The following is a 90,403-nucleotide window of genomic DNA, read 5'->3' as shown; positions in this document are numbered from 1 at the left end:
CCGATGGTACTGCACCCGGGAGGGTGTGGGAGAGTAGGACACCGCCGGACAACCATTAGGCAAGAGCCCCGACCACACGGTCGGGGCTCTTCCCCTTTAACCCACAAACAAACCGGACCCCCAGAATTCGGCGAGCTGGCCCGCGAGGGCCCTTCCCTGTTCGAAACCTGCCCGGGCCGCGGCCGGCCTTAAGGACAGGTCCATCGCGTTGACGCCGAACATATGCTCGGAGTCGCTTTCCGGGAAGACTGTTTCCACCCGGCTGCCATCGGCGCGCAGTGCCTCCACTTGCCCGGAGAGGTGCATGCCCCACTCCAGGGGAGTCCGCGTCCTTCCACCGAAAGGTGCCAGCACCAGCACCCTTCCGTATCCAGCTGCCAGGTCGGCATTCTCGGCGTTGGCCCGGTAGCCGCCGTCGATGTATTGCTCCGTACCGATGCTGTAGGCGAATCCGCTGGCGCAACTGGCGGCGACTGCGTCCACCAGTTCCACGCCGCTGTGGCGGTCGAACGTCACCGGATCACCTGTACGTGCATTGACAGCCGTCAGGAGGATCGTTCGTTCGGGCCACCCCGGTTGGGGCAAGCGGCTTGCGACCGTGGCCCGCCATCGCGTGCTGGCACCCTCCATGGAAGCAGCCATCTCGATGGCTGCTGCGCCCAACCTGCGCCGCATGTCCGCCATATCCGAGGCGGCTTTCATGATGGTGCCGGTTCGCTCCATGTGGTCGACTACCGGCCTTGCGGCATGTCGTTCCGTGCCCGTTCGACCGCCGGATGGCGCGGCCGCGGACTCGCCGGCGCCATCCGCGCCCCGGGGCCTCTGTGGGGCAGCGGCAAGGATGGCCTCGAAAAGTTCGCCCGGCGTCGCTCCCGCCAGCTGGGCAGCAGCGGTGGAGCCCGCGGACGTGCCAACGGTGAGGTGGGCGGTGGTAACGTCCAGTCCAGCATCAAACAGGCCGGCTATGACGCCGATCAACCATGCGTTGCCGGTGGAGCCGCCCCCACCAAGAACCAATGCCCGCTGGCCGTTGGCCGGTTCCTGGACGTCGGGGTCGAGCTGCGGCTGGAACTGGACGGGCCCCGCCGTGCCGGGTGCCGTCGTCGCGCTGTTGGGCAGTGGTGAAGAAGAGAATGTTTTCAAGGGAGTCGCCTTTCGCGAAGTGCGTGACGGACGCTCCCGGTGGCGGCTGGTTCAGCCGCGGGATCGTGGACTGCAGGGAGCGCCCACTGTGGATACTGCTTTCATGGGTCTCACCTCCTGCCAAAGTTCACGATCACCCGAAAGCTATCACTCCGTAGGTCCCCACGCAATTGCCCGAGCGGGCGGCGGTAGAGTCTGGGGATGAATCTCACACGAAGGGTAACGATCGGCGCGGACGATGGGCTTGGCGATCAACTGGTGCTGCGCCCCCTGGAACTGTCCGACGCTGAGGACGTCGCCGCTGCGTACCTTCGTAATCGCGGGCATTTGGCGCCGTGGGAGCCCGCCCGCAGTGATGAATTCTTTACCGTGGCGGGCCAGGAGGCTGTGATCCGTGCCAAGCTGGGCCAGTATGCAGCCGGCAGCGAAGTGCCGTGGGTTATCACCGGCAGCCGGGGTATTTACGGGATGATGACACTGACCGGCATCGTCCGGGGCCCCTTCTTGAACGCCAACCTCGGCTATTGGATCGACGTGGACTGCACTGGCAGAGGCGCAGCGTCAGGTGCGGTCGCCGCCGTCGTCGATATGGCTACGAACGAGCTCGGCCTCCATCGGATCCAAGCCGCGACGCTGCTTCACAACGCGCCGTCCCAGGCCGTCCTGGCACGGTGTGGCTTCGAACGGATCGGATTCGCGCCGACCTACCTGCAGATCGCGGGGGAGTGGCAGGACCACGTTCTGTTCCAGCGCATCCTGTTCTGACGGGCAGGCGCTGGGGGCACCACTGACGACGTAGGGTACGCCAAAGGCGTAAAGCACTCCTAAAATCCCCGAAAATCCGGTGATTTTGGTCAAAAAGGCGCGGAAACACGCGGAATTTGCTGGCCATGCGAGCCCAAGCTGGTAAGTTTTCGAACAGTGGCTTGCTCGCATTCCGCTTGAAAGCTCAAAAACGTATGAGTCCAGGAGGACGTAAATGGCTAAGAACCGTAGTGAACTCGTTGCAGAGGTAGCAGGCAAGGCTGGCACCAGCCAGGCAGCAGTCAACTCCGTGCTCGATGCACTGTTCGAAGTTTTCGAGACTTCTGTCGCCGCCGGCGAAAAGATCACCATCCCGGGCTGGCTCGCAGTTGAGCGCACCGACCGTGCAGCTCGCACCGGCCGCAACCCGCAGACCGGCGAGACCATCCAGATCGCAGCCGGCCACAGCGTCAAGCTGACCGCCGGTTCCAAGCTGAAGGCTGCTGTCGCCAAGAAGAAGTAATTCTCTTCGGCGAACGCCTGGAAGGGACGGCAACCGGATGGTTGCCGTCCCTTCTGCTTTAAGTTAATGCACATAGCGCCCTCCCGATTCGCAGCCCGGCGACAGGTAGCGGACAATGGATAAGTGCCATCAGCAAGAAGTTCCGCAACTGCCCCTTCGCCTGTTCCCAAGCCGGGAGCGCGGGGAGGCACTACAGTCGCGGGCATTTCCCTGCCATGGCAACTGGCCGGCCTGGCAGCGCTGTTCCTGACGCTCGCAGCTGCATTGATCTTCTCCGGCGCCTCCGCCGCCCGTCAGGTCTCCGACCCCGGCGAATTGGTCCGGTGGGGCCTTCCGTTCGCGAAGGCCATCCACAACGTGTCAGTAGCGACCGTCGTGGGCGGCCTGATCTTTGCCGTCGGCATCCTGCCCAAGAATCTCGGTGGATCGCGGTCCCGAGAGAAGGACGTTGACGCACCGGAACATCCTGCCTTTGCCCGGGCCCTCGCCGTTGCCGCTGCCGCCGGCGCAGCATGGACATTGTCCGCGGTGGCGGTCCTTGTCCTGACCTACGCTGACGTAGCAGGCCAGCGGCTCTCCGGTGACGCCGAGTTCACGCGGTCGCTGGTGTACTTCATGACGGACATTGAAACGGGCAAGGCCTGGCTCTCCGTCACCATCATCGCCGCCGTCGTGACCACTGCGCTGTTCGGGGTCCGCTCCTTGACCGGGCTGGCGTTCACTCTGCTGCTTGCCTTGATCGGCCTGATACCCACCGCGTTGATTGGGCACTCATCGAGCTCCAGCGACCACGAAGGTGCCATCAACTCCCTGGGACTCCACCTGGTGGGCGTTTCCACCTGGGTGGGCGGCATCATCATGCTTGCGGTCCTCTCCGGCATCCTCACGGGATCCCGGAGCAAGGGCACCCCGGACATTACCGAACAAACCCTCCGACGCTTCTCGGCCCTGGCAGGCTTCGCCTTTGTCCTGGTCTTCGCCTCGGGTGTCATCAATGCCGCCATCCGCGTGACCAACCCCGCGGACCTCTTCGGCTCTCCTTACGGGCAACTCATTGTCGCGAAGGCCCTGGCCACCCTGGTGCTGGGCGGCATCGGTTTCATGCACCGGCAGTGGGTTATCCCCCAGTTGGGCAAAAACGGTTCCATGTCTGCCCGCCGCGTGCTGTGGCAGCTGGTTCTGGTTGAGCTGCTGGTGATGGGCGCGACGTCGGGACTTGCCGTTGCGCTCGGCCGCTCGGCTCCGCCTCAGCCCACCACCTACGCGCCGGACGCGTCGCCGTCGTTCATTCTCTCCGGTTACGAGCTCCCACCGGAGCTCACCCCGGAACGCTGGCTCACCGAATGGCGTTTCGACTGGCTGTGGGTGGGAGTCGCGCTGTTTGGCGCCGTCACCTACATCATGGGTATCGTCAAAGTCCGCAAGCGCGGAGACAAGTGGTCCTGGTTCCGAACGGTGAACTGGTTGATCGGGTTGGTGGTACTGACGTACATCACCTCGGGTCCGCCCGCCGTTTACGGCCGCGTGTTGTTCTCTGCGCACATGGTGGATCACATGGCCCTGACCATGGTGGCCCCGATCTTCCTGGTTCTGGGCGCACCGGTAACCCTTGCCCTGCGTGCCTTGCCCTCCAGGGGCGAAGGAGCCCACGGCTCACGCGGCCTCCGCGAATGGCTGCTGCTGTTTGTGCACTCCAGGTTCTCGCAGATCGTCACCCACCCCTTGTTCGCCGCAGCGAATTTTGCCGGCTCGATTGTGCTCTTCTACTACTCCGACCTCTTCGGACTGGCGATGCGCGAGCATGTGGGCCACGAGCTCATGAACGTGCACTTCCTGCTGACCGGCTACATCTTTGTGCTCAGCATGATTGGCAGCGATCCGCTTCCACGCCGCGCTCCCTATCCGATGCGCCTGCTTCTCCTGCTGGCCACCATGGGCTTCCACGCGTTCTTCGGCGTGGCCATCATGGGCGGAACCGGATTGCTCGCTGCCGACTACTTTGGAAACCTGGGCCGCGCCTGGGGTCCGTCGGCCATTGGAGACCAGCAACTGGGTGGCGCAGTTGCGTGGGGAATCGGCGAAGTTCCCACGCTGCTGGTGGCGATCGGTGTTGCTGTGATGTGGTCCCGCTCGGACGAACGGGAGACCCGTCGGGTCGATCGGGCCGCCGACAGGAATAACGACGCCGACCTCAGCGCTTACAACGATATGTTTGCCCGGCTCGCGGACCGCGATGCCAAGCTGGCAAGCCGCACGGCCCCATCGTCCAGGGTGGCTTCGCCATCCAGGACGGAACCGGCCGAAAGCAGCACAGCCGAACGCCCCGCCCCGGACACTGCCGGGCAGACTGAACCAAACACCAAGCTGGAAGGACGCTGATGAGCGAAACCGTACGCACCCAACTCCGGGTCCGGGCCTCCGAACTGGAGGGCCGCGGCTGGCTCAACACGGGCGGCAAATCCTTGGATCTCGAGTCGTTGCGCGGCAAGATCGTGCTGCTCGACTTCTGGACCTTCTGCTGCATTAACTGCCTGCACGTCCTGGACGAGCTGCGTCCCCTGGAAGAAAAGTACTCGGACGTCCTGGTGACGGTTGGCGTGCATTCTCCCAAGTTCGAACACGAAGCAGATCCCGTTGCCTTGGCCTCAGCCGTTGAGCGCTACGAGATCCACCACCCGGTGCTGGATGACCCCGAGCTCGCTACCTGGAAGGCCTACACGGCACGCGCTTGGCCCACCCTGGTGGTCGTGGACCCCGAGGGCTACATCGTGGCCCACCTTTCCGGAGAAGGCCATGCCGACGGGCTCGCTGTCCTGCTGGAAGAACTCGTTGCCGAGCACGAAGCCAAGGGAACCCTCCACCGTGGTGACGGTCCCTACGTGGCTCCCGTTCCGACGTCGGGCACCCTGCGCTTCCCTGGCAAGGCCACGCAACTGGCCAACGGCAATTACCTCGTAGTGGACTCCGGCCATCACCGCCTGGTGGAGCTGCGTCCCGACCTCGCAACCGTGGACCGCGTCATTGGCTCCGGCACCAAGGGGTACTTGGATGGGCAGGCCGAGATCGCACAGTTCAATGAACCCCAGGGCGTCGCGCTGCTCCCGTCGGAGCTCGCATGGAAGCTTGGCTACGACGCCGTTGTGGCCGACACCGTCAACCACCGCCTCCGCGGTGTGACGCTGAGCTCCGGTTACGTGCAGACGGTCGCAGGCAATGGCGTCCAGCGACTGCTCGACGCCGGTCCTGCCCGCGTGACGGACACTGGCGCTGGTACATGGTCTGAACACCATGACGCCGGTCCGGCTGACTTCGCGGCCGACGCCATCGACGTCGGGGCGCTGGGTCTTGGTACGGAAGTTTCCCTCTCCTCGCCATGGGATGTGGTGTGGAGCGAGAAGCTGCAGCGCGTCGTCATCGCCATGGCCGGCACGCACCAGATCTTCGCTTTCGACCCCTTGAGCAACGAGGTGTCGATTCTGGCCGGGTCCGGGCTTGAGGGCCTGTTGGACGGCAAGGCAGAGGAAGCCTGGTTCGCCCAGTCGTCCGGGCTTGCCATCGACGCCGACGGCAACATCTGGGTTGCTGACTCGGAGACGTCATCCCTGCGCCGGCTGGTACTGAGCGATTCCGGTGTGACCGTGGAAACTGCTGTGGGCAAGGGCTTGTTCGACTTCGGTTTCCGTGACGGTGACGCCGCAGAAGCCCGCTTGCAGCACCCCTTGGGCGTCACGGTGCTTCCCGACGGGTCAGTGGCCATCGCGGACACCTACAACGGTGCCGTCCGTCGCTACGACCCAGCCACCACGTCGGTGTCCACCTTGGCGAGGGGCCTCGCCGAGCCGAGTGACGTCGTCGTGGTCCAGGTTGAAGGCAGCGAACCATTGCTCGTGGTGGTCGAGTCAAACAAGCACCAGTTGGTCCTGGTTCCGATCCCCAAGGAAGCCCAGCAAGTGGACGAGGGCGCATCGCAGACGCATCGTCCCAAGAGTCCGGTGACCCCGGGTGCGTTGGAACTTGCTGTCCGGTTCAAGGCACCGACAGGCCAGAAGCTGGATGACCGCTGGGGCGACCCCACGCAGTTGAAGATTTCCTCCACCCCGCCTGAACTGCTGGTCTCCGGAGGCGGAACGTCGGTGGGCCTGGTGCGCACGCTGGAGTTGTCTGCAGATGTTCCGGAAGGCATCCTCCACATCACAGCCCGTGCGGCCGCATGCGATGGTCCCGAGACTGAGGATGGCGAGATTCCGGACCACGCTGCCTGCCATCTTTACCAGCAGGATTGGGGCATTCCGGTAGTCCTGCAGGCTGACGGCGAGTCCGAGTTGGTGCTGGACCTGCGCGGCATGGACTAAGCCTTCGCGATCTGAGCGTGGCCCGGCTCCTGTCCCTTCCGAGGGGCGGGCGCCGGGCCATTGTCGTTTCATCAGGGGCACATTGCCATACAGCGCACTTTGCCACACCGCACCCTCCGCCATACAGTGCACTTTGCCACACCGCACCCTCCGCCACGCAGCACCCTTTGCCATACAGCGAGCTCTTGTCCGCACAGCACGCATCGTTACGTAGCGCACTTTGTCCACATAGCTCACTCCGGGGCCGCGGGATCATTGGCCGGAACGGCAGGCTTGGCGGATGGAGCCCGAGGAAGCGTTGCGGCGTTTGGGCGGACCTGCTCGACGACCTGCACTGTCCAGGCTCGGTGTCAGCGATGCGGCACTGAGGCGTGGTGTCCGCCGGGGAGTCCTCCAGCCCCAGAGGGGTGTGTATGCCTTGCCCGGTGCTGATGCTTCCTACGTTGAACTTGCTGTGAACCGCCAGGTGCTCACCTGCATCAGTGCTGCCTCGTTCCATCACCTCTGGGTCCTGACGAGCGATGGTCCCCTGCACGTTCATCAGGCTCGGGGGGATGCGTCCGCCACAGGCGTGCACCACGGCGGACTGCTCCTGCCTCCACATCCGTTTCGGCCAGTGGCATCCCTCGCCGACGTATTGATCCATGCCTTGCGATGCCGGGCGTGGACCGAGGCCTTGGTGATGGTGGAGTGTGCTGTGGTCAGGGGTGACATGACCGTCGAGTTTCTGCTGCGGCGGCTGCAGGGCAAACGAAACGGGAAGGCGCGGGAGGTCCTGTCGTGGGTGGATTACGGGGCGGAGTCGCTGTTGGAGACACTCGCCAGAACGCATTTCCGGAAGGCCGGGATCAGGGTTGTGTCCCAATACCACGTCGAGGGCGCCGGAAGGATGGATCTGCTGCTGGAGGAGTGGTTGTTGGTGGAACTCGATGGCCGTCACCACTCCGAATGGGCGCAGGTCAAGAAGGACCATCGGCGGGGAAACGTCTCGGCGGCCAAGGGCTTCACGGTCCTTCGCTACTACTACGCGGATGTAGTTCACAACCCCGAGGCAATGGTTCGGGAGGTGCTGACGGTCCTGGCGCGGGGAACCCCTACCGGAGACCGTCACGCTGAGCAGGTTTTATCGTTGGGGCCGGACATGAAACCCCGGAAAATCAAGGAGCTAGACCGGCAACCCGGCTAAAAGGTTGCAAGATGTGACGGCAAGACCCATGACGACAAGACCAGTGACGCCAACACCAGTCCGCTTAGAACGTCAGCAGCGGGGTCACCGTCACGGTGTCGCCGCCGACGTCCAGCTGGGTGGTGAAGCTGAAATCGTGCTCCACGTTGAGGTCATTGACGAAGCCGGTGAACAGATTGATCTCCCGGGCGGTCAGCGTGGCCTTGCCATTGAGGGGAGCCACCACCCACTTGCCGCCGAAGGGTTCGATGGTGATCTTCGGGTACTCCGTGATGGCCCATTTGATGGTTCCATCGACCACGCGGGCGTTGCTGGCATGGTAGAACGGGCAATCGGGCTGGAGCCGCTGCTGCTCGGTCGCTTGGGCGGCACAGTTGTCCAGGAACTCGCGGACCTTCCCGGCAACGGCTTCGTTCATGGATTTCGTGGAGCGTGTCTGCAGGTTGAGGGGTGCCTGGCCGCCGTCGCGCGTTGAGACGAGGGCGGAGGTGGCCGGCGCCTCAAAGAAGGTCCCGTTCAGGCTTGCCTCGTACTTGCCGGGGAAGAAGACGGCAAATGTGTTGCGGCCATTGGGCATGTTGACGGGCACGCCGTTGAGGGTGGCCTCGCTGGCGTTGACCACGGTGACGTCAATGGTGGGCAAGGTGGTGGGCACAAACGCCCACTTGGCGAAGAACAGCCACTGCGTCCCGGTCCGCTCCATCAGGAATTCGGTGTGGAGTTTGCTGCCATCCAAGGTGTAGTCGACAGGCACTGCCACCCGGTTGCTGCCCCGCGTTTCGGGGTTCCCCACTTTGATGTCGGACATTTTGGAAGCGGCCGTTTGCAGGGCTGTGCCGTCCAGCATGGCGGCGTTCGAGGTGGGCACCTTGGCCCGCAGGAGACCCAGCGCTTCCTCGCCTTCGCCCTTTTGCAGGGCGGCCAAGTACTCCTTGACCGGCTGCTGGGGGCTGGCCACCGAGGAACTCACCAGGTTGATGCACACGATTGCCCCGGCGGCAGCAAGCATCAGACCGAGCAGCCATCCGGCTGCGGTCTTGACGAATGCTTGACTCAACTGCACGCCCTTTACGTTACCTGCCACGGCAGCGATCACCGTGCACGAAGGCCACGATATGACGTATGTCCACCGATTGGAGAAGGCTCGACGGCGGGTGGCAGCAAGCATTGCCGCCACCCGGCGTCGTGCTTTTGGGAGTCAACCGGGACTAGCGGCGCCGCCGTGAGGAGGTGCCGAAGACGCCGCGCATGAGGTCGCGGCCCAGCTGCGTGCCCATGGATCGGACCATGCTCTTCAACCCGCCGCCCAGCGCTCCACCCAGTGCGCCGGCGATGTCGCCGAACATGCCGTCCTGCTGCGGAGCAGGCTGGGACGGCGCCTGCTGCGGAACCGGAGCCGGCGGGTAGGACCCGGGTGAGGGCGAGGAAGACGACCGCGAGCTGGGGCGGCCAAGGATTTCCTCCTCGATGCGTCGCGCTTCGGCGTCGATGTCCGCCGGTGAAGAGCCCGGTGAAGAGCCCTGCAAAGTGCCCGAAGAGCCGGACGGAGAGCCGGAAGCAGAGCCCGGTACGGGCGGCAATCCCGGGGCGGCGTCACCGGTGGGTGCCGCTGTCTGACCGTTCAATTTCTCGTACGCGGAGAGGTTGTCCACGGCGGTTCCGTATTTCGCCAACAGGGAGGACGCAGCCACTGTGCTGAGGATCAGGTCATCGGCACTGGGACCCATGACGGACTCCGGTGCACGCAGCCGCGTCAAAGCAACCGGCGTGGGCGCACCCTTTTCATTCATGACGGTGATGACAGCCTCACCGATACCGGCGGAGGTGAGGGTCTCTTCGAGGTCGTAATCACTCACGGGGAAGGTGGAGACCGTGGCTTTCAAGGCCTTGGCGTCCTCGGGGGTGAAAGCGCGCAGGGCGTGCTGCACGCGGTTGGCGAGCTGGCCCAGTACGTCAGCCGGAACATCCTTGGGGGTCTGGGTGACGAAGAAGATGCCCACGCCTTTGGAACGGATGAGCCTGACCGTGGTGGTGATGGCCTCGAGGAAGGCTTTGGAAGCACCGTTGAAGAGCAGGTGTGCCTCGTCCAGGAAGAACACCAGTTTGGGCTTGTCCAGGTCGCCGGCCTCCGGGAGGTCCTCGAACAGGTCGGCCAGGAGCCACATCAGGAACGTGGAAAACAGGAGGGGCTTGGTTTGCAGGGTGGGCAGCTCGAGGCAGCTGATGACTCCGCGGCCATCGGGCGCGGTGCGGAGAAGTTCGGCGGTGTCGAACTCGGGCTCGCCGAAGAACTTCTCCATTCCCTGCGCCTCAAGGGTGACGAGTTCGCGCAGGATCACCCCGGCGGTGGCCTTGGACAAACCACCAAGGTTGGCGAGCTCCGCCTTGCCTTCGTCCGAAGTGAGGAACTGGATGACGGCGCGCAGGTCCTTGAGGTCGATCAGTTCCAGGTTGTTCTTGTCCGCGAAGTGGAAGATCAGTTGGAGACTGGATTCCTGCGTGTCGTTCAAATCCATGATGCGGGAGAGCAAGATGGGCCCGAACGAGGTAATGGTGGCGCGGACCGGAATGCCGTGGCCGTCACCCCCGAGCGAGAGGAATTCAACCGGGAAATTCTTGGCCGACCATTCCTGCCCCAGCGCCGAGGTACGGGCCGTCAGTTTCTCGCTGCCGGTGGCCGGCGTCGCCAATCCCGACAGATCACCCTTGATGTCCGCGAGGAACACCGGAACGCCGGCCGTCGACAGCTGTTCGGCGATCATGTGCAGCGTGACCGTCTTGCCGGTGCCCGTGGCGCCGGCCACCAAGCCGTGCCGGTTCATCATGGCCAGCGGAAGCCTGACCTGCGCCTCTTTGTGGATCTCGCCGTCCACGATCGCGGCACCCAGCTCGATGGTGGCACCTTCCAGGGTGTACCCCTGCTGGATGGTGGCGAGTTTTTCGGCAGTTGTTGCAGTGGGTTTGTTGGCCATGCGCATAGCTTAGCTGGGCACGGCCAGATCCTTGCTGAACGCCAAATGCTTGATTTCCTCGGGGTCTGCGGCGAGATCGAACAGCGCCTTGTACCCCGTGGCGAGGTAGAGGTTTTTCGCCTCCGGCTGTCGCGGCCCGGTGGTGAGGTACAGCTTCCTGTAGCCCCGACGTCGTGCTTCGTTTTCCAGTTCCGCCAGCACGAGGCGTGCCAGCCCGCGTCGCCGATGGGCCGAATGGGTCCAGATCCTTTTGAGTTCGGCGGTGTGGTCGTCGTAGCGGCGGAAGGCACCACCGGCCACTGATTCGCCGTTCTCCTGGATGATGATCAACGCGCCGTGCGGGGCGGCGAACTCTTCGGCAGGGTACCGGTTCAGTTCCTCCGCGGCCCCTTCGCTGCTGAACAGGTCTCCATAGCGGGTGTTGTATTCGACGGCGAGCTCGTCCAGGAGGGGACGGACGCGGGGATCGCGCATGGGCAGGCTGAGGACGGTAAGGCCCGACGTCGGCAGGGTTGGCGTTGTTGTCATGTCAGGCCTTTCGTAGGGCGCCGGTAAGTTCACGGGTGGTGGTCAGGGTCTCCAGGATCCTCCGCGCGAGGGCGTCGTTCTCCCGGAAGGGTGCTGCGTTGGTGTTGGGCCGCGCGAAAGCCCCTGCACCCCACCCGGACGTCCACGGGCCTACCGCGAACAAACCCCTCTGAGGAGTACCAACAGGGGATAGGACCTCGTGATTCTTGGAGACCAGGAGCTTTCCGGTCGAGTGGGCGCCCTCGGAGGTGAGGAGCCTTTGTTCGGTTCCCCATCCGGCGTCGTGCAGGTCCGACAACGCGCGATTCGCGGACCGTTCCACCGACGCGGACGGCAGCCGTGCCTCAATGTACGCGGCGGCGTCCACCACCACGGGCGATTGGAACGAACCGGCCACGAACCTGCCTATGGCATCATCGGCACGGACCCACATTCCGGGACCCAGGAACTTCAGGAATCCGGCCCGGTGCAATGCCAGCATTTCGCGGAGGCGGTGGGACGGCGGCCCGGAGTCGACGAAGCTGAAGAACCCGTGCCACCATCCGTGAACCGCTTGCTGGGAGCGGGCGTTGAGCCGTTCCTGGGGGACCAGCCTGCCCAGGTCCATGTACACGAACAGCAAGGCGGTGAACAGGGCGAGCGTCTCGGAGTGGTCGGGACTGGTGCGCAGGTCAAGGTCGCGTTGGATATACGCGGCCACCGAGCGCTGCACGGAGTCGTGGTCGGCGAACGCGCAGCCGCTCAGGGGATGGTCGAGCTTTTCGAGGTCAAGGCGCAGGGCGGGGTCCGGCACGGAGAACCCCACCAGCTCTTCCCGGGCAGCGCTGTACCAATCAACGGCGTCGAAGCGTGACTCGAAGCTGGTCCAGGTCCCCAGCACCCGCGACGGGTAGCCGGTGAAGAGCTCGCGGTAGTAGGCGTAGCCGGCGTCCTTGGCGATCAAAGGCCACAGGTGTTTGCGGAAATCCAGTTCCTGGTGCTCGGCCAGGAGTGCATCGATGGTCTCGGCGGTGAAGTATCTGGGCCGGGCGATCGGCTCGCCGCGAAGGACGGAGGAGATCTTGGAGTGGAAGGGCACACCGCGCCGGGACCCTGCCCAGACCCGCGGTTCGGCGCCGGACGGCACATAGTCCAGTTCGCCGTCGGGCCTTTCGTCGAAGCGGCCGCCGCGGCCCTCGAACAGCAGCACCAGCAGGTCCACGAAGGCCAAGCCCATGCCGGAGACGATCACGTCCTGGCCCGCCTCGATCGCGGAGTAGTCCACGTCCGTGGTGTACGACGGCGGCGCATGGAACCCGCCGTGCCGGGCGGCGAACCCGGTGAGCCGGGCGGATTCGGGGTCGGGAACAGAATCGGTGTGGCCCAGCGCGTAGACCACGACGTCGGCCACCACCTCGGCGCCGGATGCCAGCCGCACGCGGTGGGCGGCGCCATCGTGGGAAACGGATTCGACGGCGGTGGCTGTGTCCCGATGCACGGTGACCGTCGCGTCGGCGCCCAAAGCGTTGACAGCCCGGCCGAAGAACCATTCAAGGTACTTGCTCTGGAGCTGCCGGGTGGGAAACGACCCCGGAGTCAGCGAGCGGAGCTGTTCGAGCAGGTGCGGCTCCAACGGGGGGACGTCACGGATGCTGCCGTCCAGCACTCCCGCCGCCCACGTGGACAATCCCGGCCCCTCCACCGACGGGCCGTCGCAGGCTACAGAGGCGTCCGTGAACATGGTGACGTCAGCTGCGGTGGAGTTCAGCAGCAGGCCAGGGCTCTGGTCGTAGCGCCAGATCCTTCCGGAGCCCGGCTCGTGTGGCTCTATGACGTGGATTTCCACAGGCCCGGTAAACAAAACGGGGCGGTTGGCTGCCAGCCGTTCCAGGACGCCGGCCGTGCGCGGGCCGCCGCCAATGAAGGCGATGGCTGGAACTCGTGACGGCATGGGATTCTCCTGGAAAACAGTGGTTGGTGATGCCCAATCTAAGGACGAAGCAGGCTCCCGGTCGAGGCGGCGGTAACGGCCGTTCACCACACGTCACGCCACGTTAAGGCGCGCAAAGAAGGGACGCATATGGCGCCTGATGACGTCGATTGTGACGCCGTGCGAACTCCAGCGAAGCCGCGCGAAGTCCAGTGAAGAAGTGCAAATTCCCGCCTTGCTGCCGGGTTTGGCGCGCCCCTAGATTGGCAGCCATCCGATAGACAACAACCGATCTGAAATGAGGTGGCGCATGAGTGCAATCGCACCGCCTGCCACGGCGGAAACTGCACCGCCCACCCCGGACTACTCCGAGTACAAGCTGGTCCCGGCCCGCCACCCGTGGCGATGGGTGGGGACCGTCCTGGTTGCCGCCGGCGTAGCGGCCATCGCGTGGTCGCTGGTCACCAACCCCCGCTGGGAGTGGGGCGTGGTGGCCCAGTGGTTCACCGCCCAGTCGGTAGTCAACGGACTCATCGAGACCCTCAAGCTCACGGCGATCTCCGGTGTCCTGGGGTTTGTCCTCGGTTTCGTCCTGGCCCTCATGCGCCTGTCAGCTTCGCCGCTGCTGGTCTCGGTGTCCTGGACGTTCTCCTGGATTTTCCGCTCCACACCGCTGCTGGTCCAGCTCCTGCTCTGGTACAACCTGGGGTATCTGTACGAGAAGATCAGCCTGGGCATTCCGTTCACGGACGTCCGCTTCTTCGAGGCCCAGACCACCACGCTCATCAGCCAGTTCGCTGCGGCGGTCCTCGGCCTCACGTTGAACCAGGCTGCCTACTCCGCGGAGATCATCCGTGGAGGCATTCTCTCCGTGGACCAAGGCCAGCTCGAAGCTGCCTCCGCCTTGGGCATCCCTGCGTGGAAGCGCTCCACCAGGATCGTGCTGCCGCAGGCGATGCGGGCCATCCTGCCCAATGCGTTCAACGAGATCATCGGCCTGGTCAAGGGCACCTCGATCGTCTACGTCCTGGCCTACTCCGAGCTCTTCTACACGGTCCAGGTCATCTACAACCGGACCCAGCAGGTGCTGCCGCTGCTCCTCGTGGCCACGCTCTGGTACGTCGTGATCACCTCGGTGCTCAGCGTTTTCCAGTACTACATCGAACGCCACTTCTCCAAGGGCGCCCTGCGGACCCTTCCGCTCACCCCGTTGCAGAAGGCCCGCAAGTTCTTCACCACCCACGTTGCTGCCTCTCCCACCAAGGACGCCCGATGAGCATCATTGCTGCACGCAAAGAACCCACCCGGGAAGAAGGCCCGACGGCGGCACAGCCTGGCGCTGACGCTTCGGCCCGCGATTCGGCCGGCACAGCCCCGGCCGGCACAGCCCCGGCGGCCACCCGCGGCCAGGTGGACATCACCAACGTTCGGAAGTCCTTCGGCGCCACGGAGGTCCTCAAGGGCGTGACCCTGTCCGTTCCACCGGGCGGCGTCGCGGTGATCGTCGGGCCATCCGGTTCGGGGAAGTCGACCCTGCTGCGCACCATCAACCACCTGGAAAAAGTCGACGGCGGCTACATCACCATCGACGGCGAACTGGTGGGCTACGAGGTGCGCGGCAACAAGCTCCATGAGCTGCGCGAGAAAGACATCCTCAAGCAGCGCACCCACATTGGCATGGTGTTCCAGAGTTTCAACCTGTTCCCGCACCTCACCGCCCTGGAGAACGTCATCGAAGCGCCGATCGTGGCCCAGAAGCGTTCCAAGGCCGAAGCCCGGAAACGGGGTTTGGAGCTCCTGGACCGGGTGGGCTTGAAGGATCGCGCCGACGCCTACCCGCGCCAGCTTTCCGGCGGCCAGCAGCAGCGCGTGGCCATTGCCCGCGCGCTGGCACTGGATCCGAAGATCCTGCTCTTCGACGAGCCCACGTCAGCCTTGGACCCGGAACTCGTCAATGAGGTCCTGGACGTCATCCGTGAACTCGCCAAGTCCGGCACCACGCTGATCGTGGTGACGCACGAAATGGGCTTTGCGCGGGACGTCGCGGACACGGTGGTTTTCATGGACCAAGGCCAGATCGTCGAGTCGGGCACCCCGCAGGACATCTTCGCCAACCCCCGCGAGGAACGCACCCGCAGCTTCTTCTCCAAAGTCATCGAACCAGCTTTCAACATCTAGGACACCCCCATGCTTCGCAAGACCCACGGCTTCGCCGTTAAGGAAACAAAACTGCGCCCCATCAAAAGCAGGCTCCTGGCGCTCGCAGTACTTCCCGCCGTCGTGCTTCCTGTGCTGGCCGGGTGCTCCGATCCTGGAGCGTCGGCAGCCAAGCCGGAATCGGAAGCTGCCAAGAACGGCGTTGTCTACAACACCTCCGTTGACCAGAACCGTATCCGCGGCGAGAAGGACGCAGCTGCCGCAGCCGCCGTCCCCGCAGCGATCGCGAAGGACGGCAAACTGACGGTGGCTACCACCGCCGGTTCCATCCCGCTGTCCTTCCACGCCACGGATGACAAGACGCCGATCGGTGTGGAGGTGGACATCGCCCAGCTCGTGGCTGACAAGCTGGGGCTGGAACTGGACCTCCAGGTGACGTCGTGGGAGAACTGGCCGCTCAAGACCCAGTCCGGTGACTTCGAAGCCGTTTTCTCCAATGTGGGCATCAACGCCGCACGCGTGAAGCTGTTCGACTTCTCCACCTACCGCGCCGCGTACATGGGCTTCGAAGCGAAGAAGAGCTCCAGTTACGACATCAAGGGTTCGGACGACATTTCCGGCCTGAAGATCTCGGTGGGCTCGGGAACCAACCAGGAGAAGATCCTGCTGGCGTGGAACAAGGAGCTCGAGGCCAAGGGCAAGGCGCCGGCCACGCTGCAGTACTACTCCTCGGACGCCGACACCATCCTGGCGCTTTCCTCGGGCCGCACCGATCTGAACCTGGCACCCTACCCGTCCGTGACGTACCGCGAGAACACCCGTGATGACCTCAAAGTAGTGGGCAAGGTCAACGCCGGATGGCCCGCGGAGACCCTGGTGGCTGCCACCACGCTCAAGGGCAATGGTTTGGCCCCGGCCATCACCGACGCCCTGAACTCCACCATCAAGGACGGCTCCTACGGCAAGGTCCTGGAACGCTGGGGCCTCTCCGAGGAAGCCCTGCCGGAATCCAAAACCGTCACCGAAGCGACTTTTGGTACCGGCAAATGAAGTTCCAAGTCCTGGATATCATTCCCCACCTGAAGAACCCGGTGACGGGGGAGATCGTTTCCACCGCCGACCGGCTGAACCAGGTGGTGGAGACGGCCCGCCGTGCCGAGGAACTCGGTGTCGACAGCTTCTCCGTGGGGGAACGTCACGCCGGCGAGTTCGTCTCGTCCTCCCCGACGACGGTCCTCTCCGCGATTGCCGCCGTCACGAGCCGCATCCGCCTGCAGACCGGCGTCACCGTGCTCTCCGTGCTGGACCCCGTACGGGTTGCCGAGGACTACGCCACCATCGACCAGCTGAGCCGTGGCCGCCTGGAGCTCGTGATCGGCAAAGGCAACGAAGTCCTGCAGTATCCGCTGTTTGGCCTGTCCCTGGACGACCAATGGGACCTGCTCGCCGAGAAATACGCGCTGCTGCGCACGCTCTGGCGCAAGGAAAGCGTCACGTGGTCGGGTCGCTTCAGGCCCGCGCTCACCGAACCAACCACGACGACGCCCCGCCCCTTTGCGGGGTCGCCCCGGATTTGGCACGGCTCGGCTACAACCCTGACGTCCGCTGCGCTCGCGGCCAAGTGGGGTGACCCGCTGTTCACGGCCAACGCCATCCAGCCACGGGAGAACTACAAAGTCCTGATCGACCACTACCGCGCGAAATACGAGCGGCACGGGCACGATCCGCGGCACCAGTACATCGGCTCGGGCAGTGGCGCCGGCGGTGTGTTCATCGCGGACACCACGCAGGAAGCCATCCGCCAGTACGGACCGGTGTACGAGGGTCTGACCGCCGGGCGCAACGTCCCCGGCAACAACTCACCGTTCCGGGACATCCAGCATGCCGTTGCCGAGGGGCCGGCACTGGTTGGCAGCCCGGAGCAGGTCATCGACAAGATCCTCAGCTACCACTCGCTGTACAGCCACGACCTTCAGTCGATCTCCTTGCCCACTACCCTGCCTTTCGGTCAACAGCTGGACATCCTGGAGCGCTTTGCCCTGGACGTCATTCCAGCCGTCCGTGCTGCCGCGCCCACCACTTTGTGGGAAGCCGAAGACCCTTTCGGTGGCCGACCCGAATTTGCCGGAGCCACCGAACCGGACGCCGCAGCAGCAGTGACCGCAGACCACGCCTTGAACAGGACGGATAACGCCCATGTCTTTGCACACTAACAGCGCGACGCACACCGAAACAGCCCTGGAATCCTTCGACGAGGAATGGCAGGAATGGCATGACGCCCACGAGCGTCACCGCGCCCACCCGCACGGCTTCCTCGCCGTGACCCACCTGCATTGGCTCAGCAACGAAGCGACCCGGCTGGAAGGTGCGCCGGGCACGTGGAGCACGGACGCCGACGTCGTGCGTGTTGTCCTGGAGCCCGGCGAAAGCCTGCAGCAGGACGGCGTGGAACTCAACAGCGGGGAGCCGCTGGAGTTCGGGCCCATCGAAGAACGCGGCGGCATCAACCTGGTCTCGGGCGACACCGTGATCGAGGTGGCCAAGCGCGGCGGCGAGTACATTGTTCGGCCGCGGAATCCGCAGAACCAACTGTTGCAGGAGTACCAGGGAACACCCGCCTACACCCCGAACGCTGCGTTCGCGGTGGCCGGTACGTTTGTGCCGTTCGAGGCTCCCCGTCCCACTACGGTGGGTGCCGCCGTCGAGGGTATCCAGCACGTGTACGAGGCACCGGGTGAGATCCGCTTCAAGCTGGCCGGCGAGGAACTCGCGCTGACCGCGTTCAACGGCCACGCCCCGGGCTCGTTGTCTGTACTGTTCACCGACCAGACCTCGGGCAAGACCACGTACGCGGCAAACCGCTCGCTGTCCGTGGTTCCCGCGGCTGACGGCTCAGTGCAGCTCGACTTCAACCGCGCAGTGAATCTGCCGTGCGCCTACACGGACCTCGCGACCTGCCCGCTGCCTCCCGCCGAAAACCGTCTGCCCGTGGCCATCGAAGCCGGCGAAAAGACTCCCTACGAACGTCAGGACCAGAAGTGAGCTCCTCCGAAGAAAAGAAGGCCGGATTCCTGGCCATTGAACTCGACGGCGCAGGCTATGAGAACCTTGCAGCCGCCGTCCTCGCCGCCGAGTCCGCTGGTTTCCACGTGGCAACCTTCGCGGATGGACGGGTTCCCGGCCGCACCAACGCCCTGCAGCGCGCAGCCTTCGCCGGTCCCGTCACCCGGACCATTGCCGTGGTCCCCGAGGTGGACACCGTCTACACGGAGCCCTTCCACATTTCCACGCAGCTCGCGAGCCTGGACTACGTGTCCGGAGGCCGTGCCGGGTGGATCGTGACCGCCGCCGAGTCGCCCGAGGCCGCTGCCGCCGTCGGACGCTCTTCCGTTGTTGGTGCCGCCCTGGCACAGGAAGCCGCCGCTTCCATCGAAGTGGGCCGTCGGCTGTGGGACTCCTGGGAAGACGACGCCGTGATCCGCGACGTCGCCACCGGCAGGTACATCGACGTCGACAAGCTGCACTACGCGGACTTTGAAACACCCTCCGATTTCTCCGGTCCCGGCTATTCCGTGAAGGGGCCGTCCATCATCCCGAGGCCGCTGCAGGGACAGCTGCCGGTGCTGGCCGCGGCATCACTGGTGGGCGGGGGTGCGGTTCCGGCCGATGCCGTTGACGCTGTGCTGGTGTCCGCGCCTACACCGGAACTGCTCGCCGCCGAGGTCCGCGACGTGCGTGCCCGGCTGGGTGCGTCCGTAGCGGTTGTGGCAGAGCTCGACGTCGTCCTGGACGCGCGCGGCGAAGCTGCGGTTTCGCGGGCCGGGACCCTGGCCGCAAACGGCCGTGCTCGGTTTGTTGGCTCGCCGGCAGATCTGACTGAACTGCTCGACGCCCTGCTCCAGGAGGCCGACGGCGTTCGTTTGCACCCGGCTGTTTTTGATGCGGAGTTGGACGAACTCTCACGGCTTGTCCTGCCGGAACTGCGCCGCCGCGGTTCGCTGCGGGCACCGATCCAGGACGGTACGTTCCGTGAGCTGCTGGGCCTCGCCCCAGCGGAGAACCGCTATGAAACCACCGCTTCCGGCGCAGGAAAGTAAAGGAACACCATGACCCGCGATATTTTCCAGCCGACCGGCCAGATCCAGTTCGGCATCTTCTTCCAGGGCGTCAACTCCGGCACCATCTGGAAGGCCCCGGAATCCGGCTCGCAGACTGACTTCGAGTCGTTCCGCCGGCTCGTCCAGACCGCAGAGCGCGGCAAGTTCGCTGCTTTCTTCCTAGGTGAGGGCCTGCGTCTCCGCGAGCACCTCGGACGTCCGCACGCCTTGGACGTGGTGGGCCGTCCGGACGCGCAGACCATGTTGGCCGCGCTCGCTGCCGTGACCACGAACATCGGCCTGGTGGCAACCCAGAACACCACGTACAACGATCCCGCGGACCTCGCGCACCGGTTGTCATCGCTGGACCTGATCTCCGGTGGCCGCGCTGCCTGGAACATCGTCACCACGGACAACGCCTGGACCGGAGCGAACTTCCGCCGTGGCGGCTACCTGGACCATGCTGACCGTTACAAGCACGCAGAAGCCTTTGTCGAGACGGCCAAGCGCATCTGGGACTCGTGGGAAACCTCCACCGGTCCGGCGCGGAGGGTCCTTCACGAAGGACAGCACTACACCGTTGACGTCACCCCGTTGTTGCCCCGCAGCGCCCAGTACCGTCCAGTTCTGTTCCAGGCCGGTGACTCACCTGAAGGCCGCGACTTCGCTGCCCGCCAAGCCGACGTGATCTTCTCCGCCCACCCGAAGTTCGACAACGCCGTGGAATTCCGCCGCGACATTGTTGCGCGCTCCGTGGCAGCCGGCCGCGGTGCCAACGCCGTGCAGATCATGCCTGCCAGCGAGTTCATCCTCGCCGCCACGGACCAGGAAGCGCAGGACAAGAAGGCCTGGGTCCGCAGCCTGCAGATCGGACCGCAGCAGGCCATTGCCTACCTGGAGCAGTTCTGGGGCCGTGAGCTCTCTTCCTACGACCCCGATGGACCCCTTCCGGAGATCGATCCCGTTGTGGAGGAAACCTCCGAGACGCGCGGCAGTGGCTTCCATGGTGCCAAGGCCCGGCAGCTCGCCGATCAGTGGAGGGCCGAGGCCAAGGACAAGGGCCTGTCCATCCGCCAGTTCGTCACCTCCAAGACGGCACGCATCGACGCCACCTTCACCGGTTCCTACACGGCGGTAGCGGACCACCTGGCGGAATACGCCCGCGTTGGCGCCGTTGACGGCTTCAACATCTCGCCATGGTTGGTCCCCACCGGCCTGGATGACATCGTGAACCACCTGGTGCCCGAACTCCAGGAACGCGGCGTCTACCCCACGGAATACCGCGGCACCACGCTGCGGGAAAATCTGGGACTGGAGACGCCGGTGCGGTCCGAAGAGTCGGTCAAGGTCTGATGGGCACGCACCGCCTGCTGCAGCTCTTCCAGCGCTGGTTCGGCTTCACGCCGGGCCAGCGCGGCAGTGCGCCCGACGACGGCGGGTCGGGTGCCGCCGTCGTCGACGTTTCGCGGGACACCGTCCGCCTGCAGTTGACGGTGCTGGGGCAGCCGCTCTAGCTATCCCGGCTAGAGCAGTTCCCTGAACACATTCCATCCTTGGCCGATGGGCCCGTATGGTCCCCAGAGGACGGCGGTGGATGCGCCGCTGGAATAGGTGACCAGATCCCCGTTTCCGTTGATCGCAGCGAGGTCGTTGTATCGGGAATGGCCGAAGCTTCCCAGGCCGGCGATGTCAGAAAAGGCACCCCAGCCACTGCTGATCAGCGATGACTGGTTCCATCCGCCCGTCCCGTTGGCCGGGTACAGGAACAGGCGCCCGCCTGGGTCCCGGGCGTAGATTTCCACGGGGCCGTCGCCGTTCATGTCACCGGCAGTGATGATCTTGTTCATGACCTGCCAGCCCTGGCCAACCTTGCTGGGAGAGAGCCAACCGCCCTCGCCGTCGCCGGGATACAGGTAGAGATCTCCGGCGGCGTTGCGTGCCAGGACGTCGTTGGTGCCGTCCCCGTTGAAATCGCCCGGGCCCACGATGGCGTTGAAGACGTTCCACCCCTGGCCTACCTGCTGCCGGGCGAGCCATCCACCCTCCCCATCGCCGGGGTAGAGGAAGAGCCGGCCTGCACTATCCGTTGCCAAAAGGTCGTTGAAGCCATCTCCGTCGAAATCGCCCGGTGAGAAGACGATCGTGAAGATGTTCCACCCTTGGCCCACCTGCACGGGCTCATCCCATGTGCCCCGGTATGTCGGGCAGGCCCCCTCGCAGGCACCCTTGGAATACGTGTAGGTCCGCGGGTACAGGATGAGCCGGCCGTCGTCCGTGCGGGCGAGTGGTTCGAAATTACCGCGCCCAGTCCAGCCCATGGCCCTGTTGGAGGCTTTGATGGGCCGCGTTTCGGCGCTCAGCTGCGTACCTGTGGGGCACCCGGGTTCACCCGGCGTGATCGGGTAAACCCGCAGTGAGATGCGGCTTCCCTGGTCCTCGGGGAGGATGCGCAGGGTATCCCCTTGCCGACCTGCGGGAAGCGGCACCCCGTTGCGCAGCCATTCCAGCTTTATGCCATCGCCCGAGCCGTCCGGGTTCCGGCAGCCGTAGTAGTCGTAGTTGTACTGGCGGCGCATTTCGGCACCCACATAAGGGACGCCGTCGATGGACGGCGTCGGTTGGGAAGCTGCAGTGGCAGGCGGTCCGGCTGTCGCCAGCAGCCCCAAGGCCAACGCAATGGCTGACAGCGTTGAAAACCGTTTGGTGCGCGCTCGAACGTTCCCCATGATGTTCCCCCCGGAAGCTGTCCTCAATGTGCTGAGGTTACCCTACTTGTGGTGCGGTGGTCAGGGCCTGTCCGGTGTTGGAGCCACCATGAAGACATCCACGGGGTCCTCGGATTCGAGCACAAACCCATGCCGCTCATACAGGGTGCGGGCAGCGCTGCCCTGCAGCACATTCAGCCGGAAGGGCCGCTCATCGATGGCAGCGCCCATGACATGGCCGAGCACCGCACTTCCCAAGCCCCTGCCCTGATGGGTGGGCGCCACATAGAAATGCTCAATCCACCGGCTGTCCGGCTCCGGTCGCACGGCAATGACACCTGCATCCACGCCGTCGGTATGGATGATGTACGTGTGCTCCGGTTGGAAGCCGTTCAGGAAGCGCTCGCGGACGCGGACGGGGTCGAACCGCTGCAACCGTTCGAGGTCCGCGCGCATCACCACGGCGCGGAGTTCCGCAATCCAGGCGGCGTCGGAGGCAACGGCGGGGCGAAGGACAAAATCGAGGGACATGCCACCAAGCCTATGCGGACCGGCGCTGCAGCCGCCCACGGAAACCATAGGATGAAACGGACGGAAAGGTGCAGCCACGATGGTCACACGCGAAGAAGTAGAAGCAGCGTACTCACGGACGGCGGGCTGGGTCCGCCACACGCCGTTGGCCGAGAGCGGCGACCAGGAGCCGTACCACTTGTGGTTCAAGTGCGAATACATGCAGCACACCGGCTCGTTCAAAGCCCGGGGTGCCTTCAACCGGCTCCTCACGGCGAAGGAAAACGGGCAGCTGGACCCTGAAGCAGGCATCGTTGTGGCGTCCGGCGGGAACGCAGGCTTGGCCAATGCGTACGCCGCAGCCAAACTTGGGGTCCCGGCGACTGTATTCGTCCCGGAGTCCGCACCCGCGAACAAAGTCCACAAGCTCTACGCCATTGGCGCCACCGTGGTCCAGGGCGGCGCCGAGTACGCCGAGGCCTACGCCGCTGCAGTGCGGTTCGCCGAGGAGAAAGGGGCGGTCTACTGCCACGCCTATGACCAACCGGAGATCGTGGCCGGTGCCGGCGGAGTGGGGCTTGAGCTGCTGGATGAACTGCCCGACGTCGACACGATCCTCGTCGCTGTTGGCGGCGGTGGGCTGATGGGCGGCATCGCGGCGGCGGCAGAGGGCAGGGCGCGCGTCGTGGGCGTCGAACCGGAAACAGTTCCCACACTGCACACCGCGCTGGCCCAAGGCGAACCCGTAGATGTGGCGGTCTCCGGCATCGCCGCTGACTCCCTGGGCGCCCGCCGTATCGGGGAGATCGGCTTCGGAGTTGCCCGCCGTACAGGAGTCCGGAGCGTCCTGGTCACGGACGAGAACATCATCGGGGCCCGTTGTGCCCTCTGGGAGAAGCACCGGATCGTCGTGGAACACGGTGCTGCCGCCGCCTACGCCGCGTTGCTGTCGGGGGCGTATACTCCCCAGCCAGGCGAAACCGTTGCCGTGATCCTCTGCGGCGCCAACACGGACCCCGCCCACTTCTAACCACAGGACACGCAAAGAATCCCCGCCGGTGGTGTCCGGCGGGGATTCGGCGTCGGCAGGTCTGCCCTGCCACAGCGGTTCCTACTTCTTGGGCAGGCCTGCCGGGTTCAGTTCGGACGCGGGGATAGCCTCGGAGGACAGCCCCCAGCGGTCCAGGATCTTGGCGTAGTTGCCGTCCTTGATGAGGGTATTGAGTGCAGCCTGGGCTGCCACGGCCAAGCCGTTGCCCTTCTGGGTGGTGAACGCGATTTCGGCCTTCAGCGGCCAGCCACCCTCAAGTGTTCCCACTTCCTTGGTCTTGCCATCCTTGGCCGCTTTGTATGCGGCGGAAGCGTTGGGCCCGAACGTGAGGTCAGCACGTCCTGACTGGAGGGCGAGCTGGGAGGCGGAGTCGTCGTCGTAATACTGGAACTCAACCGGCTTCAAGCCGTTCTTCTTGTTCTCCTCGTCCCAGCGGACCAGGATGGCTTCCTGGTTGGTGCCCGAGCCGACGATGATGCGCTTCCCGGCCACGTCCTTGGCTTCCTTGATGGGGGAGATGTCCGCGTCCGACTTGGCGTAGAAACCCAGAAGATCGTTGCGGTACGTGGCGAAGTCGAACTTTTCCTTGCGCGCCTCGGTGACTGTGACGTTGGACAGGACGGCCTCGTACTTGCCGGATTCGACACCCAGCGGCCAGTCAGCCCACGCCACCGGCAACACCTCGACCTGAAGGCCCAGGCTCTCGCCCACCGCATAGGCGATGTCCACTTCGCTGCCGATGAGCGTCTTGTTGTCCGTTGCGAACGTGCTCAACGGGGGAGTGCCGCCGGTGGTCACTACGGTCAGCTTGCCATCGGCTTTGATGGCGTCCGGAACCAATGCGGCCGCGGCGGAGTCCACGGACACCTTGACGCGGTCCTGCTGCGGCGTCAGGTTGAATTCCTTGGTGGACGAGCTGGAAGAAGCGTTCGCGCTTGCCGGTCCCTGCGAGGCTGACGCCCCTGTAGCCGCTGTCGCGCCCGGGTCCGAGCAAGCCGCGAGCCCCAGCAGGGCGGTAGCGGCCAGGGCCGCGGTCACGCCGGATTTGGCTGCGAAACGTGCCATTTGTTCTCCTTGGTTTTGCCCGAATCGGGAAGTCTGATGCGTACTTGTGGCTGCAACTATCCGGCAGGCCATGATGCGGGTCAAAACACGCTGAAACGCTGGGATACAGGGGTTCACGGCAGTTAATCGGGCGTCGAACGGGGTCACAAAAGCGCCCCGGAAGCCCGAGCCAACCACCGCGCGACGCAACTCACAGAAATAAGCCGGGTGCCGCCGTCGTTGTCGCTTAAGTGCCAGGCAACCAAAGCAGGCACGCAAACGTACCGAAAGGCCTTCCCGTGACTGTTCCTCTTTCCATCCTCGACCTGGCAACCATCGGCAAGGGCCAGACGGTGGCGGAAAGCCTCGCGGGCAGCGTGGCCATGGCGCAGAAGGCCGAGGAGCTGGGCTACCGCCGTGTCTGGTACGCCGAGCACCACAACATGTCCGCCATTGCCTCCTCGGCTACCAGTGTCCTGATCGCCCACGTGGCCGCGCACACCAACACCATCCGCCTCGGCGCCGGCGGTGTCATGCTGCCCAACCACTCACCGCTGACCATCGCGGAGCAGTTCGGCACGCTTGAGACCCTGCACCCGGGACGCATCGACCTCGGGCTGGGACGCGCGCCGGGCAGCGACCAGAACACCATGCGCGCCCTGCGCCGCGACCACACGTCCTCGGACAGGTTCCCACAGGACGTCCTGGAACTGCAGGGCTACCTCACCGGACCCACTCGAATCCAGGGCGTTGAGGCGACGCCGGGCAAGGGCACCAACGTGCCGCTGTACATCCTGGGTTCCTCATTGTTCGGTGCACAGTTGGCCGCCCAGTTGGGCCTTCCTTATGCCTTTGCTTCACACTTTGCTCCTGCTGCCCTGCAGGATGCCGTGGCCATCTACCGGCGCGAATTCAAGCCATCCGGGCAGTTGTCCGAGCCGCATGTGATCGCGGGAGTGAACGTTACCGCCGCGGACAGCAACGCCGAAGCGCAGGCCATCCACCTGGCAGTGAAGCGCGCCCGCGTCTCCCTGTTCTTCGGCGGCGGCCGCGAGTTCACCGATGACGAGGCGGACATGGTGCTTGATTCCCCGCAGGGCCAGCACATCGCACAGATGATGAAGTTCTCCGCGGTGGGGACCAAGGACGTCGTCCGCGATTACCTGGACGAGTTCGCCCAGCACGCTGATGCCGATGAACTCATCGTGGCCCACCAGAGCATAGGCACCGAAGAGCGCCTGCGGTCCGTGGAACTCGTGGCTGAAGTCGCCGGCCTGGTGAGCGCCCAAGCTTCCGCATAAATCCAAGGAAAAGCTTTACGCGTTCGCAATCTACCAGGTAGTCAAGCGAAACCGTCCGGGCGGAGACTGTAGGTATCCGCTTCGGAAGGGTCCGCCATGCCTACGCACTTGAATCAGTCAGTAGCCGATTCAGCGCTGCTGATGAAATCGCTTCCGCTTGGCCTGCTCCGAACGGCGCTTCAATCCGACACGGAGAATGGCATCACCCCGCAGTTGTTCGCGGAGCTCAAGGTCCTTGCCCGTGTCCCGGGTTTGTTGGTGGCGTGCAACTACGGCGGCACTCTTTGTGCGGCTGAGGGCGTTTCCACGGAGACCCTGCCCCTGGACAGTGCCGCCGTGGCGCTTCGTGCGCTGGCCGCGTTGCCCAATACCCACACGGCCATTATTTCCGGGCGTTCCTTGCGGGATCTGGCCGCGGTCTCCCGGCTGCCGGCCGAGGTTCACCTGGTGGGGTCCCACGGGGTGGAGTTCGACATGGGCTACGCATACACGCTCTCCCTCGCGACGGAGCAGTTGCTCCAGCAGGTCGCCTCCGCCTTGACCGAGGCCGTGGGATTCGAGAAGGGCATCAGCGTTGTCAGGAAGCCCGTCGGTCTGGCCGTGCACACCAGGCCGGCGACACCCGAGGTGGTGGAACGTGTCATTTTCGCGTCCCAGAAGATCGCCATCGAGTTCGGGCTCTACTTCATCATTGATGGAACCGTGCTGGACCTGACGGTGGAGGAGCCAGCCAAGGGCCAAGCCCTGGAGCAGCTCCGTGCGCGGCTCGGAGTCAGCGCCGCGCTCTACGCCGGGGACGCCGAAAGCGACGAGAAAGCGCTGGCTACCTTGCGCGGACCGGACCTCGGCTTGCACGTCGGATCAGGGGATACGGCGGCGGCACACACCATCCCGGACCCGGAGGCCTTTGCGCACGTGCTGGCTTTGTTGTTCGAGCTGCGGCGGGCTTGGCTGTTCGGCGAGGATGCCGTGGGGCTGGAACGGCATTCGATGATCGGCAATGGAAGTTCCACGGCCCTGCTCACCCCGGACGCAAAAGTTTGCTGGATGAGCCACCCCTTGCCCGATTCGGGGTCGCTCTTTGCCCACATCCTCGGTGGCGACCCCGCCGGCCATTTCAGCGTCGAACCAGTGAAGCCTTCACAGGTGTTGGCCCAGCGCTATGTGGACAACACCATGATCGTGGAGACCCGCTGGGCCGATGTCACGGTCACTGACTACTTGGAGCCGGCGCCGGAAGGAATCACCAGCCTTGTCCGTGTGCTGTCCGGGACGGGGTCGGCGCGCGTCGTGTTCGCGCCGCGGCCGGATTACGCCAATGCGCCCTTCAACATGGAGATCCGCGACCACGAGGTCCACATCATCGGCACCTCGGATCCCATCATCCTGTCGGCACCAGGTGCCACCTTCACCATCACCAGCGACGGCAAGTACGCAACGGCAACAGCAGAGGTTTCCTTGGCCAATGGCCCTGTGGTGTTGAACCTGCGTTGCGGGGACACCGAGCCGCCACGCCCGGACCCGGCGGGCGAACCCCAGCGGCGTGCCGCCGTCGGGCAGGCAGCGCGTGAGTGGGTCAAGGCGCTGCAGCTGCCAAGCATCAAGACGTCCCTCGTGCGGCGTTCCGCGCTGGTGCTCAAATCGCTCGTCCATGAGCCCACCGGTGCTGTGCTGGCCGCGCCCACCACGTCCCTGCCCGAAGGTATCGGAGGAACCAGGAACTGGGATTACCGGTATTGCTGGTTGCGTGATGGGTCCATGACGGTGAACTCGCTGGTGTCCCTGGGGTCCACGGATGAAGCCGACGGGTTCCTGGGCTGGCTGGGCCGGATCCTGGACAACGCCCCGGGACCCGAGTGGCTGCACCCGCTCTATTCGGTCACCGGTGCCCCGCTGTCCACGGAAGCCATTGTGGAGAGCCTGCCCGGCTATGCGGGATCGCGTCCGGTGCGGATCGGCAATGCCGCAGACCACCAGGTGCAGTTGGACGTGTTCGGGCCCATTGCAGAACTGATCCACGATCTTGCTGAGCGGCGCGGATTCCTGCCGGATGAGCATTGGTTCCTCATGGAGCAAATGGCGCATGCAGTCCTTGCCCGCTGGCACGAGCCGGACCATGGAATTTGGGAAGCCCGCCGGCCCCCGCGGCACCATGTGTACACCAAGGTCATGTGCTGGGTGACCCTGGACCGCGCGCTCAGGGCGGCGGACCTGCACGGCCGGACACCTCATGCGGACTGGGCGCCCACCGCCCACACCATCCGGGAGGAAGTGCTCCACGAAGGATGGGATGAGCCGGCCCGTTCCTACACCGTTGCCTATGACAGCCCCGACCTTGACGCCGCGGTCCTTCACATCGGAATCTCGGGCCTGCTGGATGTTCGGGACCAGCGGTTCCTGGATACCGTGACGGCCGTTGAGCGTGAGTTGCGCGTCGGGCCCACCGTTTTCCGTTACAGGTACGACGACGGGCTGCCGGGTTTGGAGGGCGGCTTCCACATCTGCACCACCTGGCTCATCGAGGCGTACCTGGCCGTCGGACGCCTGGACGATGCGCTGGAGTTGTTCAACCAGTTGGTGGCACTGTTCGGTCCCACGGGCCTGCTGCCCGAAGAGTACGATCCCGGCACCGAAACGCACTTGGGCAACCATCCCCAGGCGTACTCCCACCTGGGCTTCATTCGCTGCGCGCAGCTCCTGGACCACTATCTGGCCAGCGCGGACGTGGAGTAACCCAACTGTCCGAACCCGCCATTGGGGTGAGGCATCCCAGCACCATGTGAATCCCCGTGGCCCCTTCCGGGGAAGGAGCTCAGTCCGCCTTACTGCTGCTTGAGCTTGACGAGGAACTGGTTGTTATCGGCGGCGTTGAAACTTGCGACGATCATGCTCGAGGTGTTCGCGTGCTCCACCGGCATCTGCAGGATCACCTTGTCCGTAACGGAGAAGCCCTTCTCCGCAGGAGGTGCCTTCGACTCCCCCTTGGGCAGTGTTGACACGTTGTTAAATGTAGTCCCGTACTCGTCGTCAGTGCCGAAGGTCCCGTCCCAGTTCTTGTTTACGACGGAGAACCGGGTTCCACCTTTTGCAGGCTCTGCCCCGTTGTACTTCCACGTTGCCGTGAACGTTACCCAGGTTTTGCCGGCATCCGGCGCCACTTTTGAGATGATGCTGTCCATCGCCTTGATTTCTGCGTTCGCATCGAGATTTACGCTGTCGATGACCAAGGACCAGTCTCCGTCGATCATCTCTTCACCGAGGCTGTACGGGTTGGCCAGCGTCCCCTCTTTCTCGCCCTTCGGCCATACCGGTTCCGGCGAGGGTGCTGCAGGTGCCGTAGCCGCGTCGGCTGCCGGCGCTTCCTGGGCCGGGGCCGCGCAGGCAGAGAACGTGAGCAGTGCCGACAGGCCGAGGACGGCGCCTGCAAGTGTCCGGCCAACGGCTGTTGTGCGTGGTGCGTTTCTGAGTTCCATGCTCTTACTCTATTCGATATACAAACCTGCCGGCGCGCCGACCAGCTGGCAGTGTTGATGCCAGTCAGTGAGAACCTCGGCCGGATGAAACGCGTCGCCGGCGCCGTCATTTTCGGCGGCTAGGCGAGCAGCAGCGCCACCGCGATCATGGCTGGAACGGCCACGATGGTGGTGATCAGCACGGTGTCCTTGGCTACAGTGATTCCTGCTTGGTACCGGTTGGCCGCGACGAATACGTTCTGGGCAGTGGGCAGCGCCGAAGTCACCACCACTGCGAAGAGCGCGTGGCCCTCCAGCCCCAAAGCAAAGCGGGCAAACAGATAGGCAATCAACGGGTGCACCACCAACTTGAAGCCGCTGGCCAGCAATGTGTCCAGCCTGCGCCCGGTGTCCTTCTGCAGCGGTCTGGAGCCGTTGAGGCTCATGCCGAACGCCATCAGCATGGCAGGAATCGCCGCTCCGCCGATCAGGTGGATGGGCTCCAGGATCAGTGGTGGCACCTGGAAACCGGTACCGGCCACCAATAGGCCCAGCGCCGAGCCCACGATCATCGGATTCTTCACGATCATCAACAGGAAACGCAGGGGAGTGGTGCGGTGCGTGCTGGTGCTCGCATCGAGGGCCATCAGGTACAGAGGGGTGAAGAACGCGAGTTGGAAGATCAGGAGCGGTGCCACATAACTCGCATCGCCCAGCACGAAGACCGCGATGGGGATGCCGAGGTTCGCTGAGTTGGCCAAGGAAGCGCTCATCGACGACATGAGGGCCTCCGGCAGGGCCCGTTTCAGCCAGAACTTCACGATCAGGAAGAACAGGAGCCCGGTGAGGACGGCACCCACAGCGGTGACCAGAAGTGGTGCAGCGAAGACGTCGTGCAGCTTGGCCTTGCTCAGGGTCTCGAACAGCAGGGCGGGACTTGCCACGAAGAACGTCAGTGAACTCAGGACCGACCGGGCGTTTTCGCCCAGGATCTCCCGACGTCCCACGAACATGCCCACCAGGATGATGGCCCACACAACGAAGAACCCTGACAGGACACCAATCATGAGGCTGCGCTGGAGGGGAAGTGTCGGATCACGAACACCAGCCTAGCCAAGGTCACGCGCCGAGTAAGCGTTTTCTCGCAGAAGTTCCGTTATGCGGACACCCGCACAAGCGTTCGACGGCGGCGCTGGGTGGGTGCCCGGCGTCGGGCCCTAATTCCCGGTTGGCTTGTCCGTCGTTCGGTTGGTGGCCTCGAGTGCAGAGATGAGATGTCCTACCTGCGCGACGGCGGACTTGATCCGGTTAGGGTCGCTGATGGTGAGGAATTGAAGCATGAGGCCGTCGAGGGCGGCGAAGATGGCAAGTGAGGCTTCGTTCCGGGTGTCCAGTCCGCGGCGCGTCAGGGCCTCCTCTACGGTGCTGACGTAGTTCGCGTAGAGGCGTTCAACCATGGCGCGGATCTGCGGGTTGCGCCTGGATTCGAGGATCATTTCGAACTGGAACAGTTGAAGTTCCGGTTCGGCGGAGACGGTGGCGATCAGTGTGTCGGCGAAGTTCCCGTCGAAGTCGGCGATCCCCGACAGTCCGGTCTCCTCAATGGAGCGCTGGACGGACCATTCCATGGTTGCGGCCAGGAGTCCTTCCATGGAGCCAAAGTGGTGCGTGACCAGTGCATGGTTCACGCCGGCGCGGGCGGCGACTGATCTGTAGGTCGCCCCTCGCAGGCCCTTTTCCGCCACGACATCCAGCACGGCAGCCAGAAGGGCGTCCCGACCGTCTCCGTAGGGCAACTTGCGTGCTTCCTGGCTCATACAGCGAGTCTAGCGGCGTTGAAATCCGGAGAGCCGAACCCATTGACACCTCAAACTATACAAACGTATAGTTTGAACTGTGGCCCGGATCACCATCCCTGTCGCCAAGAGCAGCTTCAGCCTCGCCGCCCGGGCATTCGTCCCCACGGCCGCAGGGCACCCTATCCCTCCGCCGTGGCGATGGAGCCATGGCCTTCCGGAAAGAACAGCCTCATGAACAAACCCAGTCAGATCCCGGCCATGGCCGGCCCCCAGGATGCCAGTTCCCCGGCGGGCACGGTGCGGCTCAGGGCGAACAAGCTTGGCGTCGTTGCCATTGCCTTCTTCGCTATTGCCGCAGCCGCCCCCATGGCCGCTGTGGTCGGAGCCAGTCCCGTCATCTTCTCCGCGAGCGGCCCCGGTACTCCGGTGATCTATGTCATCGCGGCACTGCTGGTAGCCCTGTTTTCGGTGGGATACCTCAGGATGAGCCACCACATCACCAACGCAGGCGGGTTCGTTGCCTACATCGCCAAAGGCTTAGGCACCACATGGGCCACGGGCGGCGCCGGAATAGCCATCCTGACCTATCTCAGCCTGCAAATAGGCCTGTGGTCACAGTTCGGGGTCTTCGCCCAGCAGCTCGTGGAAAGCCTGACGGGTCTTGGGTTGCCGGTCTATTTTTGGATCGTCGCAGTCCTGGCGCTGACCACTGTCCTGACCATGAAGGGCGTGGACGCCAGCTTGAGGGTGCTGGGAGTGCTCATTCTGGGCGAGACGCTGGTGGTTGCAGGACTGGTGGCCTCCCTCATTGCCCGGAACGGGCTGGGGATCTTCACGTTCGCGGGGTTCACCGGCGAGAACATTTTCGGGCCTGGCCTGGGGATCTCACTGCTGTTCGCCTTTGCCTGCTTCACCAGCTTCGAAGCAACAGTTGTTTTCGCGGAAGAAGCCAGGAATCCACGTCGCACCATCCCGCGGGCCGCCTACCTCGTCATTGCCTTTATCGGCGTTTTCTACATGATGTCCACCTGGGCCATCAGCGGCGCGGTGGGGATCGATGGGGTCCAGGCACTGGCCACGGAGAATCCTTCCGGGATGATCTTCGACCTTGCCGAATCCAGCGCCGGAGCATGGCTGAGCGTCGCCATGCAGGTCCTGGTGGTCACCAGCTTCATCGCGATGCTCCTTGGCCTGTCCAACATGTTTTCCCGATACCTTTTTGCCCTGGGCCGGGCCGGTGCCCTACCCGCCAGGCTGGCCTCGGTGTCCACTGCAGGGGCGCCCTCCTTTGCCGGCTTGGTCAATTCCCTGGTGGTCCTCGCAGTGATCAGTGCCTTCCTCCTGAGCGGCGCTGATCCTATCGCTACGGTCTTCGCCTGGTTCGTGGCACTGGGAACGGCAGGTTTCATCTCCATCCTGTTGCTGACCTCCGCTGCGATCCTGGTCTACTTCGCCCGGTCGGGGACCAGGGACAATCTCTGGGTCACCGTGATCGCACCCGCACTTTCCTTCCTGGCTTTTGTGGTGGTCGCCTACCTGACGTTGGACAACTATGACGTCTTGCTCGGCGGTGCGGGAGGCGTGGCCCGCTGGCTCCTCCTTGGCATTCCGCTGATCTTCGTGGCCGGCCTGGTCCGGGGCACGCAGAAGCCAACCATCAACTACGCCGCGGAAATTCTCTGAACCCGAACCCCCTGAACCTCTTGAACCGAACCATCAACCGACCAAAAGGACCCAACCCATGACCTCCACTGAACTCCAGGACTACGTTCCCGAGGAAGAATGGCCCCCAGTCTCCACCATGCTCGATGGCTTCGGAGACCAGACCCTGCCTGCGTCTGCTGCGCTTGCCGCCACGACTATTTTTCTTCAGGCAGCTGACGGCACCCCTCTTGAGTACAGCTTCCTCACCCCGTCAACGCTGACGTGGAACGAGGGCACTTCCAGCGGGACCACTGCCTACAAGGCGATTGAGGCCCGCCCCGGGATCTTCATTATCGATTTCGTCCGGGGGCAGGATGAAGGCAGGGACGCCGACGCCGAAAACGTCACCATCATCTTCGATCAATCCACAGGCGCCATCACCACAGCCGTTTCCAGGTTTGTCACCTTGGACGGCAAGATGCGGGGAACTACCGACTTCACGCACGCCAACACCAGCGGCCAGCCGACGGTCCATCAACGGTCCTCGGACCTCGTGGGCAAGCGCATCTTCTACCGCTACAGCGACGTCGAATCCTATGAGCACATCTACCTGAACCAAGGGACCTTCACGTGGCACTGCGTCCGCGGAGGAGAAGCGGGACTGGCAGATACCGACCGCTGCATGACGTGGGCCGTGGCGGAGGACCTCTACATCTTCTTCTGGACCGAACAGGTGATGACCGTTGAAGCCGTGCTGCTGATCGACCTGCGCGAACAGCGCTCCATCGGGCGGATGTTTGGCTGGGACAATCCCGCCGCGGAACCGGTCACCTTGCCGTTCAACTCCAGGCTCACTGTCCTGAACACCACGAGCTACCCCCAGGACACCCACAAACATTGAGTGGAATTCCACCTCCGCGAGACCATCACAACAGAGGAGCAACACCATGTCCCAGGTCTTTCATGCCACCTTTGACCCCGCAGCTTTTGAGCCCTTTGCACTGGGCAGCGTCCAATGGCTTCGGCGCCCCGGCGACAACGGAAACGAGTCGCTGAGCGGCGGCATCTGGAAAGTCACGCCGGAGGAAGCGCCGCAACCGTTCGACCTGCCGATCGACCAGGATGAGACCATCTACATCGTCTCCGGCCACCTCCGCATCGACGTCAAGGGCGGCGAGACCCTCGACCTCGGGCAGGGTTCCATGGCTTCCCTCTCCCAAGGGGCGATGACCCGCTGGAGTGTTCTGGAACCGACCGTCGAATTCTTCGTCTACAGCTGAGGAACGGGCACAGTGGAAACCTCCGACGTCATCGTCATCGGCGCTGGCTTTGCCGGTCTCACAGCCGCAAGGGAACTGTCCCGCAGGGGACATGCCACCATCCTGCTGGAGGCCAAGGACCGGATCGCCGGACGCACCCATCTGGCCGAGCGACTTGGCCGGAACCTGGAACTCGGCGGCACGTGGGTGCACTGGACCCAGCCGTATGTGTGGGCGGAAATGGGGCGGTATGGGATCAAGGCACTGCCTGGTCCGGAGTTCACCAAAGCGTCCTGGATTGTGGGCGGCACACGGCATGAAGGCACCGCGGAAAGCTTGATGGAACTGCTGGATGGGCCAAACCGCCTCCTGCTGGCCGACTCGCGGCGCTATTTCCCGATGCCATGGTCACCCCTGGAAAATCCCGGGGTGGCGGACATTGACGAGCTGACGCTCTCGGAAGCAATCGATCGGTTGGATCTCGCAGAGGATGAGCGCCAGCTCCTGAGATCCTTCTGGACGCTGAACTTCAACGGCAGGCTCGATCAAGCCGCCTACACCCAGGCGCTGCGCTGGTGCGCCGTAGCCAGTGGGGACTGGCAGCTCATGTTCGAGGCGTGCGCCAGCTTCAAGATCGACGGCGGCACCCGCGCTCTCGCCGAGGCGATGCTTGCGGACTCAACGGCTGAGCTGCGGCTGAACCAGGGAGTCTCGTCCATCGGGCAGGATGACGAGGGAGTCCTTGTGACAACGGAAGCGGGCAAGCAGTACGCGGCCCGTCAGCTCATTGTTGCCCTTCCGCTCAGCGTCCTGAACGACGTCGATATTCAACCAGCGCTGTCGCCCGGAAAGAGGGAAGCGGCCGCGCGGGGGCAGGCAGGCCGCGGCGCCAAATTGTGGGTCAGGGTGCAAGGCCGGCAGGAAAGGTTCGTCGCGTTTGGGCCCGAGACAGGAGCCCTGAACTTCGTCCAAGCCGAATACATCGACCACGACACCACCACGCTGGTTTGTTTCGGCCCCGACGCCGGGGCTGTGGACGTCGAGGACGCGGCTGCAGCGCAACGGCATCTGGACGCCATCGTTCCCGGGCTGACAGTGCTCGACGTCGCCGGGCACAACTGGGTTGCCGACGAACATGCACGGTCCACCTGGCCCATGCATTACACCGGCTACCTCACGAGGTACCTGGCCGAACTCCAGCGCCCGGAGGGAAGAATCCGCCTGGCCGGATCCGATGTTGCCAACGGATGGGGAGGGTTCATCGACGGTGCCATCGAGAGCGGCCTCGACGCCGCACGGCAGGCTGCATCGGCGCTGGGCCGTGAGGCACGACCACCGATACCGGCCACGGCCGTCGTGGGCTGAAGCGTCGAAAAGCGCTCGACGCCGGCACTGACTTGAGTGCCGGCGTCGAGCGTTTGTTGTGAGTCTTAGCTGAGGTGGGCTGCGTTGCTCAGCGCGTGCGGTGGGCGCATGAGTCCGGGAGTGTGCCCTTCCGCTGGGTCGTTGCCGAGCTGCAGGATCTTGTTGTCCTTGCCGACGTGGACCACTTTGGGCTCGTAAGCCTTTGCTTCCTCCGTGGTCATTTCGGCATAGGTGATGAGGATGACGGTGTCACCCACATGGACCATGTGCGCAGCCGCGCCGTTGATCCCGATCACGCCCGAACCGCGCTCGCCGGCGATGGTGTACGTCTCCAGGCGGGCGCCGTTGGTGACGTCCACAATGGAGACGAGCTCGCCGGGAAGAATGTCGGCCGCGTCCAGGAGGTCCAGGTCGACAGTGACCGAACCGACGTAGTGGAGGTCGGCGTGGGTCACCGTTGCACGGTGGATCTTGGACTTGAACATTGTGCGGATCATAATGCGACCAGTTTAGCGCGGCACCCTCATCCGGCGCTGTGACGTACCAGACGTTCGGCCGGCTCATAGCGTTCCAAGCTGGTTCCCGCGGCCACGAGTTCACGCAGCCCGGCCAGCCCGCCGGCCACCACCCCGGCAGCGCGGGCTTGGACCAGGACATTGCCCTGAGCAGTCGCCTCGACGGGACCGGCAATCACGGGCTTCCCCGTGGCGTCCGCGGTCAGTTGGCACAGGAGCCGGTTCTGCGAGCCACCACCCACGATGTGCACCACCTCGACGGTGCGGCCGGTGAGCCGTTCGGCGTCGGCCAGTGTCCGCGCGTAGCCGGCCGCGAGGCTGTCCATAATGCACCGCACGACGGCGGCGGGCCGGTCGGGGAGCACGGCACCGGTGTTTCGCACGGCTGCGCGGATGCGATCCGGCATGTTGTCGGGTGCGGTGAAAGCAGGATCATCGGCATTGATCTGCGGACCTCCGGCAGGAAGCGCGGCCGCCGAATCGAGCAGTGCAGGGAGTGCCTGTGTGTAGCCATCGGCGGCCCACGCACGCTGGCATTCACTCAGCAGCCACAAGCCACCGACGTTGCGTAAGTACCGGATGGTGCCGTCCACGCCGCGCTCGTTGGTGAAGTTGGCTTGGCGGCCCGCCTCACTGAGGACGGGCGTGGCCAGTTCGACACCCACCAAGGACCAGGTCCCGGACGAGACGTAGGCAAAATCCTGGCCTTCAGCGGGTACGGCAGCCACCGCCGAGGCGGTATCGTGCGAACCCACGGCAACCACGGTGGTGTCCGCCGGCAAGCCCGTTTGCTCGAGGATCGCGGGAAGCAGGGTGCCCACGGTTTCGCCGGGCTGGATGAGGTCGGGGAAGATGTTCCGCGGCAATTCAAGGGCGTCCAGGAATTCGGTGGCCCACTCACCGGCAACGGCATCGAACAGCCCGGTAGTGGAGGCGTTGGTGGCCTCGGTCCGGCGCTTACCCGTGAGCAGGAATGCGATGAGGTCCGGCATCAGCAGGGCTTGCAGGCCGTCAAGGTTCGGCTCCGCCACGAGTTGATACAAGGTGTTGAAGTGGAGGAACTGCAGGCCCGTGGTGGCATACAGCTTTTCCGGAGGGATCGCTGCGTGGACCCGCTCCACTGTTGCCCTACTGCGCTCGTCCCGGTAGCTGAACGGAACCGAGGTGAGTTCACCGGCGTCATTCACCAGGCCGTAGTCCACCGCCCACGTGTCGATGCCGATGCTGACAATGCGCTCGCCGTTGGTGGTCGCAACGTCAGCGGCGGCCATAAGCCCCTTGAGTACCTCGCCGAAGAGGGCGTCGAAATCCCAGTGGAGGCCGCCGTCGAGCTGTATGACACCGTTCGGAAAACGGTGGATCGTCTCGAGCGACACCCCGAACGCAGGGGAGGTGCGGCCGAGCATGACGCGCCCGGAGGAAGCACCGATGTCGATGGCCGCGAACACTGTGTTGTGGTCTGCGTGAGAGGACACCGCCCCGGCGAGTGCCGGGACGGTGCCTGCGGTGGTTCCGTTATTCACTGTCGGTCCTAGCGCAGGAACGCTGCTGCCACGCCGGCGTCCACGGGGATGTGGAGGCCGGTGGTGTGCGAGAGTTCGTTGCTGGTCAGCACGGCGGCGGCGTTGGCCACGTGCTCCGGGAGGACTTCGCGCTTGAGGAGCGTGCGCTGGGCGTAGTACTTGCCCAGTTCCTGCTCGTCCACGCCGTAGACGGCTGCCCGCTTGGCGCCCCAGCCGCCGGCGAAGATGCCGGAGCCGCGGACCACGCCGTCGGGGTTGATGCCGTTGACGCGGACACCGTACTCGCCCAGTTCAGCGGCGAGGAGGCGGACCTGATGCGCCTGGTCTGCCTTGGTGGCGGAGTAGGCGATGTTGTTCGGGCCTGCGAAGACGGAGTTCTTGGAGGAGATGTAGATGATGTCCCCGCCCAAGCCCTGGTCGATCATGACCTTGGCAGCGGCCTTGGACACCAGGAACGAGCCCTTCGCCATGACGTTGTGCTGGAGGTCCCAATCCTTCTCGGTGGTCTCGAGCAGCGGCTTGGAGATGGACAGGCCGGCGTTGTTGACCACCAGGTCCAGGCCGCCGAAGGCGAGCACTGCTTCCTGGATCGCGGCGGCGATCTGTGCTTCGTCGGTCACGTCAGCCTGGACACCGATGGCGACGTCGGATCCGCCCAGTTCCTCGGCCACCTTCTGCGCGTTCTGGAGGTTCAGGTCGGCAATGACGACGCACGCGCCGTCGGACGCCAGGCGGGTGGCGATCGCCTTGCCAATGCCCGACGCCGCACCGGTCACCAGCGCGATGCGGGTGGCGTGGGACTTGGGCTTGGGCATGCGGGCAAGCTTGGCTTCTTCCAGGGCCCAGTACTCGATGCGGAACTTCTCGGATTCCTCGATCGGGGCGTACGTGGAGATGGCCTCGGCGCCGCGCATCACATTGATGGCGTTGAGGTAGAACTCGCCGGCCACGCGTGCGGTCTGCTTGTCCTTGCCGAAGGAGAACATGCCAACGCCGGGAACCAGCACGATGGCAGGGTCAGCGCCGCGAAGGGCCGGGCTGTTGTCGTCGGCGTGGCGGTCGTAGTACGCCTGGTAGTCCTCGCGGTACGCGGCGTGCAGTTCCTTCAGGCGGTTGACCGAATCTTCGATCGAGGCGTCGGCCGGCACGTCCAGGACCAGTGGCTTGACCTTGGTGCGCAGGAAGTGGTCCGGGCAGGAGGTGCCCAGCGCGCCAAGGCGGGGGTGCTCCGTGGACTCAAGGAATTCAAGAACGGCGGCGTCATCACTGAAGTGCCCCAGCTGCGGCTTGTCCGTCGAGGCCAGGCCACGGATCACGGGGGCCAGGGCGGCTGCCTTGGCTTTGCGCTCTGCTTCGGGGAGTGCGGCGTAGCCGGGGAGCTTGGCGCCGAAAGGCTCGGCCTTACCGTTCTCCTTGATGTAGGCCTCGGCCTGGTCGATGATCCACAGCGAGTACCTTTCGGCTTCTTCGCTGGTGGCGCCCCACGCCGTGATGCCGTGGCCACCCAGGATGGTGCCGATGGCCTGCGGGTTGGCTTCCTTGATCGCGGCGATGTCCAGGCCGAGCTGGAAACCGGGGCGACGCCAGGGAACCCAGACAACCTTGTCGCCGAAGACCTTGGAGGTCAGTGCTTCGCCGTCCACCGCGGTGGCGATGGCGATGCCCGAGTCCGGGTGCAGGTGGTCAACGTGCGCCGCGTCGACGAGCCCGTGCATGGCGGTATCGATGGACGGCGCAGCGCCACCCTTGCCGTGCAGGCAGTAATCGAACGCGGCCACCATCTCGTCTTCACGCTCGACGCCGGGGTAAACGTCCTTGAGTGCCTGCAGCCGGTCCAGCCGGAGAACGGCAAGGTTCCCGGCCTTCAGCGTGCCGAGGTCTCCGCCGGAGCCTTTGACCCACAGGAGCTCAACGTCCTGGCCAGTGACAGGATCCTTCTCGGTGCCCTTGGCGGAGGTGTTGCCGCCGGCGAAGTTGGTGTTCCGTTTGTCCGCACCGAGTCGGTTGGAACGGGAAATCAGGTCTTCAACAGTGGTGTTGTCTGTGTTCTGCATGTTCATGCCTTTATGCGCCCCATCCGGCTTGCTGGCCGCCTGCGCGGTCCTCGTTGATCTTCTTCTGGTATCCGCTGGCCTTGTAGGCGGCCATCGGATCGGCGGGCAGGCCCCGGGATTCGCGCCACTCGGCCAGGGCCGGGCGGACGTCCGTGTAGAAGGCATCGTTGAAGATGCCGTTGGCGGCCAGGACATCGCCGGCACGCTGAGCTTCGGAGAGTGCTGCGGTATCCACGAGCAACGCGCGGGCCGTCATTTCCTGGACGTTGAGCACCGAGCGGATCTGGCCCGGGATCTTCTCTTCAAGGTTGTGGCACTGGTCCAGCATCAGGGCGACGCCGGATTCTTTTCCGAAACCGCCGCCACGGATAACTTCGTGCATGATGCGGAACAGCTGGAACGGATCGGCGGCGCCAACAATGAGGTCGTCGTCCGCGTAGAAGCGGGAGTTGAAGTCGAAGGAACCCAGCTTGCCCAGGCGCAGCAGCTGCATCACGATGAACTCGATGTTGGTGCCCGGAGCGTGGTGGCCGGTGTCCAGGCAGACGAAGGCTTTCTCGCCCAGGGCCAGGGTCTGCGCGTAGGAGGTGCCCCAGTCCGGAACATCGGTGTGATAGAAAGCCGGCTCGAAGAACTTGTATTCCAGGACCAGGCGCTGCTCATCGCCGAGGCCCGCGTAGATTTCCTGGAGGCTTTCCGCGAGACGGTCCTGGCGGCCGCGGATGTCATCCTGGCCGGGGTAGTTGGTGCCGTCAGCCAGCCAGATCTTCAGGTCCCTGGACCCGGTTTCGTGCATGATCCCGATGCACTCCAGGTGGTGATCGATGGCCCGGCGGCGCACTGACTCGTTGGACGAGGTCAGGGAGCCGAACTTGTACTCGTCATCCTGGAAGGTGTTGGAGTTGATGGTGCCCAGCCCAACTCCCAGGCCGGCAGCGTCATCGCGCAGGGCGGCGTAATCGTCCACCTTGTCCCACGGAATGTGCAGGGCCACGGTGGGCGCCAAGCCGGTCAGCTCGTGGACTTTGGCGGCGTCGGCGATCTTTTCCTGAACGGTGCGCGGAGTGCCAGGGGTGCCGAAGACCTTGAACCGGGTCCCGGAATTTCCGTAGGCCCAGGACGGCACTTCAATGGCCAGTTCCCCTAGACGGCCCAGGGCCGATTCTGTGGTGTTCATGCTTGATCCTTTTGGTATTCGTGGGCGGTTGCGTCTGTGGGTGCTGCTGTGGCGCCGGCGGCTGCGGCGGCGAGCTGGTCCTGAAGGTTGAAAACTTCTTCAACGATCTCGAAGCCCTGGTCCGGTGGAAGGTCGCTGTTCGCAAAGAGGGTGGCCATCTCTGCCTGCCAGCGCGCATTGACCTCTGTCACGGCCATGCGGGCCTGGGCTGCCTCGTAGTCCTCACACTCCAAGTAGCCGATCAATTGGCCGTCGGGAGCCAGGAACAACGAGTAGTTGTTCCAGCCGGCGTCCTTCAGTGCTGCCAGCATGTCCGGCCAGACGGCGGCGTGGCGTTGCTTGTACTCGGCCATCAGTTCCGGTTGGACTGAGGAACGGAAACAAACCCTCATCTGCGTTTCTCCAGGGTCACTCGTCTTTGAATCGTTTCATTTGTTACGATTCAAATTACCCTCGGAAACGGGAGGGTGTCAAGGCGTTTCCAGCACATTGACGTCAGCCAACGGAGATCGGAAAGCATGTCCCAGACAGCGAGCATCAAAGACGTTGCAACCCACGCCCAGGTAGCAGTGGGAACTGTTTCCAATGTGCTCAATTACCCGGATCGTGTTTCGCAGCGGACCAAGGAGCGCGTCCTCAAATCCATCGCCGAACTGGGCTTCGTCCGCAATGACGCCGCCCGCCAGCTCCGAGCGGGCCAGAGCCGGACCATCGGCCTCATCGTCCTGGACGTCGGCAACCCCTTCTTCTCCTCGGTAGCCCGTGCCGCAGAGGACGCTGCCACCGCGCTGGGAAGCGTAGTGCTTGTTGGCGACAGCGGACAGGATGCTTCGCGCGAAGCGCACTACATGGACCTGTTCCAGGAGCAGCGCGTCCAAGGCCTGCTGATTTCTCCCGTGGGCAACGTGGGAGAGCGGATCGACACCCTGCGCGAACGCGGCGTACCCACTGTCCTGGTGGACGAACTCGCGGACACCGATCGCTGCAGCTCAGTTTCCGTGGATGACCAGGAAGGCGGGTATCTGGCCGCCAAGCACCTGCTGGACCTGGGCCGCCGTCGACTGGCCTTTGTTGGCACGCCTTCCATCCGCCAGGTGGCCACCCGGCTCAAGGGTGCGCAGCGTGCCGTCGCCGAAGTGCCCGGTGCCGGCATTGAAGTGCTCGACTCCGCCGGGCAGACGGTACTTTCGGGCCGGAACGTGGGCAACAAGCTGGTGGAACGCACTCCGGAGGAGCGGCCCGAAGCGGTGTTCTGCTCCAACGACCTCCTGGCGCTGGGCGTGATGCAGTCCCTGACCATGTTGCGCACGGTGAAAATCCCCGAGGACATCGCCCTGATTGGCTATGACGATATCGACTTCGCCATCTCCGCAGTGGTGCCCTTGTCATCCATCCGCCAGCCCACCGAGGCGCTGGGCCGGACGGCGATCGAGTTGCTCGTGGAGGAACAGGACAACGGAGGGACCAAGCACCGGGCGGTGGTCTTCACGCCCGAGTTGGTGGTCCGTCAAAGCACGGCCGGCGCGGCAAGCCAGCCCGCACCAGCTGGGTAACAGCACATGTGGCCGCCCACAGCGACCTGTGCTGTTACCCGGCTGGGTTGCTACAGGGCGTAGATGCTCCACGACGCCGTGTGCTCGGCACCGGGATCCAGCCGGATCAGGTCCGTGCCGCTGTTGAACGCGTCCGGCGGGCAGGTCATGGGTTCCACGGCCAATCCAATCCGGCTCGGGATCGGTGCCGGCTTGTCAGCGGTGTGGATCTGCAGCCAGGGGCAGCTTTCGTCCCAGGACATTCCGACGCCGGTGCCCGCCGGGTCCCGCACGGCAAGCCGCGCCAGGCCGCCGTCGAAGGCCAGACCCGTGAAGGCATGGTCGATTTCGGTGCTGCCGAGGGCGCGCGCCTGGCGGAAGTCGAAAGCGTGACCCTCCACGCTCTGAAGGCCCAGGGGAAGCAACCTGTCCGGCGTGACCTCCAGGAACGAGTCCGCGGCGAAATCCAGGACCCACTGGTCCAGTGGCGAGGATCCGGCCACCAGGTACGGGTGCGGACAAACTCCGTAGGGAGCGGTCTCAGATCCTGTGTTCCGGGCCGTGACCGATGTGTGTAGACCGGCGTCATCCAGGGCGAACCGTGCCAAAAGCTCCAGGGTGAAGGGATATCCCGCAGAGGGGCCAACCGTGCATGTCAAGGTGAGCGAACCGGCGTCGGACTCTTTCAGGACCCAATCGAGCGGGAAGGCGAGCCCGTGCAACGCTGTGGCCCGTTCACGTTCATTGACCGGCAACTGGTGATCGACGTCGTCGAAACTGTACCTGCCGTCTGCGATCCGGTTGGGCCACGGTGCGGCGATGATGCCACGGTAATCCGGGATCGGACCACCCTCCGGAAACGGGACAATGAGGTCCCGCCCCTCGAACTGCAGCACGCGCAGGGCGGCCGCACGGGCGGTCACAACGGCCGTGTAACCACCCGCGCCCAGCGTGAATTCAGTGCTCACAGGCCGCCGGCCAGCTTGTAGTACGCGGCGTTCCAGTTGAGTTCCTTCTTGAACTGTTTGATGGTGGTGCCTTCATCGATGGTGAGGAGTTCCGTCTTGGCGATTTCGGCGAAGTCCTCGAACACGTCCAGGCCCACCTGCGTGGACAATACCGTGTGGTGCGCGGCGCCGGCGGTCAGCCACGCGGCGGCAGACGTAGCGAAGTCGGGCTTCGGTTCCCAGAGGGCACGGGCCACCGGCAGGTTGGGGAGCGGCTGGTCAAGGTCGACGACGTCCACGACGTTCGCGACCAGGCGGAACCGATCGCGCATGTCGGACAGTGCGACGACGATTCCGGGGCCGGCGTCCGTGTCAAACACCATGCGGACGGGATCTTCCTTGCCGCCGATGCCCAGGGGGTGGATCTCCACGCGCGGCTTTTTGGCGGTCAGTGAAGGGCAGACCTCCAGCATGTGCGCACCGAGAATCTTCTCTGAGCCCGGCTCAAGGTGGTACGTGTAGTCCTCCATGAGCGACGCGCCGCCGGGCAGGTCGCCACCCATGACCTTGGCGGCGCGGACCAGGATGGCGGTCTTCCAATCACCCTCGGCACCGAAGCCGTAACCGTCGGCCATGAGGCGCTGGACAGCCATGCCGGGGAGCTGGCGCAGCGCGCCCAGGTCCTCGAACGACGTCGTGAACGCTGCCGAGCCGTTGGCTTCCAGGAAGCTGCGGAGGCCGAGTTCGATTTTGGCGCTGTACCGCAGCGACTCGTGGCGGGCGGCGCCGGCTTTCAGCTCGTCAGCTACGTCATAAAGCCGCTCGTACTCGGCAACCAGAGCGTCGACGTCGGACTCCGCGGTGCCGTGGACAGCCTCGGCGAGCTCGTTCACGGACCAGGTGTTCACCGAGACGCCGAAGCGCAGCTCGGCTTCGGTCTTGTCACCTTCAGTGACCGCGACATTGCGCATGTTGTCGCCAAAACGGGTCAGCTTCAGTGTGCGGACGGCGGCCCAGCCGGCCGAAGCGCGCTGCCAGGCGCCCACCTGGCGGGCGACCTCGGGATTGCTGACATGTCCGACGACGGTCTTCCGCGGCACGCCGAGGCGCGACTGGATGTACCCGAACTCGCGGTCGCCGTGGGCTGCCTGGTTCAGGTTCATGAAGTCGAAATCGATGTCAGCCCACGGAAGGTCGCGGTTGGCTTGGGTGTGCAGGTGCAGCAGCGGCTTGCGGAGCGCGTCAAGGCCCTGGATCCACATCTTGGCCGGGCTGAACGTGTGCATCCACGCGGTCACACCAATCACGGAGTCATCGGAGTTGGCTTCCAATGCCGTGCGGCGGATGGCATCGGAATCGGTGAGGACCGGCTTCCAGACGAGCTTGACCGGGACGTCGCTGCTGGCGTTCAGGGCGTTGGCAATCTCCTGCGACTGCGCTGCGACCTGCTTGAGGACGTCCTCGCCGTAGAGGTGCTGGCTGCCGGTGAGGAACCAGACCTCGTACTGGTCGAGGGAGGTGTTGTTGGCGCTGGGCATGTCATTGCTCCTGGGGTGTTTGGGGTTTTCGAGGTGGCTTCGGGTGTTCCGCGCTAGCGGCCGTAGACGTTTTGGTAGCGGTCGAAGAGGGACTCGATCTTGGCCTGGTCGATGGGCAGTGGCTCACCGAGTTGGCGGGAGATGTGGACCGTCCTGGCCACTTCCTCGCACATGACGGCCGCTTTGACTGCGCTGCGGGCGTCCTTGCCGATGGTGAAAGGCCCGTGGTTCTGCATCAGGACGGCAGGGGAGTTGGAGTTCTTGAGGGTCTCCACGATGCCTTGACCGATGGAGTCGTCGCCGATCAGTGCGAACGGTCCCACGGGGATGGGTCCGCCGAACTCGTCACCCATCATGGTCAGGACGCAGGGGATTTCCTCGCCGCGGGCAGCCCAGGCCGTGGCATAGGTGGAGTGGGTGTGCACCACACCGCCAACCTCGGGCATGTGCCGGTACACGTAGGCATGGGCGGCGGTGTCCGATGAGGGAGACAGCTCCGGGTTGCCCCAATCAACGGTGCCCGCACTGCCGGTGTTCATGCCCCTGACCGGCGTGCCGTAGAGGTCTGTGACCACCATGGACTCCGGTGTGAGTTGGTCGTAGGAGATGCCGGACGGCTTGATGACCATCAGCTCGTGCCCGGGTATCCGGCCCGAGACATTCCCGGCCGTCCAGACCACCAGTTCGTAGCGGGTCAATTCGGCGTGGAGTTCGCAGACTTCCTTACGGACCCGCGCGATGGTTTCCAGCAGGGTGCTCATGCGGAGGCTCCTTCCAAAGCGTTGGCCTGGTTCGCCGAGCCTTCAAGTGCTGCGCGCTGGATTGCCTTGAGGCGGTGCATGACGTTGTTGGCGCCGCGCCCGAAGTAGTCGTGGAGTGCTTTGTACTCCTGGAAGAGGACCTCGTAGGCGGCAACATTTTCCGGGACGGGGGTATACACGGCGCCGGGAGCTGCGGCCATCGAGGCGGCGGCTTCACGGATGTCCTTGTACTTCCCGGCAGCCACGGCTGCATGGATCGCCGATCCCAGGGCGGGACCCTGCTCGGATCCGATGGTGGAAAGCTGCAAGCCAGTGATGTCGGCATAGACCTGCATCAGGAACTTGTTCTTCAGGAGCCCGCCGGCCACGATGAATTCCTTGACCGGGACACCGGAATCGCGGAAGGCATCCACGATGGTGCGGGTACCAAATGCCGTGGCTTCCAGCAACGCCCGGTACGTGTCCTGGGGCTTCGTGGCCAGGGTCTGGCCCACCACCACGCCGGAGAGTTCGTGGTCCACCAGTACTGAGCGGTTACCTGAGTGCCAGTCCAAGGCGATTAGTCCGTGCTCGCCGATGGCCTGCTGCTCCGCGAGCCCGGTGAGGTATTCGTGGATTCCCAGGCCTTGGTCTTGGGCAGCCTGGTGGTACTCCGGCGGTACGCCATTCTTGGTGAACCAACCGAAGATGTCGCCCACACCGGACTGGCCGGCTTCGTAGCCCCAGAGGCCGTCCACGATCCCGCCGTCCACTACCCCGCACATGCCGGGGACTTCACGGAGGACGTCTCCGTTCATGACGTGGCAGGTGGACGTGCCCATGATGGCGACCAGTTGTCCGGGTTCTACGGCGTTGGCAGCCGGGGCGCTGACGTGGGCGTCCACGTTTCCCACTGCCACGGCGATCCCGGCCGGAAGCCCGGTCCAGGCTGCCGCTTCTTCGGTCAGATAACCTGCAGCGTCGCCCAAACGGCCGATGGTGTGTTCCAGCTTTTCGGACACGAACCCCTTGAATCCGGGGTTCAACGCTGCCAGGAAGTCCTCGGACGGGTACTTTCCATCCTGGTAGATGCCCTTGTAACCGGCGGTGCAGGCGTTGCGGACGTAGCTGCCGCAGAGTTGCCAGACGATCCAGTCCGCTGCCTCAACCCAGTGGTCCATGGCGCCGTAGACTTCGGGATCCTCTTCAAGGAGCTGCAGCCCCTTGGCAAACTCCCACTCCGACGAGATCAGGCCACCGTAGCGGGGAAGCCAGGACTCGCCGCGTTCTTCGGCGAGCTTGTTGATGCGGTCGGCCTGCGGCTGGGCAGCGTGGTGGCGCCACAGCTTCACGAAGGCGTGCGGCCGGTCAGCGAAGCGTTCCAGTTCGTTCAGCGGCGTGCCGTCTGCCGTCGTCGGAACCATGGTGCAGGCCGTGAAGTCGGTGGCAATGCCCACTACATTTTCCGGCTTGATGCCGGCATCGGCGACGGCGGCCGGTACAGCATTGCGCAGCACGTCGCGGTAGTCGTTGGGTACTTGCAGCGCCCAGTCGGCGGGCAGTCGCCGGCCCGAACCCGGGAGACGGTCCGAGACGACGGCATGCGGGTATTCGAACACGCCGCTGCCAAGTTCAGCCCCGTCCGAAACACGAACGACGACGGCGCGTCCGGACAAAGTGCCATAGTCCACGCCGATGACGAACTGTTCGTCCAGCGGGAGGTTTTCAGAGGTATTCATGAGGTCTCCATCCGGCTGGCCAAGGCCTCATTGCCGGGGGTCGGGGTGGAAAAGTGAAGAAGGTCTGATGCAATTGTTAGCGCTCACAACTTTGATGTCAAGAGCGGGCCGTCTCGAACGGATGCTCTTGGCCCGGGTTCTTAGCGGGCGCGCCCAGGCAGCCTGCAGTGAAGTCCGTAGAGGGTACTCACAACCGCCCCCTTGCTACTTGGCCGGAGGGAGCTTAGGAGGCGACGGTAGCCGTAGTGGAGCGGACCACCAGGCGCGGCATGACGGTGGCAGCCTCGACGGTCGTGCCGCCATCCAGCCGATCCAAAAGCAACCCGATGCAGCGCTGGCCAAGTTCCTCAAAGTCCTGCGCCACGGTCGTCAAGGGCGGAATGAAGTAGGCGGCCTCCGGTTGGTCGTCAAAGCCCACTACGCTGATGTCCTCCGGAACCCGAACGCCGAGTTCATGGAATGCGCGCAGGACACCGAGGGCCATCTGGTCATTGGCCACGAACAGTGCGGTCACGGAACGGTCGGCGGCAATTTTCAGGCCTTCGCGATAGCCGCACTCAGCACTCCAATCACCTTCGATCAACGCTCCCGGATGGATTCCGGCGTCGGCCAATGCCTCGCGCCAGCCGTCAATACGGGCAGCCGCGTCAATCCAGTCGGCCGGCCCTGACAGGTGGCCGATGCGCTGGTGCCCCAGTTCCAGGAGATGCTCGACGGCGAGCCGCGCCCCTTGCCGCTGATCGACAGTGGCGCCGCTGAGATGTTCGTCGCCGACCGAGCCCACAGCTACCAAGGGCACCTGCGCAGTGATATCACGGAGCACGTCAAAAGTCCCCGGATGCGGCACTGTCACGACGATGCCGTCCACGCCCTGGTCCATGAAGTGTGCCATGGCGTCCTTGATGGTTTCCGGTGTCACTTCCCGCAAGGCGGCCACGCTGACGAAGTAGCCCGCGTCCCGTGCCGCCTGCTGAACACCAAGGAGTGTGTGGGACGGTCCGTACTGCGCCATTTCACTGCCGAGGACCCCGATGGTTTGGGACCGCCGGGTCACCAGGCTGCGAGCGGCGGTGTTTCGGCGGTAACCCAGCTCCGTGATGGCTTGCTCAACGCGCTCGCGGGTCTTGGAACTCACGTTGGGGTGGTTGTTCAGGACCCGGGAAACGGTCTGGTGGGAAACGCCTGCCACACGGGCAACGTCTTCCATGACAGGAGGCCGGGCTGGTGCAGATTGATCTGGGCTCACCCTGTCACGATAGAGCACCGACAGTCAGGATCAGCCCTTAGCCACCTTGGCGGCGTCACGGCGGTACCTCGACAGGAAGGGAGCCGTACCGCTGGTGTCCGGGGGTGTCACGTCCACTCCATCCAAAGGCCAAACCGGCAACTGGCCCATGAGGACGCCTGCTGCCTGGCGGGCGGCCCCATCGGCAACATACTCTCCGGGTTCGGGTACGAAGACCGGCAGTCCGAAGGCTGAGGCCGCAACCTGTTGGACGGCCTCCGATTGGGCGCCGCCGCCTACCAGGATGATGCGCTTGGCCGAGACCCCTTGGGCCTGCAGCGCCGCCAGTCCGTCGGCAAGGGAGCACAGCACGCCTTCCACGGCGGCCCGAGCCAGATTGGCCGGCGTGTAGTTGGAGACCGTGATGCCGTGGAGCGAGCCTGTGGCATCAGGCAGATTGGGTGTACGTTCGCCCTCAAAATAGGGGACGAGGGTGAGGCCTTCGGCTCCCTCGGGGGCCGAGAGTGCAAGCCTGCCAAGCTCGGAGAGGGTAACGCCGAGCAACGCGGCCGTAGCATCAAAAATCCGTGTTGCGTTGAGCGTGCAGGCCAGTGGAAGGAAATTGCCGGTGGCATCGGCAAAACCCGCCACCAGCCCGCTGGCATCCTGTGCCGGAACCTCGGAAACCGCGAAGACGGTCCCCGAGGTACCTATGGAAATGACAACATCCCCGACGGCGGCGCTGACGCCCAGGCCCGCGGCCGCGTTGTCACCAGCGCCGGGGCCGATCAAGGCACCGCCCGGCGTCTTGCCGGCAGCCTCCAGGGGTCCCACAACAACAGGCAGGACCGGTACGTGGCCGAGCGTGTTTTCGAGCACTTTCGGTAGGTACTCACCCCTGCTGGCCGAGAAGTAGCCCGTCCCTGAAGCGTCCGAGCGGTCAGTGCGGAGGAGCTCCAACGAGGCAGGTCCGCTTCCAGGGCCATGGCCGGCAAGCCGCCAGGACAGCCAATCGTGCGGCAGGCACACTGCGGCAGTGCGTCGCGCGTTCTCCGGCTCATTCCGGGCCAGCCAGCGGAGCTTTGTGGCAGTCAGCGATGCCACCGGCACGGTTCCGGTGCTGGATGCCCAGTATTCTGCGCCGGCAGTGGCATCGCCATGACCGGCGTCGAGGACCAACTCTTCGGCGTCGGGCGCGGAGCGGGTGTCGTTCCACAGGAGCGCGGGACGTACAACGTTTCCGGAATCGTCCAGGCACACCATCCCGTGCTGCTGGCCGCCGATGGCCACGGCGTCGACGTCGTCCAATCCACCCGCCGCTGCGACAGCTTCCTGGAGGGCAGTCCACCAGTGATCAGGGTGGACCTCCGTGCCCTCGGGATGGGACGCCCGGCCTTGACGCACCAAGGCGCCGGTGACGGAGTCACGGATGACCACTTTGCACGACTGGGTGGAGCTGTCGATCCCGGCTACGAGAGGCATGCGTTTTGTTCCTTCGGCGAACCGTCGCCGGGCTCTGCAAGGAGACCTTGCGGAGCCCGGCGACGGGACTGTGGTGGGTGGGTGTGGCTTAGCGGGAGCCGAGCAAGTGCTCGATGGCCAGCTGGTTAAGCCGTACGAAGGCGAATGAGCGCTCGGCGGCCTTATCGGCGTCGAACGTTTCGAACGCGCTGGCGTCAGCCAGCAGGTCAGCGGTGGTCTCGCCGGCGTTCAAGGTGGGCTCACCCAGCTCGAAGACACCCGAGGTGGCGAGGGCTTCCTGGACCGCAGGATCTGCCCGGAAGGCAAGGGCGCGTTCCTTCAGCAATAGGTACATGGACATGTTGGACTTGGCCGATTCCCAGACGCCGTCGTAACCGTCCGTGCGGGATGGCTTGTAGTCGAAGTGCCGGGGGCCGTCGTACTTGGGCCCGCCGTTGGGGAATCCGTTCTCCAGGAGGTCCACGGTGAAGAAGGCGCTGGTCAGGTCGCCATGGCCGAAGACGAGGTCCTGGTCGTACTTGATACCGCGCTGGCCGTTGAGGTCGATGTGGAAGAGCTTGCCTGCCCACAGTGCCTGGGCAATGCCGTGGGTGAAGTTGAGCCCGGCCATCTGCTCGTGGCCCGTCTCCGGGTTCAGGCCCACAATGTCGCCGTGTTCCAGCTGGGCGATGAACGCCAGGCCGTGACCGACGGTGGGGAGGAAGATGTCACCGCGCGGTTCGTTCGGCTTGGGTTCCAGCGCAATCCGGAGGCCGTAACCCTTCTCCTTGATGTAGCCGGCCGCAGTGTCCACGCCTTCCTTCATCCGGTCCAAGGCCGCGGAGAGGTCCTTGGATCCGTCATATTCGCTGCCTTCGCGGCCGCCCCACATGACGAACGTTTCCGCACCAAGCTCGGCGGCGAGATCGATGTTGCGCAGGATCTTGCTCAGGGCGAAGCGGCGGATCGAGCGGTCGTTCGAGGTGAACCCGCCGTCCTTGAAAACAGGGTGGCTGAACAGGTTGGTGGTGACCATCGGCGTCTTCAGGCCGGTCTCAGCCAAAGCCGCCTTGAAGTTCTTGAGGATGAGGTCCCGCTCGGAGGCGGAGGCATCAAACGGAATCAGGTCGTTGTCGTGGAACGTGATGCCGTAGGCGCCAAGCTCACTGAGCTTGTGTACTGCTTCCACCGGGTCCAAGGCGGGTCGGGTCGCTACACCAAAGGGATCGGCGCCGGTCCAACCGACAGTCCAGAGGCCAAAGGTGAAGCGGTCCTGGGGTGTGGGCTGCGGGGTCATTTTGCTCCTTTGCAAAGCACAGGGGGAGGAGGCCGAGGAGAAGCACTCCAATTAGTTTTCAATCTGAACTATATGGGGGATGATGGATCATGGTCAATGGAAGCCAGCAAACAATTTTTCGAACCGCAGGGAGTCCCACGCCAGTGAACGAGACAACAGCGCCCGGCCGCGTCGGCGATGTCCGCCGTCGAAATCTTTCGCTGGTGTTGGACTCGATTGCGCGGACCGGCGACGCAAAGCCCAGCCGCGCGCAAGTTGCGGCCGGCACCGGACTCACCAAGGCGGCTGTCTCCAGCTTGGTGGCGGACCTGGTGGAGTCGGGCCTCGTTTCCGAGGTGGGCCTCTATCGGGATGGCGAACGGGGGAGGCCCGGCCAGGGGCTGGAACTCAGCTCCCGCCGCGGCGTGGTGGGCATGGAGATCAACGTCGACTACCTTGCCGTCGGGCTGGTGGACCTGGGCGGAAATCTTCGGTTCCACTCCACGGTGGAGTCGCGGAACCGGGGGATGGCGCCCGCGAAAGTCATGGAGCGGTTGGCGGCCCTGGTGGCTGAAGCAAAGGCCGCGGCGGCTTCCGGGCAGATCGCGATCCTGGGGGGCGGCCTGGCGGTCCCGGGCCTCGTGGATGAGCAACGACATGTGGTCCTTTCCGCCCCCAACCTTCACTGGGAGAACGAGCAGTTGGACCCGCGTTCCCTGCTTGAGGGAGCACCGCTTGGCGTCCGCCTCTCCAACGAGGCCAACAGCGCCGCGCTGGGCGAGCTTTGGTACGGCGGCGGTCCGGCAGACTTCCTCTACGTCTCTGGCGAAGTGGGTGTTGGCGGCGGCGTGATCATCGGGTCGGACCTCTATCGGGGACCCGGTGGTTCGGCGGGCGAGCTGGGTCATATTGTGGTGCACCCCGAGGGGCCCGCATGTTCCTGCGGTGGGGCGGGGTGCCTGGAGACCTTTGCCGGGCAGGAGGCCATCTTTGAGGCGGCCAACATCCCGGACGGTTCACTGGGAGAACGCACGGAGCAGCTGCTGGCCGCCCTGGCCGCCGAGGATCCGCACGCACTGAAAGCAGTTCACGACGCCGGGCGGTACCTGGGCGTCGCGCTCGCCTCCTCTGCGCGGTTGATGGATATCGACGCAGTTGTCCTCGGCGGTCACTTCGCTGTGCTCGCGGAGTGGCTGAGGCCGGCATTGCTTTCAAGCCTGGAGCGCTATGCCCCGGGGTTGCTGGATCCGGACAGCCTGACCGTGTCCGGCTTGGAACACTCCGGAACGCTGCTGGGAGCAGCCGGGCAGGTCATCAGGTCGGTCATTGAGTCGCCGTTCGAGTTCCTCCTGGCAAGCAAGCTGGCCTGATCCCGCCAGATCGTCGGCGGTAATTCGGCGCGGGTTCTTCCGCATCATTCATCAGCATGCTTACTATTGATGGGTCAGTTGTTCGCGAAAACCAACCCCACGGACGAGTGCCCCATGACTACACAAGACTCAGCCCACACCAGCACGGCCAAGGCGCAGACCGCTCCTTCGCCGGAAGATTCGCGTAAGCCGGATAGTCCCAACGACCTCGTGAAACCCACGTGGATGTACATTGCCAAGCGGACTTTGCGGGAGTTCACCAAGGACCAGTGCCCGGACGCCGCAGCCGGTCTCACCTATTACGGTGTCCTTGCCCTCTTCCCTGCGCTCCTGGCGTTGGTCTCCCTCTTGGGAATCTTCGGGGATGCAGGGAAGACCACCTCCGCACTGCTGGATATCGTCCAGCAGTTCGCCCCCGGCCCGGGCGTGGACACCCTGCGGCAGCCCATCGAGGAACTGACCCAATCCAATGCGGCCGGCTTCGCGCTGGTCTTCGGCATCGTCGTGGCGCTCTGGTCAGCCTCCGGCTACGTTACCGCGTTCAGCCGGGCCATGAACCGGGTCTACGAAGTGGACGAAGGACGCGGCTTCATCAAGCTGCGTGGCACCATGCTCGCTGTCACCGTGGTGGCGGTTGTCGGTGCTGCGCTCGCGGCCGCCATGCTGGTCTTGAGCGGCCCCGTGGCGGAAGCCATAGGCGGTGCCATCGGCCTGTCGGAGACGTTCCTGACTGTCTGGAACATTGCCAAGTGGCCTGTCCTCATCATCATCGTGGTGGCCATCATCGCCGTGCTCTATTACTTCACGCCCAACGTCAAGCAGCCCAAGTTCCGTTGGATGAGCATGGGCTCCCTGATTGCCCTGGTGATTTTCGCCCTGGCATCGCTTGGCTTCGGCTTCTACGTTGCCAACTTCAGCAACTACAACAAGACGTACGGTGCCCTGGCCGGTGTGATCATCATGTTGCTGTGGCTCTGGATCCTCAACATGTCCCTGCTGTTCGGAGCGGAATTCGACGCCGAGATGGAGCGCGGCCGGCAGCTTCAGGGTGGCATCGAAGCCGAAGAAAGCATCCAGTTGCCGCCCCGCGACACCAAGAAGAGCGACAAGATGCAGGAGAAGGAAGAAGAAGTTATCCGGGACGGCGAGGAAATCCGTGAAACCCACGGTGACGAGTCCAAGAAGAAGTAGCGGCGTGAACAAGAAGCTCAAGACCATCAAGACCGGAGACAGCGTCCGTATCAGCGGTGAGCTTTTTCGAGTGGACTCAGTGCAATCCCTTGAAGACTCGCCGAACATCAGCCTGGAACTGCTCGGGCTCGACGGCGGATCGGTCACCTTCATCGGCCTGCCGAAGGCCCGTGTTGAGCTCGCCGCCCGGGCCTCCTGAAGCCTGACGCTCCGCGGACCCACTTCCCGTCCCGCCCCACCCGTGCCATCGTGTCACCATGCAGACGGTATTTGAGGCCGCTGGTGGTGCGGACTTTTTCCTGGCACTGGCCCACGCCTGGCACGTCAGGGTTGTTGACGATGAGGTGGTGGGGCATGCGTTCCGCCATGGTGTCCACCCCGATCACAGCCTGCGCCTCGCCTCCTACTGGGGCGAGGCGTTGGGTGGACCGCCGCTCTACTCGGGCACGTACGGTGACGAGTCCTCAGTCGTCAGGATCCACAGCGGTAACGGTCCCCACGAAGAGATGAACCTGCGGGCGATCGAGTGCTTTGACCATGCGCTGACAGACGTGGGGGTGGTGGATGATCCGCTCCGGCAGGTGCTGCACGACTACTTTGCCTGGGCCACCACCAACACCATGGCGCGCTACGAACGTTCAGCGGACGATGTCCCGGCGGGGCTGCGGATTCCCCCGTGGTCTTGGGATGGACCCGTCACGGATTGAGGGCTCAGGCTTCGGGGGGGAAGCCCTGGTCGGCGTCGTCCCACCAGCCCTCCCAAGCGCTGGAGGTCAGGCGCCCGGTGGCGGAAGCAGTGGAGCTCCCAGCCTTTGGATCGCCGGAGGGGCCGCTGTGGCTGCCGCTGGCGTCAAGGAAAAATGTCAGGGTCTTCAAGAGCGTCATAGTGGTGTCCCTTCGGTGGTTTCGTGGACCTCTTTGTCCAGGTAAAACCAGCGTAGGTGGCCATTGTTTCTTCTCATCGACGCCATGTTTCAGCCGTGTACCACTTATCTCACCGGCTCCTTCTACGACTTACAGCCAACACAAACCAGGGCAGCAAAAAGCGGGCCCCTGACGTGACCTTGGCAGGAGCCCGCTGGCTTTGGAGCGATCCTCCCGCGGCGCTTAGGGCATCCGCGGGAGGATCACGTGGTTACGCGAACGGGAGGACGAGCTCCGCGTAGCGCTGCTTCATGGTTTCCAGGACGCTGTCCCCATCGGCATCCCAGATTTCCTGGTTAAAGATTTCAACCTCGATGTCGCCCTTGTATCCGGCGTCCCTGACCCAGGTGCCGATGGTCGCGAAGTCGATGACGCCGTCGCCCATCATGCCGCGGGACAACAGCGCGTCCGCAGCGATCGGCAGGTTGAAGTCGCACACTTGATAGGAGGCGATGCGGTTTTCGCGGCCGGCACGTTCGATCTGCGCCTTCAGTTCCGGATCCCACCACACGTGGAAGGTGTCGACGGCGACGCCAACAGCCTTTGCGTCATAAGGCGCTGCGAGATCCAGCGCCTGACCAAGGGTTGAGATCAGCGCACGATCAGCGGCGTACATCGGGTGCAGCGGTTCCAGCACCAACCGGACGCCGTTCTCCGAGGCGAAGGGCACGAGTTCCTCAAGCCGGTCGGCGACGCGCTGGCGGGCAGCCACCACGTCCTTCTCGCCGGGAGCGAGCCCGCCGACCACCAGGAAAAGCTCCTGGGTGTCCAGCGCAACGGCTTCACGGACGGCCTCGAAGTTGTCGGCCAGGGCAGCAGCCTGTCCTTCAGCGTCGGCCGCGGTGAGGAATCCCCCGCGGCACAACGAGGAAACGCGGAGTCCGGCGTCCTTGATGAGCTTGGCTGCCTTGTCCAGTCCCGCCTCCGCAACGCGGTCACGCCACGGCCCGATCGCGGGGATGCCTGCGCGGGCGCAGCCGTCAACGGCCTCAGCCAAGGTCCACTTTTTGGTGGTGGCGCTGTTCAGTGAGAGACGCGAGAAATCGGAGCTCATGCGCCCACCCCGTTGATCCGCAGGAAGTCCGACATCCGGAAGGCTGCCAGCGAAGGATCCTTCAACAGACCGGCCTGGTCCGCCAGTTCGAACGTCTTCGCCAAATGCAGCACCGAACGGCCCGAGTGCAGGCCACCGACCATCTGGAAGCCGGGCTGCTTGCCGTTGAGCCAGGACATAAAGGCGATGCCGGTTTTGTAGTAGAACGTGGGTGCGCTGAAGATGTGCTTTCCGAGCTCACGGGTGGAGTCCAGGATGGCGCGCCCTTCAGCACCTTGGCCGGCGTCGTACTTCTGCAACGCGACCGAAGCGGCCGGGTAGATGGCAGCGAAGATGCCCAGAAGGGCATCCGAGTGGTGGGTTTCGTCGCCGTCGATCAGTTCCGGGTAGTTGAAGTCGTCGCCGGTGTAGAGGCGGACGCTTTCCGGCAGGTTGGCGCGGAGGGCGACCTCGTGGGAAGCATCCAGCAGCGAAACCTTGACGCCGTCAACCTTGTCCGAGTGCTCGCGGATCAGGCTGAGGAACGTTTCGGTGGCGATGGAGACGTCGTCGGAGCCCCAGTACCCGGCCAGTGCGGGGTCGAACATGGTGCCGAGCCAGTGCAGGATGACGGGCTGGTCAACTTCCTGCAGCAGGGTCGAGTAGACGTGCAGGTAGTCGTCGGCACCATTGGCGACCTTGGCCAGGGCACGGGAGGCCATGAGGATGACCTTGGGGCCGGCCTCACTGACGACGGCGATCTGCTCGCGGTAGGCGTCGATGACGGCCTGGATACCTGCGGCCCCCTCGGGGAGTGCAGCGATGTCCAGCTGGTCGGTGCCGGCGCCGCAGGAAACAAGGTCGCGGACCGACTTGCCCGTGATGGCGGCGTTGCCCGCTGCCACGACGGAAGCGGCCTCGGCGCCGGTGCGCTTGATGAGCTGCTGGGTTGCTGCCCAGTCCAAGCCCATACCGCGTTGGGCGGTATCCATGGCGTCGGCAACGCCCAAGCCATAGGACCACAGCTCGTGCCGGTACGCCAGGGTGGCATCCCAGTCGAGCTGGGCCGGCGCGCCGGGGGTGTTGTCCGCGGCGACCTCGGGGATGACGTGCGCTGCAGCGTAGGCGCGGCGGGCAGTCAGCGGGGCTGTCGGCTTGGCCCACGATGTGGCTGCCTGAAGGCGGTACTCGCGGGTGCCGCCGTCGTCGGTGGGAAGAATCAGTGACGTCATTAGAGGGTGATCTCCGGGATGTCGATGGTGCGGCGCTCGGCCGAGGACTGTAGGCCAAGCTCGGCCAACTGCACTCCGCGGGCTGCGGAGAGCAGGCCGAAGCGGTGTTCACGGCCGGCGACGACGTCGCGCAGGAATTCTTCCCACTGCAACTTGAAGCCGTTGTCCAGTTCAGTGTTGGCAGGGACTTCCTGCCACTGGCTGCGGAAGGATTCCGTGACGGGCAGGTCCGGGTTCCAGACGGGCTTGGGGGTGTGGGCACGCTGCTGCGCAACGCACTTGTTCAAACCGGCGACGGCGGAACCGTGCGTACCGTCGACCTGGAACTCAACCAGTTCGTCGCGGTAGACACGGACGGCCCAGGAGGAGTTGATCTGGCCGATGACGTCGTCGCCGCCCGGGGTTTCGAGCTCGAAGATGCCGTAGGAGGCGTCGTCTGCGGTGGCCTTGTATTCCTTGCCGGCCTCGTCCCAACGGGCGGGGATGTGCGTGGCGGTCTTGGCGTTGACGCTCTTGACCTTGCCGATGATGCCTTCAAGGACGTAGTTCCAGTGGCAGAACATGTCCGTGGTCATTCCGCCGCCGTCTTCCTTGCGGTAGTTCCAGGACGGGCGCTGTGCAGCCTGCACGTCGCCTTCGAAGACCCAGTAGCCGAACTCGCCACGAATGGAGAGGATTCGGCCGAAGAAGCCTTCGTCCACCAGGCGGCGGAGCTTGACCAGGCCGGGGAGGTACAGCTTGTCGTGCACAACGCCCGCGGTGACGCCGGCTTCCTTGCCGATCTGTGCGAGCTCGATGGCCTCTTCGAGGGTTTCGGCCGTGGGCTTCTCGGTGAAGATGTGCTTGCCGGCGCGCATGGCCTTCTTCAGGGTGGCGGCGCGGAGGCTGGTCATGGAAGCGTCGAAGATGATGTCCACGGTGGGATCGGCGATGACGGCATCCAGGTCGGTGGTCCATTCGGAAACCTTGTGGAGCTCGGCCAATTCGCGGATCTTTGCCTCGTTGCGGCCCACGAGGATCGGTTCGACCTGGACCTTGGTGCCGTCTTCGAGGGTGAAGCCGCCGGCATCGCGGATGGGAAGGATGGACCGCAGCAGGTGCTGGCGGTAGCCCATGCGGCCGGTGATGCCGTTCATGGCGATGCGGATCGTCTTTGTTTCGTAGCCCATGTTTTCTCCAGTGCCTTGTGTGCCGGTCGCGGTGCGGAAGCCGGTGCTTGCAACTTGTGGGAAAGCGCATTCCCGTTGACATCGATCATGCACCATGGCGCGCCGGGTTGGCAAGCGCTTTCCCAAAACTCGCCGAAGACTGACATAATTTCCCTAGCGCCAGTCCCGACGCTTGCAGACAAGGAGGGCCCCGTGGCCGCCAGCACACTCAGTGAAGTTGCCCGTTTGGCCGGGGTCTCCCTGGCCACGGCATCCAGGGTCCTCAACGGCTCATCCCGGAAACCCGCGGAAGACATCGCCGAACGGGTCCGCGAAGCCGCGGACAAGCTCGGCTACGTCCCCAACGCGCAGGCGCAGGCCCTCGCGAAGTCGAGTTCAGGCTTGATCGGGCTGATTGTCCACGACATCGCCGATCCTTACTTCTCCGCGATCGCCCGCGGTGTCCAGGAAGCTGCCCGCCAGCAGAACCGCATGGTGCTCCTGGCGAGCACCTCCGGGGCTCCGGCAGATGAAAAAGAAGCGGTGGCAGCCTTCGCCGCGCGTCGCGCTGACTCGATCGTGATTGCCGGGTCGCGTTCCGTGCGGACCGAAGACAAACAAGGAAATGCCGAGCTGGCAGCCGAGCTGGACCGCTACTGCCGCAACGGCGGGCACGTGGGGGTTGTTGGCCACCCGGTGGTTGGCGCATCCACCGCTGAGGGTTACCACGTAGTGCAGGTCCCCAATGAGGAGCTCGCCGCTGGTCTCGCTGCGGAGTTGGCCGGCACGCACCAGGGCGCGTTCCTGATCGTTGCCGGCCCCGAAGGGCTCTACACCTCGGACGACCGGGTCCGCGGTTTCCAACGCGGGCTGGCTGACGCTGGCAGGCCCGAAGCCGAGGTCATCCGCACCGGCTTTAACCGCGCCGGAGGATATGAGGCCGGACTCGCTCTCGCGGAACGGATCAAGTCGTCCACGGAACGCCTGTGCATCTTCGCCGTCAACGATGTCATGGCCATAGGCGTCACAGCCGCCCTTCGCCCCGAGGGTGTGTGGATTCCCCGCGACGCTACCATCGCCGGCTTCGATGACATTGAAACCCTGCGCGATTTCCGTCCAGCACTGTCCACGGTGCACCTGCCGCTTGAGGACATTGGACGGCTCGCGGCCGGAGACCCGGACACCCCTCCCGTGAGTGGCGCGGTCAAGCTCCGCCGCAGTACCGAAACCCCGGTGGAATCGCAGGTATGACTCAGCCGGACCCTCAGGCGCTCCGGGCGCTCACGGTGGTTCCCGCCGTCGTACCTTTTGGTGCGGCTGGACAGGCGGACGTGGCCGCACCCGCGGTCCTGGTGCTGCCCGGTGGAGGCTACGCGAAGCAGGCAGACCATGAGGCCGAACCGGTGGCCGAGTGGCTCGCTTCGTTGGGAATCCACGCATTCGTGCTGCGGTACTCGGTGGCGCCACACCAGCACCCGGCGCCGCTGGAGGACGCCAAGCAGGCAATGCTGTGGATCCGCGGCGGCGACCATGGCCTGAAGGTTGACCCCTCGCGCGTCGGCGTCCTGGGCTTTTCGGCCGGCGGGCATCTCGCTGCCACCTTGTCGGTGCGGGTAACTACGGGCAATCCTGCGTTGGACGTCTCCGGTGCTGTGCCCGACCTCAGTATCCTCTGCTATCCGGTGATTTCCTTCGTGGATTCGGTTCATCAGGGGTCCGTGGACAACCTTGCCGGAGTGGGTGCCGCGCCGGAGGTCCTGCGCGAACTGTCAACGGAACTCCACGCCACGCCTGCCACGCCGCCAGCTTTCCTCTGGCACACTGCGGACGATGAATCCGTCCCCGTCAGCCACAGCTTTGCCTATGCGGAAGCACTCACCAGGGCCGGGGTTTCGACGGAACTCCACGTTTTTCCGCACGGCATCCATGGCATTGGCCTGGCCGCGGAAACGCCCGGTGCAGACCAATGGCCGGTCCTTTGCGCAGCCTGGCTCGGCCGCATGGGCTGGACTGTCCAGCCTTCTTAGTCTTCGCCCAGGGTGATGGTGTGCAGGAAGGCGGCGTCGTTGAGGACGTTATCCGGCAGGTCGTCCTCGACAAACTCCAGCATGATGTCCAGGTCCTTGCCATTGCCCCGCAAAACATCGGTGACGGTTTGCCACAGGAGCTTTCGGTTCCGCAGCGGAAAACGCTCGGCCTCCGGTCCCCATGAGAAACAGTGCACGCCCGCGACGTGCGGAAGGACCTGGTGGAGCGAGTCCAGTGCCTGCCGGTCAGAAAGTCCGACGGCGGGCTGCCAGTAAGTGCCGACGTTGGCGTGGTTCACCCGGTCCAGTAAGTCGAGGGTGGTTGCCGGCGAGTCGGTCAGGGTGTTGCCGTGGTACTCGAAAGCAATGGCGACCCCGCGTTCCGCAGCGAGGTCGGCGATGCGCTGCGTGTCCGTCACTACCGCGTCCCAGTGCTCCTGGCTTGCGTCGGCCGAGCCAAGTTCGCCGGCCCACACCCTGATGCGGGGCGCACCCAGCCCTGTAGCGAGGTCCAGGATCCTGGCGAAATCTCCGAAGGACCCGCACCGGTAGTACGAGCCAAGGGACAGGACGGTGAGCCCTGCCGCCTCCGAAGCTTTCCTGGCATGCGCCGCTGATTCGGCATCGCTGACGTGGACATCGGTGCCCCACTCGATGCCGGCCAGGCCTGCGTCCGAGGAAATCCGGACGACGTCGTCGATCCCGAGCGAGCGGAGAGTGACGGAACAAATGCCAGGCGTGAGGTCAGCCAGCGTGGTGAGGTCGATCATGCTTCACAGGATACCGGGAATGCGCTTACCCGGTAAGGGTGTATCGCCTGGTGAACAGGTATGAATGCTGTTAGTGACAGAGTGATGCAGTAGCGGCGGATCGGCTCGGTGATGCCCAGGTCTGGAGCAAATGTCTCCGCCGGGCGGAACCCAGGCAGGTCATGCCGTCAACCACCCGGGTGGTGGTCTGGGTGGCCAGGCCTTCGGGAGGTTGGAAGTCCGTCAGCGGCATGCGGTGCAGCAGTTGAACCCAGCGTGTGAAGCCGCTGTCCTCGCGGAGGTTCACATCGTAGCGTGCTGCGAGGAACGCCGGGGAGCTGTCCTGGTCAAGGGTTCCCCACTCGTCGTAGCTTTCCAGCCAGGTCTTGCGGAACGTTGGGGAAGGCTTGGTGAGCTCGGCATGAATCATTCGGCGAGCGAACTGCGGACCGTCACCACGACGACCGGCCCAGCCACTAATTCGACTTGCTCAGGGCCCGGCCCATGATGGCTTGGGTCAGGGCGTCGATCACCTCGGCGTTGGCCAGCGGGTTTCGGATCAGGGTGAAGTCGACGTCGCCTACCGGCGGCAGTCCAAACCGTTGGGTGATGACCTTCAAATCTTCAGGTACCAACGACGCCGGCATGACGGCCACTCCGATGCCGGCCCGCACGGCCGCGAGCACCCCGCTGATCTGCTTGGTGCTGCACGTGATCCGCCACGTCCGGCCCTCTGCTTCGAGGGCATCGATGGCCAGTTTCCGGCTGAGGCTGGGTGCCGGATAGGCGATGAGCGGCACTGGCGCGCCGGGTTCCAACACGGTCTGTTCCACGCCCACCCATGCGAAGTTGTCGTGCCGGACCACGGTGCCTTCCTTGGCTCCGGCCACCCATTTCACGAACACCAAGTCCAGTTGTCCGGCGTTGAGCCTCTTGTACAGCTGATCGCTTTGGCTGACGGTGAGCTCCAGGTTGATCTGCGGGTACAACTGGCGGAACTCGCGCAGAATCCGGGGGAGGCCGGTGATGGCAAGGTCGTCTGCGGTGCCAAAACGGAGTCGCCCGCGCATCGCCGAGCCGGAGAAGTAGCGGGCGGCGGAGTCGTGCGCGGCCAGGATACTGCGGGCAAAACCGGCCATGGCGTCGCCGTTGTCGGTGAGCCTGACCTCGCGGGTATCGCGGGCCACCAGCACCCGCTTGGCGGCGGCCTCGAGCTTACGGACGTGCTGGCTGACCGTGGGCTGTGCGAGCCCCAGCCGCTCGGCTGCCTTGGTGAAACTCAGCGTTTCCGCGACGGCCAAAAAAGAACGGAGCTGGACAGGTTCGAACACGGAACTCCTCTAAGCGCAGGTCAACGCCGGGCCGGAGTACTGCGCCGTTTCCCCTCGTGCTGCAAGCAGCTCATTGCATTCCGCAATGCTAGTTATAGGCGCAATACGCTTCCATAATTGCTGCTGGCAACCATAGCGTTAAACGCATCCCACCGAAACTCTCGATCCGAGGACTACTTTTGGCACCCCCACCGCCTTCAGCGGCAAACGTCAGCCAGCCCGTCATCGATTCCCTGTCCGCTGGTCCCTTGCCGGACACAAAGCAGTCGGACACCGTCACCCAGCCACTCGCCGTCGTCAGCGAAAAGCTGCCCTGGCGTCACACTTTCATCTCCCTGAAGGTCCCCAACTTCAGGATCTTCGCGATCGGCCACTTCATCGCCGTCATCGCCATCTGGATGCAGCGCATCGCCCAGGACTGGATGGTGCTGCAGCTCTCCGGTTCCGTCACCGCCGTCGGAATAACGGTGGCGCTGCAGTTCATGCCGTCGCTTTTCCTGGGGCCGTGGGGCGGCATGATTGCCGACCGTTTTCCCAAGCGCAAGATCCTCATCATCTGCCAGTCGGCGGCCGCCGTACTCGCGGCCCTTCTCGCAGTGCTCTCCTTGAGCCAGCGCGTTGAAGTCTGGCACGTGTACGTGATCGCCCTGGTTTTGGGCTTCGTCACGGTCCTCGACCAGCCGGCCCGGCAAGTGTTCGTCAACGAACTTGTTGGCCCCAAATACCTGCGGAACGCCATCAGCGTGAACTCCACGACGTTCCAGCTCGGCGGTCTGATCGGGCCTGCCCTGGCCGGTGTCCTGCTGACCGCCGTCGGTGCAGGCTGGGCCTTCGCCGCCAACGCCGTGGCATGCTGCTCCACCGTTGCCATGCTGCTGATCCTCCGCAAGGACCAGCTGCACCTCAGTCAGCCGACACCCCGCAAGAAGGGCATGCTGCGCGAGGGGCTCAACTACGCACTCAGCAAGCCCACCATCTACTGGCCGTGGTTGATGGCCGGGTTCGTGGCAGTTTTCGCGATGAGCCTGCCGGTGCTGCTGGCCGCCTTTGCGGACCATGTGTACGACGCCGGCGCTGGAGGCTACGGCCTGCTGAACGCCATGGTGGCGCTCGGTGCACTGACGGGAGCAGTGGCCTCAACCCGCCGTCGTCAGCTTCGGTTGAGGTCGGTGGTGACGTCGGCGGGGTTGTACGGGCTGATGCTCTGCGTATCCTCCCTGATGCCCTCCATGGTGTGGTTCAGCGTCACCATGGTCCTCGCCGGATTCTGGTGCCTCATGTTCCTCACCGCGGCCAACCAAATGGTTCAAACCAGTTCCAACATGAGCATCCGCGGCCGCGTCATGAGCCTCTACCTCGTGGTGCTGATCGGTGGCCAGGCCATCGGCGGCCCCATGATGGGGTGGCTCGCCGAGCACCTCGGTCCGCACCTCGCCGTCCTCATCTCCGGCGGTGTCCCGGCCATTGCGGCTGCGGTAGTCGCCGTCGTCCTGGCCCGGAAGTCGTCCCTGCACCTGAAGGTAGACCTGCGCGACCGGCGCCGGGTGCTGCGGATTGTGCAGGAGCCCCAGACGGCTTAGCCGGGGCTTAACAGAGAAGGCAGCGCCGGTGGCGAACCGCCGGCGCTGCCTTCTGTGTGGTGCTATGCCGTTGCGAGGTGCGGGTACTCCGCCGAGCGGCCCTGGAACTCCAGGACGTCCAGGTTGCGGATGACGCCGTCACGGATTTCGATGGCGCGGCTGATGGTCTCGTTGGCATCCCATGCGTCCGGTCCCGCCACCACCGTGTCCAGGAAGGGCAACAAAGCCTCGCTGATTTCCCAGCTGGCCGAGTTCCACAGGTAGGACGGACTGTGATCCACCGCGTAGTAATTGACGTGTCCACCCACGCGGAACATGGGCTCGTCGAACGTCGTGGTCCGCGCCCAGCTGAAGCCCATGCCTTCGTCGCAGGAAACATCCACGATCAAGCTGTCCGGCTGGAATTCCGCCAGGTCCTCGGTCCGCAAGTACGTCAGCGGCGCATTCGGGTCCTGCAGGGTGCAATTGACCACGATGTCCGCCGCAGCCAGGAAAGGTGCCAGCGGTTTGCGCCCGTTGTTCGTGATGACCTCGCTGAGGAACGGGGCCTCATTGTCGTGGTCGAACTGCACGATCCTTACCGAATGGATCGGGGACCCGACGGCGGCCACGCCGCGGTTGGTCAGGACCTGGACGTCATGGACGCCATGGGCATTGAGCGCCGTGACAGCACCGCGGGCAGTTGCCCCGAAACCGATCACCACGGCGCTCAGCCGGCGGCCATAGTCGCCCGTGGACCCCGTGAGTGCCAGGGCATGCAGCACGGAGCAGTACCCGGCGAGTTCGTTGTTCTTATGGAAAACGTGCAGGCCAAAGCCACCATCGCCGGCCCAATGGTTCATTGCCTCGAAGGCGATGAGCGTGAGCTTCTTATCGATGGCCAGTTGGGTGATGGCACGGTCCTGCACGCAGTGCGGCCAGCCCCAGAGGGTTTGGCCGTCCCGGAGTTCGGCCAGGTCCTGGGCCTGCGGCTTGGGCAGCAGGATGACGTCGCTGGTGGCGATCAACTCCTGCCGTGTGCCGAGCCCGCCCACCAACGATTCAAGTTTGCTGTCCGGGACGCCGAACCGTTCGCCGTAGCCGAACTCAAAGCGTAGTTGCCGGCGGACTTCCGGAGCGATGCGCTCCAAATGCTGTGGGTGGATCGGCAGGCGCCGCTCGTTGGGTTTCAGCGAGGTAGCAAGGACGCCTATGCTCAGCTGGCCGGTTGGCGCGGTCACTTCTTGTTGCCGGTAGAAGGCTTCGCAGCCTCGGTGGCGGAGGACTCGGAAGCCCGCTTGTCCGCCCGCTTTTCCTTGATGGACTTACTGGACTTTTTCGATGCAGTTTGGCGCGGTGATTTGTCGCCCATGATGGCTCCCTTAGAGCGGAGTCGACATGACTCCTGACTCCTGACGATACACCTCTGCGGAACACGCTGTGGCTGGGGTCACTGGGCTGGCTCGGCTGCGGGACGACCATGGGTGACCCGGTGGGTCACGCGATCTGCGGTGTCGTCCACGGTCACCACCTTCTCCACGGGCTCCAGGTAGAACCGGGCGCTGCTGATGGTGCCCTCGTCCACACCGAAGATAATGACTCCGGTCATTTCGTGCGGGGTGCCGTCGCGCCATGCCCCCTTCAACTGCAGTTCAGTCCATATCGTGCTGCCGTTGACGCTGTGCGAAAGCAGGTGCGCCTTGATGTCGGGGACACCCGTGAAGAGTTGCTCCCAGTTGCTGCGGATGGTGTCCCGACCCGTAAAACCCCGGGTGGGATGGGCCGGTGTTTCGTTGACATAGCCCGGCGCGAAGCACGCCGCCAGGCTCTCGAGATCGTGTTTGTTCGTGGCTTCCAGCAGGCGGTTGATGACGGCGAGCGGACCCGCCTCACCAGCGTCGGTGAGAGTCATGGGGGACCTCCCGGATAGTGGATGTACGTACGAGTGTAGGCTCGGGAAGCCTCCCGGTCGACGGGTTCCAGAACCCCCTTTGGTGGGTACCGCCGTCGAGCGTTTCCTGCCTGGACGCAAAGAAACCCCGGATCGTGGGATCCGGGGTTTTCCTTGAGCGGGCGACGGGAATCGAACCCGCGTATCGAGCTTGGGAAGCTAGCGCTCTACCATTGAGCTACGCCCGCGTTGCCCGGGAAATTTCGCCCCGAGCGAGTCCTAGCTTAGCGCAGTTGCGGGGGTGCTCATGACAGGCGCGTCGGCCGGCTACTTGAACAGCTTCAGGCCGTTCCATCCTGAGCCTACCTGACGGTATGTCGTCCACTGACCGCGGCCCAGGCCGTAGTTGTAAAGGTTGCCGTCGGCGGTTTGTGCCGTGATGCCGCGGGTACCGGCGCCCGTCAGCCCAAAGCTCGGCGCCAGGACGCGCATGTACTGCCAGCCGGTGCCCACGGTAGTGGCCGGTCCGTAGAAGCCCGCCCAGCCGTCGCCGCGGTAATTAATGAGGGCACCCGAACCCGTCCTCGCCAGGATGTCGTTGGCGCCGTCGCCTTCCCAATCGGCGATGGTGAGCTCCATGCCATTCCAGCCCTTGCCAATAATCTGCGGAGCGCTCAGCGCGCCACCAAAGGTGTTCGGGTAGTAGCGCAGGACACCGTCCGGGAAGTATCCGACGACGCCGGGCCGGCCATGCGCGTGCGTCCACTTACCCACGGTGATGGTCATGCGCTCCCAGCCACCGTTGCCCACAACAACCTGGTTGGCGAACCCGCCACCCGGAAGCCCCCTGTACACGCCGAGGACGCCGTTGTTCCACTGCGCCAGAATGTCGTACACGCCATCAATGTCCCAGTCCACCACGAAAGCCTGCTTCAGCCCTGTCCAGCCCGAACCGATCTGGACTGCACCGGCATAGCCGCCTGCCGCCGTCGCAGGGTAGCGCAACAGGCGTCCCGAAGAATCGGCAGCCACCAGGTCCGCGCCGAACTTGATGCTGGCTGCGGCGGCCGTGTTGCCTGCGAAGTAGTGCTCCAGGGTGGGGAAACCGCGGCGGTTCATGTCAGTGGCCAGGGCGACGCCAACGTAGCGGAGGTGCCACGGCTCATAGCTGTACCCGGTGGTGCCCGTGTAGCCGTTGGGGTAACGGACGATGAAGCCATATTTGTGGGCATTCGCTGCCACCCACTTGCCCGCTGCGGTGTCACCGAAGCAGGTGCTGAGCCCGCAGTTGCCGGCGGCGTTGCCGATGTCCATGGCCAGGCCGGTCTGGTGCTCGCTGTAGCCGGGACGGGCTGAAATGGTGTCCGCGTAGGCCTGGCCGTAAGCATTGACATAGCCCCAATACACCTGGTTTTGGGTTGCATAGGAACGGTATCCACTCACGATCGCCAAGCCGCCCGTGCCGGCGTCAGCCGCGCCCTGGAACAAACCATTGAGCCATGCGGCGGCTTCCGCCCGCATGTACTGGCCCGAGCCGCGCGCGTTGATAAGGTCCGACGGCGCGTAGCTCACCGGGTTCAGTGGCCGCGACTTGTTGACCAGGACCGAAAAGTTGGCCGGGTCCCCGACGGGGTCCACGCTTGGCAAAGGATTCACCGTTGTGGGAACCGCTGTCTTCGTGGCCGCAACTGTTGTCGCGGTGGGTGCTGCAGCCGTGGCCTGCACCGCCGTGACAACTCCGCCGGCCACCGCCATGGCGAGGAAAACCGCGCACGCGGCCACGCGTCGTCGCGCGTTCCTTGCAAAAGATTGTTGTTCCAGACCCCGCATCATGCCCCCCACATCGGTTTTGCCAGCCTCGGGAACTCTACCGCGTGGTGTGTGACCCTGTCAGTCGTCACTTTATGAAGCTCCAGATAACCATTCGGTCAAGGCTCGGCCCTTATATGTCACCGGGCGGTCAGCGCTGACTATTCTGAAGGTGTTAGCTGCAGCGTATGGGGAACCGGGCTACGACATTCGAACCGTACGCCGAAAGAGGTTTCCATGGCATTTGCAGACTACGAAGTGGTGATCAGCCGGGACGCCATGACCGTCTACGGATTCCTCATGGACGGGATGAACAACTCCCTGTGGCGATCCGGAATCCGCAGCATCTCACTGCGCTCCGGCATCCGCGGCCAAAAAGGCGCGCTCTACCAGCAGACCATCAACGGCCCCGGCGGCCGCCCCATCGCCGCCGACTTCCAGATCACCGAAGCCCGGCCCGGGGCAGAAGTACGCTTCATGGTCGTCGCCGGACCAGCACGGCCCACCGGCGGCTACTACCTCAGCACCGAAGGCCAAACCACCCGGCTCAGGTTCGCCCTTGAATACCATCCCAAGGGCTTGCAGAAGCTGATGAACAGCACCATCCAGAAAGCCATGGAAGGCGAAGTTGCCCAGTTGGAGCAGCTGAAGACCGTCATGGAATCGCGCTCCGTGGTGTGAGCGTGCCGGGTCTCTGGGCTCCTGGGCTGGGCTGGTGGGCTCTTGGGCTCGGTCTGGTGGGCTCTGCCTACTGGGCCAGCTTGAAGCCGGTCCAACCGCCGCCCACCGCTATCGGCGTCGTCAGCCTTCCCGAGGTGAGGTCCCAATACTCCAGAACCCCATTGGTGCCCAGGCCTGCGATGCCGGTAGTGCCCGCCCCCGTGACGCCCTTCAAGGAGCGCAGTCCGGAGTAGTCCGTCCACGCCGCACCCACGACGGGCCTGGCTTCCTGCTTGGGCGAAGCCAGCCCGGTGCCGCGGTACAACCGCAGGGAACCGTTGGGTTCAACAGTGAGGAGATCCTGGAAACCGTCCGCGTTGTAGTCGACCATGCTGAGCCGGACGGCTTTGTTGCCGGTGCCGATCGCCGCCTGGGAGCGAATGTACGTCAGCCCTGCATTCTTGTAGAGCCAGAGTCCGCCGGACGCGTCCATGGCCACAATTTGAGGCAGGCGGTTGTTGGCGCACCAGTTACCTACCGCGATGTTCAAGGACTGCCAGCCGTGGCCAAGGACCCCCGGCGAACCGAAGCCACCTGTCTGCCTGCCGGGGTACACCAGAAGCGCTCCGTCGGTGCGTTGGGCGATGAGGTCAAAGACACCATCCCGATCCCAATCGGAAACGAACAGCTCCTTCAGCCCGGTGAAACCGACACCGATCTTGCGGGCCGCACCATACTTTGCATTCCCCAAAGAGGGGTAGGAATACACCGTTCCATCCGCTTTGACGGAGACCAGGTCAGCGGCACTCCGTATTGAGGCGCTGCTGAGGTTAACGGTAGGTGGCTGGTACTTATCGCCCGGCTGGCAGGCTCCCACGGGATCCGTGGGAGGAGTGACCGTGCCCCCGGGCGCCGTGGTGGTTCCGGCAGGGAGTGTGGTGTAACCAAAGAAATTCACCACACCCCAGAGCGTGTACCGGTTCGGGGTGGTCTGCCAATTTCCGTCTGTGTAGGTGATGCCGATGCCCATGACGTTGAACCGGGGATCACGCAGCAGGGCATCATGCCCCGGGGAACCCTTCCACCATTCCACCAGCTGGGCGGCGTCACGGTCCCAACGGACAGCGATGACCTCACCGGCTCCATTGTTCGGATTGAGCGCCCGCGGGTCGGTCCAGAAGTTGGCCCGGTGCTGGATGACTTCACGCGTCGCGATGTTGTTCGACCACTCCTGGGCCAGGCCCGCCACCGTCGCGTGGTACTTCACGGGGGCCAGGCCAAGGGACGCGCGATAACTGTTGATCGCGTTGAACACCGTCAGGATCGCGGCGGTGTTGCTGTCCGGCAGGAGTGCCAGTGCGCCGTTGTCGGGGTCCGTGTCGCCGCTGGGGGCCTTGCCCGGGAACGGGGTGCTTGGTGTGGGGGAGGGGGTTGGCGCCGTGGGTGCGGCGGAGGCCGTCTGGGGTGGTGCTGGTGTCGGCGTGACCGCTGGTGATGCGGACGCTGTCGGGGTCGCGGTGGCCGTTGGGGACGGCGACGCCGTGGGGCCAGCCGTCTGGGTCGGGGTCACCGACGGCTTGGGGGTGGCTGTTGGTGATGCGGACGGCGTTGGGCCGGCTGTCTGCGACGGCGTACCTGACGGGATCGGGCCAATGGCAGGTGCTGACGGGGCCGGAGCCGCCGACGTCGAGGACTGTGGTGGCGCCGGCTCCACGGGATCGGGGACGGCGGGTTCCGTGGCCCCCGGGTTGTCCGGGTTTTCCGGGGACGTGCCTTCCGTGGACGGACCATCCGGGCCCCAGGAAGGCCCGATGTTCGGCACCGGAGGCGGTGTCTCGATCACCGGATCTACCGCGATGGGTCTACCCGGCATCGGGCTTTCTGTTTCAGTGTCCGGAGTGGGCGCAGTCGTGGGGTCCACGACGTCGCCGGCCGCGGGGGTATCCGCGGAAGGTGCGGCGTCCGGCGTCGTACTTGACTCAGGTGCGGTCAGCCCTGACTCGACGCTGGCGGAGGGAGTGGTGTTGCCGCCGGGGGCGGTTTCTGTTGCCGGCAGGATCTGGCTGGAGGCTGCCACACAGAGGGCGAGCGCTCCGGCCAGCACAATAGAAGCCGGCACTGCCAGTTTTTTCACCATTACCCCGCGAATGCTCGTTGCCCCCAGGTACGGGCGCGGTTCTACATGTCCGGGAACTATAGTCCCACGGGGCCGCCCGGACAATGCACCGGGTGTAGGACGCATGGGGTATTTTTGATGCTGTGCTGATCTCTGACCGCGACATACGTGCCGAAATAGACTCCCAACGGATTGTTCTTGAGCCGTACGACCCCGCGATGGTGCAGCCGTCTTCCGTGGATGTCAGGATTGACCGGTTTTTCCGGCTGTTCGACAACCACAAATACGCCCACATCGATCCTGCCGAGGAACAGCCGGAGCTGACCCGGCTGGTGGAGGTGGAAGGGGACGAACCCTTCATCCTGCACCCCGGTGAGTTCGTCCTGGGCTCCACCTACGAGACCGTGAGCCTCGCCGATGACATCGCTGCACGCCTTGAGGGTAAGTCCTCCCTGGGTCGGCTCGGCTTGCTGACGCACTCTACGGCCGGCTTTATCGACCCGGGCTTCTCGGGGCACGTGACCTTGGAACTTTCCAACGTAGCCACCCTGCCCATCAAGCTCTGGCCCGGCATGAAGATCGGGCAGCTGTGCTTCTTCCGGCTGACGTCCTCGGCCGAACACCCCTACGGTTCCGGCGAATACGGCAACCGATACCAAGGTCAGCGCGGCCCCACTGCCAGCCGCAGCCACCAGAACTTCCACCGGACGTCCATCTAGCGTTCCCTTAGTGCGCTGCGCCGAGGGGTTTGCCTCTCGGCGATGCAGGAGGCTGGGGGTCTAGGCGGGGGTGCGCTCGGCGGTGCGGGGCGGGGCGCCCGGCGTTCTGCGGATGGCCTTGACTACGGGTTCCACGAAGCGCGCGGCCAGCGGACCCAGGATGGCCATGATGAGCACGTAGGCCGTTGCGAGGGCGGCGAGCTCGTCGGGAACAGCGCCCGAGGCAACAGCCAGCCCTGCGATGACAATCGAAAATTCACCACGGGCAATCAGGGCGGCACCGGCACGGAAACGGCCGGGTACGGCGATGCCTGCGCGTTGGGCGGCCCAGAACCCCGTCAGCATCTTGGTTGCGGCGGTGACGACGGCCAACACGAGGGCCCAACCCAGGACGGGCGGAATCGACGTGGGGTCGGTATTGAGTCCAAACGCAACAAAGAAGATTGCCGCGAAAAGATCCCGCAGTGGCTCAAGGATCCGCGTGGCGTTGTGGGCCGTGGCGCCTGAAATGGCGATGCCCAGCATGAACGCACCCACGGCAGCAGACACCTGAAGGGCTGATGCTATACCGGCCACCAAAAGAGCAAGCCCAAGGACGTTCAGCAGGAACACTTCGGAATTCTCGCTGTGAACCGCTTGGGAAACCCGGTGCCCGTGCTTGAGGGCGATGACCAGAACCACAGTGACGACCGCAAGGGCGATGCCCACGGTCTGCAGGCCGCCGAGGAATCCGACGCCCGCAAGAATGGCGGTGAGGATGGGCAGGTAGATGGCCATGGCCAGGTCTTCGAAAACGAGGATGGAGAGGACTACCGGAGTCTCGCGGTTACCGATCCGGCCAAGGTCGGTGATGACCTTGGCCGCTATGCCCGACGAGGAGATGTACGTAACGCCGCCCATGACGATGGCGCCGACGAGTCCCCAGCCAAGAAGGACGGCCAAGCCTGCCCCTGGGAGGAAATTGAAGACAAAATCCATGACACCGGCTTGCCAGGATCGCCGCAGGCCAGTGACCAGTTCCGAGGCCGTATATTCCAGTCCGAGCATAAGCAGCAGAAGGATCACACCGATTTCGCCGGAGAGGTGGGCGAACTCGTGCATGCCGTCCAGCTTGACGAACCCGCCGGCGCCGAACGCCAAGCCGCCCACCAAGTACAGAGGGATGGGGGACATGCCGATTCGGCCCGCTAACCGAGCCAGGAGGCCGAGGCAGAAGACGACGGCCCCCAGTTCAACGAGGGCTAGTGCGAGCGGGTCCATCCCGTTCAGCCGTTGCGAAGGATGTCGGCTGCCGAGTCAAGACCTTCCTGCGTACCGACCGCAACCAGCAAATCACCGGAGTGAAGAACGACGTCGGGTGCAGGCGAGGGGACGACCTCACCTTCGCGCATGATCGCCACGATCGAGACGCCGCTGCGTGTGCGGATCTGCGCCTTGCCCATGGGCTGATTCACGAACGGGGAGTCGGGCGTAATGGAGAACTGCCGGGTGACGATGCCCGGTACTTCGCGGTGCGCTTCTGCCAGGCTCATGGCAATGTGCTGGCCGCCCAGGAGATTCCCCAAAGTGGACGCCTCATCGGCCGTCAACGGAATGGATGCCTGGCAGGTGTCAGGGTCATCCCATGTTGAGACGAAGAGCTCGGTTTCGCCCTCCCTCAGTTCCACTACACCGATACGACGGCCCGAAGCCGTAACGAAATCCTTGCGGACCCCAAGGCCCGGGAGTTCGGTCTCATCCACGTTCATAGCTCCACCCTAAACTCTGTTGAACCGGTCCGGTACGTTGTTCGCCCTCAACCGGTCCTATGTAGTTAACGCTCTGGTACTACGGCTATTTCCACTTTCGCTGGGGGCTTGACCGGCAGGATCACCAGGAGGCCCGCGAGGAGCACCACCATGATTCCCAGGATGCCCCAGCGCTGTGCCTCGCCCTCGGCGACGAGTGGAGAGGCGATGGCGATGCAGAGGGTGAAAAGGGTGGGGGCAAGGAAGCTGACTGCCCGCCCCGTGGTGGCATACAAACCGAACAGTTCGCCGGCTTCCCCGTCCGGTGCAAGCCTGGCCAGGTAGGCGCGGGAGGAGGACTGCGCCGGACCTACGAACAGGCAGAGCAACAGGCCGAAGACCCAGAAGGTGTTGCTTCCGGGCCACGCACTGCCGAGGAAGGTGTAGTCACCGTTGCCCAGCACCAGGATGAACGTTCCCGCGATGAGGAGGCCGAGCAGAGACAGGACGATGACGGACTTCGGGCCGATCCTGTCGTCCAGGAATCCGCCGATAATGGCTCCGACAGCTGCGACGACGTTGCCGAAGATGGCGAAGAAGATGACTTCCTTGAGTTCGAAACCGAAGGTCCCCGCAGCGATGACGCCGCCGAAGGTAAACACGGCTGCGAGGCCATCGCGGAAGATGGCGCTGGAGAGCAGGAAGTAGATGGTGTGCGGGCTGGTCCGGTAGATGGCGCCGATGCGCCGGAGCAGCAGTTTGTAGGAGGCCAGGAATCCCAAGGAAGCGGTGGCCTTTTTCGCCGGCACTTCAGGGACCGCGAACATCACGGGGAGGGCAAAGATGAAGAACCACAGTGCAGAGAAGACAGCCACGAGCCGGATATTGAGGGAGTCCTGCGTGGAGGCGCCAAACCAGTCGAAAGACGGCTGGACGAACAGTTGCAGAACGAGCAGCAGGGCCACGATTCCGCCCAGGTAGCCCATCGCCCAGCCGAAGCCGCTGACCTTGCCAATGTTCTTGGGCGTGGAGATCTGCGCCAACATGGCGTTGTAGTTGACGCCCGCGAATTCAAAGAAGACGTTGCCCAGGGCGATGAGGCAGACGCCCAACAAGAGGAACTCCGGTTGGGGGTACACAAAGAAGCACAGTGCCGTCAGCACGGCGGTGGCGGCAGTGTTGACTCCGAGCCACAGCTTGCGGCGGCCGCCGGCGTCGGAGCGTTGTCCGGTGACTGGAGCAAGCAGCGCAATGGCCAGGCCCGCGATGGCCAGGGCGGCACCGAGTGCGGCGGAGGCGGCGTCTTCTCCGCCGAAAGCATTGGAGGTCAGGTACACGGTGAAAACGAACGTGGTCATGACCGCATTGAAGGCAGCCGAACCCCAATCCCAGGACGCCCAAGCGAGGATCTGGCCCTTCTTGGAGGCGACGGGTCCGGAGGCGAGCTCGGATGTCGGGTGGGAGGCTTCGGGAACTGCGGCCGCGTTCATAGCTTGATGCTATAGCGGCGGGGAGAACGGTGCGCGGATGACAGACCGCCATGTGGAGAACAGGGGATTGAAACGTAACCTCCTGCCCGCATCCTTGGCGAAAAACTGTCCTTCCCCCTTGATAAACTAGGTAAACCGAACCCAACGTATGACCGCCTGCTCCAACTTTTGACAATTCGTTCCTGACTTTGCGGAGAAAACAGTGATCACAGTTCTCGCCATCACCTTTGCAGCGGCAACTGTGGCGCCCTTGATCTTCCGGAAACTCGGCAGGAACGCGTTCTACGCACTGGCAGCAGTCCCTGCGGCGGCCTTCATCTGGCTCCTCTTCCAGTACCAGCCCGTATATTCCGGTGGTGGCATAGAAGAAGTCCTTCCCTGGATCCCCAGCTTGAAGCTGGAGCTGGCCTTCCGCATGGATCCGTTGGCGTGGGTGATGTCCCTCCTGATCCTCGGGGTGGGCTCTCTGGTGCTGGTCTATTGCGCGCGGTACTTCAAGAACAAGGACGCAGACCTCGGCGGCTTCGGGGCCCAGTTGCTGGCCTTCGCCGGAGCAATGTTCGGGTTGGTGACCTCCGACGACCTCCTGATGCTGTTCATCTTCTGGGAACTCACCACCATCCTGTCCTACCTGCTGATCGGCTATGCGCGCACCCGTTTGGCCGCACGCCGCTCGGCGCTGCAGGCACTGATGGTCACCACCGCTGGTGGCCTCGCGATGCTCGTCGGGCTCATCATCATGGGCCAAGCGGCCGGAACCTACCGCATCTCGGCGATTCTGGACCAAGCCGCAACCCTCATGGCCGGACCCATGGCAGGTGCGGTGGCTGCCGCCGTCGTACTGATCCTGGCCGGTGCGGTCACCAAATCGGCGCTTGTTCCCTTCCATTTCTGGCTGCCCGGCGCGATGGCCGCCCCCACGCCCGTGAGCGCGTACCTGCACGCTGCCGCGATGGTGAAGGCCGGTATCTACATCGTGGCCCGCCTGGCACCTGGCTTTTCCGAATCGGAGTTCTGGCTGCCGGTGGTCATGGGACTCGGATTGGCCACCATGCTGGTGGGTGGGTACCGGGCCCTTCGCCAGACCGACATCAAGCTCATCCTTGCTTACGGAACGGTCAGCCAGCTCGGGTTCCTCACCATGGTGGTGGGCTTGGGACGGGCCGACGCCGCGCTTGCCGGGCTCGGGCTGCTCCTTGCCCACGGCTTGTTCAAGGCAGCGCTGTTCCTGGTGGTGGGCATCATCGACCACCAGTCCGGAACACGCGATATCCGCAAGCTCTCCGGTGTCTTCCGCTCGTCGCGCGCCCTGGGAGTAGTTGCAGCGATCGCAGCAGCGTCCATGGCCGGCGTGCCACCGCTGGCGGGCTTCGTTGCCAAGGAATCGGTGTTCGAAGCGTTCGTCCACTACGGCACGGGCCACGATGCTCCGGCCTGGGGTGTCTGGATTCTGGTGGGCCTGGTGATCGGATCGATCCTCACCTTCGCCTACAGTGCACGCTTCATGTGGGGCGCGTTCGCCACCAAGCCGGGCGTGGAAGCTGCGCCGTTCAAGCCCATCAAGCCCGCGTTCCTGGCCGCGCCGGCAATTTTGAGCCTCCTCACCATCGCCTACGGCGTGTGGCCGGCTCCCGTCGACACATGGATCCAGCCATACGCGGCGCTGTTCGCTGACCGTCCGGACGCCGTCGACGCCGGGCACTTGGCTTTGTGGCACGGCGTTACCCCGGCCTTGGGCTTGACTGCGATAACGTTCGCAGCCGGTGCCGCGATGTTCTACGGACGCAACGTCGTTTCCCGCCTCCAAGGACTGGTTCCCGATTGGGTCGACGGAGACCGCGCCTACCAAAACACGATTGGCGCCTTGGACGACATCGCCGTCTGGGTGACCGGCCGCACGCAGCGTGGTTCGCTGTACTTCTACCTCACGGTCATCCTGACTGCCGCCTTCGCGGTGCCCCTGGCGGCATTGATCGCGGCCAACAAGCCCTTGCCCGAAGGCATTTACTTCATCGACCCCAACTCTCCGCTGCAAATGGTTGCGGGAGCGGGAATCGTGGTGGGTGCCTTGGCCGCTGTGCGGGCCAACAAGCGTTTCCTCGCGGTGCTCATGGTATCCGTGACGGGCTACGGCATTGCTCTCATGTTTGCCTTGCAGGGCGCTCCAGACCTTGCCTTGACGCAGATGCTGGTCGAAACCATTGTCCTGGTGGCGTTCGTCCTCGCCATGCGCAGCCTGCCCGCTGAACTGAGGGACCGGACAGGTGGCAGGCTGCGGGTGATCCGCGTGATCATCGGGGCGGCCTTCGGAATCACCATGATTTTCGTGGCCATCTACGCCATGGGGGCCCGTGTGGCCACACCGATTTCCCTGGACTTCCCCCGTCTGGCCTACGAGGGCGGTGGCGGCCTGAACGTGGTCAACGTGACGTTGGTGGACATCCGCGCCTGGGACACTTTTGGTGAAATCTCGGTGCTGGCAATCGCCGCCACCGGTGTCGCCAGCCTGATCTTCGTCCGCAGCCGCGGTGACCGGATCAAGACATCAGAGGCCGTGCCGGAAGGCAGCGTGGGGCGCCGCACCGGCGTCGAACGCGACTCCCGCGACGGTGCGACGCTGGCGGTGGCCAAGAAGTTCACCGACGTGTCCCGGGACGCCTGGCTGGTGGCCGGACGGACCCTGGCGCCAGAGCGGCGCTCCATCATCTTTGAAGTGGTCACCAGGCTCATTTTCCACTCGATGATCGTCTTCTCCATCTATCTCCTGCTTGCCGGACACAACCTCCCGGGCGGTGGTTTCGCGGGCGGCCTCACCGCAGGACTCGCACTGACCATCCGTTACCTGGCAGGCGGCCGGTTCGAATTGAGCGAGGCAGCGACAGTCAGTGCCGGAACCCTTTTGGGGACGGGACTTGCGACGGCGGCAGCCTCCGGAGTCGTGCCGCTGTTCCTGGGCGGCCAGGTCTTCCAGAGCGCGATCATCGAGTTCTGGCTGCCCGTCTTTGGCGACATCAAATTCGTCACGTCCACCATTTTCGACATCGGCGTCTACATCGTCGTGGTGGGATTGGCGCTCGACGTCCTCCGCAGCCTTGGCGCCGAAATCGACGAGCACTTTGAAGGCAAAGGTGCGCCCCTGGCCGAGGAAGATGCTGCCGGACACGCCGACCTTGCCGAAGAAGCCGCTGAATCCGCTGCGTCCGGGAAGGGTAACGCATGAGCATCAACCTGACCCTGCTGATCGTTATGGGTGTCCTGTACGCCTGCGGCATCTACCTGATCCTGGAGCGCAGCCTGACCCGTGTGCTGTTGGGCCTGATGTTGCTGGCCAATGCCACCAACATCCTCATCCTGAGCACCGGGGGATATGCGGGATTGGCGCCGTTGTTCAGCAAGGAAACCAGCCCTGACGCCTACAACGATCCTCTGCCCCAAGCACTGATCCTGACGTCGATCGTCATTTCCTTCGCGGTGACGGCCTTCATGCTGGGCATCATTTACCGGACCTGGGTCCTTGCGCGGCAGGACGAGATCCAGGACGACCTTGAAGACCGCCGCGTGGCCAAGACGCCCAGCTTCGACGCCGAGGATGACGCCATTGTGCCCTTGGAGACCTCGGAGTTCGCCGTCACCCCCGCCAGCACCCCGGACCATGGCCACCCGGAAGCCACCGAGACGCCGAACACTGCAAAAACCCAGGAAGGAGGCAGTGCGTGAACCTCGCAAACCTGTCGCCGCTAGCTGTCCTCCTGCCGATTCTGGGTGCCGCGCTGGCGTTCCTGTTGATCCGCCACCACACTGCCCAACGCGTCGTGAGCATCGGCATCCTGAGCGCAACCTTGCTGCTCGAATGCCTGCTCCTGGTGTCGGTATGGGACGGCGGCACAACGTCCGTCACCCTGGGTGGATGGCTGCCGCCATGGGGCGTGGTCCTGGTGGTGGACCAGTTCTCTTCACTCATGCTGGTGGTGTCCAGCGTGGTGAGCCTCGCCGTGCTGATCTACGCCACCGGCCAGGGGATGGCCGATGGCGACCAGGAAGCACCCGTTTCGATCTTCCACCCTACGTACTTGATCCTGGTGGCGGGCGTGTCCAACGCGTTCCTCACCGGCGACCTCTTCAACCTCTACGTCGGCTTCGAGATCCTGCTGACGGCAAGCTACGTCCTCATGACCCTGGGCGGCACAGGACCGCGCATCCGTGCCGGTGTCACCTACGTCGTGGTGTCCGTGGTGTCGTCCGTGCTGTTCCTCATCGCCATCGCCATGATCTACGGGGCTACGGGGACCATCACCATGGCCGACCTGGCCATCAAACTGGCCGAACTGGACCAAGGCACGCAAAACCTGTTGCACGTGATGTTGTTGGTGGCCTTCGGCATCAAAGCCGCTGTGTTCCCCCTGTCCTTCTGGCTTCCTGACTCCTATCCCACGGCGCCGGCACCGGTCACGGCCGTGTTCGCCGGGTTGCTGACCAAAGTGGGTGTCTATGCCATGGTCCGCACGGAAACGCTCTTGTTCCCGGGGGACACCCTGAACGTTCCGCTCATGGTGGTGGCGCTGCTCACCATGGTGGTGGGCATCCTGGGTGCCTTGGCGCAAAGCGATATTAAACGTTTGTTGTCGTTCACCTTGGTGAGCCACATCGGGTACATGGTGTTCGGACTGGCGATGAGTTCCGTTGCCGGGCTGGGCGCCGCAGTCTTCTACGTTGCGCACCACATCACCGTGCAGACCAGCCTGTTCCTGGTCACAGGTCTCATAGAACGCAGGGGCGGCAGCTCGTCCATTGACCGGCTGGGTGGTTTGGCCAAGCTCTCGCCGCTGCTGGCCTTGTTGTTCTTCGTTCCGGCCATGAACCTGGCCGGCATTCCACCATTCTCCGGCTTCCTGGGAAAGCTGGGCCTCCTGCAGGCCGGAGTGGAACTGGGGACGCCCCTGGCCATCACACTGGTGGTGGGTGGCGTAGTCACCAGCTTGTTGACGCTGCTGGCCATCGCCCGTGTCTGGAACAGGGCCTTCTGGCGCAAGCCCGAAGACGCTGAGTACCCGGACCCCGTGCTTCAAACCCCGGGAAATGTGGGTGTGCTGCCCCGGACCATGGTTGGCTCGACGGCGGGACTCGTGGTTTTCGGCGTCGCGCTGACGGTCTTCGCCGGTCCGCTCTTCCAGGTTGCCGATGGCTCCGCAGGGATCATGCTGGACCGCTCGGCCTATATCCATTCTGTCCTGGGTGATTCAGTGGAGGTCCCACCGCTTGCACCATCGGAAGAAGTGCAGACGGGTGGTGCCAAATGAGCCGTAAACCGATTTCGTTCCGCACCGAGCTCCCCCTGCTCATCTGGTTGGTGATCGTTTGGGGTGCCTTATGGCGCGACTTCAGTCCGGGAAACCTGCTGTTCGGCGCCTTGATCGCGGTGCTCGTAGCCAAACTGTTCTACCTCCCGCCCGTGGAGCTGAGCGGCAGGTTCAACATCTTGCGCGCTGTTCCCTTCGCCCTGATGTTCCTCGCCAAAGTGGTGGCAGCGAGCTTCCTGGTGTTGTTCCTGGCTGTGGTCAAGGGGCCCAAGGTGCGCAGCGCCGTCGTCGCCGTTCCGCTGCGGAGCCACTCCGACTTGATGGTGACGGCGACCGGACATGTCATCTCCCTGATCCCCGGCTCGCTGGTAGTGGAAGTGGACCGGTCGACATCCACGCTCTACCTGCACGCGCTCAATATTTACCAGGAAGCGGACATCGACAAGATTCGCACGGAAGTCCAAACCATCGAAGCCCGGCTGATCCGGATCATGGGCACGCCCGAAGAAGTCGAAGCCCTCAGAACCGAACAACATCCGGGAATGGAAGGGGCAACACGGTGAAGGAAATCATTCTCGTGGCCACGGCAGTAATTCTCAGCCTGGCTGCCGCAGGTGCGATCGTCCGAATCGCCATAGGCCCGTCCCTGCTGGACCGCGTGCTGGCCTCAGACGTCTTGCTGGCAATCCTGGGTGCTGCGCTGGCGATCGACATGGCGATGAACCGGCACCTCAACAACCTGATGCTGCTGGTAGCCCTCGCCGTGATCGGGTTCATCGGCTCCGTGACCGTGGCGCGGTTCGTGGCTGAACGGAGGGAACAGAGCAATGAGTCCTGATGCGACCGGCCTGGATGCCGTGATCGATGCTGTCACCGCTGTGTTCCTGGTGGTGGGTGCCTTGATGTCCTTGGGGGCAGCGATCGGCCTGCTGCGCTTCCCGGACCTCATGAGCCGCATGCACGCAGCCACCAAACCCCAGGTCCTGGGGTTGTTCCTCATGCTCGCTGCGATCGGCCTGCAGATGCGCACCTGGTGGGTGTGGCCGGTCTTGCTGGTGGCGTGGATTTTCCAGCTGCTGACCGCTCCCGTTTCCGCGCACATGGTGGGCCGTTCCGCTTACCGGACCAAGCACGGCCACCGCGAGATGCTCACCAAGGACGAACTCGAAGCGGTTGTCCAACGGGCGGCTGCCGGGCAGGAGCCCGGGAACGACCGCTAGGAACTGACGTTGGAACGAATACGGGGTCGCTTCCGGTCCACTGTTGTGGAGGGAAGGCGACCCCGCGTCCGTTGTCCGGGGGTGATGCTCAGACGATGTCCTGCGACTTGGCGAAACGTGCAATGGCACGCTGTGTGCCACGGCTGGCCAGCACCTGGATCAGCGTGCTGACGAAGGCTGAGATCAGCGCAAAGGTCAGAGCTGAACGCAGGCTCGTTTCCATGTCGTCGTTGCCCAGGGGTGGTTTGTTGCCCGTGGCCTTTTCCCACCCTTTGTTGACGAGTTTGGTGCCTACGAAGCCCGCTCCGAGGCTTACTCCGGCACCGATCAGCTTGAAGAAGAGGTTCATGCCCCCAGCCTAGCCGTCCCGGGGCCGACTCCTGTGTCAGCGGCGGCTTTCCCGCTCTTTGAGGAATGCCGCCAGCGATCCCACGGGGGCAAGCACCGGAACGACGGGGTGTTCTGCCGACCACAGAGCGTCCACTGTTTCAAACTCTGCAATCTCCTTGAGCAGGTAATACGTGGGCGGCATCATCTTCAGTGCACCGGCGGCTTCAGATTCCAGGATTGCGTGCACGGGCATCCACAGCGACTGCCAGGCCTCCGTTGTCTGATGCTGCGGCTCAGCCCCCGGGGCAGGCTTGGCGAGGTAGAAATACGTATCGAAGCGCTTGGGCATGTCCGTGGGCGTGATCCAGTTGGCCCAAGGGCGGAGATCCGCAGCGTTGATGCTGAGCCCGGCCTCCTCCTGGACTTCGCGGATTGCTGCTGTGAGGACTGTGCCGGCGGAAGCATTGCCGTTCGCGCCAATGGAGCTCAAACGCCAGGCGTCCGCGTGCTGCTGAAGCAGTTCTGCCGGGTAGTCCCAGCCTGACGTGTCAGCAGCGTCCACCCGGCCACCCGGGAAGACCACCATGCCGGCCGCGAAGTCCATGGTGCTGACCCTGTGCTGGACGAAGGCTTCGAGCCCACCGGGGGCATCGCGGAGCAGGATGACGCTGGCAGCGAGCCGCGGCTGTGACGCAGCGGTGGCGTCGGCAGGGGGATCCTGCTTGGTGTGGTCCGTCATGAATGTGCCCCTTTGCCGCGGTGAAGTCTGCTGGTTCATTCTCTCAGGTCCCGTTGTGAGGCCTGGTGTGCATGGAAAGCGCGTCGGAAAACGTGTAGAGCGGGCCTCGCAACGCACCTGCGCGCGCCACCAAGCCCAGTGCCGCACCCGATTGTGACCGCATGCCAACCATGGACCAGCGCCCGCCCCGCGGGCAGGTGTAAACTGAACCAGCCCATCAGGGCAGATTTGATAACGACAGGGGAGCGCCGCCGTCGGACCTTGCAGAGATGCAGGAGACGCGAGGGCGCTGAGAGTGCGGACAGCCGCAGACCCTCGAACCTGATCCGGTTAGTACCGGCGCAAGGGAGTCGAGCTTCTCAGAGTGTCCGGATCCAGGCGGCGCAGGCCGGGTGGCGAATCCGGGGAGCACTTTCCCCTCCTGTAACCTCAGGAGGCAGAAAAATGACCACGGTAAACGTGAAGAAGACCAGTTATAACTGGCGTGTTGTAGACATCGTTGTGGCGGCCCTGATCGCCATTGCCGGCGGCGTGATCTTCTGGGCCTGGTCCCAGGGCGCCGCACTGGTGTCCATCCCCATGAACGCGACCTACCCGCCGCTCACCGGACTGATCGCCGGTGGCTGGATGATCCCCGCGGTATTGGGCATGCTCATTATCCGCAAGCCCGGCGCCGCCCTGTTCTGCGAAGCCGTCGCAGCCACCGGCGAACTCATCATGGGTTCCCAGTACGGAACCACCGTGCTGATCTCCGGGATCCTTCAGGGCCTGGGTGCCGAGCTCATCTTCGCCGCCTTCCGGTACAAGAAGTTCAACCTGCCCACGGCGCTCCTCGCCGGCGCCGGTGCGGGCCTCTTCTGCGGCCTGAACGACTCCTTCCTGCCGTGGGGCTGGAACATCGCCTACGAGGCCATCGACAAGCTGGCCTACATCACTTTCACCACCATCTCCGGTGCAATCATCGCCGGGGCACTGTCCTGGGTCGCCACCCGCGGCCTGGCCAAGACCGGTGTCCTGAGCTCCTTCGCGTCGCGAAAGGCCGCGTCGGAGCCAGCCTTCAGCTGATGCCGGCCACGCAGAGCGGCAGCAAGAACAGCAGCCCGGTGCGGCCCGCCGCCATCTCCGCCGAGGGCTGGGGCTGGCGGCATGCCGGACGATCGGCTCCTGCCATTCACGGCCTGGACCTCCGGATTGAACCGGGCGAGCGGGTTCTGCTGCTGGGTCCTTCCGGTGCCGGCAAGTCGACGCTCCTGCACGCCCTCGCGGGGGTGCTGGGTGACGAGGAAGACGACTCGGACGAGTCTGGTTCCCTCCTGATCGACGGCGTTGCTCCGCGGGAACAGCGTGGCCGCGCCGGCCTCATGCAGCAAGACCCCGAGACGCAGGTGGTCCTGTCGCGGGTTGGTGACGACGTCGCTTTCGGTGCGGAGAACCTTGCCGTGCCGCGCGGGGAGATCTGGGCCCGCGTCCATGAAGCGCTCGACGACGTTGGGTTGCGTACCGCTGCCGGCGGCGGTGTGGCGTTGGATCACCCGACGGCGGCACTCTCCGGTGGGCAGAAGCAGCGCCTTGCGCTTGCTGGCATCCTGGCAATGCAACCCGGCCTGCTCCTGCTGGACGAACCAACGGCCAACCTGGACCCGGACGGAGTGCTGGAGGTCCGCGATGCTGTTCGGCGGTGCCTGGATAAGACCGGAGCCACGCTGGTGGTCGTGGAACACCGCGTGTCGGTGTGGAAGGACGTGGTGGACAGGATCGTGGTCCTGGGGCCCGGCTCGGTCCTTCTGGACGGCCCGCCGGATCAGGTGCTCGCGGAGGCCCGCAGCCTGTTGATTGACGCAGGTGTCTGGGTGCCGGGATACGTCCCTGCAACCCGGGCACGGCGTCGCCAGGCCGGATCCGCCCAGCTCCTCCTCGCAGCCCAGGACCTGGCAGTGTCCCGGGAGAAACCGCGGCGCAAGGGCTTCAAATCCATCCCGCCGGTGCCCGTCCAAACCAGTATCAGTGCGCAGGTCAGGTCGGGCCAGGCGCTGACCATCACAGGGCCGAACGGTGCCGGCAAATCGACCTTCGCGCTCACGTTGGCCGGTCTTCTGGCGCCGGTGGACGGCAAGGTGAGTGCCGCCGTCGAGCTTTCCGAAGGGGCGGGCATCGACCCGTTCGCGTGGAAAGCGGACCAGCTCATTTCACGCATCGGGACCGTATTCCAGGAACCGGAGCACCAGTTTGTCACCGGCAAGGTCCTGGATGAGTTGATGTTTGGGCCCAGGCATCTGGGCCACGGCGAGGAACGGGTGGACGAACTCCTCGAACGGCTGCGGCTCACGCATCTGGTGGAGGCCAACCCCTACACACTGTCCGGCGGTGAAAAGCGCCGGCTCTCGGTGGCCACGGTGCTGGCTGCACATCCCAGGGTGCTGGTCCTGGACGAGCCCACGTTCGGGCAGGACGCCAACACCTGGGCGGAACTGGCGTCGTTCCTTTCGGAGTTGCTGGATGCCGGTACCGCGGTGGTCTCCGTAACCCACGACCAGGAGTTCAGCACGGTACTCGGCGGAACCGAACTGCGGCTGGGCCCTATGGCCACGGGCGAAGCGGCCCATCAGGAAGCGGGTGCAGCATGAGGGACTCCCTGTCCATCCGAGGAAACCAAGCCCTTCTGACCCGCGCCAACCCGTTGGCCAAATTCGTGTCGGTTTTCCTGATTTCCCTGGTGCTGGCCCTGTCCATCGACTGGGTTTCGGCGTCTACGGCGCTGGTGGCGGAGCTGGCATTGTTTCCGTTGGCCGGGCTTACTCTGCGACTTTTGTGGCAGCGCGCGTGGCCGCTCATCATCGCGGCGGCGCTCGGGGGCTGGAGCACGGCGATCGTGGCGGCGGACAGCGGAGCTGTACTGCTCGACGTCGGACTCTGGTCCATCAGCGAAGGTTCCCTTGAACTGGGGCTGGGTTTCATGATGCGCGGTCTGGCGATTGCCGTTCCGGCCATCCTCTTGATGACCTGCACGGACCCCACGGATTTGGCTGATGCCTTGGCGCAGAAAGCAAGGTTGCCGCATCGCTTTGTCCTGGGTTCCCTGGCTGCCATGAGGTTGGTCGGCTTGATGGCCGAGGAATGGCAGACCATCGGCATGGCCCGCCGTGCCCGCGGCGTCGGTTCCCACGGCAGCCCGTTCCAGCGCTTGAAGGCCACCCTCGGCCAGAGCTTCGGGCTGCTGGTCCAGGCGGTGCGGAGGGCTTCGCGGCTGGCAGTCACCATGGAAGCGCGCGGCTTCGGCGGCGGTCAACGGACGTGGGCGCGGGAGTCCACCTATTCGCTTCTGGACGTCTGGGTGGTCCTTGGCGGAGTGGTGATCGCTGCGGGCGCGGTGCTCATGGCCGTGGGCGCAGGAACGTGGAGCTTCGTCTGGCGCTAGCGGGCCTGCTGTTCCTGGATCTCGTCAAAGCCTGCCCGGGTCAGGAACCCGAGCTGGGCTTCCTTCTCGGCAAGCTGAATGATGGGTCCCAACTCGAAGCAGGTTGCTTCCAAACGGCGCAGGGCCTTGGCGTTGCGTGAGTCCGGCTCCACCACGATCCGGTCCTTGCCGGGCAGGCTGAACATGTACTTGATCAGTGCTGTGCCGAGCCTCGGAGTGAAATGCGGGATGGGCCGCGTAGCCGGGGCCAAAAGCAAATGCATGCCAATGTCTGCCTCGCGGGCTGGGTAGGCCTCGCCGACGGGATCGTGCAGTGGCTCGTACGTCTGGAAGAGGGCCAGCGGCTCGCCGTCAAGGATGGCCAGGAACGCGTGGTGGGTCTCCAACGAGTCAAGGAATTCGTAGATTTCCTGGACATGGTCACGGGTGTGCTCGGTCATTCCCCAGAATTTGGCGCGGGGCTGGGTTACCCATTCGAAGATGAGGTCGATGTCCTCACTGGGAACCAGGGGGACAAGTCGCAGCGAGCCCCATCCTTCGAGGACTTCGGAGTAGACGGTGGTGCGGACGGAGAAGTCCTGGGTGGTGGTGGTCATGGTTTCCTTCGGTGGGATGCGGTGGGATGCGGAGGAATGCGGGAACGGGAGTGGTTACCGGGTGTCTTGGGCCAGATCCGCCCAGTCAGTGACCACCGGGGCGAGTTGCCCGGCGGTCCAGAGCGGGAGTTGGTCGGCGAAGTGCTGGTGGTCCGGTGTGCCGGAGGCTCCGAACGGGACGATCCATCGGCTCCGGCGCCGGTCGGACAGGTCCCAAACATAACGGGCCACAGGTCCGCGGAAGCTTCGATCATCCACACCGGGGAGGCTTTCCGTGCAAAGTACGCATCCGGTGTCTCCGCTGAGGTCGGCGGCTGGTGCGGCCGAGGCGAGGTCCCCAGGGAGGACATGGACGGCCAGGAGTTTGTGCCGGTCGCCCCAGGCCGCGCCGTTCAGCATGGACTCTTCCAAGGCAACGTCCTCCAAGGCTGTGGCAGCTTCCGTCGCAACACTGATGCCGAGCTCGGAACCGTGTAAAAGCAGGGTCTCCAGTGCGAAACCAACGCGGGATGCGATCGACAGCCAGGGCCCGAACAGGGGACTGTAACCCGTGGGCTCATGCAGCGGGGCGAGGGCGTGGTGCCGGGCCAGGCGCTGGACCACAGCGCCCCGCCACGCCGCGAAAACGGCAGCAGGGTGGCTGTCGGCGTCCATCCTGCCTTCCCACGCCAGCATCAGCGTCCGCAGTTCCTTGGCTTCGGCGGACAAATCGTCGGTGTCCAAACTGCTGAGCATTGACTGGAACAACGGCCACGGACCCAACGCGGTATCGGTCTGGATGGACTGCATATCATCCACGGACAGCGTCCCGGGCGGGGCAAGCTCCAACAAGGCGCGGATGCGCAGGGCACGATGCGCAGGCGCGAATTCCATGGCCACGGCGTCGCCACCTCCAGCTGCACGGTCGTTTGCGCTCACGGCAAAATGCTCAACTTCCGTGCGGGGCAGGATCACGTACTGGCCGTCCCATTCATGGCGGGCGGAGAAGGCCGGAGCGGGCAAACGCCGGTTGGCGGGATTGCGTTGCGGAACCAGTCCCGCAACGAAATGCCGCACGGCACCGGAATCGTCCGCAGCGACCACGCTGTTGACTGGCTCCACCCAGGCATCGAAGGCCGCTTCGACGTCCGACACGCTCCGGCTCCGCAACAACGGCAGGAGGGCCTCGAAACCCAGCCGCCCCTCAACGCGGGCCGGGAAGCGCAAACTCAGGGCGCCGCCGTCGGGCGTTTCCGAGATGATGGGTCCGCGCGCCGTCTCGATGATCTCCACGTCAACAGGCTCGCCACCGCGGACCGTGATGGTTTCGGAACGTACGACGACGGTTTCCCAACCTGCCGCTCCGCGCGCCTCGATGCGTTCCCCGTCGATATCGGTGACCCGTCGCAGTTCTTCCTCGAAAAGGTCCTGGTAGTCGGCCATCGCGTTGGTGATGGCCCAGGCGGTGTGGCCGGTGTGGGCGAAGTGCGGGAGTCCGGGGACGCCGGGGAAGGCGAATCCCAGCGCGTCAAACTCCGGGCAGGCCAGCCGTATCTGTTGATACACCCCGGGGAGTTCCATGAGGCGGTGGGGGTCGCCTGCGATCAGCGGGAGACCGCTTGCCGTCGTCGAGCCGTGTGCTGCCCAGGCGTTGCTGCCGGACCAGACAGGAGCTTCGATGCTGAACAGGCTGACAGCATCGTCGCCAAGCGTCCGGGCGACGTGGGCCCTGAACAGCTTGTTGGGGAAGGTGGAGAAGAGGATGTGGTGGACCAGGAAAACACCAAGCGGCGTCCACGGATTCCAGGGCTCGGGCGAGCTGCTGGATTGGTCGAACTCGGGGCCGCCGCGAAGCCCGTCATCCAGCGCCTGGTTGACCCCTGCCGCATACTGTCCGCACCATCGTTGCGTTGCGGGGTCGAGCTTATCGAAGCAGCGGCGGGCGGTGTCATCCAACCGTGACTGCCGGGCGAACGTGTCCCAGACCACAACGTCGGCACCCAGGACTTCAGCGGTGCGTCCCTCGGAACGCCACCGCTCCAGTTCGATCTGCCAGGAGCGGTCAGTGGCCGCATTCATGCCCTGGAGGAAGGCGAGCTGGTCGGGTGAGTCCGCCCACAGATGCGGGATTCCCCAGTGATCCCGGTAGGTTCCGGGGCCGCCTGCCGGGGCGGAAGGGTGCGTCGGGGCAGGCGTCATAATCTCTGGCCGCTTTCGAGCTTAGGTTAGGCTTACTTAAGCTCAAGATAAATGGCTTTGGCCCCGTTCACAAATCGTGGCCGTTCGTGAAGGAGTGTTGCTTGAAGCGCAATTGGGAAGGCGTCGTCCTGAAAGTCATGGGCGCCAAGGACTTCACTTTGGAAGTCACCGGGCGGGAGGAGATCACTCCCGACTTCTTTCGCGTGCACGTGCGCGACGGTGGATTGCTGGAGCGCAGCGGGCTGCATCCCACCATGTGGATCCGGCTGTGGTTCGACGACGCCGGCAAGGCCCACCAGCGGGCCTACACCCTGGTCAACGCAGACCCGGCGGCGGGAACGTTCAGCATGGACTTCGCAATGCACAGCGGGGTTGCCGCCGACTGGGCCCGCACCGTCCAGGCCGGCGAGACCATCGATGCCACGGTCCAAGGCAGTTCCTTCACGTTCCCGCAGCCCGCTCCGCGCCGGATCTGGGTAGTGGGCGATCCCGCCTCCATCCCGGCCATCAACTCGCTGCTGGACGAGCGGGAAGTGACGGCCGCGGGGGCGGCGCCCGTGACGGCTTGGCTCGAATACCAGCACGACGCCGACCCCTCGCTGGAGTTGCGGACCACAGCGTCCGACGTCGTCACCTGGGTTCCGCGTAAACGCGACGGTGCCGCGCTGGTCGAGGAAGCCTGCGGTGCGCTGACCGCAGGGACGGTTTCTCTGGGCGAAGACTTCTTCTGGATCGCCTGCGAAGCGTCCAGCACCCGCGCCATCGTCAAGCACCTGCGCAAAGAACTGGGCGTGGACAAGCACAGGATTGATGCGCTGGGGTACTGGCGGGCCTGAGGTTCTTCCGGCTCTATTCACGCCAGGCGAGGAAACCCTTCTGCCCCTCCGGCGGAGTGAGGACCACGTCCTTGCCGTACTTCTTCTTCGCGTCAGCGCCGAAGAAGGCATCCGGGACGATGCGGATCGCTTTGGCCACCTTCCCCTCTTTCAAGAAGACGAACAGCGCCGGTGACGCGGTGTAGCGGCTCTCCTTGGTGAGGGGTTCACCGAAGGCAGCCTCGATCTCCTTGGCCGGCGTTCCCTCCGTCACGAAGCCTGCCTGGTCCCACTCGAAATCTGTAGCATCGGCCAACTTCAACGCCGTGCCGTTCTTCACGGACTCAAGCACCTGGTTGTTGAGCTTCTCATTCGATTCGGGCATCACGGATCCTCCTAGGGAACAGGCGGCCAGGGCGCAGGCCAGGATGAAAGAGAGCAGGCCGGCGAGGGCGACGCGGCCGGCGGAAGTTTGCGGCCGCCGTCGTGCCTGTAGTTGGCGGTGGGCCATCACGAGGTGGTCCTCGACTCGTCGTTGAACTCAGGGTCCTCGCCGTCGATGGGCGGAGCGTTATTGGCGTCGCCGGTTTGGTCCATGGGGACTTCGTTGGACGGGTGGGGCAGCAAGTCCGGCCCCACCACCACGGTATCGCCGTGGTTCACGGCTTCCTCGATCAAATCCGCAAGCTCCTCAGCGCTGGCATCCGGGTTGGAGATGGCCACGTTGCGGCCCACTTCATTGTTGTACAAATCCATGGCTTCACGGGGTGCCGGGTTCCCGGGGAGCTGTTCGTGGGCCGTGGCATAGTCCTCAGCCCAGTCCGCGCCGAACTCTTTGACCATGAGGGCGTTCCAATACGCATGACGGAAGGCGTCGTTCTGATCGTCGTTGCGGTCGGCGCTGGGGAAGCGCTCGTCGGCGATGCTGAAGGCGTCATCGTGGATGTCCTTGAAGGCGTTCATCTCGAAGGGGCCCAGGCCGTTGAGGAGTTCCGCTTCCTTCTTGGTGACCTCCCTTTGGTCGACGACGAAGCGCAGGGGGTCCCAGTCACCAGGCCAATTGGTGGTCTCGGCGTCGCTGACCTGGTATTGCTCCAGGATTTCTTCGGGCGTGGGCTGGCCCGGGCTGGGGCTCGCTGCGGTCTTGGTGGCGGCGCTGTTGCCGCCGGTGGCGCTGCTGGTGCCGGTGCCGCCTTCGGTTGACGCGGAGGATTGCTCGTCGGCATTGGCGAGGACAGACTTGGAGGCCTCTTCCAGGCCGTGCAGGGTTCGTTCAAGCAGCGGGCGCAGGTGGCCTTGCCAATCCGCGGCGAATCTTTTGGCATCCTGGCCCTGCCAGGTGCCACCGTGGCCGGCCAAATCCCGGCCG

Annotated in this window: 84 protein-coding genes, 1 tRNA gene and 1 riboswitch (1 of these 86 only partly in view); of the genes, 40 read left to right on the top strand and 45 right to left on the bottom strand. The window is 64.4% G+C overall.

All coding sequences use genetic code 11. The annotated features are described in order from the left end of the window. Positions 1-96 precede the first annotated feature (96 nt). Positions 97-1,143 carry a patatin-like phospholipase family protein gene (locus QF015_RS13110; protein ID WP_429389505.1) on the bottom strand — a complete coding sequence of 349 codons (1,047 nt, stop codon included), beginning with the start codon at positions 1,141-1,143 and terminating at the stop codon, positions 97-99. Positions 1,144-1,344: 201 nt separating this feature from the next. On the opposite strand from QF015_RS13110, the gene QF015_RS13105 reads away from it, so the two are divergent. The 5 genes from QF015_RS13105 (at position 1,345) to QF015_RS13085 (ending at position 7,948) form a co-directional block, all read left to right on the top strand. Continuing rightward, positions 1,345-1,908, top strand: a complete 564-nt coding sequence (locus QF015_RS13105; protein WP_310211263.1) for a GNAT family N-acetyltransferase — start codon at positions 1,345-1,347, stop codon at positions 1,906-1,908. A gap of 214 nt (positions 1,909-2,122) precedes the next feature. Next, positions 2,123-2,410, top strand: a complete 288-nt coding sequence (locus QF015_RS13100; protein WP_011776355.1) for an HU family DNA-binding protein — start codon at positions 2,123-2,125, stop codon at positions 2,408-2,410. A gap of 123 nt (positions 2,411-2,533) precedes the next feature. Continuing rightward, positions 2,534-4,789: a cytochrome c oxidase assembly protein gene (locus QF015_RS13095; RefSeq protein WP_429389503.1), complete on the top strand. Its 2,256-nt coding sequence runs from the start codon at positions 2,534-2,536 to the stop codon at positions 4,787-4,789. Beyond that, the gene (locus QF015_RS13090; RefSeq protein WP_429389501.1) at positions 4,789-6,762 is read left to right on the top strand and encodes an NHL domain-containing thioredoxin family protein; all 1,974 of its coding nucleotides are present in this window, start codon (positions 4,789-4,791) and stop codon (positions 6,760-6,762) included. Before QF015_RS13095 ends, QF015_RS13090 begins: the two co-directional genes overlap by 1 nt. A 280-nt stretch (positions 6,763-7,042) precedes the next feature. Further along, positions 7,043-7,948, top strand: a complete 906-nt coding sequence (locus tag QF015_RS13085; protein WP_429389499.1) for a DUF559 domain-containing protein — start codon at positions 7,043-7,045, stop codon at positions 7,946-7,948. Positions 7,949-8,012: 64 nt separating this feature from the next. Here the strand turns inward: QF015_RS13085 and QF015_RS13080 are convergent, their stop codons facing one another. The 4 genes from QF015_RS13080 to QF015_RS13065 all read right to left on the bottom strand — a co-directional run bounded on the left by QF015_RS13080 (position 8,013) and on the right by QF015_RS13065 (position 13,378). After that, complete coding sequence (locus QF015_RS13080) at positions 8,013-9,041, bottom strand: hypothetical protein (RefSeq protein WP_310211273.1); 1,029 nt, start codon at positions 9,039-9,041, stop codon at positions 8,013-8,015. A gap of 115 nt (positions 9,042-9,156) precedes the next feature. Next, positions 9,157-10,926, bottom strand: coding sequence for a helicase HerA-like domain-containing protein (locus tag QF015_RS13075; RefSeq protein ID WP_310211257.1), 1,770 nt, complete (start codon positions 10,924-10,926; stop codon positions 9,157-9,159). A 3-nt stretch (positions 10,927-10,929) separates the two neighbouring features. Further along, positions 10,930-11,448 (bottom strand): GNAT family N-acetyltransferase, encoded by a 519-nt coding sequence (locus tag QF015_RS13070; protein ID WP_310211255.1) that lies wholly within the window; start codon positions 11,446-11,448, stop codon positions 10,930-10,932. A 1-nt stretch (position 11,449) separates the two neighbouring features. Continuing rightward, complete coding sequence (locus QF015_RS13065; RefSeq protein ID WP_429389496.1) at positions 11,450-13,378, bottom strand: FAD/NAD(P)-binding protein; 1,929 nt, start codon at positions 13,376-13,378, stop codon at positions 11,450-11,452. Positions 13,379-13,667: 289 nt separating this feature from the next. On the opposite strand from QF015_RS13065, the gene QF015_RS13060 reads away from it, so the two are divergent. From QF015_RS13060 to QF015_RS13025, 8 genes are read left to right on the top strand one after another with little or no spacing between them, the layout of a single operon-like run. Continuing rightward, the gene (locus tag QF015_RS13060) at positions 13,668-14,633 is read left to right on the top strand and encodes an amino acid ABC transporter permease (protein WP_310211250.1); all 966 of its coding nucleotides are present in this window, start codon (positions 13,668-13,670) and stop codon (positions 14,631-14,633) included. After that, positions 14,630-15,535, top strand: coding sequence for an amino acid ABC transporter ATP-binding protein (locus QF015_RS13055; protein ID WP_429389494.1), 906 nt, complete (start codon positions 14,630-14,632; stop codon positions 15,533-15,535). Before QF015_RS13060 ends, QF015_RS13055 begins: the two co-directional genes overlap by 4 nt. A 9-nt stretch (positions 15,536-15,544) precedes the next feature. Further along, the gene (locus QF015_RS13050; protein ID WP_429389492.1) at positions 15,545-16,564 is read left to right on the top strand and encodes an ABC transporter substrate-binding protein; all 1,020 of its coding nucleotides are present in this window, start codon (positions 15,545-15,547) and stop codon (positions 16,562-16,564) included. Next, complete coding sequence (locus tag QF015_RS13045) at positions 16,561-17,727, top strand: LLM class flavin-dependent oxidoreductase (protein ID WP_429389490.1); 1,167 nt, start codon at positions 16,561-16,563, stop codon at positions 17,725-17,727. Before QF015_RS13050 ends, QF015_RS13045 begins: the two co-directional genes overlap by 4 nt. Then, the gene (locus QF015_RS13040) at positions 17,711-18,556 is read left to right on the top strand and encodes a DUF1684 domain-containing protein (RefSeq protein ID WP_310211238.1); all 846 of its coding nucleotides are present in this window, start codon (positions 17,711-17,713) and stop codon (positions 18,554-18,556) included. The genes QF015_RS13045 and QF015_RS13040 overlap by 17 nt, the downstream gene beginning before the upstream one ends. After that, a complete protein-coding gene (locus tag QF015_RS13035) occupies positions 18,553-19,611 on the top strand; it encodes an LLM class flavin-dependent oxidoreductase (RefSeq protein ID WP_429389488.1) in 1,059 nt (352 codons plus the stop codon). The genes QF015_RS13040 and QF015_RS13035 overlap by 4 nt, the downstream gene beginning before the upstream one ends. Before the next feature lie 9 nt (positions 19,612-19,620). Further along, positions 19,621-20,964, top strand: coding sequence for an NtaA/DmoA family FMN-dependent monooxygenase (locus QF015_RS13030; protein ID WP_310211233.1), 1,344 nt, complete (start codon positions 19,621-19,623; stop codon positions 20,962-20,964). After that, positions 20,964-21,125 carry a hypothetical protein gene (locus QF015_RS13025; protein ID WP_310211230.1) on the top strand — a complete coding sequence of 54 codons (162 nt, stop codon included), beginning with the start codon at positions 20,964-20,966 and terminating at the stop codon, positions 21,123-21,125. Before QF015_RS13030 ends, QF015_RS13025 begins: the two co-directional genes overlap by 1 nt. Before the next feature lie 9 nt (positions 21,126-21,134). Here QF015_RS13025 and QF015_RS13020 read toward each other — a convergent pair whose 3' ends face one another. Together QF015_RS13020 and QF015_RS13015 are read right to left on the bottom strand one after the other, a co-directional pair. After that, complete coding sequence (locus QF015_RS13020) at positions 21,135-22,337, bottom strand: FG-GAP repeat domain-containing protein (RefSeq protein ID WP_429389485.1); 1,203 nt, start codon at positions 22,335-22,337, stop codon at positions 21,135-21,137. A 60-nt stretch (positions 22,338-22,397) separates the two neighbouring features. Beyond that, the gene (locus QF015_RS13015) at positions 22,398-22,847 is read right to left on the bottom strand and encodes a GNAT family N-acetyltransferase (protein WP_429389483.1); all 450 of its coding nucleotides are present in this window, start codon (positions 22,845-22,847) and stop codon (positions 22,398-22,400) included. Positions 22,848-22,926: 79 nt separating this feature from the next. Between QF015_RS13015 and QF015_RS13010 the strand changes: the two genes are divergently transcribed. Continuing rightward, positions 22,927-23,856: a threonine/serine dehydratase gene (locus tag QF015_RS13010; RefSeq protein WP_429389481.1), complete on the top strand. Its 930-nt coding sequence runs from the start codon at positions 22,927-22,929 to the stop codon at positions 23,854-23,856. Positions 23,857-23,937: 81 nt separating this feature from the next. Here the strand turns inward: QF015_RS13010 and QF015_RS13005 are convergent, their stop codons facing one another. Next, positions 23,938-24,942 (bottom strand): ABC transporter substrate-binding protein, encoded by a 1,005-nt coding sequence (locus QF015_RS13005; RefSeq protein ID WP_310211219.1) that lies wholly within the window; start codon positions 24,940-24,942, stop codon positions 23,938-23,940. A gap of 278 nt (positions 24,943-25,220) precedes the next feature. On the opposite strand from QF015_RS13005, the gene QF015_RS13000 reads away from it, so the two are divergent. Then, entirely contained in the window at positions 25,221-26,222 is a 1,002-nt protein-coding gene (locus tag QF015_RS13000) for an LLM class flavin-dependent oxidoreductase (protein ID WP_429389479.1), read from the top strand. Between the two features lie 96 nt (positions 26,223-26,318). Further along, positions 26,319-28,955 (top strand): trehalase-like domain-containing protein, encoded by a 2,637-nt coding sequence (locus QF015_RS12995; RefSeq protein ID WP_429389477.1) that lies wholly within the window; start codon positions 26,319-26,321, stop codon positions 28,953-28,955. An 89-nt stretch (positions 28,956-29,044) separates the two neighbouring features. Here the strand turns inward: QF015_RS12995 and QF015_RS12990 are convergent, their stop codons facing one another. The 3 genes from QF015_RS12990 to QF015_RS12980 all read right to left on the bottom strand — a co-directional run bounded on the left by QF015_RS12990 (position 29,045) and on the right by QF015_RS12980 (position 31,491). Next, positions 29,045-29,695: a hypothetical protein gene (locus QF015_RS12990; protein ID WP_429389476.1), complete on the bottom strand. Its 651-nt coding sequence runs from the start codon at positions 29,693-29,695 to the stop codon at positions 29,045-29,047. A 119-nt stretch (positions 29,696-29,814) separates the two neighbouring features. Continuing rightward, the gene (locus QF015_RS12985; RefSeq protein ID WP_310211205.1) at positions 29,815-30,741 is read right to left on the bottom strand and encodes an AEC family transporter; all 927 of its coding nucleotides are present in this window, start codon (positions 30,739-30,741) and stop codon (positions 29,815-29,817) included. 150 nt (positions 30,742-30,891) lie between these two features. Then, complete coding sequence (locus tag QF015_RS12980; RefSeq protein WP_310211202.1) at positions 30,892-31,491, bottom strand: TetR/AcrR family transcriptional regulator; 600 nt, start codon at positions 31,489-31,491, stop codon at positions 30,892-30,894. 213 nt (positions 31,492-31,704) lie between these two features. Between QF015_RS12980 and QF015_RS12975 the strand changes: the two genes are divergently transcribed. Genes QF015_RS12975 through QF015_RS12960 form a run of 4 tightly spaced genes read left to right on the top strand, consistent with a single transcriptional unit; the run spans position 31,705 to position 35,741 of the window. Beyond that, positions 31,705-33,156, top strand: a complete 1,452-nt coding sequence (locus QF015_RS12975; protein WP_429389473.1) for an APC family permease — start codon at positions 31,705-31,707, stop codon at positions 33,154-33,156. 58 nt (positions 33,157-33,214) lie between these two features. Then, positions 33,215-34,018 carry a MoaF C-terminal domain-containing protein gene (locus QF015_RS12970; protein WP_310211194.1) on the top strand — a complete coding sequence of 268 codons (804 nt, stop codon included), beginning with the start codon at positions 33,215-33,217 and terminating at the stop codon, positions 34,016-34,018. 46 nt (positions 34,019-34,064) lie between these two features. Then, positions 34,065-34,397, top strand: a complete 333-nt coding sequence (locus QF015_RS12965; protein ID WP_429389470.1) for a cupin domain-containing protein — start codon at positions 34,065-34,067, stop codon at positions 34,395-34,397. A 12-nt stretch (positions 34,398-34,409) separates the two neighbouring features. After that, entirely contained in the window at positions 34,410-35,741 is a 1,332-nt protein-coding gene (locus QF015_RS12960) for a flavin monoamine oxidase family protein (protein ID WP_429389468.1), read from the top strand. Positions 35,742-35,806: 65 nt separating this feature from the next. On the opposite strand, the gene panD is transcribed toward QF015_RS12960, so the two are convergent. From panD to QF015_RS12935, 5 genes are read right to left on the bottom strand one after another with little or no spacing between them, the layout of a single operon-like run. Continuing rightward, a complete protein-coding gene (gene panD, locus QF015_RS12955; RefSeq protein ID WP_310211186.1) occupies positions 35,807-36,238 on the bottom strand; it encodes an aspartate 1-decarboxylase in 432 nt (143 codons plus the stop codon). A gap of 26 nt (positions 36,239-36,264) precedes the next feature. Then, entirely contained in the window at positions 36,265-37,779 is a 1,515-nt protein-coding gene (locus QF015_RS12950) for a rhamnulokinase (RefSeq protein WP_310211184.1), read from the bottom strand. Between the two features lie 8 nt (positions 37,780-37,787). Continuing rightward, positions 37,788-39,839, bottom strand: coding sequence for a bifunctional aldolase/short-chain dehydrogenase (locus QF015_RS12945; protein WP_429389466.1), 2,052 nt, complete (start codon positions 39,837-39,839; stop codon positions 37,788-37,790). 4 nt (positions 39,840-39,843) lie between these two features. Continuing rightward, positions 39,844-41,010 (bottom strand): L-rhamnose isomerase, encoded by a 1,167-nt coding sequence (rhaI, locus tag QF015_RS12940; protein WP_310211178.1) that lies wholly within the window; start codon positions 41,008-41,010, stop codon positions 39,844-39,846. Next, on the bottom strand, positions 41,007-41,402 hold the full coding sequence (locus QF015_RS12935) for an L-rhamnose mutarotase (RefSeq protein WP_429389464.1): 396 nt from the start codon (positions 41,400-41,402) through the stop codon (positions 41,007-41,009). Before QF015_RS12935 ends, rhaI begins: the two co-directional genes overlap by 4 nt. 126 nt (positions 41,403-41,528) lie before the next feature. Between QF015_RS12935 and QF015_RS12930 the strand changes: the two genes are divergently transcribed. Continuing rightward, complete coding sequence (locus QF015_RS12930; RefSeq protein ID WP_310211173.1) at positions 41,529-42,563, top strand: LacI family DNA-binding transcriptional regulator; 1,035 nt, start codon at positions 41,529-41,531, stop codon at positions 42,561-42,563. A 50-nt stretch (positions 42,564-42,613) separates the two neighbouring features. Here QF015_RS12930 and QF015_RS12925 read toward each other — a convergent pair whose 3' ends face one another. From QF015_RS12925 to xylA, 7 genes are all read right to left on the bottom strand, one after another. Then, entirely contained in the window at positions 42,614-43,510 is an 897-nt protein-coding gene (locus tag QF015_RS12925; protein ID WP_429389462.1) for an aldose 1-epimerase family protein, read from the bottom strand. Then, positions 43,507-45,027: an L-arabinose isomerase gene (araA, locus tag QF015_RS12920; RefSeq protein ID WP_310211167.1), complete on the bottom strand. Its 1,521-nt coding sequence runs from the start codon at positions 45,025-45,027 to the stop codon at positions 43,507-43,509. Before araA ends, QF015_RS12925 begins: the two co-directional genes overlap by 4 nt. Positions 45,028-45,080: 53 nt before the next feature. Continuing rightward, positions 45,081-45,788, bottom strand: coding sequence for an L-ribulose-5-phosphate 4-epimerase (locus tag QF015_RS12915; protein ID WP_310211165.1), 708 nt, complete (start codon positions 45,786-45,788; stop codon positions 45,081-45,083). Then, positions 45,785-47,506, bottom strand: coding sequence for a ribulokinase (araB, locus tag QF015_RS12910; protein ID WP_429389460.1), 1,722 nt, complete (start codon positions 47,504-47,506; stop codon positions 45,785-45,787). Before araB ends, QF015_RS12915 begins: the two co-directional genes overlap by 4 nt. Before the next feature lie 223 nt (positions 47,507-47,729). After that, positions 47,730-48,713, bottom strand: coding sequence for a LacI family DNA-binding transcriptional regulator (locus tag QF015_RS12905; protein WP_310211271.1), 984 nt, complete (start codon positions 48,711-48,713; stop codon positions 47,730-47,732). A 69-nt stretch (positions 48,714-48,782) separates the two neighbouring features. Next, positions 48,783-50,213, bottom strand: a complete 1,431-nt coding sequence (locus tag QF015_RS12900) for a xylulokinase (RefSeq protein ID WP_429389458.1) — start codon at positions 50,211-50,213, stop codon at positions 48,783-48,785. A gap of 88 nt (positions 50,214-50,301) precedes the next feature. After that, complete coding sequence (xylA, locus tag QF015_RS12895) at positions 50,302-51,489, bottom strand: xylose isomerase (protein WP_310211157.1); 1,188 nt, start codon at positions 51,487-51,489, stop codon at positions 50,302-50,304. Positions 51,490-51,632: 143 nt separating this feature from the next. Here xylA and QF015_RS12890 point away from each other — a divergent pair, with 143 nt between their 5' ends. The 4 genes from QF015_RS12890 (at position 51,633) to QF015_RS12875 (ending at position 54,736) form a co-directional block, all read left to right on the top strand. Next, positions 51,633-52,838 (top strand): ROK family transcriptional regulator, encoded by a 1,206-nt coding sequence (locus QF015_RS12890; RefSeq protein WP_429389457.1) that lies wholly within the window; start codon positions 51,633-51,635, stop codon positions 52,836-52,838. A gap of 114 nt (positions 52,839-52,952) precedes the next feature. Continuing rightward, positions 52,953-54,029, top strand: coding sequence for a YihY/virulence factor BrkB family protein (locus QF015_RS12885; protein WP_429389455.1), 1,077 nt, complete (start codon positions 52,953-52,955; stop codon positions 54,027-54,029). A gap of 4 nt (positions 54,030-54,033) precedes the next feature. Beyond that, entirely contained in the window at positions 54,034-54,228 is a 195-nt protein-coding gene (locus QF015_RS12880; RefSeq protein WP_310211149.1) for a hypothetical protein, read from the top strand. A 58-nt stretch (positions 54,229-54,286) separates the two neighbouring features. After that, positions 54,287-54,736, top strand: coding sequence for an oxidoreductase (locus QF015_RS12875; RefSeq protein ID WP_310211147.1), 450 nt, complete (start codon positions 54,287-54,289; stop codon positions 54,734-54,736). A 4-nt stretch (positions 54,737-54,740) separates the two neighbouring features. Here QF015_RS12875 and QF015_RS12870 read toward each other — a convergent pair whose 3' ends face one another. From QF015_RS12870 to QF015_RS12855, 4 genes are all read right to left on the bottom strand, one after another. Beyond that, positions 54,741-54,914, bottom strand: coding sequence for a hypothetical protein (locus QF015_RS12870; protein WP_429389453.1), 174 nt, complete (start codon positions 54,912-54,914; stop codon positions 54,741-54,743). Positions 54,915-55,164: 250 nt separating this feature from the next. Further along, complete coding sequence (locus QF015_RS12865; protein WP_429389451.1) at positions 55,165-56,007, bottom strand: sugar phosphate isomerase/epimerase family protein; 843 nt, start codon at positions 56,005-56,007, stop codon at positions 55,165-55,167. Continuing rightward, positions 56,004-57,218: a dihydrodipicolinate synthase family protein gene (locus QF015_RS12860; RefSeq protein WP_429389450.1), complete on the bottom strand. Its 1,215-nt coding sequence runs from the start codon at positions 57,216-57,218 to the stop codon at positions 56,004-56,006. The genes QF015_RS12865 and QF015_RS12860 overlap by 4 nt, the downstream gene beginning before the upstream one ends. Next, the gene (locus QF015_RS12855; protein ID WP_429389448.1) at positions 57,218-58,387 is read right to left on the bottom strand and encodes a Gfo/Idh/MocA family protein; all 1,170 of its coding nucleotides are present in this window, start codon (positions 58,385-58,387) and stop codon (positions 57,218-57,220) included. Before QF015_RS12855 ends, QF015_RS12860 begins: the two co-directional genes overlap by 1 nt. Positions 58,388-58,579: 192 nt before the next feature. Here QF015_RS12855 and QF015_RS12850 point away from each other — a divergent pair, with 192 nt between their 5' ends. Next, positions 58,580-59,617: a LacI family DNA-binding transcriptional regulator gene (locus QF015_RS12850; RefSeq protein WP_429389446.1), complete on the top strand. Its 1,038-nt coding sequence runs from the start codon at positions 58,580-58,582 to the stop codon at positions 59,615-59,617. Continuing rightward, entirely contained in the window at positions 59,614-60,393 is a 780-nt protein-coding gene (locus QF015_RS12845; RefSeq protein ID WP_310211134.1) for an alpha/beta hydrolase, read from the top strand. Before QF015_RS12850 ends, QF015_RS12845 begins: the two co-directional genes overlap by 4 nt. Here the strand turns inward: QF015_RS12845 and QF015_RS12840 are convergent. From QF015_RS12840 to QF015_RS12830, 3 genes are all read right to left on the bottom strand, one after another. Continuing rightward, complete coding sequence (locus QF015_RS12840) at positions 60,390-61,163, bottom strand: sugar phosphate isomerase/epimerase family protein (RefSeq protein ID WP_429389444.1); 774 nt, start codon at positions 61,161-61,163, stop codon at positions 60,390-60,392. The genes QF015_RS12845 and QF015_RS12840 overlap by 4 nt on opposite strands. Before the next feature lie 70 nt (positions 61,164-61,233). Then, positions 61,234-61,572, bottom strand: coding sequence for a hypothetical protein (locus QF015_RS12835; RefSeq protein ID WP_429389442.1), 339 nt, complete (start codon positions 61,570-61,572; stop codon positions 61,234-61,236). Positions 61,573-61,618: 46 nt separating this feature from the next. Beyond that, the gene (locus tag QF015_RS12830; RefSeq protein ID WP_310211125.1) at positions 61,619-62,473 is read right to left on the bottom strand and encodes a LysR substrate-binding domain-containing protein; all 855 of its coding nucleotides are present in this window, start codon (positions 62,471-62,473) and stop codon (positions 61,619-61,621) included. A gap of 179 nt (positions 62,474-62,652) precedes the next feature. Here QF015_RS12830 and QF015_RS12825 point away from each other — a divergent pair, with 179 nt between their 5' ends. After that, the gene (locus tag QF015_RS12825) at positions 62,653-64,053 is read left to right on the top strand and encodes an MFS transporter (RefSeq protein WP_310211122.1); all 1,401 of its coding nucleotides are present in this window, start codon (positions 62,653-62,655) and stop codon (positions 64,051-64,053) included. Positions 64,054-64,115: 62 nt separating this feature from the next. Here QF015_RS12825 and QF015_RS12820 read toward each other — a convergent pair whose 3' ends face one another. The 5 genes from QF015_RS12820 to QF015_RS12800 form a co-directional block, all read right to left on the bottom strand. Beyond that, entirely contained in the window at positions 64,116-65,273 is a 1,158-nt protein-coding gene (locus tag QF015_RS12820) for a N(5)-(carboxyethyl)ornithine synthase (RefSeq protein WP_310211120.1), read from the bottom strand. Further along, entirely contained in the window at positions 65,270-65,404 is a 135-nt protein-coding gene (locus tag QF015_RS12815; RefSeq protein WP_011776304.1) for a hypothetical protein, read from the bottom strand. Before QF015_RS12815 ends, QF015_RS12820 begins: the two co-directional genes overlap by 4 nt. A 78-nt stretch (positions 65,405-65,482) precedes the next feature. Further along, positions 65,483-65,944 carry a nuclear transport factor 2 family protein gene (locus QF015_RS12810; protein WP_310211117.1) on the bottom strand — a complete coding sequence of 154 codons (462 nt, stop codon included), beginning with the start codon at positions 65,942-65,944 and terminating at the stop codon, positions 65,483-65,485. Positions 65,945-66,100: 156 nt separating this feature from the next. Further along, a tRNA-Gly gene (locus QF015_RS12805) sits at positions 66,101-66,171 on the bottom strand. A 79-nt stretch (positions 66,172-66,250) separates the two neighbouring features. After that, on the bottom strand, positions 66,251-67,705 hold the full coding sequence (locus QF015_RS12800; protein ID WP_429389438.1) for a M15 family metallopeptidase: 1,455 nt from the start codon (positions 67,703-67,705) through the stop codon (positions 66,251-66,253). A gap of 264 nt (positions 67,706-67,969) precedes the next feature. Here QF015_RS12800 and QF015_RS12795 point away from each other — a divergent pair, with 264 nt between their 5' ends. Then, on the top strand, positions 67,970-68,413 hold the full coding sequence (locus QF015_RS12795) for a hypothetical protein (protein WP_310211112.1): 444 nt from the start codon (positions 67,970-67,972) through the stop codon (positions 68,411-68,413). Positions 68,414-68,480: 67 nt separating this feature from the next. On the opposite strand, the gene QF015_RS12790 is transcribed toward QF015_RS12795, so the two are convergent. Beyond that, positions 68,481-70,511 carry a CAP domain-containing protein gene (locus tag QF015_RS12790; RefSeq protein ID WP_429389436.1) on the bottom strand — a complete coding sequence of 677 codons (2,031 nt, stop codon included), beginning with the start codon at positions 70,509-70,511 and terminating at the stop codon, positions 68,481-68,483. Between the two features lie 140 nt (positions 70,512-70,651). On the opposite strand from QF015_RS12790, the gene dcd reads away from it, so the two are divergent. Beyond that, complete coding sequence (gene dcd, locus QF015_RS12785; protein ID WP_011776299.1) at positions 70,652-71,227, top strand: dCTP deaminase; 576 nt, start codon at positions 70,652-70,654, stop codon at positions 71,225-71,227. 60 nt (positions 71,228-71,287) lie between these two features. On the opposite strand, the gene QF015_RS12780 is transcribed toward dcd, so the two are convergent. The 3 genes from QF015_RS12780 to QF015_RS12770 all read right to left on the bottom strand — a co-directional run bounded on the left by QF015_RS12780 (position 71,288) and on the right by QF015_RS12770 (position 74,444). Next, positions 71,288-72,487 carry a cation:proton antiporter gene (locus QF015_RS12780; RefSeq protein ID WP_310211106.1) on the bottom strand — a complete coding sequence of 400 codons (1,200 nt, stop codon included), beginning with the start codon at positions 72,485-72,487 and terminating at the stop codon, positions 71,288-71,290. A 5-nt stretch (positions 72,488-72,492) separates the two neighbouring features. After that, positions 72,493-72,975 (bottom strand): cation:proton antiporter regulatory subunit, encoded by a 483-nt coding sequence (locus QF015_RS12775; RefSeq protein WP_310211104.1) that lies wholly within the window; start codon positions 72,973-72,975, stop codon positions 72,493-72,495. A gap of 65 nt (positions 72,976-73,040) precedes the next feature. Next, complete coding sequence (locus tag QF015_RS12770) at positions 73,041-74,444, bottom strand: MFS transporter (protein ID WP_429389433.1); 1,404 nt, start codon at positions 74,442-74,444, stop codon at positions 73,041-73,043. 202 nt (positions 74,445-74,646) lie between these two features. On the opposite strand from QF015_RS12770, the gene QF015_RS12765 reads away from it, so the two are divergent. From QF015_RS12765 to mnhG, 6 genes are read left to right on the top strand one after another with little or no spacing between them, the layout of a single operon-like run. Next, positions 74,647-77,664 carry a Na+/H+ antiporter subunit A gene (locus QF015_RS12765; protein WP_429389431.1) on the top strand — a complete coding sequence of 1,006 codons (3,018 nt, stop codon included), beginning with the start codon at positions 74,647-74,649 and terminating at the stop codon, positions 77,662-77,664. Further along, positions 77,661-78,161 (top strand): Na(+)/H(+) antiporter subunit C, encoded by a 501-nt coding sequence (locus QF015_RS12760; protein WP_310211093.1) that lies wholly within the window; start codon positions 77,661-77,663, stop codon positions 78,159-78,161. Before QF015_RS12765 ends, QF015_RS12760 begins: the two co-directional genes overlap by 4 nt. Continuing rightward, positions 78,158-79,741 carry a Na+/H+ antiporter subunit D gene (locus QF015_RS12755; protein ID WP_310211091.1) on the top strand — a complete coding sequence of 528 codons (1,584 nt, stop codon included), beginning with the start codon at positions 78,158-78,160 and terminating at the stop codon, positions 79,739-79,741. The genes QF015_RS12760 and QF015_RS12755 overlap by 4 nt, the downstream gene beginning before the upstream one ends. Next, on the top strand, positions 79,738-80,304 hold the full coding sequence (locus QF015_RS12750; RefSeq protein WP_310211087.1) for a Na+/H+ antiporter subunit E: 567 nt from the start codon (positions 79,738-79,740) through the stop codon (positions 80,302-80,304). The genes QF015_RS12755 and QF015_RS12750 overlap by 4 nt, the downstream gene beginning before the upstream one ends. Then, entirely contained in the window at positions 80,301-80,579 is a 279-nt protein-coding gene (locus QF015_RS12745) for a monovalent cation/H+ antiporter complex subunit F (protein WP_310211084.1), read from the top strand. The genes QF015_RS12750 and QF015_RS12745 overlap by 4 nt, the downstream gene beginning before the upstream one ends. Next, complete coding sequence (gene mnhG / locus QF015_RS12740) at positions 80,569-80,961, top strand: monovalent cation/H(+) antiporter subunit G (RefSeq protein ID WP_310211081.1); 393 nt, start codon at positions 80,569-80,571, stop codon at positions 80,959-80,961. The genes QF015_RS12745 and mnhG overlap by 11 nt, the downstream gene beginning before the upstream one ends. Positions 80,962-81,049: 88 nt before the next feature. On the opposite strand, the gene QF015_RS12735 is transcribed toward mnhG, so the two are convergent. Both QF015_RS12735 and QF015_RS12730 read right to left on the bottom strand, forming a co-directional pair. Then, positions 81,050-81,310, bottom strand: a complete 261-nt coding sequence (locus QF015_RS12735; protein WP_310211077.1) for a DUF4235 domain-containing protein — start codon at positions 81,308-81,310, stop codon at positions 81,050-81,052. A 36-nt stretch (positions 81,311-81,346) separates the two neighbouring features. Then, complete coding sequence (locus tag QF015_RS12730) at positions 81,347-82,030, bottom strand: NUDIX hydrolase (RefSeq protein WP_429389427.1); 684 nt, start codon at positions 82,028-82,030, stop codon at positions 81,347-81,349. 229 nt (positions 82,031-82,259) lie between these two features. Then, positions 82,260-82,396, top strand: a riboswitch (TPP riboswitch). Positions 82,397-82,474: 78 nt separating this feature from the next. Here QF015_RS12730 and QF015_RS12725 point away from each other — a divergent pair. From QF015_RS12725 to QF015_RS12715, 3 genes are read left to right on the top strand one after another with little or no spacing between them, the layout of a single operon-like run. Then, positions 82,475-83,095, top strand: coding sequence for an ECF transporter S component (locus tag QF015_RS12725; protein WP_429389425.1), 621 nt, complete (start codon positions 82,475-82,477; stop codon positions 83,093-83,095). Then, entirely contained in the window at positions 83,095-84,654 is a 1,560-nt protein-coding gene (locus QF015_RS12720; RefSeq protein ID WP_429389423.1) for an ABC transporter ATP-binding protein, read from the top strand. The genes QF015_RS12725 and QF015_RS12720 overlap by 1 nt, the downstream gene beginning before the upstream one ends. After that, on the top strand, positions 84,651-85,445 hold the full coding sequence (locus QF015_RS12715) for an energy-coupling factor transporter transmembrane component T family protein (RefSeq protein ID WP_429389421.1): 795 nt from the start codon (positions 84,651-84,653) through the stop codon (positions 85,443-85,445). The genes QF015_RS12720 and QF015_RS12715 overlap by 4 nt, the downstream gene beginning before the upstream one ends. Here the strand turns inward: QF015_RS12715 and QF015_RS12710 are convergent. Both QF015_RS12710 and QF015_RS12705 read right to left on the bottom strand, forming a co-directional pair. Beyond that, complete coding sequence (locus QF015_RS12710; RefSeq protein ID WP_429389419.1) at positions 85,442-86,041, bottom strand: GNAT family N-acetyltransferase; 600 nt, start codon at positions 86,039-86,041, stop codon at positions 85,442-85,444. The genes QF015_RS12715 and QF015_RS12710 overlap by 4 nt on opposite strands. A 54-nt stretch (positions 86,042-86,095) precedes the next feature. Next, a complete protein-coding gene (locus tag QF015_RS12705; protein WP_429389417.1) occupies positions 86,096-88,219 on the bottom strand; it encodes a penicillin acylase family protein in 2,124 nt (707 codons plus the stop codon). A 101-nt stretch (positions 88,220-88,320) separates the two neighbouring features. Here QF015_RS12705 and QF015_RS12700 point away from each other — a divergent pair, with 101 nt between their 5' ends. Next, a complete protein-coding gene (locus QF015_RS12700; protein ID WP_429389415.1) occupies positions 88,321-89,055 on the top strand; it encodes a siderophore-interacting protein in 735 nt (244 codons plus the stop codon). 13 nt (positions 89,056-89,068) lie between these two features. Here QF015_RS12700 and QF015_RS12695 read toward each other — a convergent pair whose 3' ends face one another. Both QF015_RS12695 and QF015_RS12690 read right to left on the bottom strand, forming a co-directional pair. Beyond that, the gene (locus tag QF015_RS12695) at positions 89,069-89,419 is read right to left on the bottom strand and encodes a hypothetical protein (protein ID WP_429389413.1); all 351 of its coding nucleotides are present in this window, start codon (positions 89,417-89,419) and stop codon (positions 89,069-89,071) included. A 125-nt stretch (positions 89,420-89,544) separates the two neighbouring features. After that, a protein-coding gene (locus QF015_RS12690) for a WXG100 family type VII secretion target (RefSeq protein WP_310211051.1) crosses the window boundary here: on the bottom strand, positions 89,545-90,403 show its 3' portion. It continues 107 nt past the right edge of the window; only the last 859 of its 966 coding nucleotides appear in the window; its start codon lies beyond the right edge, outside the window; it ends in the stop codon at positions 89,545-89,547.

Origin of the sequence: Paenarthrobacter sp. TE4293, assembly GCF_050435325.1 — a bacterium.
Classification (GTDB): domain Bacteria; phylum Actinomycetota; class Actinomycetes; order Actinomycetales; family Micrococcaceae; genus Arthrobacter; species Arthrobacter nitroguajacolicus_C.
This window is presented reverse-complemented; position numbering and strand designations above follow the sequence as displayed.

Coding starts and splice junctions, on each gene's coding strand:
- QF015_RS13105 (WP_310211263.1), top strand. CDS start 1,345: ATGAATCTCACACGAAGGGTAACGATCGGCGCGGACGATGGGCTTGGC.
- QF015_RS13100 (WP_011776355.1), top strand. CDS start 2,123: ATGGCTAAGAACCGTAGTGAACTCGTTGCAGAGGTAGCAGGCAAGGCT.
- QF015_RS13090 (WP_429389501.1), top strand. CDS start 4,789: ATGAGCGAAACCGTACGCACCCAACTCCGGGTCCGGGCCTCCGAACTG.
- QF015_RS13085 (WP_429389499.1), top strand. CDS start 7,043: ATGGAGCCCGAGGAAGCGTTGCGGCGTTTGGGCGGACCTGCTCGACGA.
- QF015_RS13075 (WP_310211257.1), bottom strand. CDS start 10,926: ATGCGCATGGCCAACAAACCCACTGCAACAACTGCCGAAAAACTCGCC.
- QF015_RS13070 (WP_310211255.1), bottom strand. CDS start 11,448: ATGACAACAACGCCAACCCTGCCGACGTCGGGCCTTACCGTCCTCAGC.
- QF015_RS13065 (WP_429389496.1), bottom strand. CDS start 13,378: ATGCCGTCACGAGTTCCAGCCATCGCCTTCATTGGCGGCGGCCCGCGC.
- QF015_RS13060 (WP_310211250.1), top strand. CDS start 13,668: ATGAGTGCAATCGCACCGCCTGCCACGGCGGAAACTGCACCGCCCACC.
- QF015_RS13055 (WP_429389494.1), top strand. CDS start 14,630: ATGAGCATCATTGCTGCACGCAAAGAACCCACCCGGGAAGAAGGCCCG.
- QF015_RS13050 (WP_429389492.1), top strand. CDS start 15,545: ATGCTTCGCAAGACCCACGGCTTCGCCGTTAAGGAAACAAAACTGCGC.
- QF015_RS13045 (WP_429389490.1), top strand. CDS start 16,561: ATGAAGTTCCAAGTCCTGGATATCATTCCCCACCTGAAGAACCCGGTG.
- QF015_RS13040 (WP_310211238.1), top strand. CDS start 17,711: ATGTCTTTGCACACTAACAGCGCGACGCACACCGAAACAGCCCTGGAA.
- QF015_RS13030 (WP_310211233.1), top strand. CDS start 19,621: ATGACCCGCGATATTTTCCAGCCGACCGGCCAGATCCAGTTCGGCATC.
- QF015_RS13025 (WP_310211230.1), top strand. CDS start 20,964: ATGGGCACGCACCGCCTGCTGCAGCTCTTCCAGCGCTGGTTCGGCTTC.
- QF015_RS13020 (WP_429389485.1), bottom strand. CDS start 22,337: ATGGGGAACGTTCGAGCGCGCACCAAACGGTTTTCAACGCTGTCAGCC.
- QF015_RS13015 (WP_429389483.1), bottom strand. CDS start 22,847: ATGTCCCTCGATTTTGTCCTTCGCCCCGCCGTTGCCTCCGACGCCGCC.
- QF015_RS13010 (WP_429389481.1), top strand. CDS start 22,927: ATGGTCACACGCGAAGAAGTAGAAGCAGCGTACTCACGGACGGCGGGC.
- QF015_RS13005 (WP_310211219.1), bottom strand. CDS start 24,942: ATGGCACGTTTCGCAGCCAAATCCGGCGTGACCGCGGCCCTGGCCGCT.
- QF015_RS12995 (WP_429389477.1), top strand. CDS start 26,319: ATGCCTACGCACTTGAATCAGTCAGTAGCCGATTCAGCGCTGCTGATG.
- QF015_RS12990 (WP_429389476.1), bottom strand. CDS start 29,695: ATGGAACTCAGAAACGCACCACGCACAACAGCCGTTGGCCGGACACTT.
- QF015_RS12985 (WP_310211205.1), bottom strand. CDS start 30,741: ATGATTGGTGTCCTGTCAGGGTTCTTCGTTGTGTGGGCCATCATCCTG.
- QF015_RS12980 (WP_310211202.1), bottom strand. CDS start 31,491: ATGAGCCAGGAAGCACGCAAGTTGCCCTACGGAGACGGTCGGGACGCC.
- QF015_RS12975 (WP_429389473.1), top strand. CDS start 31,705: ATGAACAAACCCAGTCAGATCCCGGCCATGGCCGGCCCCCAGGATGCC.
- QF015_RS12970 (WP_310211194.1), top strand. CDS start 33,215: ATGACCTCCACTGAACTCCAGGACTACGTTCCCGAGGAAGAATGGCCC.
- QF015_RS12965 (WP_429389470.1), top strand. CDS start 34,065: ATGTCCCAGGTCTTTCATGCCACCTTTGACCCCGCAGCTTTTGAGCCC.
- panD (WP_310211186.1), bottom strand. CDS start 36,238: ATGATCCGCACAATGTTCAAGTCCAAGATCCACCGTGCAACGGTGACC.
- QF015_RS12945 (WP_429389466.1), bottom strand. CDS start 39,839: ATGAACATGCAGAACACAGACAACACCACTGTTGAAGACCTGATTTCC.
- rhaI (WP_310211178.1), bottom strand. CDS start 41,010: ATGAACACCACAGAATCGGCCCTGGGCCGTCTAGGGGAACTGGCCATT.
- QF015_RS12935 (WP_429389464.1), bottom strand. CDS start 41,402: ATGAGGGTTTGTTTCCGTTCCTCAGTCCAACCGGAACTGATGGCCGAG.
- QF015_RS12930 (WP_310211173.1), top strand. CDS start 41,529: ATGTCCCAGACAGCGAGCATCAAAGACGTTGCAACCCACGCCCAGGTA.
- araA (WP_310211167.1), bottom strand. CDS start 45,027: ATGCCCAGCGCCAACAACACCTCCCTCGACCAGTACGAGGTCTGGTTC.
- QF015_RS12915 (WP_310211165.1), bottom strand. CDS start 45,788: ATGAGCACCCTGCTGGAAACCATCGCGCGGGTCCGTAAGGAAGTCTGC.
- araB (WP_429389460.1), bottom strand. CDS start 47,506: ATGAATACCTCTGAAAACCTCCCGCTGGACGAACAGTTCGTCATCGGC.
- QF015_RS12905 (WP_310211271.1), bottom strand. CDS start 48,713: ATGGAAGACGTTGCCCGTGTGGCAGGCGTTTCCCACCAGACCGTTTCC.
- QF015_RS12900 (WP_429389458.1), bottom strand. CDS start 50,213: ATGCCTCTCGTAGCCGGGATCGACAGCTCCACCCAGTCGTGCAAAGTG.
- xylA (WP_310211157.1), bottom strand. CDS start 51,489: ATGACCCCGCAGCCCACACCCCAGGACCGCTTCACCTTTGGCCTCTGG.
- QF015_RS12885 (WP_429389455.1), top strand. CDS start 52,953: ATGACTACACAAGACTCAGCCCACACCAGCACGGCCAAGGCGCAGACC.
- QF015_RS12875 (WP_310211147.1), top strand. CDS start 54,287: ATGCAGACGGTATTTGAGGCCGCTGGTGGTGCGGACTTTTTCCTGGCA.
- QF015_RS12870 (WP_429389453.1), bottom strand. CDS start 54,914: ATGACGCTCTTGAAGACCCTGACATTTTTCCTTGACGCCAGCGGCAGC.
- QF015_RS12865 (WP_429389451.1), bottom strand. CDS start 56,007: ATGAGCTCCGATTTCTCGCGTCTCTCACTGAACAGCGCCACCACCAAA.
- QF015_RS12860 (WP_429389450.1), bottom strand. CDS start 57,218: ATGACGTCACTGATTCTTCCCACCGACGACGGCGGCACCCGCGAGTAC.
- QF015_RS12855 (WP_429389448.1), bottom strand. CDS start 58,387: ATGGGCTACGAAACAAAGACGATCCGCATCGCCATGAACGGCATCACC.
- QF015_RS12845 (WP_310211134.1), top strand. CDS start 59,614: ATGACTCAGCCGGACCCTCAGGCGCTCCGGGCGCTCACGGTGGTTCCC.
- QF015_RS12840 (WP_429389444.1), bottom strand. CDS start 61,163: ATGATCGACCTCACCACGCTGGCTGACCTCACGCCTGGCATTTGTTCC.
- QF015_RS12835 (WP_429389442.1), bottom strand. CDS start 61,572: ATGATTCATGCCGAGCTCACCAAGCCTTCCCCAACGTTCCGCAAGACC.
- QF015_RS12815 (WP_011776304.1), bottom strand. CDS start 65,404: ATGGGCGACAAATCACCGCGCCAAACTGCATCGAAAAAGTCCAGTAAG.
- QF015_RS12810 (WP_310211117.1), bottom strand. CDS start 65,944: ATGACTCTCACCGACGCTGGTGAGGCGGGTCCGCTCGCCGTCATCAAC.
- QF015_RS12795 (WP_310211112.1), top strand. CDS start 67,970: ATGGCATTTGCAGACTACGAAGTGGTGATCAGCCGGGACGCCATGACC.
- QF015_RS12780 (WP_310211106.1), bottom strand. CDS start 72,487: ATGGACCCGCTCGCACTAGCCCTCGTTGAACTGGGGGCCGTCGTCTTC.
- QF015_RS12775 (WP_310211104.1), bottom strand. CDS start 72,975: ATGAACGTGGATGAGACCGAACTCCCGGGCCTTGGGGTCCGCAAGGAT.
- QF015_RS12770 (WP_429389433.1), bottom strand. CDS start 74,444: ATGAACGCGGCCGCAGTTCCCGAAGCCTCCCACCCGACATCCGAGCTC.
- QF015_RS12760 (WP_310211093.1), top strand. CDS start 77,661: ATGAGCATCAACCTGACCCTGCTGATCGTTATGGGTGTCCTGTACGCC.
- QF015_RS12750 (WP_310211087.1), top strand. CDS start 79,738: ATGAGCCGTAAACCGATTTCGTTCCGCACCGAGCTCCCCCTGCTCATC.
- mnhG (WP_310211081.1), top strand. CDS start 80,569: ATGAGTCCTGATGCGACCGGCCTGGATGCCGTGATCGATGCTGTCACC.
- QF015_RS12735 (WP_310211077.1), bottom strand. CDS start 81,310: ATGAACCTCTTCTTCAAGCTGATCGGTGCCGGAGTAAGCCTCGGAGCG.
- QF015_RS12730 (WP_429389427.1), bottom strand. CDS start 82,030: ATGACGGACCACACCAAGCAGGATCCCCCTGCCGACGCCACCGCTGCG.
- QF015_RS12725 (WP_429389425.1), top strand. CDS start 82,475: ATGACCACGGTAAACGTGAAGAAGACCAGTTATAACTGGCGTGTTGTA.
- QF015_RS12720 (WP_429389423.1), top strand. CDS start 83,095: ATGCCGGCCACGCAGAGCGGCAGCAAGAACAGCAGCCCGGTGCGGCCC.
- QF015_RS12715 (WP_429389421.1), top strand. CDS start 84,651: ATGAGGGACTCCCTGTCCATCCGAGGAAACCAAGCCCTTCTGACCCGC.
- QF015_RS12710 (WP_429389419.1), bottom strand. CDS start 86,041: ATGACCACCACCACCCAGGACTTCTCCGTCCGCACCACCGTCTACTCC.
- QF015_RS12705 (WP_429389417.1), bottom strand. CDS start 88,219: ATGACGCCTGCCCCGACGCACCCTTCCGCCCCGGCAGGCGGCCCCGGA.
- QF015_RS12695 (WP_429389413.1), bottom strand. CDS start 89,419: ATGCCCGAATCGAATGAGAAGCTCAACAACCAGGTGCTTGAGTCCGTG.